Raw genomic sequence first — 115343 nt, forward strand, 5'->3', positions numbered from 1 at the left:
CGTCCGTAACGGAAAGCCCGCAGACAATGCGATCGTCGATATCCCCGGACAAAAAGAACCCCGCGGTGTATTCTGGCGGGACGGAAAAGGCTCGGCCAGCTTCCGGATACCGGGTACGCTCGATGTATTCGGACAGGAGGCAAGGCAATTCATTATTGATGCAGGTAAAAACAAATCGAAGCCGTTTTTTCTCTACCTCCCGCTATCGGCCCCGCACACGCCGTGGGTGCCCTCTGAAAAATATAAAAACACCTCCAATGCAGGCCTGTACGGCGATTTTGTACAACATACCGATGCCGTCGTAGGGCAGCTGATGCATACCCTCGACAGCCTCGGCCTCGCCGACAACACACTCGTTATTTTCACTTCCGACAACGGTGCGGACTGGAAACCCGGCGACAAGCAGGCGTTTCCGGCGCATGATGCCAATTACATTTTCAAAGGCGAAAAATCCGACATCTGGGAAGGCGGCCACCACGTGCCATTCATCGCGCGCTGGCCCGCAGGCATCGAGAAAGGCACCCAAACTGCCCAGACCATTTGCCTGGCCGACCTGATGGCGACATTGGCAGCCATTACCGGCCAGAAACTGGACCGTAACGCCGGCCAGGACAGTTTCAGTTTTGCTTCGCTGTTCCGTGCGCCCGATGAAGCAAAGCCGGTTCGTCCCAGCATTATCCATCACTCCGTCGAAGGCATGTTCGCGATACGCAAAGGAAAATGGAAGTTTATCGACGGCAAAGGCAGCGGCGGCTGGTCGTCCAAAGGCGCCCCTACCGACCCTGCCGGCCAGCTGTACGACCTCGAATCCGACCCGCGCGAGACGGTTAACCTCTACGAAAAACAACCGGAGCTGGTGAAGGAGTTGAAGGCATTACTGGAAAAACAGAAGGCGCAAGGGTATACGCGGGCATTGTAAGCTTAAAAGAAATTCCGCATTGCCTCCATATAGTCCTCGATCGGCATCGTGCGGCGCATTTCCATGAGTTGGTTTCCCGTGGCACCGACTACGTTGCGGAAGCTTTTGTTCGCTCCTGTTGCCAGGCTGTGAATGACCTGCACGATATCCGTCGGGTCGTCCAGCAGGCTGTCGTCGCGGGTGTTCATTAATGCTTGCAGTTTGGCGGTAAGCTCGTCGTATGCCGCGATATCGGGATTGTTGTTCCAGACAATGCTTTCTCTGAAATTGTTATCCTTCGAACCGCCCTGCTCGACGAGCCGCAATTCGATATTCAACGGTTTCAGTTCGTAATACAAACCCTCGATCAATCCCTCCAATGCAAACTTGGACATATTGTACAACGAGCCGAGCGGCACAGCCGTGGTGATACCCATAAAAGAGCTGATATTGATAAACATCCCGCCCCCATTTGCGCGAAAATGCGGAAGGAATGCCCGTATGACATTGATCGGCCCGCGCGCGTTCACGGCAAACTGCCAATCGATATCCGACTCCTTAGCCAGTTCCAATGCACCGTAGGTGCCCATGCCGGCGTTGTTGACCACCACATCTATTTTGCCAAATGCTTCAATAGCCTGCGCAGTGGCACTTTTCACTTGCGCAATGTCCGTAACGTCCAGTTTGAAAATTCGGATGTTTTCGTACGCCGTCAGTTCAGTTTCCATTTCGGGTGTCCGCATAGTAGCCGCCACATTCCAGCCTTGCTCCGCGAAAAATCTGGCCGTGAGTTTGCCCAGCCCGCTGCTGGTACCAGTTATGAAAATTGTTTTTGGATTGCTCATTTTGAATAAATTTTGATTTGATGCTACAAAGTTACCGGCGATTGGTATAACTTTGTAATCAGTATCACAGAGTATACCAACTACGGCTATGGCGGAAGCAACAATCAAAAGGAACCAGGCAGAAGAAGTGAAGGCGTTGCAGGACACGATTTACGTGATCGGCGGAAAGTGGAAGTTGCCCATTATCAACTCGATATGTAATGGAAACAAGCGTTTCAGGGAGATTGAAAGGAGTATTCCGGGCATTACCACGCGCATGCTTTCGCGGGAACTGAAAGAAATGGAGATGAACAAACTCATTAAAAGGACCGTCTACCCCGACTCGCCCGTGCTGGTCGAATACGAGTCGACACCCTACTGCAAAACATTCGGAAACATCATCCTGGCGATGATCGACTGGGGCAAGGAACACAAAAAATACATCACCGAACAGCCTGAACAGGCTAGCTGATCAGGCCCTTTTCGGCCAGGTCGTCGAACAGCAGCTGCGTCGCCAGCGACACCTTCGGCCGGTCGGCGTAACTCAGCCACGCAACTTCCTCGATCTCCGCAGCGGCGCTGACCTCTCCCCTTTCCGCCGTCGCGTAGCACCTTAGCCGCACCAGCACACCCTCCGGCTGCCCGTGCGCCTGCGCCCGGAACTCACCGTAAAACTGCAATGCATCGGGATTCAGCAAAACGCTCAATTCCTCCAAAACCTCCCGCACGAGCGCCTGCTCGTCCGATTCCCCCGCCTCCCGCTTGCCTCCGGGAACGTAATAAACATCCCGCCCCCTGCTCCGCGCTGCGAGTATCTTGCGGTTTTCAATGTAAACAAGGGCAAGTTTGTCGATCATGGTCATGGTATTTTTTATGCGTAAAGTTAGCTCTCACAGGCATTCCAACCATTGTAACCAAAAGTAAATCTTACAATCACTACGCTTTTCTTACCAAATCTCATCCGCAACCGCCAACCCAAATCCCATGAAAAACCTTCTCTCCCTGACACTTGTCGCTGCGCTGGGCGTGGCGGTTTCCGGTTGTAAAAAAGAGGACCCCAACCCGGATTGCGGGTGCGAAGGGCCGACGGTGAAGGTCATTAAAAACACCCGTGCCGTGCACGAGGGGGGCGGGCTGTTTTCATTTGAATTTACCGAGCCGGGCACGCAGCGCAAGCTCATCGCCTGGGCATGTAACGCTGATACAACCTGGGCAAAAAGCGCCAACCGGGAAGTACCCGACTACACGATCAGCGGGAATTTGAAAAAGGAGTGTTTCTTCGGACCGACATTTATCATTATCTATCCTCCCATCGAGATCACGGCTATCCGGAAAGACTAAGTTGTCTTTCTTATGTAACTTATTGTAGCCAAAATGATATATTACCGGGACAATACAAGTCTCCTCACGGTAATATGAACCTTAATACCTTGAAATTCATAACATTGGCTGCGCTCGTACACATGAGCCCCTGCGTATGCGCGCAAACGCCCCGCATTGTGCGGGCGACTGGCGACCGCGCGGACATTCGCGACGGCGACGAGTTCAGTAAAGGCAGCTGGCGCATTAGCCCGACCCTCAATCCGGATGTGTACGAAAGCTATATGGAAGGTAAAAGCAAAAAATTTACCTTCATTACCGACCGGGACTCGATCACGTTCGATGTGGAGCCGGGAAAAAGCTATCCGTTTGTCGTGCTCATGGATGGCAAAGACAGCGCGTTTACCGAGGTTCGGGGAATACGGCTTGAACCGCGTGCGAAATTTTCGGCCGAGTACCAGCGGCTCCATCGCGGAAAGACGTCCGTGGAAGTTCCCGAGGTGTATGAACTGGTGAATGTCATCTTTGCATTAACCGAAAAAGGGCGGCAGGACAATGGCTTGATCCGACGTGATACGCCCTACTATCAGGAGGTAATGCAATGGTTCGAAGCTTATCGCGACAACGAGGCCGTCCGGAATATGAACTCCGCGTTTTCCAGCACCCCGGATGCACAGCATTCGAAGAAAATGGATGCTTATCCCTTCGAATTCAATGACCGGGATTCGATCGTGCAGGGCAAAATCTACGATCGGATCGGTAATTCCTATACCAATGCCTTACGCGAACACATTCCCGACCTGATCGATTTTGCCCGCCAAACACGCTTCCGCGAATTTTACCAAAAGCACATTCCTTTTTACAACGGGCTCGTCGCGACTTACCGCGACTCGGTGGGCGTGCCGGATATGCAGCGCTGGCTGAATCTGAACTTTCCGTCGACCCGGTATGACTCGTTTAAAGTCATCTTCTCACCGCTTGTGAGCGCCAACCAGTCGGCCAGCTGGTTCAATCTCGACGGTTTCCGGGAGGTCCAGGCGCATGTGAACTTTCCGTTTCGCAAACCAGGAACTCCGTCCCGATTTTCAAAAAAAGCCCGGCAGATCATGGCTGGCGACATTGTTTTTACCGAGCTCAATCACGGCTTCATCGGCCCCGAAGGTGAAAAGGCAGCCAACCGCAGCCGCATTCAAAAGGCGTTTTCCGACCTCACGATCTGGAACGATTCGACCAAGTCGGCCAGGTATTACGATACCCCGCAATCTGCATTCGACGAATACATGAATTGGGCACTCGTGAGCTTGCGTTACGCGGACGTCGCGCCACAGGCGGAACAGCCGCAACTGTTCGCATCCGTCGAGAATATGATGGTGGATGTCAGAGGCTTCCGAAAGTTTGCGGAATTCAACCAGTTTTTGGTCAAAACTTATCAGGCCAGAAAGAAAGGCCAGGTCGTGGCCGATCTGTACCCGCAGATTCTCACATGGTTTGAAGACAACCAATAAATAGCCCGTAACAATCAGGCAATCAAAGTCTTTTCAAAACAAACGCTATTCTCGACACCCACATACTGCCCGTAGTTTGGCGTGCGGTGGTAGCCGTTCTTCTCATAGAGCGCGATCGCCTCCGGCTGGCGTTTGCCGGTTTCGAGGACGCATTTGGAATAACCCATTTCAGCGGCCCAACCTTCCAGCTCGCCCAAAATGCGGCTGGCAGTGCCCATATTCCGTCCGGCCGGCGACACATACATGCGTTTCACTTCCATTGCCTCGTTGCTGAATGCCTTGATCGCCCCGCACCCGATCGGCTCGTCGTTTTCATAGCACACCACGGCGTGGTGGATCTTGTCTATTTTGTTGAATTGGGAATAAAAACTATGATCAGCACCATCCCGGATCGCCAGCTCGGCGTCCAGTAACCTGACCATGGCTTGAAAATCGGGGTCTTCGGAGTCTGTCCTTCTTAAAAGTATCATTGCAATTCTTCGAGTTCTACTACTTTGGGCGTTTTCGTGAGCCAATGGATAATCAGCCACGCCACAAGATAGGTAAAACCGCAGATTGTAAAAATGATGTTATAGCCCGCCTGGATGTTTCCGGCGGCTTTGTAGCTGTCGAGCAGACTGCCGATCAGGATCGGAAAAAGGATACCGCCCACCGCCCCGGCCATGCCGCCGATGCCGACGACGGAGCTTACGGCCTGTTTGGGAAAAAGATCGGAAGGTAGTGTGAACACATTCGTGGCCCATGCCTGGTGCAATGCCACGGCAAGACTGATCAGCCCGACGGCCATCCATACACCGCTGGAAAACTGGATCAGTATTACGGATAGCTCACAAAACGCCAGGCCGAGCAGCACCGTCTTACGTGCTTTGAGCGTCGGCCAGCCGCGCCGGATGAGCCACGACGACAGGTAACCGCCCCCTATGCTGCCGGCGGTCGTCGCCGTGTAGATGAGCATCAGTTCCAGGCTCGGCTTTTTGAGGTCCAGGTTGAACGTGGAAGCAAAGTACGACGGCAGCCAGAACAGAAAGAACCAGTAGATCGGGTCGATCAGGCCTTTGCCGGTAATGTAAGCCCAGGTTTGCGGGAACGTGAAGAGTTTGAGCCATTTGACGGGCTGTCTCTCGGCTTCGTTCTCATCCTGATCCTGCCCGCTTACGATGTAGTGCAGCTCTTCGGCCGTGAGCCGTTTTTGTTTTGCAGGAATATCATAAAAAATCAGCCAGAATACCAACCATACAAAACCCAATGCACCCGTGATCCAGAACACCTCCTGCCAGCCGTAATGGCTTAATATCCAGGGCACCAGTAACAATGCCACTACCACACCGACGCTCGTACCAGCATTGAAAAGGCCCGTGGCCAGGGCCCGTTCTTTTTTTGGAAACCATTCGGCCACCGTTTTGACGGCCGCAGGATAATTACCGGCCTCACCGAGCCCCAGTCCCACGCGCGCCACACCAAACCCGAACGCGCTCCGGGCCACCGCGTGCAGCATACCCGCCACGCTCCAGAATACGATCGTGAACGAATAGCCCGCCTTGGTGCCGATCTTGTCGATCAGCCAGCCGAAAACCAGTAAACCCACGGCATAGGCGGCCGTAAAGGCCATTACTATACGCGCAAAGTCGGTTTCCGTCCACACGAACTCCTTTTCGAGAATGGGTTTCAGCAAGCCGATGATCTGCCTGTCGAGGTAGTTGATGGTCGTGGCGAGAAAGAGCAGGACCACGATGATCCAGCGGTAATTCCTGATTTTAGCCATTGCTAGGCGAGTTTTTGTGCGAATTGAAGGAAATGTGCTTTCAGGCCGTCCCAGTCCTTGTCCTGGATCAGTTTTTTGTCAAACAGCTGCCCGCCGATACCCAGTCCATTGGCACCGGCTTGAAGGAATGCGGTCATGTTTTCGAGACTTACGCCGCCTGTCGGCAGGAGTTTCAGCTGGTTCATCGGCGCTTTCAGGTCTTTGATATAACCCGGCCCCAAAGCCGTGGCGGGATATATCTTCACCATCGTCGCGCCCAGCGACCACGCATTGAAGATTTCAGTGGGTGTATATGCGCCGGGAAACACCGGAATGCCCTTTTTGACACAGGATTTGACCACCTTTTTATTCAAAACGGGCGTCACGATAAACTGCGCGCCCGCATCCAATGCTGCGTCCAGGTCCTCTTTCGTACAAACGGTCCCGGCGCCGATATTCAGGCCGTAATGCTCGTTTTCCAAGGCATACCGGATCATATCCGTAGCGCCGGGGGTGTTCATCGTGATCTCGACGGTCGTCAGGCCCGCTTCGCGGTAGATAGGCAGGATGCGCTTCACGTCCTCTGGTGATACATTACGGATAATGCCGACAAGCGGCGCCTTGTTGAACAACTCCCACGAAAATGTACGCTCACTCATAAATTTGCTTTATTCAATGTTAAATATTGGTTCTCAAAAATGCGGATATGCCCGGTAGTAGCGGCCCGGTCGACTATTTCGGACGGGATGATGGTCGCGCGGCCGGACAAGCCGAGCGTTTCGATGGCCGCCTTGTAGAGCTGGTACAGGTTATTGCCGCCGCAGAGCACGAGGTGCGCATTGGTTTCCCGCGTCAAATCCCGGATTTCATAGCCGATCAGCAGCCCGCTCAGGAACATCCCGTTGTCCCGCTTACTGAATAAATCAAAAAGCTGGTTGGTTCTTACTGTAAATAATGCATTTAAAATATTTCCCGACCCCGACTCGCGTATGCCCTCGCGGAAGGCGGCGGCCGCTTCGGGTTTGAAATCGGAATGCAGGTAGTGGTCGATGGAGTCTTTGAGAATGCTCTGATTAGCCATGAGATTGAAGACTTCACCGGTCATAAATGTCTTGAAATCAATCAACCGGCCATCTCGGACGAACATATGCTTGGAATGCGTGCCCGGAAAAATGAATATCGCGTCGCGCCCCGAAAGGTCCATCGCGGCACTAAGGCCGATGAGCTGCGTTTCTTCGCCGCGCATGACGTCGTGGTCGCTGCGGACGCCGGAAATGAGCGTGATCTCGTGTGGAAAATCCGGCTCTTCCTCTTCCTGCCGCATCCCCAAATGGCTGCCGTCCAATGCGAAAGGAAGCCGCGCATAAGGCAATTCCCGCATCCCGATCGACGACGACGCCATACCGGACAAAACAATCGGCACGCTGGCGAGGTCGATGCCCGTTTGCCGGCTCAAAGCCGCCACCTGAGTAGCGATCACCGAACGATAAAATGCACCCCGCGGCACAGCGTCAGCCTGCCCGGATTCCAGCTCGCCTCCCTTTCGAGCTTCCTGCCACGCACTGTACACGGTCCCGATGCCATCCGAAGACGTCACCTCGCCCACTACGTCGCGCTCCTTCAAATTAACCAGCCTCAGCCGGAACGACGACGTTCCCCAGTCACAACTCAGCAGGTGTTTGCTCATAGTTTCTTTTTGTGTTAATCCGTCGAATGTCAACCCGTTGAATCTCGATCCGTCGATATTGATCCGTCGACTAATGTCGACGGGAAAAGACCAACCATCTCCCCATTCAGCAACATTTATCATTTTTCAGCCGGCCTCAGCTAACGGAAAAAGGGTAATGCAAAAGCGATATAATTGCCGCCGGGTTTCAGGCCATATCTTGTGCCCCCGGCGGCGATTGCAATATATTGCTTTCCATTCACCATATAAGTAATGGGTGTGGCAAAACCGCCGGCCGGCAATTGGTATTCCCAAACAATCTGACCGGTTTTCGTGTCGAATGCCCTTAATTTCTCGTCGTAAGTGGCTGCGATAAAAAGCAGGCCGCCGGCTGTCACGAGCGGACCGCCGTGGTTTTCCGTACCTGTGGGCGGGATACCTTGACGCGAAAGATCAGGGTATTCGCCCAGGGTCACTTTCCACAGGTATTCGCCCGTATTCATGTCGATGGCGTTCAATGTCCCCCAGGGCGGCTTAATGGCCGGGTAGTTGTCCTGGTCCCGGAACTGCACATTGCCATTGTTAACGTAAGGCGCTAAATAGGGAAAATCCTTGCTGCCGCTGGCCGCGATGGCATTGGTTTGGGCATGGATGTCGTTTGCGCCCGGTTTGTTTTCCACTTTTAACAGGAAATCGATCATCGCCGCGCGGTCTTCTTTTGTAATATGCTGAAATGACGGCATCCGCCCGCGGCCGGTTTCGAGCAGTGCAGCGATCTGGCTGCGGTCCATACGCTGGCCGATGTCCTTCAAAACGGGATAAGCCTGCGTAGCCGCTGAGGCCGCAGCACGCTGAGTGTCCGTCGCGTGGCAAGCCGTACAATGGGTATTAAACAAAACCTGGCCCTTCGACAACGCTTGCCCTTTCCCGCCGCCCTGCACCTGTTTCGCATCCCGCATTTTGAGCCACCAGAGCATATTATTACCATTGACATACACCACACCCGCCGGATCGGCCGCCGTACCGCCCCACTCCGCGCCGCCGCCGATGCCATACAGCAAGCCGCCGAGCAAGTCGGGCGGTTGGTTTTTCGGGCCTTTGTTGCTGTTTTGAAAACGGTCGAGCACGTAGGCGTGCGCTTCGGGTGAGCGTGTGGTGATATCGGCTTCGGTCAATGCCTGATTGGCAAATGGTGCGGGTTTTACGGGAACGGGCTGGGTAGGCCACGGTTCATCGCCGGGAAGCGCCGTCGCACGCGGCGACGGTACTTCCTTTACCGGGAAAAGCGGTTTGCCGGTTTCCCGGTCGAGCAGGAAAATATAGCCGTCCTTGGTCGCCTGCGCTACGGCGTCGACCATTTTACCATTTCTTTTTACCCTTATCAAATTCGGCGGACAAGGAATATCGCGGTCCCAGAGATCGTGGTGGACCGTCTGGAAATGCCAGACGCGCTTACCGGTCTGTGCATTTAACGCGATGACGCAGTTGGCAAACAGGTTACTACCCTTCCGCGCGGCGCCGTAAAAATCCACCGACGGCGAGCCAGTCCCCATAAATACCATCCCGCGCCCCTCGTCTACCACCATTCCGGCCCAGCAATTGGCGCCGCCAAGCCTTTTATAAGAATCTTTCGACCATGTTTCGTAACCATATTCACCCGGCAGCGGGATTGTCCGGAACACCCAGGCAACTTTCCCCGTACGCACATCGAAGGCCCGGATGTGCCCCGGCAAAGCATCGCCGCCCTCCGATACCGAGGAGCCGGTAATGAGCAGGTTTTTGTAAATCACTCCCGGCGTCGTGTTGCGGATATTGAACTGATAGGGATCATAACCGTAAGTCTGCCTATCGCCCAGGCCGTCGTGAAAATCCACCTCGCCGTTTTTACCAAAACTTTCCACCGGCTTGCCCGTCTCCGCATTCACTGCAAACAGGGAGGGCCCGGCCGTAAACAGAATGCGCTTGTCGCTTCCCTCCGACCAGTACACCACGCCCCGCATCGGATGATACCGCGGCCGCTTCCCCTCGAACGGGTCAAACTTCCAGAGCTCCTTCCCTGTGGCAGCCTCGATAGCGAACACCTTTAACTTCGGCGTGGTGCCGTACATAATCCCGTCGATCACGATCGGCTGGCATTGCATATCCATCCCACGTTCGCCGGGTATGTTGTTCTCACCCGTATCGAATGTCCAGGCCGGTTGCAGGTTTTTGACATTATCCTTATTAATCTGGGTCAATGCGGAGTAGCGGTTACCTGCATTATTCCCGCCGTATACGGGCCAGTCGGCGTTCATTTTGTCGTCGTTTACAGCGCCATTGTCGACGGGCGGAATCAACGCAAAGCACGTGGCGGCGAGGAATAATGCGGTAATGATCGGGAAACGGATCGTCATCGGATTGTTTATTAGTATTTCACAAATCTCAGGCGTGTGTTTCGGCGGCATTTCGTTTTCACCGCGAAACCATCACGCATTTCGAAAATCCCGTGGGGATGCAACAACAACTTGATCACCCCACAAACGAGGATTACAAATTCGGATTGATGGACGTGTCCGTATATGGAAGCGGAAACCAGTAATTCGCCTTTACGATCGGTTTGATCGGCTGCAAATCGTCAGGGCTTTTCTTCGCGTTCGCTTCTTCCACTTTTTCCAGGCGAACCAGGTCGAACCAGCGCGTGCGCTCGCAGGCAAACTCCCATGCGCGCTCCTGCACGACCTCATCGGCAAACTGGGCCGGCGTGAGGCCGTCGGCGGTTGTGAGGGCTTTGGTACCGGCTGCACGCCCGCGGAGACGGACCTTGTTCAATGCGTCATAGGCCGCCTGGTCGGGACCGCCGGTGCCGCGCGCTTTGGCTTCCGCGTAAATCGTCAGCACGTGCGGGTAGCGCATCATGACGGACGGCAACGAAATGCTCGACGTCACGATGTTGCCTTTGATATACCATTTCTGGTAGTACGGGTGTTTCGTCAAACTGTTCTGCCAGGGAATTTTGGTAGCGCCTAAGCCGAACTCGGTGCGGAAAGTGGCGTCCTTACGTGGTCCCGCAGGGAAATCGCGGAAGAAATTCAACTCGGCGAACATATCGTCCCAGCCGCCTTCCTCGCCCGGCATCGTCGTGTTGCCGTAGGTTGCATTGGCCGTGCCGCTGCCGCCCAGGTAGCCGCTGATCTGAAACACCGCTTCCCTGGTACCCGGCGACGCGGGATCGTTTTCAAACACCGCCGCAAATGTCGGCAGCAGCTCGAAGCCGTAGGTACCGGCATTGTCGATCACTTCTTTGGCTTTGGCGGCCGCGAGGTCGTATTTGTCGGTTTGCTTCAATGGCCAGCCTGCCATGGTCAGGTACACGTCGGCCAGGAAGGCTTTCGCAGAGCCCTTGTTGGGCCGGCCCGGATCGCGCTTCGCGTTGGGCAGGTTGGTTTCGGCAACTTTCAAATCGGCCACAATGAGGTCGTAAACTTCCTGCGGCGTCGATTTTTTGATCGTCAGCAGATCGTCGGAATATTCCCCGGCCATCACCAGCGGGATATTGCCCCAGAAGCGCGTGAGCCAGTAGTAGGAAAATGCGCGGATGAAATGCGCCTCGCCCACGATAATGTCGATCGTCGCTTTGGTACCGACCGTCTTCTGATAGTTGTTGATCACATTATTTGCACCCTGGATGGCTTTATAACAGCCATTGTAAACCGCATTGGAACGCTGGTTGGTCGTCGACGCATTGAACTGGTCAAACTCCCGCCAGTCGGTCTTATTGCTGGCCGGATGGGTGGTCACATCGTCCGCGCCGAGTACGGCCGCATTAGCCGACGGGTGCAGAAACCCGTATCCCCATTGGTTTGCCAGGCCCTTGTAGGCACCGGTCAATGCGGATTCCAGGCCATCCTGCGTCGATAGCACATTAGGCCCGTACAAAAGCCCCGTCGTATCCTCGTCGAGGTAATCGCTGCAACCGGCACCCGTCAGGAGCAGGCCGCTTAGGAGAAGTATGGTTATTTTTTTCATGTCTCTTTTTTTGATGTTTTAAAAGCCCAAAGTCAACCCCACCGTGTACACCTTCGCATTCGGGTAGGAACCGCGGTCGATGCCGATGGCGGTGTCCGTACTGGAACCGACGTTGCTCGTTTCCGGGTCCGGACCGGTATATTTCGTGATGGTAAACAGGTTCGTAGCGCTGGCAAAAATGCGGATGTTGGCCTTGTCCCTGAGCACCGACGACGGTACATTGTAAGCCAGGCTCACGTTTTTGAGCCGCACGAAACTCCCGTTTTCCACAAACCGGCTCGACTGTGTAAACGGCTGGTAAGTTTTGGTAAATGCAGGAATGTCCGAATCGGTATTGCCTTCGCGGTAGTAATCGCGGATCTCCGTCAGCAGGAACTGCCGCGCCTCACCCGAGCCTGACATCGCGCCCGCACGGGTATAATTCAATTTATCCACTCCAAAAGCCCCCTGAAAGAACACATTGAGCGTAAATCCGCTATATGTGAAGGTGTTGTTCCAACCGCCGGTCAGTTTCGGGAACGCGTGGCCCACGATCTGGAAGTCGTCGGTGGTGATGGCATTGTCGCCGTTCACATCCTCATAATGCGGATCACCCGGCACACGGCCCTGCTTGGCGGCGATATCGGCCTCGTTCGGTTTGAAGGTGCCGAGGTATCTGAGCCCCCAATAAGATCCCAGCGGCTGGCCAGGCATGAGCATAAACTCGTTGGTAATGGACATACCGCCGCCCGCACCGGTGCCTGTACCGAGGCGCGGCAGGCCGCCGAGGCTCACCACCTCGTTTTTCAGTGTCGAGAGGTTCAGGTTGGTTTCCCAGCTGAATTTACCCTTTTCAACGGGCGTACCGCCGATCGCGAACTCGAAGCCGCTGTTTTTGATCTCGCCCACATTGCGCGTCTGCGTACCTCCGCCCGCGTAGTTGGGCAGCTGCACGTTCAGCAGCAGGTCCGTCGTGCGTTTGTTGAAATAATCGGCCTCGAAATGCAGGCGACCATTCAGGAACTCCATTTCGATACCCACGTCGGTTTGCGTGGTAGTTTCCCATTTCAGGTTTCTATTACCCTGGTTACCCTGGATTACCCCCGCCGTTACGGCCGTATTATTAAAGCCGACCTGCGTAGAGTTGTATGGCGAGAGCGTCGCATAAGGGTTAATGGCCTGGCTGCCCGTTTTACCCCAGCTTCCCCGCAGTTTCAGGTTTGTAAATACATTCATGTTTTTGATAAATTCCTCCTCCGATAGCCGCCAGCCCAACGCCACCGACGGGAATACGCTATTCCGGTTGTCCTTGCTGAATTTGGAAGAACCATCACGGCGTATCGCAGCGGTAATCAGGTACTTGTCCTTGAATGCATAGTTGACGCGGCCGAGCAGCGATAGCAGCGTCCATTTCGAAAAGCCCGAATTGACGGTCGCCGCCGAGTTGCCGCCGATATTATCGTACCCAAGCTGCGGGAAGCGCAGGCCATTGGCCGTAGCGGTGAAGTTTTTGTCCGTAAACTGCTGGGTTTCCAGTACTGCCACGGCTGTAATGGAATGGTTGCCGAATGTGCGGTTGTAGTTCAATGCATTGGTATTCTGCAAAGTAACCTGGTCGGCCGAGTAGCGGGTGGCATTCGGGTTGTTGTTCGAAAGCCGTTTGCCGTTGAAGTTTTTGTTCTGCGCATCCAGGTAGTTGATCGCGTATTGCAGGTCGAGCGAGAGGCCTTCGATGGGCAACTGGTAGGCCAGGCCGCCGATGGCGTTGATGTTCATGCGCTCGGTATCGATGGATTTGTCATACAAATGATCCAGCGGGCTGCGCGAAACGGAACCGATCGGATCGGCGAAAGTGGGCTGGCCGTCCGCTCCGTACGCCGGCGTGGTGGGTGCCCATTGCAATGCTTCGATGAGGGCGCCGCCGCCGTCGGTATTGTGGTTGGCCGTTTTCGCGCCCGACAGGTTCAGCCGCAATGCCAGCTTCTTGTTAATCTGCGTACTCAGGTTGGTCCGCAGCACATAGCGTTTGAACCCGCTGTTATTGACGATCCCTTTCTGGTTTACATAGTTGCCCGAGATCAGGAAGGAAGTTTTCTCGTTGCCGCCCGAAACCGTCACCTGGTGCTGCTGGCCGCTGCCTTTGCGGTACACGAGGTCCTGCCAGTCGGTGCCGCCGTTCCTTTTGAAATCATCTACCTGTGCCTGCGTGAACGGGGCATTGGAACCTGTTGCGAGCGCTCGTGCGTTGACGATCTCGGCAAATTCCCCTGCCGGCAGTATGTCGAATCTCTTGATCACATTCGACACGCTTCCCTGGCCTTCGTAGCTCACCTTAATGCCTTTCGTACCTTTTTTGGTTGTAATGATAATCACCCCGTTCGCACCGCGGCTTCCGTAGATGGACGTCGATGCGGCATCTTTCAGTACTTGCAGCGACTCGATATCATTCGGGTTCAGCAGGTTATAATTCGCACCAACAAAACCGTCGATCACATAAAGCGGATCGTTGTTACCGAGCACCGAGTTTGCGCCGCGCACCCTCACTTTGGAATCCCCGCCCGGCGCACCGTTCGACTGTGTCACCTGCACACCCGCCGCACGGCCCTGCAACACCTGGTCGAGGCGGGTAATGGGCTGCTGCGAAAACTCCCGCGTTGAAACGACGGACAATGCACCGGTCACGTCGGTTTTTCTTTGGGTGCCGTAACCAACCACCACGAGTTCGTCGAGACTGCGCGAGCCTTGCGCCAGTTTAATATCAACTACCGAACGGTTGCCAATAGCTACCGTCTGCGTTTCATAGCCGATAAACGAAAACACCAGCGTCCCGTCGCCCGGCGCATTGATCACATAATTCCCCTCCCCGTCGGTGACGGTACCTTGCGAGGTGCCGCTGATCAGGATGCTCACGCCGGGCAGCGCCGCATTGTCCTGGTCGGTCACTTTTCCGGTCACCCTCGCGCCCTGGGCAAATAGCAAGCCCCCACCCGCGACGAAGACAACCAAGCATAAACTCAGTAGTTTTTTCATGGAAATGATTATAGTTGAACGTTAAAAAATGCAATTTTAGGTGGGGTATGGATTTAGCGATCTTTATCGACCGCCGACAGCGGTCAACCACCCTACCAATCCACCACCGACCCGTCGAGCGCGTTGTAACTCTCCGGGTTCTTCCAGTCGTGGCCTATTTTGTCTTTCAATGCGTCCTCGTCGAGCTCCACGCCGAGGCCTGGCTTGGTGGGCACCATCACGGTCCCGTCTTTTTGCAGTTTGAATGGCTCTTTGAGATAACCTTCGCCGAGGGTCACCTGCTCCTGCACGAGGAAATTGGGTACGCTGGCGGCCAGTTGTAATCCGGTGGCCAGGGAGATCGGGCCCATCGGGTTGTGCGGGGCGATGGGAATGTAATAGGCTTCGGCCATCCCGGCAATGATGCGCCCTTCGGTGATGCCGCCGGCGTGACACAAATCGGGCTGGATAATGCTGGCAGCCCCTTTTTCGAGGATTTCGCGAAAGCCCCATTTGGTAAAAATCCTTTCACCGGTAGCAATGGGAATGTGTGTGCCGCGGGCAATGTCGACGAGCGTGTCCACATTTTGCGCCTGGCAGGGCTCCTCCACGAAAAACGGCTGATACTGTTCCAATTCCCTGATCAATACCTTGGAAGTCTGCTGCGGCACCGACCCATGGAAGTCGATGGCAATGTCCATTTCCGGGCCGCCCGCCTCGCGCAGTGAAGCGAAATTGTCGGAGGCATATTTGATGAATGCGGGGTTCTCGACGATGTTGGCCGGATTCTTTTTGGCTACACCGGTTTTGATGATGGTGTACCCCTCCGCCTTACGCTTTTTCATGTCTTCCGCATTGGATGCGCGCCCATATACACGCACGCGGTCGCGGGTGGGGCCGCCCAGGAGCTCGTGCACGGGAACGCCCAGGAGCTTGCCCTTGATATCCCAGAGCGCCTGATCGATGCCGCTCAGAGCGCTCGTGAGAATAGGCCCGCCGCGGTAGAATGCGTGACGGTAAATAGCCTGCCAGTGATGAACGACCGCCCGCGGGTCCTTGCCTACGAGGTATGGTTCTACTTCTTTGATGGCAGTCTGGATTGTCAGCGCGCGACCTTCGAGCAATGGCTCGCCGAGCCCTACGATGCCGGCATCGGTGTGGATTTTGAGAAATATCCAGCGCGGTTTGACGAGAAAGGTTTCCAGTTTCGTGATCTTGACCTTTCCGTAAGCCTGAAAGGGCGCAGGATCGGCCGCATAGGACGTTTTGGGCAGCAGCATCGTGCCTGTCGCCGCAATGCCCAGTACCGACTGGATGGCCGTGCGGCGGGAAACTGATTTAGGGTTGGATTTCATAGCGTTTACCAGTTGTGAATGGAGCCGTCCGGACTTTTCAGGATCGGGTGCGGGAATTGGGTTTTTTCTTTGACCTCCATGATGAAGGTTGCTTTCTTCGGATCGAATTTTACCCCCAGGCCGGGCGCATTGTTGAGGTATAGCTTGCCGTTTTTGAAATTGATAAAATCCTCGTTGAAATAGGCAGGGCGTTCGGGTTCGCCGCCGCCGAGCTCCATCAGCGCCCGCGCCGGGCTGCTCGAACCGAGCACATGCACGAGCGTGGCCGTCGCCAGCGGACCTGTGAAATGCGGGACCATACCCACGTAATGCGTTTCGCACATCGACGCGAGCTTTTTGAACTCGCTGATCCCACCCGTATTGGGCAATGTAAACCGCGTGTAGTCGATCCACCGGTTTTCGATGAACTCGTTGCTATCCCAGCGGTCGCCGAACTGCTCGCCTACGGCAATGGGCACCTTCGTCATCGCACGCACCGTTTTGTAGACCGACGGGTTTTCGGAACGGATAATATCCTCCACGAAATACGGTTCCAGTGATTCCAGTGCCGTGCAGATTTTCAGGCCGTCGGTCATGTCGAAACGCGTGTGCAGGTCGATGGCCCATTTGCCGCCGCCGCCAACGGCCTCGTCGATACGTTTGCAGAAATCGATCGTCTTTTTTACGTTTTCATAAAAATCAAAGGGCTGGTCGCCGTTGCCGCCCGTAGGACCAATGCGATAGGCCCGAAGGCCGGCTTCGATGCAGTCGCGGGCCCGTTCTTCCTCGGTTTTGGCCTTGGAGGCACGGAAACCGGTTGCGTAGCATTCTACGTAATCGCGGGTGGCGCCGCCGAGCAACTCGTACACGGGCACATTCAATGCCTTTCCCTTAATGTCCCAAAGCGCCATTTCCAGCGCGCCCAGTGCATGGAGCTTCTCGCGTCCCGGCGGGTAGAACATCCCGCGGTAGACATTCTGCCAGATGTGTTCGATGCGGAACGGGTCCTCCCCGATCATCATCTGCGCGCATTGCTCGATCATATCTTTCGATCCGCCCTCGCCAATGCCGATGATGCCGCCGTCGGTTTCGATCTCGACGATGCCACGCGCCTGGTTGAAAAGCGGTTTGTTATACCCCGGCGCCGCGTAGTACCGGATTTTGGTGATCTTCATTTTGGAAGCAGCCTCCGCCTCGATCAGCGGAAAGCCTGTCGCCACTGCCGCCGTGCCGAGGAAGGCGGTTTTGATAAAATTTCTTCTTTGCATAAATGGGGATAGGATATGTTGTGATGTCAGGAATAGTCGGGTGTGTAGCCAGGAATTATCGGATGTCAGCCATTTCCTGATCACCCATGACCATCCCTGACGCTACGTATGTAACAACCTGGTCATTAAACGTTTAAGCATTCTGGCAAAAAAATCAGCCTTTCGAAACAGGCTTTTTAGCCTTCGACGAGTCGCGCGGGATAAGTTTGGCTTCCATGAGGATCTGTTTCATGCCTTCATCCGGGTTCTTTAACTTTTTCAGCAAAAACTCGACGGAGGTTTTTCCCAGCATTTCCAATGGCTGCCGCACGTAAGTGATTGGGCAGTAATACAAATCGAACACCTCCGCCTGCCCGAAGCTGACGATCGCCAGGTCGGACGGCACTTTCAGGCGCAGCTCGTTGATGTATTTCAACGCATTGATAGCCAAGCCGTAAGTTGCGAATATCATCGCTTCCACGCGCTGGTCGGAGGCGAGTACTTCGTCGATGGCCGTGCGTACCTCGCTGTCCATTGTTTCAAAATTTACTTCTTTGAGCCAGGCGTCGTTAAAGTCGATGTTATTATCGCGCAATGCGTGCTGCAAACCCCGCACACGTTCCTCCATATGGTACATATTCGATTTGTAAGCCATAATGCCGATCCGCGAATAGCCGCTTTCGATGAGGTGAACACCGGCGTCGTACGAGGCTTTGTAATTGTTCGTAGCGACGAAATCGGTCTGGATCTCTGGAAAATGGCGGTCGAGCAATACGAATGGAATGTTCCGCTCTTTTAGATAATGCACCTGGTTTTCAGAGCCCTCGCAGGATACGATGATAAAACCGTCTACCTGCCTGTTGATCAGCACATTGACCAAATCCCACGATTTTTCGGCGTGCTCGTCGCAGCTCCCGATGATCACCGTGTAACCATTCTTTTTGGCCTCATCCTCTACCACACGGGCGATATTGGCAAAAAAGGGGTTTGAGATATCGGCGATAATCAGTCCGATCGTATAGGTTTTCCCGCTGCGCAGGCTCTTGGCCAGGTGGTTCGGCTGGTAGTTCAATTCCTTCGCTATCTGCCTGATTTTTTGAGCGATAGCCTCTCCTACCCTGGTTTCCTTCTCCTTGCCGTTGAGCACGTAGGAAACCAGGGCCGTCGAGACGCCCGCTTGCTGCGCAATATCTTTGAGCGATGTTTTTTTCATGGACGTATAAGCGTACCGTCGAATTTTCTTACTTGCCAGTTCGACTTCGTGGTAATCGGGAATTTCGCGGCTGCCTTTTCGTCGATATCCACGCCGATTCCCGGTACTTCGTTGACCGACATATACCCGTTTTTCATCGTCGGACAGCCCGAAAACACTTCCAGCGTCTTGTCATTGAACTGCACCGCTTCCTGGATACCGAAGTTCCACACAGCCAGGTCAATATGCGCGTGCGCCGAGTGCCCGACCGGTGACACATCACCAGGACCGTGCCAGGCCGTTTTGACATTGAACCATTCCCCAAGCCGGGCCACTTTCATCGCCGGTGTCACCCCGCCGATCTGCGACACGTGAATGCGGATATAGTCGAACCACTGGTTAGCCATCGGTTCGAGAAATTCATTGATATTATTGAATAATTCGCCCATGGCGAGCGGCACGGTCGTACTTTGGCGTAACAGCTTGAACCACTTCATGTTCTCCGGCGAGAACGGATCTTCGATAAAGAACGGCCGGTACGCTTCCAGCTTTTTGATCATATTGATCGCATTCATCGGCTGCACCCGTTCGTGGATATCGTGCAACAGTTCCACCTCCTCTCCACACTGCTTGCGCACCGTTTCGAACAGGATGGGAATGGCTTTCAGGTAAGCGTTTTCGTCCATATAATTGTCCGTCGCGCCGCCGAAACCCGCCTCTTTAAAGTCCGGCTTTTTGGTGGTGCTGCCAACGGCGCCGTAGCCCCCCTGCTGAATGCGGATATAGCGGTAACCCTGCTCCTGGATCTTCTTCACGCTCTCCACCGTCTCTTCGGGCGTGCGCCCGTTCGCATGGGTGTAGCACGGCACGGCGAAACGCACTTTCCCGCCCAGCAGCTGGTACAGCGGCATGCCGGCGCGCTTGCCCTTGATGTCCCAAAGCGCCTGGTCGAGGCCGCTCAATGCATTGTTCAGCACAGGGCCATTGCGCCAGTAAGAGCTTACGTAAGCGGCGTGCCACATATCCTCGATATTGTCGACGTCGCGGCCGGCACAAAACTCATTGAGATAGGTATTGATTGCCACCAGCACCACTTCCGCACGCTGAGTGAAGGTAGCGCAGCCCAGCCCGTATAAACCCGGCTCGGAGGTTTCTACTTTCACCACAATGAGGTTGGAGCCCTGGGGGGCCGTCGCAATGGCGCGAACGCTCTTGATCGTCAGCGGTTTCATGCCCCGGGCATACTGCGGCGTATCATGGTCGGCCGCGCGGGCATCCGGCGTGCCTCCGAAAAGACCCAGTATCCCGGCCGAACCGCCGAGCCCTAGCGCTTTCATCGTTTCCCGACGGCTCATTCCGTTCTCTTTCATGAATTTAAGGTTAAAGGTTTAAGAATCGTTGCTATCATTTTTTGTCCCACCACATTCTGGTATTGAGGTCGTTAGGCCCTTGCCGCGCATTGGCGTCGTTCACATTCTGCAAATTCACGACGATCTCGCTGTCGGGATAAGGCATTCGGCGGATGAAATCCTCCTTGATCTCCGAGCCAGGATATGGGTTCTTCTTCAATGCGGGGAAGCCGCTGCGCCGGAAATTCGCCCACGACTCGTTGCCATCGAGGAATGTCGCCACCCAGTACTGGGTATTGATCTGTTCCAATGCTTTCGCATTATCGAGCGGGTGGGCTTTCAGATAGGCTTGAATGGCGTCTTCCCTGATGGTCGCGGCGGGATCGTAGAGGGCCATTTGTTCCAGGTTGCCGCGGATACCTTTGGCGTAGTAATCGGCTGCCGTACCTGATACCCAGCCTCTTACGGCCGCTTCCGCGAGCAGGAGCTGCACCTGTGCGTAGGTAATGTGGAATTCGGGCGCGTCGAGTTTCAGTACTGTGCTCAGGTTGATCTGCGTAAAGTCCCAGAGGCTTACCACGCCGTTGGCGGCCAGTACACTATTGATCGTCACGTCGTTGTAGCCCATCGGCATGCCGATCTGCACTTTCGGATCGGATGAGGCGCGCGCGCTGGTTTGTTCAGGCCCGCCTTTCGCGCCTACATACCGAACCGCGAACACAGGCAGGCGGGGGTCGTTGTTTTCTTTGAGATAGTTCACAAATGGCGCGGCGAGGTAGAAATTGGTCTTCTCCCGGGCAGCCAGGTGATTGGCAATGAAGTTGTTATATAATGACGTATGCCGGATGGTCGAGTTATCCGCATTGCTTTCGAACAGACCGCCGGCTACGGCTTTGGTCACGTACGTTTTTGCGAGCGCCGGATCCACTTTGCTCAGCCGCATTCCGGCGCGCAGCATGAGCGAATATCCGAGCTTTTTCCAGCGTGCCACATTACCACCGTACAAAATATCGGTCGTAACGGCCGCCTGCGCAGGGTCCAGGGCGGCCGAAGCCTCCTCCAATTCTTTCAGGATATCCTTGTAGATGGCTTCCTGGGCGTCGTATTTCGGGCGGATGATCTCATTGATGTAACCCTGCCCTGCTTCGAAATACGGCACGTCGCCGTAGGTATCGGTCAGGATCATGAATGCATAGGCCCGCCAGATGCGTGCGGCATGGTAAATGTTCGATTGGAGCGGATCGGCTTTCGTCTGGTCCACCACGGCGGCCAGCTGCTTGATCACATTCCGGTAGAAATTGACCCATACCAAGGGCGAGTTCGCATTGTTGAGCTGGTTGTAATTCCCGCCCGACAGCGAGCTTCCGTAGGGCGTAATCACCTGCTGTACAATGCCGAAGTTGTAACAAAGCATACCCAGTGTGGAAACACCGTCGAGATAGGTGGTGGCGATAATGGCCTTGTTCAAAATGAGCGACGGCGCCAGGGAGGTCGGGTCGACCTTGTTGATATTGATCTCGTCGAATCCTTCGTCGCACGACGTCATGAGCGTCAGCGAAAGGAACAGCGCGAGGATATATTTGGATGTTACTTTCATGGTTACGACGGTTAGAATTTGACATTGAGGTTGAAACCAATGCTGCGGGTCGGCGGCAGGCCGGGCCAGAAATCGAGGCCGGTCGCGTTATCCGATGAGTTCAGCACTTCTTCCGGGTCCATATTCTCGGTCCATTTCTTGATGACCAGCACATTGTTCGCCACGGCGTTGATCCGCAGGCCCTTCACGAAAAACTTCTCGGGCAGGAACCGGCCCAGGTCGTATCCCAATGTGAGCTGCCGCAGTTTCCAGAAACCTGCATTCGACACGAAATCTTCATTGACACCCAGCGGGTTGATCGATTCGTAGAATGGCTGCACGGCCGCTTTGGTCTGGTTCACTTCGCCATCCGGGTTCACGCCGTTACCGATTACGTAGCCTTCCGCACGGCCCGGCAGCGTCCGTTTAGAGAGGCCGTGACGCAGGTAGTTGATGTTTCGCCCGGCGATCATTTTATGTCCCAGCTTGAAGTCCACCAGCGCCGAAAGCATTATGCCCTTGTAACTGAATGTGTTGGTGATCCCGCCAAAATATTTGGGCAACGCATTGCCGACATTCACCAATGTATTGTTTCTCAATGGCATACCACTGTTCTTATCAAACACCTGCCGGCCCTGGGCGTCGCGCAGGTATGTGAAGGTATAGAGCTGCCCGAGCGGCTTGCCTACCACCATGTTCAGCGTCCGGCCGCCTCCGCCGCCGACCGTGATGACCGTATCTTTCTCAGCCAGACCGAGTTTCAGCACTTTGGAAGTGTTGTAGGAAACGTTGAAACTCACATCCCAGGTAAAATCCTTCGTCTTCACCGGCGAGCCCGTGAGCAGGAGCTCGATACCTTTGTTCATACTCCGGCCGACATTAATAAGCTGTGCCGTGTAAGATGACGCGTCGGAAATCTGTGCCGCAAGAATCTGGTCGTCAGTCGTTTTGTGGTAGTACGTCAAATCAAATCCGAGCAGGTTGTTGAACAGCTTCATTTCCAATCCTGCCTCGGCCTCCTTGATGCGGAGCGGGCGCAGGTTTTTGTTCGGTACCACCGAGGCATTGATCCCGCCTACCGGTACGAGCTGGCCCGACGGGTTCGGGAACGAGTTGTTGTCCACCGCATAATACAATGCATTCGAATACGGGTTCACATTGTCGGAACCCACCTGCGCGTAGGCGGCGCGCAGCTTACCGAACGTGATCCACGAAGGGAGGTTCGGGAAGGCTTGCGAGAAGATGAAGCTACCTGTTACCGATGGATAAAGTATGCTGCGGTTCTGCGGCGCGAGCGTTGAGAACCAGTCGTTCCGGGCCGTTACGTTCAGGTAGAGAAACTCTTTCCAGGAAATAGTGGCGGCGCCGTACAGCGAGTTGATTTTCTTCTCGGAGAGCTGGTAAAGCGGGTTTTTGACCCGGCCATTCATGACGGTGTACAGGTTCGGTTGAATGAAATCCTGCACGGTGACGCTGTTGTAATCCATCCGCGCGTAGCGCTGGTTACCACCCAATGTCACGTCCAGACCGATGTTCCCGAACGTGTGATTACCGCCGAGGATGAAATCGAGGTTGCGCTCGGTGTTGCGGCGGACGTCCTGGGTGAAGGAACCGTTTACATAGCCAACCGGTGCTTTCGCAATGGGCGCATAGCCGTTGGGTATGTTATAGTCCTGGTTACGGACATAAAAATCCTGCGCGGCGCGGAGTTGCAGGTACAGCCAGTCGGTGAACTGGTACTTGACGGCCACGTTGCCGAATAGCCGGTCGCGGGTGATATTCTCGAAGTGATGGCTGAGTGAGTAATACGGGTTGTTGCGCACGAGGAAGCGCGAGAAAACGAATTCGTCGCCATTGGGCAGGGTCTGGTTTTGCCGCAGCGCATCAAACGGCATGGAGTTGGCCAATGTGAAGATCACCGTGGAAGTGGCAAAATCCTGGGTGTCGATCTGCGGCGGGTTGACATTCTTCTCTTTGGAATAGTTGACATTCCCGAATGCGGTCAGGCGCTTCGAGATATTCTGCGTAAATCCGATGTTGACCACTTTGCGGTTAAACTTGTTGTTTTCGACGATCCCGCGGTTATCGGTATTGGCCAGCGACAGGCTGAATCCACCGTTCGGGCCGTTGTTGGACACGGTAACGGTGTTGGTCATGTTCGTTCCGGTGCGGTAAAACTGCTTCACGCGACCGCGTACGGGCTGGTAAGGCCAGGTTTCGTTGTCAAACAAAGTCTGCGTCATACCCGGCTCGAACTTCTCACCGAAGCTCCACACGCCGGAGGTCGGATTGGCCGTCGTGGGGCGTTTCCCGCCTTCGCCCTGGCCGTATTCGTATTGGAAATCCGTGAAATCCAGCGGGGTATCGGTGGTGAAATTGATATTGTAATCCAGCCCTATCCCCCTGCCGGTACCGCGCGTTTTGGTCGTGATCATCACCACGCCGTCCTTCGCGCGGGAGCCATACAATGCTGCCGCCGTGGCGCCTTTCAGTACAGTCATCGATTCGATATCGTCCGGGTTAATGCTGGAAAGACCATCGCCCCCATCGGAACTATTTGCCGCCCTGGACCCGTAATCGCCTCCGCCGGCGAAGTTGGAGTTGTCGATCGGCACGCCGTTGACGACAATGAGCGGGTTATTCTGCCCGCTGAACGACGATTGCCCGCGAATGCGGATCTTGGCCGTTCCGCCCGGACCAGTGGATAGCGAGCTGATGTTCACCCCAGCCATTTTTCCCTGTAACGAGCTGACTACGTTGGGCGTACGGTTGGTAGAAATCTGATCCGCATTGACAGTAGCGGTGGCATAGCCGAGGGTTTTGGCCTCGCGTTTGATACCGAGCGCAGTGACGACCACCTCGCTCAGGTTTTTGGATTCCTGGATCAATTCGACGTCGATCACCGAGCGGGATCCGATACGGATGGTCTGGCTCACATAGCCTATAAACGAGAAAACGAGGCTCGCATTAGCCGGCGCGTCGAGGGCGTATTTACCGTCGGAGTCGGTGACGGTGCCTTGCGAGGTGCCGCTCACGAGCACGTTTACGCCGGGCAGCGGCTCCTTGTTATCTCCGGTAACGGTGCCCGAAATCCGGCTGTTTTGGGCAAAAACCGCGCTGCAATACAGCAGCAGCGCGATTATCGTAAAACATTTCTTCATCATTAATTGGGTCAGGGTGAATAGCGTTATGCGAAACATGCACGAAAACCGTAATCGCTTACGGACACGAGGGCCAGAAACAAAAAGGTAAAAACAAGGTGCTTCGCCCGGTATTCAGACCGAACGATCAAATATATACGTAAACAAACAGACGCCTCACAGCTGCCCTCTTTTCATCGAAGAGCAGCCTTTCTGCGCTTTTAAACGCGGGAGGTGGTTTCGTTAATCCGGAATTATGTGTTTAAACGATTAAGCATTTACCGAACCGATATACTGGGTGAAAATCAATTAGTCAGGTTTCCGTGATGGGTATCGGGTACTTAGAAATCCGCTCGACGTACTGTCTTCGGGACAAGAGAAATTATTCTTTCAGGGAAATATTGTGTCCAAATGTAGATTTAATCGATTAAACAACAAAATTTAAAATCAATTATTTTTACATTTTTTCTAAAAATAAACACATTGGCCTATTTTGCCTTTCTTATCAACGCATTGCACCGTAATTCCGTCGTTCGGATAATCAATCGCGCGCTTTACGTAAATGCGGGTTACACGCCTGGTAAGAAACCTTAAATTTGTCTGACGATCACCCTGCTGATTCCCAACAGTCCATCCTATCTATGACCTTTTTGAAACGCATGCTGGAACAATCCCGGCTGCCCCTGACCGTCGGGCAGTTCTGGTGGTACTCCTTCTGCTATTGGAGCATTTTTGCGGTAATAACTTTTGGTCAGCTTATGATGCTGTGGCTTTTGAAGGAGGGTGTGGTCATGCGGCCTCACGAAATGTTTATCTGGCTGCTCGACGGCCTGTTCTGGTGGTCGACGAGCCCGCTCGTGCTCTGGGCATCCATCAAAGTGCCGATCGCATTCAAGGTGCGGGAAACCTCGTCCATCATCCGGCCGCTCTTGATCCACCTGGTGATCATCACGCTTTGCAATATTTTCATTAATACATTGCATTACTTCATTACCAACCCGCTCATGTACAGTGCGGTGGGCAAATCCGTACCGCTGGAAAGTTACCTCTTCTCGTTTTTCATTGCATATACTGCCAGCGTAGGCCAGTACCTGCTGCTCGTGGTGGGTTTCAATAAGGTATCCTACATTTACCAGTACCAGGAGCTGAAACAGCAGCATTTCGAAACCGAGCTGCATAACGAACAACTCCGCGGGCAGCTGGCCAATGCGCAGCTGCAATCGCTGAAAATGCAGCTGAACCCGCATTTCCTCTTTAATTCCCTCCATAGCGTGATCAGCCTGATGATCAAAAACGATATCCGAAAAGCTACCTTAATGATCACCACCCTGAGCGACCTGCTGCGGGCGGTGCTGGCGAACCAGTCGGCGGATTTCATTCCCCTGCAGGAGGAGCTCAAACTCACCCGGCAGTACCTCGACATTCAGCAGATCCGCTTTCAGGACCGTCTGCAAGTGGAATACCATATCGACCCGGCCTCGGAGCTCTACCCGGTGCCGCAGCTGATCCTTCAACCGATCGTCGAAAACTCGATTACCCACGGCATTTCCGATATGACCACGAACGCGCTCATCCGCATTACGAGCACCGTGAGCGCGGCGGGCATGCAGGTAAACATTTACGACAACGGGATCGGTGCCGCACAGCGCAAACCGTCCAACGGCCTTGGCCTTGGATTGAAAAACACTTCGCTGCGGCTGCAACAAGCCTATGGCGATCAAGCCCGGCTGCAATTCGATCAGCCGCCGGGCGGCGGGACATCGGTGACGCTCTTTTTCGACGGCCGGCCGATGGCGGGGGGCGACGGGGGGAGGGTGACCGCCGACGGCTGACCGCTGAAGGCTGACCGTGGACGGCTGACGCCTGACCGCCGACGACTGACCGTGGACGGCTGACGGCTGACGGCTGACGGCTGACCGCGGACGGCCGACCGCCGATGGCTGATAGACGACTGGTGATGGATAATGGTGATGGCTAATCCTAGGCTGGTGAGAGGTGATTTGGGGCAGATCCGGATGAAAATATGGCCCCGCCGGGGCGAAGGTGTCAATGGAACGGTTGGTTACCTATAAACAGGACACCCCTCCGGGGTAGAATGCTAGTAATGCGGTATTATTGCTATAAACAGAGCGGCCCTAAGGGCCTAAAATAGCATGTCGCCTGTAAAAGTGACGCCGCCCGGAGGCTGGCGTATATGAGCTTAATTTTCGCTTGGCCACTAAATTTAACCAACGGTCGGCTATCGGCAGTCAGGAACAAAAACCACCAGCCGTCAGCGGTCGGCCATCGGCGGTCAGCCGTCGGCAATCGGCGGTCAGCGGTCAGTCGGCGGCAACCGGCAGTCAGCGGTCAGTCGGCGGCAATCGGCAGTCGGCCATCGGCGGTCAGTCGGCGGCAATCGGCGGTCAGCGGTCAGCGGTCGGCGGTCGGCAATCGGCGGTCACCCGTCGGCAACCAACAACAAAAAACATTAACCCAAAATAACCCCGATAAAACATGAAACACCGCTGCCTGATCATCGATGATGAGGTGCTGGCCAGGGACGTAATCAGGACATTTGTACAGCACGACCATTCTATTGAGATTACCGACGAGGCCGCCAATGGTTCCGAAGCCGTCGTGAAGATATTGCAGACGCGCCCGGACGTGATTTTCCTCGACATTCAGATGCCCGAGCTGGACGGGTTCGAGGTGCTGCGTGAGGTATGGCCGCATCACCAGCCGTTCGTCGTGTTTACGACGGCGTTTGACCAATATGCATTGCGCGCGTTCGAGGTGAATGCGATCGATTACCTGCTGAAACCGTTCGACGAGATCCGCTTTCACCAGTCGCTGGGGAGGCTCAAAGAGCGGCTGAGCCAGAAATCGCAGCCACGGATCGAGGAACTGGTCAACAACCTCCTGCGCGAGCAGAAGGAGAAGGAAGAAAACTACCTGCAACGGCTGCTCGTAAAGGAAGCCGGCAAGATGTACCTGGTCAAAACGGGAGACATTACGCATTTTTCGGCAGACGGCAATTATATATCGGTGTATACGGCACAGCGGAAAACCTACACCATTTATGAAAGCCTCGGCAGCCTCGAAAGCCGCCTCGATCCGCAGGTAATGATCCGGGTCGGACGATCGAACATCGTGAATATGAACTTCATTTCGGAGCTGGAAACGTATTTCAACGGCGAGTACATCATCCACCTCTCGACCGGCGAAAAGGTGAAATGGACCCGCGGATACCGCGACAATATCAAGGCGTTTCTCAGTAAAATGGGTTGAGCCGCCGTTACGGTTCACCTTTTGAAATGCACGGTTTACATCACGAAATGATCAGGTCAGAGATTTTTAGTGCGCGTTTCAACGATTTAGGACACAATTTTGTCAGCAATTATAACCTCCGTCCCGGCGGAAAGGCCATACCGGCCATTCAATGAGCACCATCAATCCATTAGCCATGTTTATGAAACCTTCTACCATCCTTACCTCAGCGGTCATCGCGCTGCTCCAACAGCCCAGAGGAGCGCAGCAGCGGCGGGGCCTTCTGATAGGCGCGATCGTCGCTTCGCTCATTCTCTGGAAAATTTTCACGGGTAACACGCACCCCGCCCAACCGCTCGCAGACGCATGCACGACGGCATCGCCCGCGGCGCAAAAAGCCACGACGGAGAAATGGAGCTACGACGAACTCGCACATAAGCTCATCGTTGAAAACACGGACCTCGCCTACAACGACCTCGACCAGGAGCTGCCGCAGGGCCTTGGAAAGTCGCTCAGCAAAGTTGCCCGGCACATTACCGGAAAGCCGGTCATCGCAAATCTCTGATACAAAAAAGGGTTGCCCGCTTCGATACCGGCAACCCTTTTTTTGTTACTGCTCCGCGTTTCAATACGCCGGTTCCAGCTCAGCCACAGCCGCTGCCTTTTGCGGTTCCACCGCCGGTGGCAGCAATTTGTACATGACCGGCGTTACCAATCGGGAGAGTAAGGTTGAGCTGATCAGCCCGCCGATCAGTACCAGCGCGAGCGGCGAATACAGCGCGCTGTACTCGATCACGAGCGGCAGCAGCCCGCCGATCGCCGTCATGGAGGTAAGCAGGATCGGTACGAAACGGATCTCGCCGGCTTCGATGATCGCTTCTTCGATACTTTTACCCTGCTCGCGCAGCTGGTTTGTGAAGTCCACGACGAGCAGGGAGTTCTTCACTTCGATCCCCACAAGGGCGATGAAGCCGATTGTCGCGGTGAAGGAAAGTGTTTCGCCCGTCAGGAACAGCATCGCCAGACCTCCCACGATGCCCAGCGGAATTACCGAGAGCACGATCAGGATGCTTTTGAAAGTCTTGAATTCGAGGATCAATACGCCCAGGAAGCCGAATACGGTAATCAGGATAATCATGCCGAGGCCGCCGAAGCTCTCCTGCTGGCTTTCCTTCTCGCCCGCCACCGTGAAATGCTGGCCCTTTTCAAATGGGAACTTGTTCAGCTTCAATGTAATGTCGTCATTCATTTTCTGCACATTATAACCCTGCTTCACGAATGCGGACACGGTCACGTAGCGGTCCTTGTCATAATGGCGGATCTGGTTCGGCGAACTTTCCATTTCAATGGTCGCGATGCTTTTCAGCGGGATGCTCGCACCCGACGCCGAGGTCACGTACAGTTTATCAAACACGCTGTAATCCTGAATAGCGGCATTGCGCGGCACGGATACATTAATGTCATAGCTGTCGGCCTTGCCCACATCTTCCCGGAACGTCGCCACATTGAGGCCCGCTGCCCCCAGCCGCACCGTACGATCGATGTCGGCCGAGGAAATGCCCAGCGTTCCTGCTTTTTGCTTGTTGATGTTGATGCGTAGATCGGTCGGCTGCACGAGCAGCGGATTGTTGACATATATGGTACCTTCCGTTTTGCTCAGCAAATCGGCGACGCGGAATGCGGTTTTGCGCAGGTCGTCGAGGTCCTCTCCGTAAATGCGGTAGGCCAGCGGCGCTTCGATGAGCGGCCCTTGCTCGAAGTCTTTTACCTTAATCTCCGCACCCGGATAACGTTCCAGCTTTTTCCGAAGCTTTTCGATCACCGCTACTTTCCCTTCGGTTTCAAGCCCTTCCACCTGTACGAATATCTCCGCAAAATTCTCGCTCTCGTTGCGTTGGATTACATTATAATAGACCCGCGGATTGCCCTTGCCCACATTCGTCGCGAAGGACGTAATCAATGGTTCTTTTTTCAAAACGCTTTCCACATAGCGGGCTATTTCGTTGGTTTTCTTCAAATTAGTCCCCTGCGGCGTCTCAATATCGATCAGGAACATGGGTTTCTCCGATTTTGGGAAAAGGCTATTGCCAATAAGCGGTACCAATGCCAGCGAGCCTGCAAAAATGAGCCCGGCGATGAGCAATGTCGTTTTCGGCCAATGCAACGCCCTGTCGAGCACGCTGCCGTAGGTTTTATGAATGCCCTTCTGCATGGCCCGGAGCAGCCAGTTGCCGCCTTCCTCCGCATGTGGTTTCAAAATGACGCTGGACAGGAACGGTACCACCGTCAGCGAAACGAGCATCGAAGCGAACACCGTCGTGATTACCGACATAGGAAGGCTGCGAATAAAATCCCCCGCGCCTTCGGGCAGGAACACCAGCGGAAGGAACGCGAATATCAGCAGGATCGTACAACCTACGACCGCGAGCCCGATCTGCGACGATGCCTGAATGGCCGCCTGCACCCGCCCATAACCCATGCGCAAATAGCGCTCGATGTTCTCCACGACCACAATGCTGTCGTCCACGAGGATACCCAGCGCCACGATCATGCCTACAATGCTCAGCTGGTTGATATTGTACCCAAACAAATTCATCAGCGTAAGCCCGATCGCCAGCGACAGCGGGATGGAGATCATCACCACAATGGAAGCACGTGTGCCGAGCGGCAGCAAAGTGAGCAGTACCAGCAGGATAGCAATGCCAAAGTCGCGCGCGAAATGCGAGAGGCGCACGTCGACGCTCTTCGCCTGGTCGAACACTTTCACGAGCTCGATATTCGAAGGAAGTTCCTTGTTAAACGCCGCTACTACGGGCTCCACCTGACCCTGCACGGCGATAATGTTCTCGCCTTCTTTCTGGCTCACATTCACGAAGCTGCACCGGAAACCGTTCAGCCGGGTGATGTGCGTTTCGTCCTCGTAGCCCATTTTCACATCGGCCACGTCCTTCATGTACACGATCTTGCCATTGGCGCGGGAAACTACCGTGTTGGCCACTTCATCGAGCGTACGGTAGCTGCCGCTGGTTTTGATATTCAGCTTTTTAGTAGCCATGCTAATGCTCCCGCCGGGAATATTCACACCCTCGCTCTGCAATGCACCCACAACCTGGTCCTGCGTGAGCCGCTGCTGCGCGATTTTTTGCAGGTTCAGGTTCACTTTTACCTGCGGCTCGGGAATGCCCGAGTACTCCACTTTTTTCAAAGTCTTGATCTTTTCCAGCCGCTCCTTGAAGTCTTTGGAATACTTCTTCAATTGCGCATAGGAAGCATTCTCGCTGATGAGCGCATACTGGTAAATGCTTACGTCCGAGGGGATCTGCTTGTTAATGCGGATATCGGCGACGTCGGCCGGGAGCTGCGCACGCAGCGCATTGATCTCGCGCACCACTTCCTGGTATTTATCGTCTGGATCGGAGCTGTATTTGTACATGACCTGGATCACGGCGAGGCCGTCGCGGATATCGGTGATGACATGCTTCATGTCGTCGAGCTCGTTGAGCTTCTTCTCCATCGGGTCCACCACGAGCTGTTCCATATCCTTCGGATTGGCGCCGGGGTACACCACTACCACCGTAAATTGCGGCGGGTGAATGTCGGGGTCTTCGCTGCGGGGCATGGTGAAAAGCGAGTACAGCCCCAATGCCAGCACGCCCAGGAATACAACCAGGGTGAACTGGTAATTTTTCACGGCAAATTCAGGTAATTTCATGGTCTTTGCGGTTGAAATGGTTACTGAACTACTTTAATCGCCGATCCCTCAGCCAGGTATGCCGATCCCTCACGTATCACGCGCGCACCGGCGTCGATGCCGGCGAGGATAAATGCCTTGTCGCCTTCCAGGAACGCTACTTTCACGCGCTTCTTCTGCGCACGGTTGCCGTCTGCCACAAACACGAATGCACTGTCGTTTTCGCCTTCGATCAACGCGTCCACGGGAATGGATACCATGCTGGTTTGCTGTTTGGGATAAATACTCGCTTTCGCGAACAGGCCGCTGGCCAGCTTCGCAGCCGGTTTGTCGAGCCGGATTTCTGCCTGGTACAAGCCCGAGACGGGATCGCTCACCTGTGCGAGGGTTTTCACACTGCCTGTAAATGTCTGCGGATAAGCGTCGAAAGTGATTTCCGCCTTTTCTCCTCCCTTTAACCTGGCCCAATCCTTGTCGGTCAGGCCGCATTTCACGACCCAGTCGGCGCTGCTCGTGCTGCTGATGTGCAATACCGGCGTGCCGCCTTGTACCTGCTCGCCGGCATTCTGCAATTTCTGCATTACCACGCCGTCGGCCGTCGAGTATATCTTGCTTTGTGACAAATTGAATTTCACGATATCCAGCTGTTTTTCAGCCAGTACCAATGCACTCTGCGTGTTTTCGAGCTGCTCTTTGGTGGCTACGCTGTCGCGGTAGAGGTTCTGTACCCGGCGGGCGTCGCGCTGGGCTTTCAGGAAGTTTTCTTCGGCCTGGGCCATTTGCGCGCCTATTTCCGTCGTATTCAGCGTCGCCAGCAGCTGGCCTTTACGCACCTGGTCGCCTTCCTTCACGAGCACGTCGCGGATAATGCCCCCGGTTTTGAAAGACAGCCGCGCTTCGTTCTCCGACCCGAGCAGGCCGGAAGTCTCCACCGCCTGCGATTGCGTCAACGCCGCCGAGCTGATGATCTTTACCGGAATGGTGTCGTCGGTCTGTTCCGCCTTCTTTTCTTCCTTGCACGCCGACGCAAATAGCCCGGCCGCGAGAATGTATGCGTATATAATAGGATGTGTCGTAGCTTTCATGTCATTGTCAGTTTGAGAATAGATAACTCGCCCGGGCCCGTTCCAGCTCTGCGGACCGGGTCTGAACGTTGAGATAGGAAATACTTTGCTGCAACTGGTCGGCGATCAGGCGGTTCTGGGCGTCGAGCAGTTCAATGTACAGCGACTGGCCCTCGCGGTACAGTTTCTGCTGATCGGAGTAATATTGTTGGGATAGCGTCGTCTGGCTCTTCGCCGCCTGGTAAGTCTGGATGGCCGACTGCAACGTGTTGGCAGCCGTTTTATTCTGCAATTGCAATTGCTGCTCCACCTGGCTGATCTGCTCACCTGTCGCTTTCTGCTCCATTTCGGCCTGTTTCACTTTGTATTGCGTACGGTTGTTGGCAAATACGCGCCAGTCGAGCGTGACGCCGAACAAGTAGTAGCGCGTGTCTTTATTGAAATTCACAAAATCGCCCTGCGAGCCGAGATCGATGAACGTCGAGAGCTTCGGTAATGCCCCTGCGCGTGCCAGCTGGCCCGATAATGCATTGATTTTCGATAGCGATTCGAGTTTCAGCAGCTCTTCCCTCCTGCCCTCAGCCGCACTGTCGGTAAAGCTCACCAACTCGCTGGCCTGCGCGATTTCCAATGCATTATCCAGGGGTTTGTTCAGCAAAAAGTTGAAGTACGCCTTCGCATTCACAGCGTCGTTCCGTGCATTACCTAACCGGGCTTCGAGACCGATCAGCTCATTTTCCGAGCGGCTGATCACCGTGCGGATGGCCTTGTCGTTCTTCACCAACGCCTGGTTGAACCGCAGGTTTTCCCTGGCCAGCGAAACAGCGCTTTCGAGAATACGCACCGCCTCGTCCGACTGCTGACAGGCAAAGTACGCGACCTTGATTTCCTTCACTAACTCTCTCCTGTACACGTCGATCTCCGCCTGTTGCAAATGGATCTGTTCCTTCCGGATCTTCGTATTGTAGGTGATTTCCGCATTGTACAGCGGTAGTGAAGTCCTGAATTTGGCATCGTAATAATTCCTCGGATTGAAGGTCTGGCTCACATTATCCACCTTCGGGAATGCCGAAGAATTCGTGAGCTCATTCAGAGAACTATACACGGGGTTCAGCAAATCGCCGATGGGAATGCTGATTTTCCGGCCGCCGCGCGAATCGAGATAAGACGTGCTGAAATTGACCTCGGGGTAAAAAAACGTGCGTGCTTCTTTGAGCGCGAAAAGGTTGCGTTCCAATATAAACCGCTGCTGTTTCAGTCCCTGGTTGTTGCGCAGGCCGTCCTCGATATAGCTTTGCAGGCGTGCGTCCTGACCCATCGCAGGGAAGAACAGCGTCAGCAAAGGCACAAGAAAGTACTGCCAATGCCGGAGCAATGGTGTGGTGACTCGCTTCATGATTAGTGATGTTTATTTAGTAAACAGTGTTTAGTAAAGGGGTAAATTTTTTTAGGTTTTCAAATTCTGCATAAAAAGCGTGAAGGAGCTGTACAAAACTTCGCGGGTAGCATCATCCTCCAACATGAGAATGCACATGCGCTCGCGTACATAGAGCGATACGAGCCCGTGCACGAACGACCATACCTGGATCGCCGTCACGTGTAAGTCGTTCTGGCGGATCTTGTCCTGTGCGAGGCAGTCCGACAGCGTCGTGAGTAAATAGCCGAAAGCACATTCGCCCGCCTTCCACTTTTCCTCGTTTTTGATCTGCTCCATCGGGGCACGCATGATGAACATCAGGTCATAATAATCCGGATTTTCGAGCCCGAATTTAATGTAAGTCCTGCCGATGGCATCCAGCCTTTCCAAAGGATCGGCGATCGCTTCGTGCTGCCGCAAAAGCTTATCCAGGATGTCGAACGCATTTTCGTGGATCACGTAAAAAATCTCGTCTTTATCCTTGAAATACAGATAGATCGTAGCGGGGCTATACTCGATGTCGTCGGCAATGTTACGGATAGACGTCTTATCGTAACCCTGCTTCAAAAACATCGCGGTCGCCGATTCGATGATCAGGTTCCTCATCTCCTGCTTTTCCCGCTCTTTTCTTTCCTTAATTGCCATGCTTTTGTAATTACAATGTGAATATAATAAACACTGTTTAGTAAATGCAAGTTGTTTAGCAAAATAAAGTAAGAAAGGCGGATTTCTACCCATGAACGGGCGGCATTCTGCGAGGGATCCGTTATTTTTTGCGAAAACGATCGTCGGTAAGCGCTTCGAGGAACGCGACGATGTCATCGACCTCCCCGTCGGACAGATTGAGTGAGCTGCCGAGCGACAAGTCGCGGTTGATGGGATTGCTGACGAATTTGTCGGGGGTATTATAGTACTGCACCACTTCGCGCAGCGTTTTGAACATCGCATTATGCATGTACGGAGCCGTAACGGCTACATTGCGCAGGCCAGGGACCTTGAAAAGTCCGATATGGGCGCTGTCTTTCGTGATTTTGAACCGCCCGGGATCGTTCAGTTCCTTACCATTATATAAACCGATGCTTTTGAAGCGATCGGCCGTGAAATCTTCGCCGGAATGGCAGGTTGCGCAGCCGGCCTTGCCGATGAAGAGCATGCGCCCGCGCACGGCTTCGGCGGACATGGCCTTTTCATCGCCGTCGAGGTAACGATCGTAGGGTGTATCCGTCGTTTCCAACGTACGCTCGAAAGCTGCGATGGCGGTGAGCAGATTTTTGTTGTTGACCCCGGTTTTAAATATCTTTTGAAATGCAGCGCTGTAAAAATCATCCTTTTTGAGTCGCTCGACGGCCTGGTCTACCGGCAAATCCATTTCGTCGTGCGCAGCCAGCGGGCCTAGCACCTGCTCTTCCAGCGAGCCGGCGCGACCGTCCCAGAAAAACTCCGGGCGTCCCGAAAGGTTCGTCAAAGCGGGGGAATTACGGGTGAGCCGTGTGCCCTTGTCGCCGATGCTGAATGCCGCCGTATCCGCGAATGCGAATGCCGGAATATGGCAGGACGCGCAGCTGATCGCCCGCCCGCGCGAGAGGATCGGGTCCGAAAACAGCCTTTCGCCCAGTTGTTCTTTCGTATTGACCTCTACCGAAGCACCATTTCTTTGCAGCGATACGAATGCCAGGGACACGCCGCAAACGGCAGCCGCCAGCCATTTAGTAAAATTCATGCGTTATCCGGAATTATAAACCAATGCATTCTAACAAATAGCATGCGTTGTCAATCAATCATTTGTACTGTTTTGATTAAAGCACATCCATGCAGTTCAATGCACCTCGAAAGCCTCTTTGAATGGCACGCAGAGGCCGTCCACGTTCGAACAGAGCAAGCCTTTAATCGTCCCCGTCACTTTCGCGTTCGCCTTCGTGAGGCGGATCTTTTGCCGAAACTCGGCCTTGTCCACGAAATAGGTATAAGCTTTGTCCCAGGTCGGGTCCACGGCTTTGAGCGGGTTCACAGGCTCGATATTCCCCACCAGTTCATAGTTATTGCCTGGGTTGAACACGAATTCGGTAGGAAGGGGACCAATATCACCCTTGAAATCAGACGAATACAGCTTCCAGTTCTGATCGATTTCCGCCGAAAAAACGACTTCCACCTCTTCGCCCGCCTTTGGACCAGTTTTAGACAGGTTAATTTTCCAGTGTGAAATGTCTTTGAGGTCCTGCGCGCAAACCGCACCCGCGGTGCACAGGAGCATTAGTAATATCCTGAAAATCATTGGGTAGTATTTTTGAAAGTTGAAATAACAAACAACTGCAAAGCACATGACACCTTGGCGGCGGCCTTGCAGTTGTCTCAAATCACCACGTACCTAGTTTGTTGAACCCACGATTTAGTCCAAGTATTTTTGTGTCTTTGTACGCCATTAATTCCCGGGCGGTTGGCGTGAGGAAAACCCGATGCAATTTTATTTGGAGCTCTTGGCCGTGCCAACCGACACCGAACTAACCCCCGCAGGAACCGGCTCCGAAATGAGTTCGTCGAGGTCTTTGTTCCATTTCGCGACGTAATCCTTGAAATACTGACCGGTAATCTCGCCCGTGTAACCCGTGTGGATCTGGCGTACTTCGCCCTTGCGGTCGATGAGGATGGTCGTCGGGAAGGCCATCATGCGGTTGAGCGCCGGCAGCTTGTCGGAAGCCACTTTTTTATCGGCGATACCGCCAAAGAGGATATCATATTCAATGCCATACTTCTTTTTCAGCGTTCCCAGCGTGTATTTGGCATATTCGAGGTCGTCTTTCTGCTCGAAACCAATGGCGATCGCCTCCACGCCGCGCTTCTTGTTGTCGCGGTACCAGGGTGCGAGGAACGACGTCTGGTCGGTACAGTTCGGGCACCAGGTGCCGATGATCTCCACGATCACCACTTTGCCCTTGTATTTATCGTCGCTGAGCGAAACCTGCTTGCCGTCGAGATCGGGCAGCGTGAAATCCAGCTTTTTGTAGCCTTCTTTCAGGTAGGTCAGCTGATAGGGATCGGGCAGCTCGGCCTTGTCGTTTTTCGAGCCTTCGAATTTGGTATTATCATAGATACCCGAGCTGATCACGCCGGTAATGCTGCCGTCCTCGTTGATCTTACCTTTATATACGCGCGGGTTTGGGCCGGAGAAATGCGAGAGCACGAACTCGTCGCCCTGAACCACGCCTTCGAGCTCGCGGCTATCCCCTACCGTGGACATCACGACGCCCGTGAGCTTGTTGCCTTCCTGTTTGAGTAACGCCACATTATCAGGCATTTTGGCCTTGCTGAACACCTGTAAGTCCCATTTACCGGAAAGATTATGCTTGGTCGGCTGCTCCTTACCCTTCTCTACGAAGCGGTAATTCTTGCCGTATTCGGCCGAGAACGGCAGCGCATTGCCGCGAAAACCCGGTACCAGGCTGCGGTATTCGCCGGTGATCCTGCCGTCGGACTCCACTTTGGCCACCAGCGCGGCGTCGTAGGTATTCATTTTCACGAAAATCGAGTCGGAGCCCACTTTCGTCACTTTGAAATCATCGCGGCGGGAGCCGTTGAGCAGCGTCAGCACCGGGTGGTCCTTGTCTTTGGCATTATATTCAAAGTTGAAGGGAATGTGTGTTTCGCTGATCACGAACTCGCCGCGCCAAACGCCCTGCTTCGGTGCTTTGGCATCCGGACCGTCGCCCGCAAATGCTGCATGACCGAACAATGTGGCCCCTGCCAATGCCACGGCTTTCATCTGGTTGTTGATTTTCATACAACTGGAAATTTTTAGGTTTTGGAAAAAATGAAATTCGATGCTTGCCGGTGACGTCCGACGGCGGTGCATGACAGCCGCTCTCCCGGAATTTAACCGTAAGTACTCTTTCACGACCCGAAGCATTTTGCAGGATTGGCCCGGATCAGCGGTTGGCCGGTAGTGGTTATGGCGACCGTCCGTTAAATGATGCAGCAAATATAAAACCCGGATTTGAATTATCTATAATTTTCGTAGACTAAGTAGAATAAACTCGTTTTTCATACCACCAAACTCCTACGCGTGTACATTAAATGCGCCTGGCCAGGCTGGTGGCACCGTGTCCGATTAGGTCTTTGCAAATGTTGAAAATGCGGATTACGCCGTCTTACCTTTGTGCCATTCGTATTAGTCTATAAAATACATAGATTTAATATAATAAAGCAGATCCGACGGTGTGCGGAATGGCTGCCGGCGGGATTGCAGGCTCTCCGCCGGCGCGGCAAACTTCGGTTCTCAGGATCCGGTTCGCCGGCATACTGGCCGCAGGCAAGCCTCCATTTCGCCATCGCCGGATCGGGTTTTCCCTTCCGTTTCAAGTCTACGAATCCAAATGATACTTATGAAACATTTATTACTTTTTATACTTTTAATATCCACTCCCCTCTTCGCCCAGCAGCGCACGCTGACCGGTGTAGTGCGGGCAGACGACGGCGCGCCGCTTCCGGGCGTGAATGTGGCCATCAGGAACACGCGCCAGGGCACCATTACCGACACCGACGGCCGCTTCACATTGCCGCTCGTGAAAGGAGAAACGCTCGTTTTTTCCTTTATCGGGTTCGTGCCGAAGGAATTGCCCATTACCGCCGCCGATGAATACAACGTGACGCTCGCCGCAAGCACGCACACGCTCGGCGAAGTGCAGGTGGTAGGCTCCCGCAATGCCAACCGAACGAAGATCGACTCCCCGGTGCCCGTCGACATTATCGACCTTAAACCTTTACTGGAATCGGCCCCGCAGGTGAGTATTACGCAGCTCCTGCAATATGTATCGCCTTCTTTCCACTCCGTGAACGGCACCAATGCCGGCGACGCAGGCTCCGCATTGAACCTCTCGCAGCTGCGCGGCCTGGGCGTAGACCAGCTGCTGGTACTCGTAAACGGCAAACGCCGCCACAAAAGCTCCAATATCAACTGGGGCGGCCTCGGTAACGGCGCTACCGGCTACGATCTCAACTCGATCCCTACCGCAGCGATCGAACGCGTGGAAATCCTCCGCGACGGCGCGGCGGCACAATACGGTTCGGACGCGATCGCCGGCGTGATCAATATCGTGCTCAACAAGAGCGTCGACGCGCTCACATTGAGCTCCACGGCCAGCACCCGCCGCCGCGGTGACGGCACCACTACCCGTACCAATGCCAATTATGGCTTTGTACTCGGCAAAAGCGGGGGCTACCTTAATACGACGGCCGAGTTTGCGACACAGGTAATCTCGCTGCTCCCCGGTAAGGACGATGCCGGCCTCTACCTCGGTCCGGTCTACGGCGGCGGGGCTAACACGCGGGGTTACGATGCTATCTATACGAAAGAAATCGACGAGGCCATTCTCGCTTCGCGCGGCATCGATCGTCATTATTTCGACCGGCGCGGCGGGGGTTCCAACAAGGCCAAAGACGCGTTGCTATTCTTCAATGCCGCCGTACCCATCCGCGAAAATGCCGAGCTGTATGCATTCGGGGGGATCAGCCACCGCAACTCGCAGTTCACGGCCGTGTACCGCCTGCCCGGCTGGACCGAGCGCAACAACGCATTCCTCTACCCCGACGGTTTTTTGCCCGCGATGGAGAATATCATCACCGATAAATCCTTCGCAGTGGGTATCAAAGGCAAGGTCCGCGACTGGGACGTCGATATTTCGAATGTGTATGGCAAAAACGATTTCGGGAATGTGATCACCAATTCGCTCAATGCAAGCCTGGGCCTCAAATCGCCCACGACCTTCGACGCGGGCAGCTATAATGCGAGCCAGAATACAGGCAGCATCGATATCAGTCGCTATTTTCCCAAAGCATTAAAAGGCATCAACGTCGCATTCGGCGCGCAGTACCGCGTGGAAACTTACCAGATCATCGCGGGCGAGGAAGCGTCCTATTCCAAAGCCGACTTGCGCACGGTTTACGGTCTCGACACGACGGCTGCCGGCATTATTTACCAGGTCAAGGAAGGCTCCATCGGCCTGAACGGACTCTCGCCCGGCTCGCAGATCCACGCCGGCTTCCGTCCTGAAAACGAAGTAAGCGTGAACCGGTCGATCCTCGCAGGCTATGCCGACTTGGAGGCCAACATTACCGGCAAATGGCTGTTATCCGGCGCATTGCGCCTCGAAAGCTTCTCGCAGCTCAGCAACGTGACCACCTACAAAATCGCCAGCAAATACAGCATTACCGACTGGCTGGGCATCCGCGCCTCGCACAATACCGGTTTCCGCGCACCCGACCTGGCCCAATACTACTACACCGAAACATCTACCAGCTTTCAACAGGGCCGCGCCATTGATCAGGTGACGGCCTCCAACCAGAGCGCAGCCACCCGCGCACTGGGCATTCCTACGCTCACGCCGGAAAAATCGAAAGGGTATACCGCCGGCTTCACCTCCCAGCCGTTCCGCAATTTCGAGCTCACGGCCGATGCATACCTCGTCGATATCAAAAACCGTGTTGGCAATACCGGCAATTTCTCGGCCACGGACGTGAACCTGCCGGCAGAGGTGCGGACATTGTTTGTGCAAACGGGCACCACCCAGGCCAAGTTTTTCTATAACTCGTTCAGTACCCGCACGAAGGGCCTGGAAATCACGGGAAGCTACCGCACGCCGTTCCGTAATGGGACATTGAGCCTGCTTTTGGGAGCCAATTTTGTTAAAAACGAGGTAACACAGGTGAATACGCCGAAAGGGCTGGAAGCTTACCGCTACATTATTTTCAACGACGGCGAAAAGGCAAGGGTTACCTCGCAAATTCCCGGGCAGAAGATCACCTTGCAGGGGATTTTCAAGAAAAACCGCCTCACATACCTGGCCCGTGCCGTGTATTTCGGTTCAGTGACCAATGCCTCGGCGTTGAATGCGACTTTCCCGAAACCGGATTACTTCTACCAAAAACTCAACCCGATCTGGGTGGCGGACGTGTCGGTAGCTTATTCGGTATCGAAATCGATCCAGGCGACATTAGGCGTCAATAACCTCTTCAACGAACTCGGCGACTATTCCGATCCTAAACTCTCCGCGCTGAACAACCCGTCGGTTATCGGTATCCAGAACGGCAGCGCGGGCATCCAGCCATTTATCCGTTTCACCGCAAAACTTTAATTGGAACATGAAGACATTCAGACACATAACCTGCGCCGCACGGCTATTAACCGGCATGCTTCCGGCCGCGCTGCTGCTCACCGGCTGCGAAGACACCGGCTACCTCGACGTAGACGCTGCCAACCGGCCGCCATTGAGCGCTTACATCAGCTTTATTAATGCCAGACCTATCGATGCCGGCCTCTATTTCTGGACATTCACCGATAAGGTCACGCCCTCGCCGGTAGCGATCAACAAGGCTTCGGAGTATGTTCCTACCGTATTCGGCAACGTGCAGATCAATTTCACCGAGGGCAGCAATACGAGCTACAAAGCTTCCTACCAGTTCGGCAACTCGGCCACATTCACGGCTACCGGCCGCCCGAATGGTCCCATCGCGAGCTATTACCACACCGTAGTAGCCGCGCGGACGGCCAACAACAAGGCCGATTCGCTGATCCTTTTTTACGACGACCTCAAAGCCCCGGCATCGGGGAAGGCGAAGCTGCGGTTCATCAACCTCTCGCCCGGTGCCGGTACGCTGAATGTGTTGCAAAACGGCAAAACGCTCTTTAACCAGGTCGCATACGGTCGCGCGGCGAACTCGGCATTATCCGGCGAAGCGCTCAGCGCCTGGTCGCTGGGCCCGTTCGAAACGATCGACGCCGGTACCTACAACCTCGACTATCTCGACGCCGCCACGAGCCGCAAAGCCGGCAGCGCCACCATCCGGGTCGAAGCCGGCAAAATCTACACCGTCTTCACGAACGGCCTGCCGAACGCCACCCCGGCCTTCGCCACGAGCATAATCGAGCATCCTGTAAAGTAAATGGTGATTGGACAAGTACAAAGCCGCGCTGCCGATTGGCGGTGCGGCTTGTAGTTCTACTCCAAAACGGTCACTTTCAGTTTCGAATGCTGTGCGATTTTTTTGAATTCGGACTTGTTGAATGTGTATAATTCATTACAGTGGCGCTCTGCAATCGCGGTATGCAGGCAATCATTAATGTGTTGAAAACCCAAGTTTTTACAAAGTAAAATGGCTCTCTGCATTTCCGGCGTCGTGTAGGTCAATGGCTCAAAAGGCAGGAAGCTCGCCAGGATTAGTTCGATATCCTCCCTCTCCAATCCCAATCGATTCAAAACGAAGGCCGCCTCCTGCATGCCTAAAAAAGACACTCGGAGTTTTCCAGACGAAATTACGTTTTCGAAAACCCTTTCCGCCAGCCGGTATTTTGAAATGTCTTGTGGAACCAGAAAATGAACTAAAACATCGGTATCGAGATAAATCATAAATTCACCTCATTTGCGAGCTTCGAAATGTCGATAGTAGGATCTATCCTGGCATCTTTGAACAATTCGCGCAGTTCCATCATGCTGCGATAATGTCGTTCCAGCCGCGAAACATGATTGAATGCGTCAGTGTCGCCGTTGGGCTCGGTGGATTCCACAACGATCTTCAATTCGCCATCTCCGAAAATTTCCCTGAGTTGTTCGACGAACGCGGGTGTCAGGTTTCCCGCTTTCAAATGAAAAGTGTGTTGCATAGCTTTCTGAAATTGTTTTCACTAAAATAACAATTTCAGAAAGCATCGGCAAGCGGGTGCCGCCTACGGATCAACAGTAATTATCGTAGGCTATGCCACAGACAACAACCGGCGACTTAGCGCGCTGACGCGGATGCCTTTCAGGTATTTCGTGCGCTCTTCAATTTCGTTCTGGTAACGGAACGTGTAGCCTGGGCCGACGAGGCGTTTGAATTCACGGGTCACTTCTTTGAGCTGCTTGCGCGAGATGCCGCTGTATTCGAGTTGCAGGAGCTGCGATTTTTCAGCAGTGGATTTTTTGAGCTTCCAGTATTGCGGATGGTTCGGACCGATGGGCGCACGGAAATCGGTGTCGTGCTTTTCGCGGATCAGGAATTCGTAATCGATGATCATTTCGCTGCGGTTGCGGGCCACCTGCCCTCTTACCACGATCTTGGCCTCACGGCCTACGCTCAAATGAAAAATTTGCTCTAATATCATGATGGTTTCCAGTTAACAGGAGTTGATGCTCTCTCCTCCACAAATTCCGTTCCAGCATCAGGTGGTTCATGCAGGATTATTAGTCTACTTGTTTTATAGACAAAGTAAATTTAAAATTTTCGTTCCACAAAACTTTATGCTAAAAAGTTCGATTTCGCTTCAAACAGATGGTTTTGCAAAACAATTTTACCGATCTTGCCGCATTCACTACCAGCTACCTGAACCTTTCACCCGTCATGAATATCCGATTTGCCGGCCTGCTCCTGCATACGTTAGTAACTGCCCTGTTGCTCGCCGCTTTCCCCGCCCTGTCGCAATCCGCCTCCCAAAAGCAGCCGAATATCATCGTCTTCCTCGTCGACGATATGGGCTGGCAGGATACGTCCGTCCCGTTCTGGGACAAGCCGACGGACTTCAACCGCCGCCACCATACGCCGAATATGGAACGTCTCGCGCGCGAGGGCGTCAGGTTCACGAATGCCTACGCCACGCCCGTATGTACGCCTACCCGCGTGAGCCTGATCACCGGCGTGAATGCGGCGCACCACCGCGTGACGCACTGGACCTCGCCCGATCAGGACAAAAACACCGATTACGAAGACGCGACTTTGCAGCCCGTCGACTGGAATATCAACGGTTTCAGCCCCGAGCCGGGCGTGGCGCACACATTTCATGGCACTGCGTTACCCGCGGTGTTGAAGCAGAACGGCTACTACACCGTGCACAGCGGCAAGGCGCATTTCGGGTCGACGGGTACGCCCGGCGCCGAGCCGCTGAACATTGGTTTCGATGTGAACATAGCCGGTAGCTCCATCGGGCACCCCGCCAGCTATTCAGGAAAGGCCCATTACGACAGCCCGGCCAACGGCAAGCCGAACCGTAATGCCGTACCCGGCCTCGAAGCCTATCACGGCACCGATACGTTCCTGAGCGACGCGATCACGATCGAGGCGCTGAAAGCCATTGAAAAACCGGTGAACGAGCAAAAGCCATTCTTCCTGTACCTGGCCCACTACGCCGTGCATGTGCCGCTTACTGCCGACCCGCGTTTCCTGGATAAATACCTCCAAACCGGCCTCGACAGCACGGAAGCGAAGTACGCGGCATTGGTGGAAGGCATGGACAAGAGCCTCGGCGACGTGCTGAATTACCTCGACGACAAGAACATCGCCGGTAATACCGTGGTCATGTTCATGTCCGACAATGGCGGACTAAGCCTCTCGCCCGCACGCGGCGGCCGCGCCTGGACGCACAACCTCCCGCTGAAAGCCGGCAAAGGTTCTGTCTACGAAGGCGGTATCCGCGAACCGATGCTCGTCAGATGGCCGGGCGTGGTGAAGCCGGGTTCGGTAGCGGAGCAATATGTGATCATAGAAGACTTTTTCCCGACTATTCTCGACATGGCCGGCATTCGCAATGCGAAAACCGTGCAGCCGATCGATGGAAAGACCTTTTTACCTATCCTCAAAAACCCCGCCCTCCGCGACTACCGCCGCGGATTGGTATGGCATCACCCCAACCGCTGGATTCCCGCCGAGGGGCCCGAAATCCATTATGCGAGCGCATTCCGCCAGGGCGACTGGAAACTGGTCTACGACTACCGCCAGGCCAAATTGGAACTGTACAATCTGCGTCAGGACATTGGGGAAGAACACGATTTAGCGGCGAAGAATCCGGCAAAGGTGAAAGAACTGGCCGCATTGCTCACACGCCAGCTCAAAACCTGGGATGCGCAGTGGCCGGTATTTAAGGCGAGCGGAAAGAAGGTACCTTTTCCCGACGAGTTAGCCCTTTAAAAAACAAAACACCTCCCGGGAAGCCCCAAGAGGTGTATTCGCTTTACTCAACGTGTACATTACATGTACTTGCATTGTACGTTAAAATATAATGCCTGCGCAACACATTGTGTAACAAAAATTTATCCAACGGACACTAACCTTCCTTCTCTGCATTTTTCATCTTCATCAAAAGCGCGTATGCGTTGCGGACCACAAGCTTCGAATCGGCGGCAATACCCGCCCCGCTGATCTGCTGAAAGCCTTCCCTGACGGCCCCAGGCTGGATTTCAACCATTTCGAAGCTACCCGAGTCGCGCTCCACGAAAACAAAGGATTTGTTTTCCCACCGCACGACGGCATCTTCCGGCACGGTGAGCGCCCTGGCATTCGCCACGGACACCTCCCCGTTCATGAACATACCCGGTACGAGCGACGGACTATATTGGTCGAAATGGCAATGCACTTCTGCCATTCTGTCATCGGTAAGGCTCTTTCCGATCAGGATAATTTCGGCCGTGAACTTCTTCGAAGGGTCGGCATTATTGTACGCGGTCACGCGTTGTCCCACCGCTAATGCATTCAAATCTTTTTCAAACACATTCAACGCCAGGTGAATATCGTGCGGGTCGACGAGCTCGAAAAGCATATCCGTCGGCGCAGTATATTTGCCCACATTCACATTCACTTTCGAAACAAAACCGTCGATCGGCGACAGGATAGGCACTGTTTTGGAAATATTCTCCGCATTGAGCTTCCCCGGTGCGATGCCGATTACTTCCAGTTTGCGCGCGAGGGCATTCATCAGGATACGCTGCGTCTCCATTTCGGCCCTGGCCTGCTGGAAGACCTTATCGCTGCTGGCTTTGCTCTGGTTGAGGTCTTTCTGCCGCAAATACTCGCTTTCGGCCAATGAGTACTTCTCGCGGGCAGTGAGAAAATCCTGTTGTAGCTGGATAAACTGCATGTCTTCCAGCTCAGCCAGCACCTGCCCCTTTCTGACGCGCATTCCCGGAAGCATTTTCGTCGATTTCAAATAGCCTCCAAGCGGAAAGCTCAGGCTGATCGTGCTCTGCGGTGGCACGTCGATCTTCCCTTGGAGCATGAGCACGCCCGATACGTTTTTCAATGCGGGATTGCCCACTTCAATGCCCACATTGCGTATCTGCTGCGGATCGAACGATACCGAGCGTGTGGCAACGGCACTTTCGGCGGGTTCTTCGGAGACCGCCTGCTCCTTTTCCGGGGTACCGCACGAGAGGCATGCCCAAAGCGCGGCGGAGATGATGATGTATGGTTTCATGGTGATGTGCTTACTGATTGTTCAAATGAAGTAACTGGATAACGGCGTCGTTGTAGCTGCCCAACGCATTCACATATTCGCCCTGAATGGCGATGGACTGGCCTACCAGGATTACCCATTGCAGGTAGTCGATTTCACCGCCGGAAAACTGCCGGTCGGCCACGGCGATGATCGTCCGCGCATTCGGCAGGCCCTGCTGCTCATAATATTGAAGGTTACGGGCAAATTTCCGGACCTGCTCCTGCGCACTCCGCAATTCCGAGCGCAGGCGTTGTTCGGTTAGCTCGGCGTCGTTGCGGGCACGGAGCCAGTCGAGGCGGGCGGCGGAAATCTGCGCCTGGTGCGATTTGAAAAACAACGGAATATTCACGCCCAGGCCGTAGTAACCGAACCGGTCTTTGCCTGTCAGGTTCACTTCCTGTCCATTGAGCAGCTGCGTGCCGCGCAGACTCTGGTTGTTATAGGCGGCCGAAAACTCGGGCAGCATTCTGGCTTTTGCAGTACGGTAATTGAAGTACGCCGTTTCCGTCAGCTGCTTACCCATTTCGATTTGCGGCAGATCGGTGTATATCGCAGCCGTGTCGAGCCGGAAACTATCCGGTCCGGTAATGCGGGGAGCTTGCGGTGCCGGGGTGTAGGTCAATGAATCCTGCACCTGGAAATTGAAACGTTCGCGCACCCATGCGAGATCGTGCCGAACGAGGTCCAGCTGGTTGGCGATCTGCTGTCTCTGCGAACTGGCGGCCGTTTTTTCCAGCACATTCGAGGCGCCCTTCTCGAAACGAAGCGCCGATTTGCTATCAAAACCGGTGAAAACACTGTCGGCATACACCAGCAGCTTCTCGCGCTCCCGCAACACGGCATATTCGTAAAAAAGCTGCCGTACGCCCGTCCGCACTTCCTGCTCGGTGAGCCGGGTTTGTGCCTGGGCAGCCCGATAGCCGGCCTCGCGTGCCTTTCGCTGGTTGGAATAAACAGTTGGAAAAGCAATCGTTTGCGTAATGCCGATGCGCGTATCGTTGTTCGGGCTATTGAATTTACCGTAATCCGCGCTCACGCTCGTTTTCGCAATGTCGAACGCACTGCCCCTCAGCTTGTCCGCAGCCTGCTCGCCCAGCCGGGTGCTTTTAATAAGCCGGTTATGCGCCAGTGCCTTTTGGATGGCTTCCTCCACGCCCACGGGCGTCTGCGCCTGCGCGGGCAACGCCCACGTAAGCGAAGCAAACAAAATCATAGCCGCAGCCACGATACCTGCTTTGCCGGAAGGGCCTTGTTTTGTATTAAACAACAAATACAATGCAGGTAACACAAACAGCGTGAGCAAAGTAGCCGTCATCAGCCCGCCTATCACCACGGTGGCGAGCGGCCGCTGCACTTCCGCGCCGGCGCCGTTGCTGACCGCCATCGGCAAAAACCCCAGCGAGGCCACGGCGGCCGTCATGAGTACGGGACGGAGGCGGTTGCGCGTGCCGGTCATCACGAGCAGCAGCGGGTCGGTGATCTTCCCCTCCTTTTTAATGCGGTTAAATTCGGAGATCAGTACAATGCCGTTCAATACCGCTACGCCGAACAACGCGATAAAACCCACGCCTGCCGAAATACTGAACGGCATACCCCGCATCGCTAGGGCAAATACACCGCCAATGGCCGACAATGGAATGGCCGTGTAAATGAGCGCGCCATCCTTCACCGACGAGAATGTAAAATACAGCATCACAAAAATAAGCAGCAGCGCCACCGGCACGGCAATACCGAGCCGCGCCTTCGCCTGTTGCAGGTTTTCGAATGCGCCGCCATAGGTAATGGAATACCCGCTCTCGAACCGGATCTTCGCCGCTACTTTTTGCTGTAACTCTTCCACAATCGACTGCACATCGCGGCCGCGCACATTGAAACCGACGATAATGCGCCGCCGCGTATTTTCCCGCTGGATCTGGTTCGGGCCCTCGATCTCGCGCACCGTGGCGACCTGGCTAAGCGGGATCTGCAATCCGGCGGGCGTCGATACGAGCAGGTTTTGCACGTCGGCCATGCTTTTGCGTCCCTCGGCCCCGACACGCACCACGAGGTCGAAACGTTTTTCGCCTTCGTAAATCTGCCCGGCAGCCGCGCCCGCGAATGCGGCATTGATGGTTTTGTTGAGCTCATCGATATTCAGGCCGTATTTGGCAATTTCGGCCCGGTTGAAATCGATCACGATCTGCGGCATGCCGGTTACCTCTTCCACATACCAGTCGGCGGTGCCGTCCACTTTCCGTGCGATCTGGCCGAGCTGGTCGGCGTAGGCGGCGAGCTTATGAAGGTCTTCCCCGAAAATCTTGCACACCACATCCTGCTTCGCACCCGTCATGAGCTCGTTGAAGCGCATTTGGACCGGGTATTGAAAGCCGGTGGTCACGCCTGGCACAACCTCCTGCGCGGTGGCAGCCATTTTAGTTGCCAGCTCAGGGAACGTCTTCGCGCTTTTCCATTCCGATTTATCTTTTAAAACAATGATCATATCCCCGCCTTCGATCGGCATCGGGTCGGTCGGAATTTCGGCGCTGCCAATGCGGGACACGACTTTCAGCACTTCGGGGTAATCCTTTTGCAGCCGTTCGGAAATGCGGTTGATGGCATCGATGGTCGTGCTGAGGTTCGTACCGACAAGCAGGCGCGTCTCGGTGGCGAAGTCCCCTTCTTCCAGCTGCGGGATAAACTCCCCGCCCATGCGCCCGAATACCACTACCGCCAGCCCGAACAGGACGAATGCCGCCGCCACGAGGACGCCCTTCAGACGTAATGCGCGCGCCAGTACGCGCTCATACCCGCGCTCGATGCGTTCCATCATCCGGTCCGACCAGTTGCCTTCCCGGCTGATCTTCTTGCTGATCAGCATCGAGCTCACCATCGGCACGTAGGTCAGCGACAGGATAAATGCCCCGAGAATAGCGAACGCCACCGTTTGCGCCATTGGTTTGAACATTTTACCCTCAATACCCGACAGCGAGAGGATCGGCAGGTATACGATCAGGATGATGATCTGCCCGAACACGGCCGCATTCATCATCCGGCTCGCCGAACCCGAAACCTCCTCGTCCATTTCTCCCTGCGTGAGGCGCGCCACGCCCGCATAGCGCGAGGAGGTATGCAAATGGTGCAGAATGGCCTCCACGATGATCACCGCCCCGTCGACGATCAGTCCGAAATCCAGGGCCCCGAGGCTCATCAGGTTGCCGCTCACGCCGAACAGGTTCATCATAGCCACGGCGAAAAGCATCGAAAGCGGGATCACCGACGCTACGATAAACCCGGCTCTCAGATTGCCCAAAAACAGCACCAGCACGATCACGACGATCACCGCACCTTCGAGTAGGTTATGCTCTACGGTACCAATCGCATTGTTCACCATTTTGGTACGGTCGAGAAACGGCTCTATTTCCAGCCCTTGCGGCAATGTTTTGGAAATTTCGGCGATGCGCGCTTTCACATTCCCGATCACTTCCGACGAATTGCCGCCTTTGAGCATCATCACAATGCCCCCTGCCACCTCGCCGTATCCGGCCATCGTAAGGGCGCCGTACCGGATTGCCGGCGCGAAACGCACCTTTGCCACATGGCTTACGAGTACCGGTACCCCGCCGCGGTTGGCGACGACGATCCGATTAATGTCGCCAATCGAACCGGCGAGGCCCAAGCTCCGGATGTACAGCACCGTCGGGCCTTTTTCAATGTAGGCGCCGCCCGTGTTCTGGTTGTTCCGGCTCAGCGCCGTAAGCACGTCGGTAATGGTCAGGCCCATGGCTTTCAGGCCCGACGGGTCCACAGCCACTTCGTATTGTTTGAGCTCCCCGCCGAATGTCGATACGTCCGCTACGCCCGGCGTGCCGAGCAGCTGGCGGCGAATGAGCCAGTCCTGCGTGGTGCGGAGGTCCGAGAGCGTGAAGCGTTTTTCGAAGCCCTTTTTAGGCTTTACTACGTATTGATAGATCTCTCCCAAGCCGGTCGTAACCGGTGCGAGCTCCGGCTTGCCGGCAGTTTCAGGCATTTCTACCTGCGAAAGGCGTTCGGTAACCTGCTGGCGGGCCCAGTATATGTCCGAATCGTCGTCGAAAACGATGGAAACGAGCGAAAGCCCGAAGCGCGACATGCTCCGGCTTTCTTTCAGGCCGGGAATGTTGGCCGTAACTTGTTCGATCGGGAAGGTGATGAGCCGCTCCACATCCTCGGTACCGAGCGACGGTGCGGTGGTGATGATCTGTACCTGGTTATTGGTGATGTCGGGAACGGCATCGATGGGCAACCGGGTAAGTTCATAGATGCCGCAGGCCACCCACAGCAACATTAATATCCCGATCACCAGCTTGTTCTCCACGGAGAACCTGATGATTCTGTTCAGCATATTGGTCGAAAAATAAATACACGGATACGCGCAGGGCCACGTCAATGGCACGCACGGATAACTCGGGCATTATCAGCCCGCGAGCAATGTGTATTTACGCGCGCGGCGGACGGAAGAGGGAGCCGAGCACGGTGCTGTAGTGCACCTGCGGCACAGCCGGGCCATATTCGGCCTTGATGGGAAGGTATGCTCTTTTGAAAGTGAATACAGGCGTATGCGGAACGAAAATGAAGCTGGACGTGTGTGCTTCCACCTTTTTGAAAGGGAGCTGCATGTCCTTATCGTCGTCGTTGTCGTTCAAATCCTTGCCCAGGTAATGCATGGAAAGGAAATCCGGAAAGGTAATGGCCTGGTTCAGGGATTTGTGTTCTGCGAAATGTTTGAGCAGCAAAGGCACTTTATACACCTGGCACAACGAGGTCGTGTCGAGGATGACTATAAATAAAATGATATTTCGCAGCAGCTTTCTCACGCTCGTAAAAGTAACGCACAGTATCGTTAAAGTCAACCAAAGGTCTTCAAGAAAGCATATTTAACCTCCGTTACCGGATAAAATGCGACATGCCGGTACGAGGCCGGCATGTCATTCACTGAAAAAGTACAAGTTTCCTACCTGATATTCTTATTATCTCCGATACTAGCGGCCGCCGCCGGAGCCCTGCAACGACGACAGTTTCGATTCGTCGTCGGCTATTTTCTTTTTCAATGATTCGATATTTCTATTGAGTTTATCCAGGTTATCGGACGCGCGCCGGGCTTTTTTCGCATCGCGGTGGGCAGAGCCGGCACTTTTGCTCGCGCGGCGTGCCGCCTTTTTGTCCTGTGCATTGCTGCCCAGCCTTTCCGCTGCTTCTTTATTGGCATCGGCCGATTTTTGTGCCTGCTCGGCTGTTTTCGCCACTTCTTCGGTTCTACCCGGCAGCTCGTTTTCCAATTTGGCCAGTTCCAGTTTACGCTCGTTCAGCCTTTTGCTGACTTCGATTACCTGTTTCTGGTCTTTCAGCATGTTGATAGAGTCTTTGGACACCACCTGGGCCGATGCCGATAGCGAGATCAGCACGATGGCCAACGATCCTATTATGTCCCTGATTTTCATAATGGTTTTGTATTTAAATGAAAGTAATAATGTGTAACGGCGCAAAAACCATGCCTGCGCTTCGGACTAAATATAATGGGCCTGCCGGAATCAAACAATGATTTTCCGGGTTATTACCACATGCTTCCCGTAAGCAGGATCACTCTTATTCACTAATTCATCAACAATTTTGAAAAATATTTTACGCTGGACCATTCCGGGCCTGGCCTTCCTCTTCGCTTCGTGCGACAGCCTTTTTCAATATAATCCCAATGAGGAAACCCTCCTCGACCGCGAAAAAGACCTGACTGCGAAAAACATCGCACGCATCAGCCAGCTGCCTGTGGCCGACACCACCCGCTTCATCCTCATGGGCGACACCCAGCGGTGGTACGACGAATGCGAAGATTTCGTCAAAAGTGCCAATCAGCAAAAAAACATCTCGTTCGTGCTCCACGCCGGCGATATTTCCGATTTCGGGCTTACGCAGGAGTTCAAATGGGTGAACGAGATCATGCTGCGCCTGAAATACCCGTACGTGACGGTGATCGGCAATCACGACATTGTCGCGAACGGCTCGGCCACCTACCGCAAAATGTTCGGGCCGCTCAACTACACCTTCGCGTTCGGCCGCGACCGGTTCATTTTTATCAATACCAATTCCCGCGAATACGCCTTCGACGGCTCCGTACCGGACATTGGCTGGCTCAAAGCACAGCTCGCCGACAATCCGGAACAGAAAAACACGATCGTGGTCGCCCACGTGCCGCCGTTCGACGCGGATTTTGACAAGGAACTTGAAAAACCCTATACCGAGGCGCTTGCAGGCGACCCTACGGTAAAGTTCTCGCTATACGGCCACCAGCACCGGTTTCACGACGGCGAGATTTACGACGACGGCGTGCATTATTACCTCACCACCTCCATGGGTGCGCGGGGTTATATGGTTGTTTCAACCTGGAAAGGCGGTTATAAAGTTGAACGGGTTGAATTCTGAAAGCCATGAAAAAATATTTGCTCCCATTTCTATTCCTATTGAGCCTTTCGGTTTCCGCCCAGGAAGTCGGGCTTTCACCGCGCCGCAAATGGTTTTTGCCCGACCATTTGAAACTGCAATTTGCGGGCAATATCGGTTTCCTTTCGGGCGGACCGGGCTATGTGTCACGCAACATGACACTGGAAACAGACCTGCTGATCGGCTTTCTGCCCCAAAAATTCGGGGGTGACGCGCTCGTGAGCACTACTCTGAAAACAACGTATTCGCCCTGGCGTATCAGCCTGAAAGACAGTTACTACATCCGCCCGTTCTCCATCGGAGCCTATATGAGCTATACGTTCGGGCCGCAGTTCGATACCAAATGGCCGTCGTACTATCCGTCGGGATATTACTGGTGGGCAACTTCGATCCGTCCCGGCGCCTTCATCGGCGGTAAGGCGGGCCGCCATGTGGTACTCAACAACCGGAGGCGTTCGATGGAATTCTATTACGAACTCGGCACTTACGACCTGCTGATCGTCAGCTACATTCAGAATAAGGGGTTTCTCAAAATCAACGACATCGTGAGCCTTTCGCTGGGACTAAAATTCGGTTTCGACTAAATGCGTTCCGTTTTGGAGGAAATGTCGCGGATGATTTCGTCCAGGGCATATGCCGATGTGAGCACGTGATCGAGCAGCTCGGTTTTCTCGGTTTCCGAATGCTGGTAGTTGCTGATGAGGTCGATCAGCCCCATGAGCCTCGCGAGCGGCGCGCGTATCACGTGCGACTGCATCCAGGCGATCTCCTGCAACTTGTGGTTCCGCTCCTCGATCTCGCTGATGTACCGCAGCCGGTCGGTCACGTCGTGGCCGATCGCGATCCAGTGCGTATGTACGCCGCGCACGTCCGTAACGGGCAGCAGCGCGAGGTTGATATAACATTCCTCGTCCTCCCGGAGGTACCGCAGGGTCGCACCTTTGAGCGGTTCCAGATGATAAATGGCATCTTTCAACCGGTCAAAATCATTCCGCGCGGGGCTGAAACCTTTCAGCAGCGCCGGGCTTTTGCCCAGCACTTCGGCCGGCGCGTAGCCCGTGATCCGCGTGAATGCGGCATTGACATACAATATTCGTAACCCTGTGACATCCCGTGGGTCGGACTCGGCGATCAATACCGCGTCGTTCGTATTGGTAATGACCGACACGAGCAGTTTCAGTTCGTGCTCTTCCTGCCGGGCCTTCGTGATATCCACCATCAGGCCCCGCAGCAATTCCGGCTTGCCGTTTTCGCTGATCACCGACACGACGTCTTTGATCCACACCAGCCTGCCGTCGCGGGCGATCATGCGGTAGTCGAACGTGTGGTTGCGCATTTCCTGCGTCTCGCGGTGGCAGAAGCGCACGGCCTGTTCGCGGTCGTCGGGGTAAATGTGTTTTTGCCAAAAGTCGGGATCGCCGAGCCATTCTTCCGGCGAGTAGCCGAGAATACTGCGGACCTGGTCGCTCACAAAACTGAACTGAAATGTGCTCGCGTCCGCTTCCCAGAAAATCCCGTCCACCGTTTGAATGAGCGATTCGAACTGCCGGTGCGATTGCAGCAGCTCCTGCTCCACCATTTTCCGGTTGTGGATATCCTGGATAACCCCGTAAATGCGGGTACAAACGCCTTCGACCGCATCGGCCTTACCGGTTACCCTGATCCACTTTTCGCGGCCGGACGGGGTATCGATCAACAGTTCGAGGTCGAAAAACTTGCCATCGGCGATCGCTTCGGAAATGGCCTGCACGAATGCGTCGCGGCCGGGGCCGGGATGGCAGAAATCGATAGCCGTGTGAAAGCCGGGCTGGTAGTCGGCCGGTACTTCATGGATTTCTTTCGCCACATCCGACCAAACGATCACCTGGTTGATCAGGTCGCACTCCCAGCTGCCCACGCGGGCAATGCGGAGCGTTTCGTTCAGGAATTTCCCGGATGTGAACGGGTTATGCGTTTGCTGGGCGAGCGTCACCTCCGTTACGTCGGTTACCGTGCGCAGGATGCACGTGATCTGGCCCGCCTCGTCACGCACCGGCGTATTGCTGGCGTGCAGGTACCGGACCTGCGGCTTATCCGCACCCGCCGGTGTCACCAGGTATTTCGATACCGGCGCCTCGTTAGGCAGGCCATCGGCCACCAGCTTTTCCAACAGGCTGTTCCACGGCGGCACACTGTTGTAGGGATTGTTGGGGAAAGCCTCGTAAAACCCTTTGCCGATCAACTCGTCACGGGTCATGTGTACCAGGGCGAGGTAGGCATCGTTGGCGTCGGCAATGGTAAATTTGGGAACGTCGGTCAGAAGCACCAGGCTTGGCGCGGGCAGCGATCTGAATACCTGACCTAAATAATTGTTGATCATATCGTTTTGTCGGCCAGCACGGCCCAATGCACTGTTTCTCCTAACGATATATAATAAACGTCTATATGAAATCCCCTCGTCCGCAGCCCCATTATTTCGTACAATTTAAAGATATTTTCGACTAAACGGCGTAATTTAATGACTATATTGGCAATGTACCTCAAAATACGGCATGAAGACCATTATACCCATCACCGCCTTGTCATTGCTGACGGGCATTATTGCATTTAACCATGAGCCGCGCACTGAAACTTTCAACAGCGCACCCGCCGAAATCCCCGTCTGCGGCCCAGCCTACCAGAATTTACAGGCACCTTTGCTAAATGGCAAATACATTGTGGCACTGCCGGGATGGGGTAATTTCTCCTACAAAGTATCGACCAGCTCCGATAGCTCGCAATTCTATTTCGATCAGGGTCTGAACCTCTATTACGGTTATCACTTCAAAGAAGCCGTCGCGTCGTTCCGGGAAGCAGGACGGATCGACTCTACCAATGCGATGGCATTCTGGGGACAGGCGCTCGCGATGGGGCCGTATTACAATGCCGCCCATAGCTACACCAAGCCCGCGGAAGTGGCACAGGCGTTAATTCGTATGAACAGCCTCACCGCCCATGCCACCGAAAAGGAACAACGCCTGATCGACGCCATGAATAGCCGCTACTCCGACGACCCGACCGACGCCAGACGTGCCGAACTGAACCAGGCCTATTCCGACAAACTCAAAAAGCTCGTCACCGACCATCCGGACGAAACCGAGTTCAAGATCCTGTACATCGACTCCCAAATGCTGATGCACGCCTGGGATTTCTGGAAAAAAGACGGTACCGCCAGGCCCTGGACGCCCGAACTCGTGGCGCTCTGCGAAAAAGCACTCAAAGCCTCCCCGAAACATCCTGCCGGCCTGCATTACTACATTCATCTCACCGAAGCATCGCGGCATCCCGAAGTGGCGCTGGGGAGTGCGGAAGCCCTCCGCGACCTGCTCCCGGGCGTAGCGCATATGGTACACATGGCCAGCCACGAATACGAGCGCAATGGTCTTTACGGCAAAGGCGTGGAAGTTAATAACCTGGCCGACGAGGCGCTGCTCAACTACGATATGCTGGCCAAAAACCTTGCATTAAACAAGCATTCACCGCATTACTTCGCCGTGCAAACCTACTGCGCGCTCACCGCGGGTATGTATAAGGACGCCACGCGCTATGCGCAGCGCGTACGCCAGAGCGTTGCGCCCAAGCCGGAAAATACCTATGACCAGTATCTGTATATGCTTCCCGTGATGACGCAGGTGCGGCTGGGTAAATGGCAGCAGATCCTCGCCGATTCGGCTCCCGACCATTCATGGGCCTATGCCAGCCTGCTCTCCGACTTTGCCAAAGGCATTGCCTATGCCCACACCGGCCGTCCGGACGCCGCCGCTGAGCGGCTCGCGTCGCTGAGAGAAAAATCCAAAGAGCCTGTGCTCACCAGGCGTAGGATACCATTTAATTCGCCCGTCGAGATAGCGGCCGTTGCCCAAAAGGTGCTCGAAGGCGTGTTGGCCATGGCGCAAAACAACCAGGCGAAAGGCATTACGGCACTGGAAGAAGCGGTAAAGCTGGAAGACAAGCTCATCTACACCGAACCCAAAGACTGGCCATTGCCCTCGCGGCAATTCCTGGGCGCTTACCTCCTGAAAGCAGGCAAGCCTGCACTGGCAGAGAAGGTTTACCGCGAAGACCTGATCTATAATCCGTCCAACGGCTGGTCGCTCGTGGGCCTGTCGCAGAGCCTGAAAGCGCAGCGCAAAACGAAAGAGATCGCGGGCATAAAAGCCAGATACGAACGTGCATTCGCCAATGCCGAGCAGATTCCGGCGGGGTCGGTCTTTATCAGATAACATCAGTCGTAGGTTGCTATGGGCGCGTTCAAAATCAGTCGGGCAGGCCGGAACACCATCTTGTCGGCCACTTTGGTAGCGGGTACGCTCGATATCCTGGCGGCATTTCTCGTGTATGCCGTGATTCTGGAAAAAACGAGCCCTGCGCGTATCCTGATGTCCATTTCCAGCGCGGTGTTCGGTAAGGCCGCCTATTCGGGTGGTACGCCGATGATCGTCACCGGCCTGCTGCTTCATTTTGTGATCGCATTCATTTTTACGGTTTTCTACTACCTCATTTTCCCCAGCCTGGCATTTCTGCGCCAGCGAAAACTGCTCAGCGGGATTTTGTACGGTGTGTTCATCTGGCTGGTCATGAACCTGGGCGTGCTGCAAATCGTGTTTGAAGGCATGCCCCTCCCCGATCCCGGCGCAGCGCTGCTGGGCATGGCGATCCTCATCGTGGCCGTGGGTATCCCCATTTCCTACATCGTGTCGGCATCCGGGCGGCGGTGACCTGGGCTAGGCGACCATTCTTTCCAAATGCTCTTCCAAAGTCGTAGGCATTTCCGCACGAATGGTACCATGCCCCTCCGGCCGGGATTTTCCGCTGATCACGGCGTCGGTCATTTCCACGAAATTCCGAATACCATCGTGGGAAAAACCGATCGATTCCAGCGTGTTGCCCCACTGGCCGCGCGGGATCTGCTGCGCTTTGACTTTTTTGCCTAAAACCTTCGTCAACACGCCAGCCACATCTTCAGAGCTGTAAGCCGCCGGGCCGTATAGCTCGTAAATGGTATTGTCGGCATCGTCGCTGAGCAGCACTTCCGCCGCAAAATGGCCGACATCGAACGGGCATATCATCGGTATTTTCAGGTCCACGGGAAAGAATGTGGGCAAAACGCCGCTTTCCTTTGCCGTATCGAGGTAATTTTCCCAGTTGCTGAAATAGTAGGCCGGGCGGATGAAAACCCGCGTCAGATCCATCCGGTCGAAAGCGTGTTCGAGCATGTAGGACATTACCAGGTTGCCTGTGCCCTCGCGGTGCTGCGCGCCCATGGACGATAGCCCCACGATCTTTTGAATGCCGCTGGCGATCAGTGCCGCCCGGTAGTTGGTGAGAATGTCGTTCGTATCGCCGAGCACATTCTCCTCCTGCCCGGTTTCCGGCGTGAGCGCGAAAAGTGTCTGCCCGTCGCGCAGGGCCACCTTTAATGCTGGCAGGTTATGCGCATCGGCAATGGCGGCATCCGCGCCGCCGGCTTTCAGTTCCTCCGCTTGGTCTTCGTTCCGCACGATTCCCTTGACCGCTGCATTCCGTTCTACAAGCTCTTCTACAACCGCCGAACCGACCCGGCCCGACGCTCCTAAAATGATATGTGCCATGATTTTCAGTTTGTAGTGATTTTGAAAAATGCGGTTACATCAAAAATCAAACCAGCGGGGCGGCTATCGGGCTGCATTTGGCATTTGATCCCCGTTTCAATGCAGCTCGTCAAAACAATTTTTGCATTGGAAGGCTACCATTTTCTTTTGCAGGCAACATCCCGGCAAATATGACTATGAACCGCCGCCATTTTATGCAAACAGCCTCCCTGGCCACCGGCGGGATGCTATTATCCTTTTTTATCCCTCCAAAATCGCCGGGCGGCGTATTGCGGCAGGCGGGTTTTTCGCCGAATGCCTTGCTCCGTATCGATGCCGACGACACAATCCGCGTTATCCTGCACAAAGTGGAAATGGGCCAGGGCATATGGACCACGCTCCCGATGCTCATCGCGGAAGAGCTGGATTGCGACTGGTCGCGGATACGGGTCGAAAACCGGGTCATCGAAGGCCCGGTGCCGGAGGAAAGCATCTTCGTGCTTTCTACGGGAGGCTCGGATACTACCCGCTCGGAGTTCGACCGGTTCAGGACCACGGGCGCCATTGCCCGCACCATGCTCGTGCAGGCGGCCGCGAAACGCCTCGGCATCGCTCCGGATCAATGCACAACGGCCAATGGGTACGTAATGGCAGGATCGACAAAAATCAGCTATGGCGCGCTGGCTTCGGACGCAGCGCAGTTACCCGTCCCAACCGTGAAGCTCCGCGAGCGCAGCGAATGGAAATTGATCGGCCGGTCGCCGCAGCGGCTGGATATTGCCGAAAAAGTCAATGGCAAGCTGCCATACGGCATCGACATCCAATTTCCGGGCCTGCTTGTTGCCGTGCTTGAACGCTGCCCCGTTTTTGGCGGAAAAGTAAAATCCTTCGATGCGTCAGAAGCCTTGCGCGTGGCCGGGGTAAGAAAGGTAGTACCAATACCGTCTGGCGTGGCTGTCGTAGCAGCGCATTCCTGGGCGGCTATCCAGGGGAGAAAAGCGCTCAAAATCGAATGGGATTTCAATCGGGCTGAAAATCCCGAGATGCAGTCGCAGATCGTGCAGTACCGAAATGAAACCCTCAAACCGGGCATTAAAGGCCAGTCGAACGGCGACGTCGCCCATGCGTGGCCGAAAGCGGGCGCCGTACACGAGCAGGAATTCCAGTTTCCTTACCTTGCCCACGCACCGATGGAAACGCTGAATTGCACCGTCAAACTCACGGCCGGTCATTGCGAAATCTGGACGGCCACCCAGTCGCAATCGCTGCACCGGCAGGACGCGGCCCGCATACTGGGCTTCCGCGAGGAGCAGGTGACGCTCTACACGCCCGCGATGGGCGGCAGTTTCGGCCGCCGTGGATCATTCGGCTCCGACTGGGTGATGGAGGCATTGCACATTGCCAAAGCTTCCGGCGAACACATCAAACTCATCTGGACGCGCGAGGACGATATCCGCGGCGGCTATTACCGGCCGGTGTATTTCCACAAGGTCAAAATCGGGATCGGTACCGACGGGCTGCCGATGGTCTGGGAGCATCACGTAGCGGGCCAGTCGCTGTTTGTCAATACCGTATTGGAAAAAGACATCGCCCCCAACGGCCTCGATTATAGCACGCTCGACGGCGTAAACGGCTCGCCCTACATCGCGCGCTGCCCCGATCACGCTGTCATTTTACACACGACGGCCAACAACGTACCGGTGCTGGCCTGGCGGTCGGTGGGCAATACGCACACGGCATTCGTTATGGAAACGCTGGTGGACGAACTGGCATTCCGCGCCGGTCGCGATGCCGTCGGATACCGCAAAACGCTGCTGGCAAACCATCCGCGGCACCTGGCCGCATTGACCACCGCGGCCGAAATGGCCGGCTGGGGGCAGCCGCTTCCGACCGGCCATTTCCGCGGGGTGGCCGTGCATGCGGCGATGGGCAGCGTAGTGGCGCAGGTGATGGAAATATCGTTTTTGGAAAACGCATTAAAAGTACACCGCGTCACGTGCGCGATCGCCTGCGGGCTTGCCGTGAACCCCGACGGCATGAAAGCACAAATGGAAAGCGGCATCATTTATGGCCTTACGGCAGCACTGTATGGGGAAATCACGCTGACGAACAACGGCATTCAGCAAAGCAACTTCCACGATTACCGGATTTTACGGATGGAAGAAGCGCCCGAAATTACCGTGCATATCCTGGAAGATGAAGGCAAAATGGGCGGCGCGGGCGAGCCGGGCGTGGCACCCGTGGCACCGGCATTGGCGAATGCATTCTTCGCGGCTACGGGCAAGCGCGTGAGGAAGTTACCATTGCTGGGCAATATTTGATAAATTGGGGGTATGCAAAAGGCTGTTTCGAAACTGTACCATATTCCGTTCTGGCTGGTCTACCATTATTTGTGGTGGGTGGTGGCGATGGGTAACCCGCTCAAAGCGGCCGAAAGCATCCTGTTTTCGCCTTATGCGGTTAAATTCCTGTTTTATGTCGTTTTCCAGGCGGTAGCAGTGTATTTCAATTTATACTACCTCATCCCGCGCTACCTGGAAAAGGGCCGTTATAAACCCTACATCGCCTACCTGGGCATGACGTTGCTCGCTACCGCGCTCGTGATCGTTTCGGGATATTATGTCAGCGCGTGGCTGGCGCACCAGTCGGTGGAGATGCTCTTTGGGCGGGATAAAAATTGCTTTTTCTACTTTTTCGGAGAGGCGATGCCGTCCACCCTGGCCAGTACCACGCTGGCGATGAGCATTAAACTTACCAAAAACTGGATCGGTACCGAACGGCGCAAACAGCTCCTGGAAAAAGAGCACCTCGAAACGGAACTGCGCTTTTTGAAACACCAGTTTAACCCGCATTTCCTGTTCAACAGCATTAACTCGATATTTTTCCTCATTCACAAAAACCCGGACGTCGCGTCTGCTTCGCTCGCGAAATTTTCGGAACTGCTCCGGCACCATTTGTACGAATGCAACGACGAGCTCGTACCGCTCGACAAGGAGGTGGCGTATCTCCGCAATTTCATCGCCCTCGAAAAGCTGCGGCAAAACCGCGGCGTGCTGGTTACGGCAGAAATAGCCGATTTACCGGGCGACGCGGGCATTGCCCCGTTTATTCTGATGACCTTCGTCGAAAACGCTTTCAAACATATTTCGAAAGACAGCCACTGCGAAAACCGGATCAGCATGCAGCTTCACACGCAGGGCGACGATCTTCATTTCCTGGTTTCGAATACCGCTTCATCGGTCGCTGTGCAGCAGGCCGCGCATGATGGCGGCATCGGCCTCAAAAACGTACGCCGCCGCCTCGACCTCCTTTATCCGGGCAGGCACATGCTTGACATTCAGAAAGATAATGGCATTTTCAACGTACATCTCACCCTCTCGCTGGACCCGCACCACGCACCTCAGGCCCGCCAGCATGCCATTCAGTAACCGAGCGTACGGTTACTGAATGGCTTTATTTACATTTACTTTTATTAAAAACACTTTCTTTTTCTTTCACAAAGTTAACCCAAGGGTAATGTCGCCTTAACGGCATGATAACATTGCCCGCCTACATTTGTGCCGGATTCAGCGGTCAACCTTTCCTTCTCTATACGTATACGATCAAGCGGTAAAAGCGCGCGACGGCTATTCTGATCTGACATTGTTTCTGATGCCCGTCCGGCACCGGCACGGCTGTTCATGCCGATTTTCAGAACAATGCGGTCCGAACGACGCCTGGCATTTACCGGGAAGGCACGCCGGTAACCCCGGTTTTTTAATTTCACAACTAACACATCCTATTTCCGATTGCTGCCCGAATGCAGCCGGAAGCGGCACCCAGCTAACGCATTTGAAAGAAGTACAATAACCAAACGAACAGAAAAAATGATGAAATTAATTACTGCATTCCTCGGAATATGCGCATTTCTCCTGCTTTGGAGCCCCGGGAGCCGGGCGCAGGGAAATGAGGCATCCATTATCGGGAAAGTAAGCGAAGGCCAGTTCGGGCCGGTGGTGGGCGCTACGGTGTTCGTCAAAAACGAGTCGACGGGTTTCAGTACGGGTACGGTAACGGACGCGAACGGGGACTACATTATCAAGCAGTTGCCCCTCGGATCGCCCTACTCGATCACCGTGTCGTTTATCGGTTACGGTGAGCAGAAAAAGACCGGTTACTCACTCAACCAGGGCGACCAGCTCCGGCTCAATTTCACGCTCGAAGCGGCAGCCAACGAGCTGAAAGCGGTGGAAGTAGTGGCTAACTCTTTGAAAAATACGGTAGTAACATTAGGTGCTTCTACGCCGGTTACAGCGCGCGACATTGCCCGTCTTCCGGTCAACGGCCGTAACTTCACCTCGCTCATCGACCTTTCGCCATTGAGCAACGGAAGCAGCCTCGGGGGCCAGCTGGCATCTTCGACCAACTACACGATCGACGGGATGACCTCGCGGGGTACCATCGCCGGCGGCGGTACTTCGGGGGCCTATTCGATCTCCATGGAAGCGATCCGCGAGTTCAAGGTGGTAACCAACGAGTACGACGTGACGATGGGCCGCGCAGGTGGCGGTACCATCAGCACGGTGACCAAATCGGGTACCAACAAGCTCTCGGGTAGCGCGTTTACCTTCATGCGGAACGACGGGCTGGCCAGCAAATACGACCTTCGCGGTAACAAGAGAACGCAGGAGTTTTCTACCTATCAATACGGATTTTCTCTCGGCGGGCCGATCATCAAGGATAAGGCGCACTTCTTCGTGGCGTGGGACCACCAGGCCGACTCGCGCCCGCTTTACATTGCCAATAACCTCAGCCCGGCCGACGAAGCGGCCAACCGCGTTACGAACGCCACACTGGAACGTTTCGTAGGCATCGCACGCGACAAATACGGCGTATCGGACAATGCCCAGTACGGTGCATTCGATAAAGCCAAGGGCACCGACGCGCTTTTTGCCCGTATCGACTGGCAGCTGAATGCGAAAAACCTCCTGACGATCCGCAACAACATGGTGATCGAGAAGGACAACCTTTCGGAAGGCGATAACTCGGGTATCAACTTTTACGAATCGTACATCGACCGTAAGAAGTTCGATAACAGCCTCATGGCATCGCTCCGTACAAGCCTGAACCCGCGTTTGACCAACGAATTGAAAGTGCAGCATTTCTACGAGGACGTACAGGTGTTGCCGAGCTCCGAACTTCCGGCGGCAGGTATCCCCCGGGCGATCGTGGAAAACGTGGAATCCGTTGCCGGAACAGCGACCTACCTGAACTCGATCCAGATCGGTGGTCAGCGTTTCTCTCCTGAATGGTTCAAAGGAACTGTATTACAAGCGGTTGACAACCTTTACTACAATACCGGGAAGATCAACTTCACATTCGGTGTGGACGTGATGTACAACCTCATGCACTCGCGCTATGGCTCGGAAATGAACGGCCGTTTCTATTTCACGGGAATGGATAATTTCAATAACCTGAAACCATACCGCTACGCCCGCGAAATTTACCTGAACGAAGACCAGAGCAATAAAGTGAAGTCGCTCAGCACCGGTTTGTACGCGCAAATGGATACCAAACTGGGCGTTGGCCTCGATATGACGGCCGGTTTGCGCCTCGACAACACCGTGTACCTGAACCGCGCGAATTTCAGCCAGGTGGTATTTGATGAGCTGGGTATTAAAACCAACAACCGCATTAACACCTTGCAGTTGCAGCCGCGGGTGCAATTCACCTGGGACGTGAACGAGCAGAGCAAAGACGTGATCCGCTTCGGTGCGGGTGTGTTCGGCTCTGCATTGAACCCTTATTCAATGGTGAACAACATGCTGTTCGACGGCTCGAAAGTGGCCTCGGTGGAGATCCAGGGCGACCTCGTTCCTACGCCTAACTTCCCGTTGTACCGCCAGGACCCGAGCAAAGCACCGGGTGCCGAGCTGTTCAACATTCCGGGTATCGAGCGCCTGATCACGATCAACGCCAACAGTCCTGATGCGAAAGTGCCTGTCGTGTACAAAACCAACTTCTCGTACAACCACTTTTTCAGCGACCGTCTCCGCATCGGTATCAGCGGTTATGCTTCGTGGGCACGCAACAATTACATGTACATCGACCGCAATATGGTGGACCAGCCGTTCTTCAACATCACTGCCGAGGCTAACCGCGGCGTGTATGTGCCGGCTGCTTCTATCAACGCGACCAACGGTGCTACCAACTGGCTCAACAGTCGCCGTACCAATAAGGTCGGCCGTGTGCTGGAACTCGTAAGCGATGGTAAAAAGAACCAGTATGCGCTTGTAATCGACGGTACTTACAAGTATTTCAAAGACGGACAGATCACCGCTTCCTATACCTGGAACGATGCGAAGGACAATACGTCCTACAACGGTAACGTGGCCAACACGGCGACCCTCGACCAGATGGTGATCGACGATCCGCGCGATTTGAGCCGCATGTCTTATGCCAACAACCAGTTCCGCAGCAAGGTGGTGGTTTACGGTACGGCACCAAGCTTCTGGGGCGTTACGCTCGGCGTTCGCTACTCCGGTATCGGCGGTACACGCTACTCCCTGGCCGTGAGCGGTAACATGAACGGCGACTTCGTATCCTCGAACGACCTGCCTTACATCTACGACGTGAACAATGGGGCGACGCCGGAATACATCCGGACGGGTATCAAAGCGATCCTCGACAACCCCGATGCAGAAGAAAGCATTAAAACTTTCCTCCGCGAGAACACCGGCAAGATGGCTGAGCGTAACGGCGGTGTGAACGGCTTCTACGGCGTATTCGACGTGCGTCTGGCGAAGACATTCAAGATCTACAAAACCCACCGTATTGAAGTTTCCGCCGATGCGTTCAACTTTGCCAACCTGCTCAACAAGGATTGGGGTGTAGGTAAAAACCTCGGCAAGCAAAACCTGTACACGATCAGAAGCTTCGACAAAACGAAACAGGAGTTTGTGTACAATGTTAATCGCGGTGCGGGTGTTTCCAGCCTCAACGGAAGTCCTTACCAGATCCAGCTCGGCCTGCGGTACGCATTCTGACGGGATTGATTGAATAAATATTAAAACCGGCTCCCCAGGCCCCGCAAACGGCAGGGGGAGCCGGAAACTGAACGAACAGGCACAACTACCCATGAAAAAACTAATCCTGCTCTTAACCCTTTCCACCTTTTCGCTTAAAAGCCTGCGGGCCCAGGATGCACACGTGATCCTGATCAGCATCGACGGCCTGCGGCCCGAATTCTACAAAGACCCCAGCTGGTCGATGGTGAACCTGCGCCAGGGCATGGAAACCGGCGCCTATGCCGACGGCGTGACTGGCGTTTTCCCGACCGTTACCTATCCCTCTCACACGACCATGGTCACGGGCGTAAAGCCGATCAAGCACGGCGTGTATTACAACACCCCGCCCGAGCCGCTGGAAGTGACGGGCAAATGGATCTGGGATTACAAGACGATTAAAGTGCCGACGATTTTCAGCGCGGCAAAAGACAAGGGTCTGGCGACGGCGTCGGTATTCTGGCCGGTGTCGCTGGGCGGCCCTGCGAATTACAATATTCCCGAATACTGGTACTTGCCCGAAACAAAGGGCGGAAAGCGCAATATGACCAGGGCGCTGAGCGAAAATGCCAGTCCGAAAGGTTTTTACGAAGAAATCCAGCAGAATGCCACCGGCAAGCTTGAAGAGATCGATTTTGATGGCGAGTACCTGAGCATCGACGATAACCTCTCGCGTACGAGCGCCTACATTATCCGTAAATACAAGCCATCGTTCCTGGCCGTGCATCTGGTGGCGGTAGACCACTTCGAGCACGAGCAGGGCCGCGAGGGGGATAAGGTCCGTGCGGCGCTGAGCAGCGTCGACCGGGGCATTAAAGCCATCCTGGAAGCGATCGAAAAGGCAGGTATCAAAGAAAAAACAACGGTAATCGTTACCGGCGACCACGGATTTGTAGACATCCATTCGTCGCTCTCGCCCAATGTGCTCCTCGCCCGGGCAGGCGTTTACGACCCCAAGAACCCGGCTTCATGGAAAGCCTACTTCCATGCCTCGGGCGGCTCGTCGTTCCTGCATTTGAAGGATAAAAACGATACCCAGACGCTCGAAAAGGTCAAAGCGGCATTGGCCAGCCTGCCGGTCGCGCAAAAGGCGATGTTCGATATCAAAGACCGCGCGGCACTGGACGCCGTCGGCTCCGACCCCAATGCGGCCTTGGCGCTGGCACCCAAGCAGGGCTTCACGATCGGCAATGCTGCCACGGGCGATTTCGTCCGCGCGGCGAGCGGCGGCACGCACGGCTTCTTCCCCGATTTCAAAGAGATCCAGACCGGCTTCGTCGCATTCGGCAAGGGCATCAAAAAAGGCGCCGTGATCCCCGAAATGGGTTTGCAGGACATCGCCCCGCTGATCGCGAAATTGCTGAACATCGACTTCCCCTCGGCGGACGGTACCGTATACCCCGGCATGCTTGTCAAAGAATAGCATTTAGGTTTGTAAGATAGATAAGAATATTGCAGAAAGGACGTCACCGCTAGCGTGGCGTCCTTTTTTGTATTTTGAGGCATAATTTTTGAAAGGTATATCAAGAAGCCAGCGCTTCGCGCCATTACTCAAAACACCAACATCCATGAAAAGAACATTGCAGATTTCCAACATGATCGCCCTGATCGTCACCGTGGTGATCAACTATCTCTCCAATACCGGTATTTTCAACGGCAATACGATGGCCAGCGTTTCGGCGCGGTACCAGAACTATTTCACACCGTCGGGCTATGCATTCTCCATCTGGGGTCTGATTTACCTCTTTCTGGCGGCATTCGTCATTTACCAGGCGCGGGGTATTTCCGGCAAGCGCGAAACGCCGGCCATCGTGGAAAAAATCGGGTGGCTGTTTGTGATCTCCTGTGCGGCCAACTCTGGCTGGGTGCTGGCGTGGCTTTACGATCAGACCGGTCTGTCGGTGCTGATCATGGTCGTGCTGCTGACCTCCCTTGCGCTGATCATATTGCGTACCCGAATGGAAATGGACCTCATTCCGATCAAAGAAATTGCCCTCACCTGGTGGCCTTTCGCCATCTACATCGGGTGGATTTCCGTGGCGCTCATCGCCAACGTAGCCGCTTACCTTACAAAAACCGGCTGGAATGGTTTCGGCCTGTCGCCGCAAGCCTGGACGATCGTCATGATTTGCGCCGCCGGGCTCGTGTACATTCTCCTTACATGGACAAGAAACCTCCGCGAATCTTCGATGGTAGGTGTATGGGCATTGGTGGCCGTGGCCGTAGCGAACAAAGGCGTATCGCCGGAGATCGTCAACACTGCCATTGCGGTATCGGTCATTATCTTCATCAGCAGCGGCATTCATGGCTACCGCAACCGCGGCCGGCATTTCCTCGAAGAAGCGAAGATGTAAGCGTGGCGCGAAGCTGCGCTTCGCGCCATTTCACCAAACGTATAATAATAAAAAGATAAAATTATCTTAATCCCCCACGCCCTGCTGTCGGTCGATAGCCCGCAATACCCTTTCGATGATTTTAATGCCTTTTTAACATCCTTTTAACATAGAGTTAAGGATGAAGTGCGGTTTTTGTATGCGTAGAAGCGCTAAAAAACTCAATAGCGGCCCGTTAAAATGATCAAAGAATTGCTGAAATATCTCCTGCCCCTGTGCATTCTCCTGGTGGATGGAGTCAGCAATATGTATGCAGGCTCGCAGGAAGGGGCCGTTTGCTCCTCCCCGATCCAGGTCCTGGCCCAATCGGAACATCCCAATTTTGTACAAGCCGTCAGCGATGATGCACCGGCATTCCGGCTTCCCAGCACGGCTCGTCGTTTCGCAGAGCTGATCAAAGCGATTTCGGAAGAAAAAGAAGAAGACTCGACCGAATCGGTATCCCTGAAAAAAACACCGCGCACCGGCTGCATTCCGGCCGCTACCTACACGGCGCGCCCCGATCTCCAATCTTACATTTTCCCCAAAATCAGGCCCTTACCCCGGTTTGGTTCACTGATTTCCTCTCACCGCTACCTGGTACTCCGCGTACTCAGGATATGATCCCCGTTAGCGGCAGGCTGCCGCACAGCCTGCATTGCCGGTGGTCGTAGCCCATCTTCCCACAGCTCACGGCTGCCTGCACCGTGCCGTCAGGCACACCCATACGAACAGAAACTATCAAAAATTCAAATTGCTAACTCCAAAAAACATCATGAAAAGAATTCTCATGCTCGTGAGCCTGGGTGCGTTGTTGTATCAGACAAGCTGTACTTCCAAACACGAAGAAGAAAAAGAAGAGCCGGTTAACTATTTAGTAACAAGCCCCTTACAAAAAGATACCATCATCACAAAAGAGTACGTGAGCCAGATCCGGGCCATCAGCCACATCGAGCTGCGCGCATTGGAAAGAGGTTACCTGCAAAAGATCTATGTAGACGAAGGTCAGATGGTGAAAAAAGGCCAGCTGATGTTCCAGATCATGCCGATGGTATACCAGGCTGAACAACAGAAAGCACAGGCCGAAGCCAATTTCGCGGAAATCGAATATAAAAATACCAAGGCGCTGGCCGACAGCAACGTCGTTTCCAAAAACGAACTCGCATTGGCCAAAGCGAAATTCGATAAAGCCAAAGCAGAACTCGGCCTCGCTTCTACCCACCTGGGTTTCACCGAAATCCGTGCGCCGTTTAATGGTATCATGGATCATTTCCAGGTGAGGCTCGGTAGCCTCGTAGACGAAGGCGACCTGCTGACCACCCTCTCCGACAACAGTGAAATGTGGGTTTACTTTAACGTGCCGGAAGCCGAATACCTCGACTATAAATCGCGCCAGGACGATGGTAACCTATTGAAAGTGAACCTCAAAATGGCCAACGAAAAGATGTTCGATTACACGGGAGCCGTGAAAACGATCGAGGCCGACTTTAACAACGAAACAGGTAACATCGCATTCCGGGCTACGTTCCCGAATCCCAAAGGCCTGCTTCGCCACGGGGAAACAGGTAACGTACTCGTGACCGTTCCGCTGAAAAGTGCATTGCTGATCCCGCAAAAAGCGACATTCGAGGTGCTCGACAAGAAATACTGCTACGTACTCGACAAGGACAACAAGATCCAGTCCCGCGAGATCACCGTGGCCGCCGAGCTGCCCCACATTTTCGCGATCTCCCACGGTTTGCAGAAAGACGACAAGATCCTGCTGGAAGGCTTGCGTCAGGTGCGCGAAAACCAGAAGATCAGCTACAAATTCGAGAAACCCGATTCGGTTATCTCTCACCTCAGCCTGTACGCGGAATAATCAGGTCCAAACGAAAAAGATATGTTTAATCAATTCATACGACGGCCTGTATTCGCTATTGTAATATCGGTCATGATAGTCTTCATTGGTGTGCTGGCTATCAAAAAACTGCCTATCTCGCAGTTCCCGGACATTGCTCCTACCACTGTTAACATTTTTATCGCCTACCCCGGTTCGAGTGCCGACGTTTTGGTGAAATCCACGCTTATTACCCTGGAACAGGCCATTAACGGTGTTCAGGACATGCGCTACATCGCTACCGACGCTACCAGTGCGGGGGAAGCTACGCTCAGGATCATCTTCGAGCCCGGTACCGACCCCAACGATGCCGTGATCCGGGTTAAAACGCGGGTTGACCAGGTTATGCCGCTCCTTCCCGAGCTCGTTCAGCGTGAAGGGGTTATCATTACCCCAATCCAGCCGAGTATGTTGATGTACGTCAACCTGTACTCGAAATCAAAAACCATCGACGAGAAATTCCTCTTCAACTACGCCACCGTGAAAATGATCCCCGAGATCCAGCGGACCAAAGGGGTAGCGCGGGCGCAGATCCTTGGTAGCCGCCGTTACGCGATGCGCGTATGGCTCAATCCCGACCGTATGCGTGCGTACAGCATTTCCGTAGAAGAAGTGATGAAGGCGCTCGGAGAGCAGAGTATTATCGGTCGCCCCGGCCGTATCGGACAAAGCTCCGGTATCGCGGCGCAGTCATTGGAATATGTGTTGACCTACAAAGGCCGGTACAGCGAACCCAAAGAGTATGAGGACATTATCATTCGCGCCAATGCCGAAGGGGAAAGCATCCATTTGAAAGACATCGCGAAAGTGGAGCTCGGCAGCGAGTTCTTCGACATTTACTCCAACCTCGACGGCCATGCATCCGCGGCGATCGTTTTGCGCCAGAACTACGGTAGTAATGCCAGTGATGTAATTAAAGAAGTAAAAGAAAAGCTGGCTGTGATGAAGCAATCCTTTCCTCCGGGCATGGATTATCAGATCAGCTACGACGTATCGCAGTTCCTCGACGCGTCCATCGAGCAGGTAATCCACACGCTGCGCGACGCATTTATCCTCGTGGCATTGGTCGTGTTCATCTTCCTTGGCGACTGGCGGTCTACATTGATCCCCATCCTCGCGGTGCCGGTATCGTTGGTCGGTGCGTTCTTCGTGATCCAGGGCTTCGGGCTTTCGATTAACCTGATCACCCTCTTTGCATTGGTACTGGCGATCGGTATTGTCGTCGATGATGCGATTGTCGTCGTGGAGGCGGTCCATGCCAAGTTTGAGGAGGAACCTGGCATAACGCCCTATAATGCGGTGAAAAAGGTATTGGCCGAAATCAGCGGCGCGATCATCGCGATTACCGCGGTCATGGTATCGGTATTCGTGCCTATCTCCTTCATGTCGGGGCCTGTGGGTACTTTCTACCGCCAGTTCTCCATCACCATGGCGAGCTCGATCGTTATCTCGGCATTGATCGCCCTGACGCTGACGCCGGTATTGTGTGCGATGCTTTTGAAAAGCCACCACGGCCATCCGCGCAAGAAATCCATTATGGATAAGGGTATCGACGCATTCAACCGCGGTTTTGAAAAACTCACCGGCCGGTATGTGGCGCTGCTCAACCGTATCGTGGCCCGCCGTCTGGTGACATTCCTCGTGCTCGGTGCATTCTGTTTCGGTATTTTCTATGTGAACTCGATCGTACCGGCCGGTTTTATCCCTAACGAAGATCAGAGCACGATCTACGCGATCATCCAGACCCCTCCGGGATCGACGCTGGAAAAAACCAACGAGGTATCGCGCCGCCTGCAAAAGATTTGCGAGGAAGTGGAAGGTATCGAGTCGGTGTCGTCACTGGCAGGTTACGAGATCATGACGGAAGGCCGCGGTTCCAATGCGGGTACCTGTCTGATCAACCTCAAACCGTGGCACGAACGTGACCACAATGTGAAAGAGATCATGGAAGAGCTCGAACACGCTTCGAAAGGCCTCGGCGCGACCGTCGAATTCTTCGAACCGCCAGCGATCCCGGGCTTTGGTACTTCCGGTGGTTTCTCGATGCGTTTGCTTGATAAAAACACGGATACCGATTACCACGAGTTCGACAAGATCAACAAGGAATTTCTCGACAACCTCGCGAAACGCAAGGAGCTGACGGGCTTGTTTACCTTCTTCGCGGCGAACTACCCGCAGTACGAGCTCGAAATCGACAACAAGCTGGCCATGCAGAAGGGCGTATCGATCGGAAAAGCGATGGATAACCTCAACATCATGATCGGTAGTACCTACGAACAGGGCTTTATCAAGTTCAACCAGTTCTTTAAGGTGTACGTACAGTCCGACCCGCAATACAGAAGGCTGCCATCCGATTTGCTGAAACTGTTTGTAAAAAACGAAGCCGGTGAAATGGTACCGTACTCGTCGTTCATGAAGCTGAAAAAAGGCCAGGGACCGAACGAGATCACCCGTTTCAACCTCTATAACTCCGCGGCGATCCAGGGACTTCCCGCCAAAGGCTACACGACGGCGGAAGCCATTGCGGCCATTCGCGAGGTAGCGGCCAAAACGCTGCCGAAAGGGTACGATATCGCATTCGAAGGTCTTTCCTACGACGAATCGATCCGCGGTAACGAATCGCTCGTCGTGTTCATGATCGTACTGGCATTCGTGTACCTGGTGCTCGCGGCGCAGTACGAAAGCTTCATCATTCCTTTGGCGGTGGTATTCTCGCTGCCGGTGGGGGTATTCGGGTCATTCCTGATGCTGAAACTGATGGGCCTTGAAAACAACATTTACGCGCAGATCGGTTTGATCATGCTCGTGGGTCTGTTGGGAAAAAATGCGGTACTGATCGTGGAATTCGCCGTGCAGAAGCGCGCCGAGGGAGCCACTATCCTTGCGGCTGCCATTGACGGTGCAAGGGTGCGTTTCCGCCCGATCCTGATGACCTCGTTCGCATTCGTGGCCGGTCTGATCCCGCTGATCGTCGCCACCGGCGCCGGTGCCATCGGTAACCGTACGATCGGTTCCTCGGCCATGGGTGGTATGTTGTTCGGTACGATCTTCGGGGTGATCATCATCCCGGGCTTGTACTACATATTCGCTAAAATGGCCGACGGCAGGAAACTGATCCGCGACGAGGAAGACAGCTCGCTGTCCGAAGGTTTCGTTCACGCCATTGACGCTTTCCCACATTCAGAAGATAAAGACGAACATGCGAAATAAGAGAATATTGAACTGGGCCGGCATCGCGTTGATCGGGCTGACCTACCAGGCCTGCAACATCCCGACGCTGCCCCAGAAAACGGAAAATAAAGTGGTACCTGTGAGCTTCAACGGCTCGCAGGATTCCACCAACACCGGTAAGGTGAGCTGGAAAACCTATTTCACAGACCCTTACCTGAATGCGCTGATCGACACCGCATTCAAAAACAACCAGGAGCTGAACATTACAATGCAGGAAATCGCCATTTCGCAGAATGAAATCGGCGCCCGTAAGGGGGAATACCTGCCATTCGTAGGCCTCCGCGGCGGCGCGGGTGTGGAAAAAGCGGCCCGCTACACCAACATCGGTGCCAGCGAGGCTACGACCGACATCAAGCCGGGAAGAGAAACGCCGGATCCGCTGCCGGATGTGAATATCCAGGCCGTGGCGCGTTGGGAAGTCGATATCTGGCACAAGCTGCGCAATGCGAAAAAAGCGGCGGCTACGCGGTACCTGTCGTCCATCGAAGGCAAGAACTTCATGATGACCAACATTGCGGCCGAGATCGCGAACTCTTACTATGAGCTGCTCGCGCTGGATACACAGCTGGCCATCATCCGCCAAAACATCGATATTCAGAACAATGCATTGAAGATCGTACGCATGGAGAAGGAGGCGACCCGCGTGACCGAACTGGCCGTGCGCCGTTTCGAAGCGCAGGTACTGAAAACGCAGAACCTCCAATATGGTATCCAGCAGCGCATTATCGAAACCGAAAACCGGATCAACTTCCTCGTCGGACGTTACCCGCAGCCGGTACAGCGCAGCAATTCCGGCTTCGAAAACCTCGTCCCGAACGTGATCCAGGCCGGCATTCCGTCGCAGTTGCTGTCCAACCGCCCGGATATCAAGCAGGCCGAGCTCGATCTGCAAGCCGCAAAAATCGATGTGAATGTGGCCCGTGCGAATTTTTACCCGTCGCTCGGATTGTCGGCCAGCCTGGGTTTCCAGGCATTCAGCCCGATTTACCTCGCCCGCGTGCCGGAGTCGATCATGGGATCGCTCATCGGCGACCTCGCCGGTCCGATCATCAACCGGTACGCGATCCGCGCAGGTTATGCCAACGCAACCGCGCGCCAGGTGCAGGCGATCTACAACTACGAGCGTACCGTGCTCAATGCGTACATCGAAGTGGTGAACCAGCTGTCGAACATCGACAACCTGGGCAAGAGCTACGACCTGAAAACGAAAGAAGTGGAAGCGTTGAACCAGAGCACCGCGATCTCCAACCGGTTGTTCGCATCGGCCCGCGCCGATTATATGGAAGTGCTCCTTACCCAGCGCGACGCGCTGGAGTCGAAATTCGAATTGATCGAAACCAAAATGCGCCAACTGAACGCGACGGTGAATATCTACCGGGCATTGGGAGGCGGCTGGAATTGATAGATTAACTTAGGATGTGGTTTTTATAAAGATTCCCCCGGCATTCGGGGGAATCTTTATTTTTCACAGGTAATTCATACTGAAAATCAGGTTATCTGAGCAACCCCGGGTCGCCGCAATTCCTGCAAATCATCAAAACGGGCGACGCGACCGAAGGCGTGCTCTTCATCGCAGCCGACAAAAGCCCGAACGGCAAGAGCCTGCTCGTGACGAGCAACGAGGAAGATGGTACCGTGAAATTCTATCAGCCCTGAAAAACCGGGTCGTTGGTAAAGCCGTCTGCATTGCGGGCGGCTTTTTTATTCTTGATCACCAGCGCCGCGCCCGTCACCGCCTTGGCGCCCAGCGATTTCGCTTTGTAGTGATTATACGTCAAGCTGTATAGAGATTTATTTAAATCTCAACGAAACGTAAGTACATGTCCGGTTAATAAGAAATTGATAACCAAATGGATGTAAATAGAAAATCATTTCGACCGGGTGCTTTGAACGAATGAATATTTGCTTAAATTCGACACCAGTCACCCTATTTTTCTACAAACTCTATGAAACACAGTTTACTGATTGTTCCCCTGTTATGGGTCGGTATGTGTGCCTCGTTCGCGCAGAATACCCCCAAAAGTGAAATCGAGGCATTTGCCGCCCGGACGGGTGCGCTGCCTACGATCGACCCGACCACAAACTCGCTGGGTTTTCTTCGTTTCCCGGTTCAGAAACCTTTCCAGGTCAGCGGCGGCGATGCCTTACAGAAGTCGATGAACTTCGTATCTGAAAACAAAGGACTTTTCGGCCTACGCGCAGGCCAGGATGAATTCAGATTGCGTGCCCAGGAAACCGACGTGTACGGCCTGGACAACATTACGCTGGAACAGACGTATAAGGGTGTACCGGTATACGACGGTCAGATGAAATTCCATTACAACAAAGGCAAGGCACTTACCTCGCTGAACGGCAACTACATTTCCGACATCAAGGTAAATCCCAGCCCCACACTCGCCCAGCATGAGGCCGAGTCGATCGCGGTGCGGCAGGTAGAGTCGCAGCACATCGAAGCGACGAATACCTTGTCGGCAGTCAAAAGTTCCATTTACATCTACCAGAAAGGCCTCATACAAGGTTTTATGGGGGCTAAGCTGCTCGTGTACAAGGTGGAGGTACGCAACGACTCCGGCGTCAGGGAGTTTGTATTTGTGGATGCGCACAGCGGCCAGATAGTAGACCAGTTTACCGGTACGCACCAGATCAGCCGCAAACTTTACGAGAACTCCATTAGCCTGGCCAACCTAAAGTGGAGCGAGGGCGACACATTTCCCGGTACACTCGATGTTTGGCAGCGTTCCGAAGTAGAAACTTCCGGATTCATCTACAACCTTATGAAAAACGCGTTTGGCCGAACTTCCTATAACGGCGCCGACGCCCAGATGATCACGATCAACAACAAAACCGGTATCCAATGCCCTAATGCGAACTGGGATGGTATCAGTGCCAACTATTGTACCAATATTGCGACCGACGACGTGGTAGCACACGAATGGGGTCACGCCTACACCCAATACACCAACGACCTCGTCTACGCATGGCAGCCGGGCGCGCTCAACGAGTCGTTCTCCGACATCTGGGGAGAAACGGTCGACCTGCTGAACGGATATATGGATGAAGGCGAATCGGCTGCGTTACGGACGGGCTGCGCCAGCTCTCAACGCTGGATTATCGGTGAAAAGATTACCGCGGCAGGCGGCCTGCAACGCGATATGTGGGACCCGACATGTCTTGGCCAGCCGGGTAAGGTTTCCGACCCGCAATACTGGTGCGCAGCGAGTGACAACGGCGGCGTACACACCAACAGCGGGGTTCTGAACCACGCTTATGCACTGCTCGTCGACGGCGGCACTTACAATGGCCAGACGATCAACGGCATAGGCCTTACAAAAGCAGCCCACATCTTCTGGCGGGCACAGTCGGCATACATGACGTCCACAACGGACTTCACTGCCCAGGCTGATATCCTCGAAGCCGCTGCCGGCTCGCTCGTAGGTGCAGACCTGCTCGCCTTATCGACTGCCAACGGCGCACCAGCTTCGTCCGGCCAGTCTATCACCGAGAACGATGTGCTTGAAGTAACCAAAACCATTGCGGCGGTGGAAATGCGTGCTGCACCAGGCTGTGTTTTCTATACGGTTCTGAAACCCGCACCTGCATTGTGCGAAGGCGCCAATCCGGGCCTGGCCATCTTTTCCGAGAATTTTGACGCGGGCCTGGGCGGGTTCACTACCTCGTTTCAGACAGCATCCGCAACCTGGTTTGCACGCCAGTGGGTATCCTCTAATGCCCCTGCCGGACGTGCCGGAAAAGTGGCATTCGGTATTAACTACACCGGCGGAGATTGCGGTGCCAACAACCAGGCAGGCATCATCCGCCTGGAAAGTCCGCTGATTAACATCCCGGCGGGTACAGCGGGCAACCTGAACCTGGCTTTCGACCACTATGTAAATATCGAAGAAACCTGGGATGGCGGCAACGTGAAGTACCAGCTCAACGGAGGAGCATGGACATTACTGCCAGCATCTGCATTTACCGCGAACCCTTACAACAATTTCATCAATTACGCTTCTGCGGGGAACGATAACCCCATGCAATCGCAACCGGCATTCACCGGTAACGACCAGGGCTCGGTATTCGGGAACTGGGGCCAGAGCCAGATCAACCTTACGGCGCTCGGACTTGCCGCGGGCGGTAACATCAAGTTTCGCTTTGAGCTGGGGACCGATGGCTGCGGCGGTTTCGAAGGATGGTACATCGATGATTTCCGCGTTTACTCCTGCGCCGTCACGCCGGCTGTCCATTTCGCAGCTACGGGCTCTTCCGTCAACGAGGGCGAAGCCATCACACCCGCAGGATGCCTGGATTACGTGGACAAGGTCGTGACCGTAGCAATTGACAAGGCACCGACCCAGCCGGTCACCGTTACCTTCAATGCGCCTGCCGGCACTGCCAAGCAGGGCGCTACCGCCGACTATACGATTTCGCCGTCATTCGTGACATTGCAAACGGGCCAGCTCTCGCAAAATGTGACGGTTCGGATTTACAATGATGCCTATGTGGAGGGCGATGAAACGATTGACCTGTCGTACAGCCTCAATGCGAATGGCGGTAACGGATACGCCGCCAGCGGTTTCCAGACCCATCAGATCACCATTATCGACGATGATCTTACACCTGGAAATTACACGGAAACATTGCTTACTTCCGACTTCAACAACGGAACGCAGGGATGGAACATCATCAACGGGGGTAACGACTTCCATACTTTTCAAGTTGTCAAGTTTAGCAACGCGGCGCTGGATGCCGAAGGTTCTTCTTTCATGTTTGTCCAAACCAATATTACAAACGGCCAGTTTTACAACTTCGACGAAATCATCGAATCGCCGGCTATCAATACCTCGGGCAAGAAGAACATCGTATTGAAATTTGGCCAGGCATGGCTGCCAAGGACGAATGATATCGCAATTGCTACCGGCACGGTGGATGTTTGGGATGGCTCGGCATGGCATACGCTGCTCACACAAAACGATGCCACGGGCCAGAAAGGCAATATTCTTACCTACACGGCCGATAATGTGAGCCTGAACATTCCGGACCAGTATGCCAATGTGGGTATGAAGGTGCGCTTCCATTATGTAGGAACGAACCAGGGCTGGTGGGGACTCGACAACATCAAAGTCGAAGCCACCAACTCAACCCAGATCGCCTCAGCCGTAAATACCGCCAACGCCGCGCAGGAATACCTCGGACCCAACGAAACGGCTGTTTTCTACGATCCTGCTACGGGCGACCTCCTGGCGAAGATCAAAAACCTGAGCGCGCACGATTACGGCTGTACGACAGTGGCGATCGACCGCGCGGGCAACAACGGTGTCCCCTGGCTGAACAACTACCAGGTTTCGAACAAAACCTACAAGGTAACACCAACCAACAACAACCCGAACGGCGAGTACGAGATCACGATCTACTACAAAGCCTCCGAGCTGACCACCTTTACCCCGGCCAACGTGCTGTCGATGGGTAAAAGCCCCGACGGCATCGCTACGAGCGACGCGGCGAATACGGCCCTGGTGGCGGTCGTGACGAGCCCTGCATTTGCCGGCGATTATGCGTTCACATCCACATTCAATACGGGCTTCTCCGGGTTCGGCTTGTCGAATGCACCTCCGGGAGCCGCATTGCCCGTTACGCTCGTGCGCTTCGAAGGCAAGCATACCACGGAAGGCAATGTCCTGCAATGGACGACCAGCTCGGAAACGAACAACGACTACTTTGCCGTGGAAGAAAGTGTGAATGGTAAAAACTTCGTGGAATCAGGCCGCGTGAAAGGCGCAGGCACGATGTCCTCGACGAACGACTACTCGTTCACCGACGTCGATTTCAGTAAAGGCATTACCTACTATCGCCTGAAACAGGTGGATTTCGATGGTAAATATGCGTACAGCCGCATTATCGCGATCGACGCGCCGACAGCCGGCAACATCCGCTTCTACCCTAACCCGGTCCAATCGGCGCTGAATATCGAGCTGCCGAATGTCAAAAGCGGCTGGGTGAATGCGAAGGTGATCAACAACTCGGGCCAGACGGTGATCGTGAAAGACGGGGCTACACTGCAAAACGGCAGGCTTAACATCCAGCTCGGCAAGCTGCCCGCCGGCATTTACCAGGTGCTGATCAGCAACGACAAAGTCAATTACCGGTTGTCGGTTTTCAAACCTTAACCGCCATTTCAGGACAATGAAAAAGGGGCTGCGCATATGTGCAGCCCCTTTTTTTGATGCTTTCAATTGACTAACCTTCCGACTTTCAATATACATCATCCACCACCTTCGTCAGCCAATCCGCCACCTCTTTTGCATTGGTATCGAGGTTGTTGATGATCACATCGCCGGTCTGCCGGAGCAGTACCGACCGGTAGGTTCTGTTGTTTGCGTCGTACGAGTAGGCGTAGAATCGTACCAGTCCCATATCGGCACCGCCGTTGACCGGCTTCGAGAAATTATCACCCGTTATTTTTTGGGCTGCGCTGATATTTTTGTCCAGCTCCGCGGAAGCGATTTTGGTCGATGAAATCTTTGTTTTGGAAAGATTCCCCTCCATTTCATCTTTCGTAAATGTCGGTTTCACGTCGGCATCATTCCAGCCGGCCGGCATATCGTAAGTCCGCACCTGCCCTTCCTTGTCGATCAGAAAACCCCTGAACTGCTTGCCCCACGCCTGGTTGGAGTAATGCACTTCGAAATAAACCTCCTGCTCGTTCGCCAAAGTGACGTCGTCGGAACAGGACATTGAACCCGCCGCCAGTATGCTGAAAAACAGGATCGGAAGAATGCGTTTGATCTTCATAATTCAAATAGCTGATTGACTTAAAGTTAATCATTTTACACGATTGAATGACCATTGCTCCGATTGAATGGTTGGAATAAAAAAAGCCCCGCGAAAACACGGGACTTTTCAAAAATGAGCCTATCAAACCGGAGACGCTATTCGGGATTCTGTACCAACGACGGGTTGAGCACCGTCTCTGCTTCCGGGAAGAAATGTACCAAGCGCGGGTGGGTGTACGGGATCTCCTGCTTCACCGCGCCGGCCAGCAAATGCGTGCCGGGATAGTTGCGTTCCATCGTACGTTTGTTACGGAATACATCATGCTTCCGCAGCCCTTCCCACGCGAATTCGAGGTGGGATTCTTCCAGTACCACGTCAAGTACGCTCGTGTAACCCATCATATTGCCAGCCGAGAAAAGTTCGTTTCCGGCCAATCCCGCCCGTTTACGGATCAGGTTGACGTCGTCCAGCGCTTCCGCGTTTTTGCCCAGCTTCGCATTGGCTTCGGCGCGGATGAGGTACATTTCGGCAAGGCGGAAAAACACGGGCGAGCTCAGCATCGGGTAGCCTTCCTGGTAGGAAAATTTGTTGATATAATACTTCGGATACCCATTCCGCGCCGCCAGCACCTTGTTGCCTGCCGCGTCGGTCTTAATGGAACCGTCGGCATTCTTTTCGTAAACCGGAATGATGTAGTCGCGGCGCTTGTCGTTCGGGAATTTGTCGATCAGCTTGCGGTATTTCTCCGACGCATACATTTCGCCCCAGCCTTCCCCATCCGACAAATACATGGCGCCAATGGCCGAGTATCCGCGGTTATCCTTCACCGTATGCCGCACGGCGAAGATCGTTTCGGTGTTCGACTCGGGCACGGTGGTGTAGTATTTGGCCAGGTTGGCCGTCGAAACGAGCGAATAGCGGTTCGAGCCGATCACCTTGTTGGCATACTCGATCGCCTTCGCATTGTTTTCCATATACAGGTAAATGCGGCTCAGCATCGCGTACGCCACCTCTTTGGAAGCAAAGTTGTTGTTTTTGGCTACCGTCATCAGGCTTACCGACTTTTCGAGGTCCTGGATAATGGCCGCATAGACGTCCTTCACAGTGCCGCGGGTCGGCTTTTCGGCCGGCTGCGCGGTAGCTTTTACGAGGATTACGCCCGGGGACGCGCCGGCATCGGGCGCATACGGGCGTGCGAACACGTTCGCGAGGTGGAAATGCAGCAATGCACGCAGGAAATAGTTTTCGCCCAAAACCTGGTCCAGCTCCGCCGATTGACCTTCCTTCAAGAGCTCGATAATGACATTGGTGCCGTAAATGGCCTGGTACGATTTGGTATAAAAATTCGTAGCCAATGCACTGGTTTTGATGTGGTTATAATTGTAGGAAAAATACAGCGGATCGGATGTGGTACCGCTCAGCGACACGTTGTCCGACGGAAATTCCGACATCATATGGTACGAACGGATGTAGTTCCCGTCCTTCAAAATAGCGTAGTTGCCCAATGTGGCCGCTTTGAGCCCCTCGGGCGTGTTGACCACCTGCGTGGACGTAAGGCCGTCGTAAGGCGTGATCGTGAGCTCGTCGGAGCAGCCCGTGAGCAGCGCGCCGCACAGCAATGCGGCCAGTGTAGTGGAATGAATATATCGTTTCATGGAATGGCTTAGAAATTAAGGTTTACACCGAACATGAGCTTCTTGCTGCTCGGATAGCGCGAGCTGTTGGTACCGTTGCTGAGATCGACTTCGGGGTCAACGCCGGAGAATTTGGTCCACGTAATGAGGTTATCGCCGCTGGCAAATACCGACAAACCGCTGATATGCAGTCGTTCCGTGAAAGTTTTGGGAATGTCGTAGCTCAAACGCACGTTGCGCAGGCGCAGGTAGCTGCCGTCTTCGAGGTAACGCGACGAAGTCTTGTTCGAGTTTTTATTGCCGTTGACCACCGCTTTCGGATGCGTGGCCACGTCGCCCTCCTTCTCCCAGCGCGTCCAGCCATCCTGCAAGCGCATTTTGTTGTAGGTCGGGTAAGCGCCGTCGTCGTCGAACAGCTCGCGGTTGTAAATGTATACCTTGTTGCCGGACACGAACGTGAAGAATGCCGAGAGTGTTACCCCGCCGTATTTGAATGTATTGGTGATACCGCCCGTGAATTTGGGGTTGCGCGAGCCCACGTACACGCGTGAGGCGCTGTTGTACACATTGGTCGTCGTCTCGACCATATTCCCCGAGGCATCCTTCGTTTGCAGCAGCCAGAGCGGGTCGCCATTGGCCGGGTCCACGCCCATCCATTTGCGCATATACCACGATCCAAGCTCTTTACCCACCTCGATGCGCTGGTTGCCACTTTCGATCGGCTCGTTTTTGTTCAGCGCCAGCACCTTGTTGCGGTTTATCGAGAAGTTGAGGCTCGTCTCCCAGTTGAATGCGCCGCGGACGTTCTTCGAAGTGATTTCCAAATCGATACCGCGGTTACGGACCGAACCGATATTCTGTATCTGCGTGGTAAAACCTGTCGTCGCTTCCAGCGGCACATTTTGCAAAACATCCTTATTCAGGCGGTTGTACAAATCGATCACAAGGTCGATGCGGTTGAAAAAACCGATATTAATGCCCGCGTCGTAGGTGTAAGCCTTCTCCCAGGTCAGGTTGGGATTGGCTTTACGGGCCGGAAAACCGGCTGGCAGGCCTGCATATTGCGCATTGAAATCGTACAAATCCTGTGCGACAAAATCGCCGATGTTGGCATTACCCGTTGTTCCATAGCTCGTGCGGACTTTGAACAAATGGATCTTGTCCTTCAAAGAACCGAAAAACTCTTCGCCGGAAATATTCCAGGCAGCCCCCACAGAGTAGAAATTACCGTAGCGATTGTCCTTACCGAAGCGCGAAGAGCCGTCGCGGCGGAACGACGCCGTGGCGAAATACTTGTTATGCAGGTCGTAATCGACATTGATAAAGGCCGAAGCAAATGCATTCTTCGTTTTATAACCGGTGAGCGACGTCGGGGTCGCGGTCACATTCAGGATGTCGAGCGACGGAAAAATCCCCTGACCGGTCCCGCCCATACCGTCGGTTTTGTTGCCCTGGAACTCCGCACCGAGGATCGCATTAAAGGTATGCGCGCCGAACGACCGGTTTGCATTCAGCAGGTTGGAGGTAATGAAGCTGTTGGCATATTCATAGGTGTTAGTCAGCGAGCCATTGTACGATTTTCCCGTCGGCGTCCGCGCATCCACATTCGACTCGGTACGCGTGTTGGTAATCGAATATCGGTTGGAGGTCGAGAAAGTCAGCCAGTCGAGGATATTGTATTCCAGTTTAAAATCTCCCTGAATGCCCGATCCGCGGTTCTGGTTGAAGTTGTACTGGTTATTGAACAGGAAGTTATTGCGGTCGCGGCCGTACCAGTCGGTGGTGTTGGCATCCACATACCGGTAAGAACCGTCGGCATTATACGGATTATCCCAGGGCAAATTAATATAACCCTGATAGAGATACCCCTGGTCATTCTGCCGGTTGTTAAAAAAAGTATTGACGCGGGCAGTGACTTTCACTTTGTCGTTCAGGTTGTGTTCGATATTCGCGCGGAAGTTCACATTCTCGTAGCCCGTTTTCAGGATCACGCCCTCCTCGTTGTAATAATTGGCTCCGAAATGAAAGCGCGTCCGGTCGCTGCCCCCCGACATCGATAATGCGTGGTTATGCGTGATACCGCTCTGGAAGGTTTTATCGAGCCAGTCGGTATTGCCGGGCGTGGCCGGCAGGAACCTGCTTTGATAACCCCCGTAGGCCGTTGGAAAACCATTGGCGGTAAGATAGGCGTTGATCTGCGCGTCCGTGGGATTCGGCGTGGAAGCGCTTAGCTGGGTAATGTAGTTGGCGCGCTTCGCATTATAATCGTTCTGGTACATGTAGTTGGTAAAATCCCACAATTCCTGGCCATTCATGACCTCAAAATTGCCCCGAAGCACCCGGCTGACGCCCACAGAGCCATTGTAATTGATCTGCGTTTTGCCGGATTTCCCGCTCTTGGTCGTGATCACGACGACGCCATTGGACGCCCGCGAGCCGTACAAGCCCGTCGCTGCCGCGTCTTTCAGGATGGAAATAGAGGCAATGTCGTTCGGGTTGGCGGTACCGCCGATGAGCCCGTCGATCACATACAACGGCTCCGCACCGGCCGTAATGGAACCGGTACCCCGTACACGCACGCTCGGCTCCGTCCCCGGCGCGCCGCTCGCGCTCGATACCACCACGCCCGCCGCACGCCCCTGAAGCAGTGTGGCGGTGTTGTTGCTCGTCACCGTCTGCAACTCCGAGCCCTTGATCACCGACACCGAGCTCACAAGCTCCGACTTCGACCGGCTCGAATAGCCCGTCACGACCACCTCGTCGAGACTCGACACATCTTCCACCAGGGTAATGTCGATGACCGAACGGTTCTGCACCGCAATGCTCTGCGATTTGAAGCCGATAAAACTGGCTACCAGCACGTCGTCGGCACCATTGGTATTGATGGTAAACTGCCCTTCCACGTCCGTCTGCGTGCCGATGGTCGTCCCCTGCACGACGATATTCACGCCAATGAGCGCTACGCCCTTGCTGTCAACCACCTTGCCTTTCACAGGCCCGGCGGTACGCGGTGTCTTCTGGCCGATCGTGAGCTGGCCGGACGGATGGTGGGCGATTTTGCCCGGACCGCTTGTTGGTAACGGGCGCGCATCGGCATGGGGCGGGCCCGTCAGCGGCATGGCGAGTGACGCCACGGCAGCCGTTCGAAACAGAATTTGGGTAAATCTCGGTTTCATAGATTTTCAAATTGGTTAAAGAGTTAAGAGTAGAATAAATTCGTTAGAATTCTAACCACACCAAAATTATCAGTGTCACCGAGATAAACAAGAAAAAACATCAAAATGTGTTCGAGCACACTAAGCATTTACAGTAGAATAGTACCCTTTCTTATTGATAGATTAACAATAAAATTGTACTACAAAAAAATCGGACTGGAAATGATCCAGCCCGATTGAAGGTTTTCAAAATGAAGGTTTGAATGTACCGGCGGCAGCCAAATGGCTATTCTACTGCCACATACTTACCCGAGCAGGCTTCGATGCAGCCATAGCCCAACGTCAGTTTGCCGGCCGACAGTTCCGAATAGTACCAGGTGTGCGACGGCGCATTTTTGTCGATCGGAATCATCTCGATCTTGTTGCCTTCGAGAACCTTGTACGCATTGAACATTGGCGTAGACGACTGCGCGAGGCCTTTTGTTTCCACAAACTCACCGTTTTCCTTGAATTCAATGATATGTCCGCTCTCCCCTGTCACAGCCTGGTACTTGCCGCTCCCGTCTCCGGGATCAGCCAGGTATTCGACGATCTTCCATTTACCGACGAGACCATTGTTTTCTTTTGCCGCCCTTCTTCCATTGCTGTCGAGCGGTTCGGCGGTATCATTCTGGCAGGCTGTGATGGTCCAGCATAGCAGCAGCGCGAGGAGTAAGCGGGTTGTTTTCATGGGCTAAAAATGAAGTTGGTTTCGGTTACATAGATTCTGCATCCCCTATTATCGTTGGAATCTGCACACAATTTTTGTAACCAATTTCATCAAAATCCCTACAAACAAAAGATCGCTATTTTCGGATTGTCCTGAACGTCAGGTTAATCCGCGCACCGGTCTGCGTCTTCGATTTGGGTACACGATGTTCCCAGGTATGCTGCAAATCGCCCTTCATGATCAGCAATGAGCCATTTTCGAGCGTGAGGCCGTATTTGCGGCTGTGGTCGGGCCGGTACCGGAACTCGAACCGCCGCTCCTGCCCCAGGCTTACCGAGGCGATCACCGGATTGCGGCCAAGCTCGTGCTCATTGTCGCCATGCCAGGCCACGGAATCGTTACCGTCGCGGTAGTAATTGAGCAGCACGCTGTTGAATGTAAAACCGGTTTTCGCTTCAATGCGCGTCCTGAGATCGGCCAGCTCGGGCGTCCACGCGTAAGGTTCGAAACGCGTCCCGGAAAAGGTATAAGCTTTATCCGCATCCCCAAACCAGGCCATCAGCCGCGGCGCGATGACCTCCCTGCCGTACATCTGCATAGACTGCTGCCGCCAGCGAACCTCCGATACCCATTTGTGAATCAATACGTTGCTTTCACCAGCCGGCACAAATCCCGGGTAGTATCCGAGCAGGTCTTCCGGGAACTGCAATGCTTCCTGTGAACCGAAAAGACTTAATTGTTTCATGAGCAATTTGTTGATCGATGTGTTTGGACAAGAACAACAAAGTGCTCAAAAAGTCTGTTCCCGGCAAAAATCCGGCAGGCTATTCAGGCCAATATCACCTCATTTCCCGGCTCTACCCATTGTACTTTCACCTGCTGTGCCGCGGATTCGCGGTCAACTTCCTCTTCCATTTGCGGAAATTGGTGGTAGATGCCTTCCTTGTGAAACCCGTAGTGGATCGGCACGAGTACGTCCGCGTGCAGCAAGCGCGCTACCGTCACCGCCTGGATGGGCGTGAGCGTAATGGGTATGAGCGTGGGCGAAACGCGCGGGATGTTCACCACGGCCCCATTTACCGGCAGAAATATCGCGTCGAAGTGGTCCCAGGCTTTGCCCAGCGCCCAGAACTGGTTATGCCACATCGTATCGCCGCCGTGCAGGATACGCTGTCCGTCGGCTTCGATCACCCAGGAAACCTGCTTGTCGCCCACGCCGTCCATCGCATACACCGGCGTAATGGTAAAATTCCCGACCGAAAGACTCCCGCCCAAAGCGAGGCTCACCGGTTCAAAACCATCGGCCGTCACCTCGGCCGCGATTTCCTCCGATACGACGAACGCGCCGCCCGGTTTCAGTACCGCCTTGATTGCATCGGCATCATAATGATCTGAATGCAAATGCGTTACCAGTACAACATCCGCCTGGGTATTCCCGGCGAACTGAACGGGACTGTCAGGACCAATACCCGCTCCGCGCTGGTAATTCTCAACCGCATCTATCAATAATATCTGGCCGCTGGATTCTATTAGCAGGCCTGCCCAGGATAATCTCCGAAGTTTCATGTGCTGTTGTTTTTTAGTACATGGCAAAAGTAGTCCCAATTGATATATGAGAAAAATGATTTATTTTTATCATATCAATGAAAATTACTCATACAAATGCTAACACTCCAACATCTCTATATTATTGAAAAAATCACCAGCGAAGGCTCGGTAACCCGCGCAGCCGAAAAGCTGAACCTGACGCAATCGGCATTGAGCCACCAGATCCGCGACCTGGAAGCGGCCAGCGGCGTGAAGCTGTTCAACCGCATCGGCAAAAAGCTGGTTTTGAACGACGCCGGGCAGCGCGTGGTGGCGAGTTCGCAGAAGGTGTTGCCGGTCATCCGCGAGCTGGAAGCGGAATTGAAAGAAATGCGGGAAGGCCGGAAACAGACGATCCGGATCAGTACGGAATGCTACACCTGCTACCACTGGCTACCCCGCATGCTCACCGGCTTTCAGGGCGACTATCCGGGCATCGACATCCAGATCGTTGCCGAAGCGACCCGACGGCCGATGGAATACCTCGAAGCGGGTAAGCTGGAACTGGCACTCGTGTACGGCACGAGCAACAATGCCAGCCTGCATTTCGAGCCGCTTTTTGAAGACCGGATGGTGGCGGTACTGTCCGACAAACACCCGCTGGCGCTGCGGAACACGCCGTTGGACTTCGAAGACGTCCATTCCGAAACGCTCGTCGCATTCCAGATCCCCCGCGAGAGCAACCTGCTTTCGGAAGACCTCGTGGCACATTTGTCGCCGAAGAAGATCATTTACATTCCCATGACCGAGGCGATCGTGGAAATGGTGCGTTTCGGAATGGGCATTACCGTCATGGCCGAGTGGGCCGCGCGCCAGTACCTGGGTGCCGGCGGGCTCACGACGCTCCCATTCCGTTCGGACATCGGTACGCGGCATTGGTACGCCTGCACGCACAAGCACCGGAGCGAGCCGCTCAGCCAGCTCGTTGGCCGCATACAAAAGGCGTTGACAGGTGCCGACGATCCCGTTGCAGCAGCTTGAAATCAGGGCATTTCGTAGCCTGAAATACCGTATTTGCGCAGTTTTTTCATGAGCAGGTTGCGACCGCGCAAGAGCTGCGAACGTGAAGTACTATCCGTAATCGAGAGGGTTTCTGCGATTTCGATATGCGAGTATCCGTCGATCAAATGCAGGTTCACGATCTTTTTATAGCCATCGGGCAATTGCGAAATCATTTCGCTGATGATGCCCATCCCGAGCCGGTCGACCATCGAAATATGGTCATTGGATTCGAAATCCAGCGGCGCAACGTCCATCGAATGGTTATGTATTTCTTTTTTGGTGGTGCGGTGATAGTAATTAATGGCCGTCCGCGTTACGACAGACCGCATCCAGGATTCGATCGATTCGATATTCTGGACGTCGTGGATATGCCGGAAGATTTTGACAAATGACTCCTGGTAAATGTCCTCAGCCTCCATGCGCGTGCGGGCGAAGCGGTTGCAAATGCGCATGAGCTCGCTGCGGAAACGGTTATAGAACAGCGTCTGTGCGCGTGGATCGTTGTTTTGGCAGGCCTTGACCAGGTCGGTCAGCGTACGATAATTCTTTTTGATCGATGCCTTCATAGGTTGAGAAAGAGTTGAGTTGAGTTGGGTTGTAACAGACTGTTGATCGCGGCTTGTAATCGTCTGTTAATACCTTCCCCGCCCCGACCTTATCGGCATTCGGAAAAAAAATTTCAAAATAACAGGGCCCGGATGCAGCGCTTTGCACCCGGGCCCTGAATGTCAATCGTTTAACCTAAAACTGATACGCGACGCTGAGTGCGGAATTGCGGGGCTTCTGGGCGTTCACCGACCAGTAACCGATGTAGGATTGCCGCTGGTGATGCCGGGAAGGCCGTTATAAAGCAATGGCTGCGCCTCGATACCCCGCAATGCGAAGTACGAAGCCCCGTCCCCGCCCCGACCGGTACTCTCCCAGGTGCGGGAAATGCCGGGCACATTGCGCAGGGCGTCGTCGTAGCTGGTGATGGCCTGCTGCTTCATGATTTCGGATGAAACCGTGCCGTATACCTGCGGGTTTTCCAGTTTTTTCAAGGGGATTTTGGCGACGATCACATTTTCGCAGTTCAGGTTGCGGCCCGAAACGATCTCCTCCTGCAACTGCGCCGCGCTTTCTTTAAGGCTGAAATCCACCGAAACCTGGCCACCGGCCACTACTTCAATGGTCTGCTCCTGCTTTTCAAGACCGATAAATGTGGCTACGAGCCGGTGCAGGCCGGGCTATACGTTTCTGATCGGGTATTTTCCGTTGCGGTCGGTCAAAGCGCCTTTGGCCGTGCCTTTCACGTTAACGGTCACGAGCTCCACCGGCTCGCCATCCGATGTGCGCACGGACCCGCTGATCGTCGCGTTCTGCGCGAACGACTTTGCTGCAACGGTGCCACAAGTGTTAATGCCGGGCGGTTATTTCAGCTTTCCTGAATTGACGTAGAAATCGGACAGCAGTGCGAGGAATTCGTCTTTTCGCCGCCGCGATACTTCGATCTCCGTATTATCGCTCATCCAGACCTGCCCGCCGTCGCCTTTTACGTACCGTTTGATATGTTCGAGGTTGATGATGTTGGATTGATGTACACAGAAGAAATAGTAATGGTCCAGGATCTCCTCATACTCTTTGAGCAGCCGCGACACGACGATGGCCGGCCCCTTCACAAGATGGAATTTGGTATACGAGCCCAGCGATTCACATTGGATGATCTCCGTCATTTGCACAAAGTGGATACCCTCGGCCGTAGGCAATGCAATGCGCTGATTGTCATTACGTTTTCGCTCCACGAGCCTGGGCGTGCGCGCAGGATCGAGCTGCTCCTGCAAGATCCGCAGCTGCTCGGGGTTTACGCTCCCTACCCGCTCGCGGTACTTTTCGATGGCGGTTTGCAGCTCGTCCGGATCGATGGGTTTAAGCAGATAATCGATCGCGCTGAAACGGAATGCGCGGATGGCGTATTCCTGGTAAGCAGTAGTAAAAATAACGCCGAAATCCACTTTTTCGAAGCCGGAAAGCAAATCGAATCCGCTTTTACCGGGCATTTGAATATCGAGAAAAATGAGATTGGGCCGCTCTCTGCGGATCAGCTCGGTGCCCGCGTCGGCATTTCGCGCCTCGCCGCAGATCACGACTTCGGGGCTCACAATGCGGATCAGATTGGACAATGCCTCGCGGGCGTTGGTTTCGTCGTCGATAATGACGGCGCGTAGGGCCTGGCTCATACGTTTTCGATCGGGATTATCATTTTTACCAGCGTTCCGGCCGGCTTTTTTTCGTTGTCAAATAGGTCGATCAGCTCGATTTTCGCCTCGCTGTCCTTCTGCCGCAGCGCCTCGAAGATGCCGCGCGTCATCTCCTGGCCCCTCGAAATGTGCCCTTCCGTACGCGGCGAAAAGTCGCGCCCCACGCCATTGTCCTGAATCGTACACACAATATGACGATCCTTCAATAATGCCCTGATCGTCAAATTCTTATCCCCTTCCTTGGGCATCAGCCCGTGCCATATCGCATTCTCGACGTAGGGCTGCAAAAGCATGGGCGGCAGCTGTGCGTCCAGCAGCACGTCATTTTCTTCAATATCAAAAACGTAGGTAAATTCGTGGTTGAACCGGAAGGATTCGATCTCGACATACAGTTTCAATGTATCGATGATCTTTTCGAACGACAGGTACTGGTAATTAGAGTTTTCCATGATCTGCCGCACGAGTTTAGAGAATTTGGACAAATACTTCGCCCCTTCCACGCCCCGGTTGGTGAGCAGGTAATTCTGTACGGAATTCAATGAATTGAACAAGAAATGGGGGTTCATCTGCGATTGCAGGGCTTTCAGCTTCCATTCGGTGATCTGGAGGTCGAGACGGTCGCGCTCATGAAGCGTGCGCACCCGCCAGCGCATCATGGCCACGATGAGCCCGGCGATCGTAAGCCCGATGAGCACCCTGAAAAACCAGGTACTCGTAAAATACGGCCGGATCGTGAGCCTGACCACCAAAGGGTCCTTGCTGACGACACCCGATGCATTGGTACTCCGCACGAGCAGCGTGTACGAGCGCGCGGGCAGGTTCGCGAACGATACGGTATGGGCATTGCCGAGGTCGATCCAGTGTTTATCGTACCCTTCCAGCTGGTAGCTGTAAGCATTCTGGGAAGCCGGCTCGAAATTCAGTGTCGTGAAGCTGAAATTGACGGAATTTTCGTCTGGTTCCAACACGATTTCCCGGCCTGCATTGCGGAAAACCTTTTTGCCCTTCACCTCCACCGACGCCAGCGCAATACGCGGCGAGCGCACATTCCCGCCCAGGAGATCAATATCCAGCACATTGATCATATTGACATACCCTAACAATAATTCGCCCGGTGAATGATAGTAGAAACCCACCGGTGCATTGCTCCGGAGCCCTTCGATCGTCGTCAGATAGCGGATAGCGCGCGTTTTCGGGTCGGCAATATGCACGCCCTCGTTGGTACTGAACCACAGGCGACCGTCGGGGGTTTCGGCGATGTTGGAGCAATAGGTGTCTTTAAGGGAAGCAGATTGAAAATCGAAGGAATCGGTAATGCGGCCATCGGGTGCCACTTTGGATACGCCGCCCCAGCTCGCTACCAGCACGGCGCCGTCCGGCGCTACCTGAATGGCATTGATACATTCGCCGCCCAGCCGCCGGCCCTTGTTGGCGGGCAGGTCCTCGATATTGATAAATGTCGCATTCTGTTCGTCGTAAAAAAACAATCCCCGCGAGCAGGTGGCGATCCAGATCCGGCCGTCGGGCGTTTCACGCATCGCTTTGATATAGCTCTGATTCACCAGTTTACGCCCCTTCACCGTTTCCCACAAATGCAGCTCGCGGCCCGTCGCCGGGTCGATCACTTTAAGGCCTTCGTTGAGGTTGGCTATCCATAACCTGCCCTTTTTATCGAGCAAACCATCCCGGAAGTCGGTATTGCGGAAAAGCTTCGTTCCCGAATACCACGGCTCAAAGCGACCGGAGGCGTTATTTCCCGTAAAAACCCCCTTGTCGGTAAACACATATGCCTGATTATCAATCACCCGGACCTTGTCAACAAAAGCCTCTTCCTGTCCGTAAGGATGCAGTTTAAAAACGCCTTCCGCCGGTTTCCAATGCAGCACCCCCGAATGCGACAGTCCCAGCCAATAATTCCCGTCGCCCGCTGGCTGGATACTGGTTACCTGCACCGGCCGCCGCACCACATCGGCCGGAATGGCCACCGTACGAATGCCGGCGTTCCGGTACCGGTATTTGAAAATCCCCTCATTCGTCCCGATCCAGAGAATGCCATTGGCCTTGTCGTCATACATATCCTTCACCCGGATACCACGATTGTAGAACTCGGGCAGGTGATAGAAAACCTGACTACCAGGGTGATACAGACTGACACCATCGTTGGTCCCGACAAATATCACTCTCCGCCCGTTCTCATCCCACGACTCACGCGCGCATACGACATTGTTATGTTCAAAACCCGCCTTCCGAACTTCAAAACGATGGTTAACAGGCGAATACTTCACCAGACCATATTCGTAGCCGCCAATCCACAGATCACCCGCAGCATCCTGCGAACCGCGGCTCAGACGGATGTGTATGCGGTTTTCAGGATAAATGGCGTCCTGCCCGAGTACGCATACGAGGCGGTCGGCGCGACGGTCATAATAGTAGAGCCCGAGCTCTGAAACGATCCACAATACACGTTGGCGGTCCTCGAAAAAACTGGCGTACTGGTACACGTCCCCTCCATTGGCCGGACCTTTGAAAGTATATCGGTGCAGCTTTTTCCGGGCGATGTCGTAGCGCTGCACGGAGGTATAATCGCACACCCACATCTGGTCGTACGAATCCACCATCCCCTGCTCGTGCAGGTCGTTACCGGTGTCCTGGTCGTCGTAATTGTTATGCACGAGCGTGGTGACCTCCATGGTGTTCCGGTCGATCCGCGCAATGCCGCGGGTGTCCACCGAAGTGTACAAGTCGCCCTTAGAATCAGTGGAAACGCCCGAACAATAACCCAGTTGGAGGCTATCGAGTCGAAGGAAGTTATAGCCGTCGTAGCGGCAAAGGTTGCGTCCGGTGCCGATCCAGAGGAAGCCACGGCGGTCTTTGTTGAGGCACCACACGTCGTTGGAAGGCATCCCCTCTTTGGTAGTAAGATGTTCGAGCGTGAGAATGGGCATCTGCGCACGCGCGTTCCAGGTGAGCAGGAAAAAGAGCGTCAGGAAACCGGTAGGGCGCATGCGGGTCAGGAAAAGCTGGGCGAATAATACTTGTAAGCGGTTAATGCGCGGTTCTTACTGCCTGAGCTTCGCCAGCGGCCTGTTCTGACTGATCCAGACCGTTCCGCCGCGGCTGCCACGCCGGGCCGCCTGCGCACGGGCGCGGGTTTTATCCTCGGTGGCACTGTTCCGTTCGACGTAGCAAAGCGTGAGCAGGGCTGCGAAGGTGAGGTAACATAAAAATGTTTTCATAAGCATGTGTAACAAAAACGGTCAGAAAAAAACGAGGCTCAGCAGGATGACAAGCGTGATAAGCAGGAGTGCAATCCAGTCGAACTCTCGGTCGAAAAAAGACCTGACTTTCCCGTTTGCCCAACGCCGGTCTTCCTTTTTGGCCGGCCTGCCGCCCCTTTCCATACGCCTGGTGGTGATTTTTGGATGAATGATCAGTTAAAAATGGCACCAGAAAGCGGCATGATGCGCGAGGCTTGAAATGCGGCAGCATTGAAACGATAGCTGGCGGGAAGTAGCTGATATCCGGAAGCCCCCTGGCCCCCCTACCCCGTTGCAGCCCGCGATGGCCCTGCCGTATCCGTTGATCCTTTGCAACTCCTGCGCTGTGTGCAACGGTATATTAACGGGTGATGAAATCAAAAAAATTTTAATTTTTTTTAGGTGTTTAAATTTCTAAATCCCAGCCGATTGCGAGATTTAAGCCATTTCAGGGCAAAAAATAGTCCTCTCAAAATTTGTTTCCTAAAATCCCAATTGTACTTTTGCACCATGATACGGCGCCGCAAGAAACACAAAACGCCCGAAACGACACCGATTGTTAACTTTTCATGAAGGGCACCGGTCGAAGTTAAAAGCGAGTTTCCTGCAAGTCGGCATCGAGATTCCGTAGCTCAGCTGGTAGAGCAATACACTTTTAATGTATGGGTCCTGGGTTCGAATCCCAGCGGGATCACTTGAAGAAGTAACAAAAAGCATCAAAAGCCTGCAAATCAATAGATTAGCAGGCTTTTTTCTTTGCCGGATTATGCCAAAATATTCAATTTTCCACAAATTTTTGGTGAGTAATTCGGTGAGTTCAAGAATCTGCAAATTTTACTCACCAAAATCGCTGTAACTTATTGTTTAACAACCTGTTTACGCCGTAAACATCTTGTGCTGATTAGGCTTGCAAGACTACTTTTGTTCAACTTTTTAACCTGAAAAAGGGTATGAAAACAAAGATCAGTCTGCTTTTCTATTTGAAGAAGCCGAAAAACTATCAAAAAGGGCCTGTGCCGATTTACTTACGGATTACGGTTGAAAGTAAAAGAGCGGAGTTTACGACCGGGCGTGAATGCGAGCCAAGCCGGTGGAATGCGGTAGCTGGACGAGTCACAGGCGCAAAGGAGGCGGTGAAATCTGTCAATGCGTATCTGGGCAACTTAGAACAGCAACTACTCGACGCCCACGCCGCCCTAGTTCGTGACGGCGCATTGATCACATCGGAAACGATCAAAAACAAATTTCTAGGCGTCGGCCCTAAGCATCGATTATTGAAGACAGTGATCGCTGATCATAACGAGCGAATGAAGGCATTGGTCGGCCAGGAATATGCGATAGGAACATTCAACCGCTATAAAGTGCTCGAACGCCACACAGCGGCATTCCTGAAAGATCACTTCAACACAAGCGATTTCGACATCAGCCGCATCGATTTCGCTTTCATCGCAGACTATGAATTCTATCTGCGCTCGGTTCGCAAGATGGGCAATAATGCCGTTGTGAAGCACATGAAGATGTTTCGCAAGATTATTAACATTTGCCTTGGGAATGGCTGGATGAATCTTGATCCGTATCTGAATTTCAAAGGCAAGTTTAAAAAGGTTGATAAAGCGATTCTTACCAGGGCTGAGCTGGACTTAATGGCAAGCAAGGAGTTCGCCAGTGATCGGCTCGCCCAGGTGCGGGATACTTTTCTTTTTTGTTGTTTCACCGGCCTGGCTTACTCTGATGTACAGAAGCTAGAAAAAAGCCAGATAACGCGAGGGATTGACAGTGAGCAATGGATTTTCAGCCAGCGGATGAAAACGAATGTCAAGTCTCACATTCCGCTATTGCCGGAAGCGCTTAAAATTATTGACAGATACAAAGATCATCCACTCTGCGCATCTCGTGGCCTCGTACTGCCAGTGCCGAGCAATCAGAAAATGAATGACTACCTGAAAGAGATTGCCGTGCTCTGCGGGATCGATAAAGTTCTAACCTCACACGTAGCCAGGCATACGTTCGCCACAACTGTGACGCTGCAAAATGGCGTTCCGATTGAAAGTGTCTCGAAAATGCTGGGACATACTAACATTCGCACGACGCAGATTTATGCGAAAATTCTCGACACAAAGGTTAGTGAGGATATGCAGGCTTTGAAAGGGCGGCTTTCCAGCCGCTCCGGCACGGAAGGTTAGCGCTGCACCTTCTCTCGCACGACCCCTCCTATTTGTGAGAGGGGATCGCGAGGGAGAAGGTGAAAAAATGTTTTTGCATCATAGTCCATACCCTCCCGCGAGAAAATTTTCTATTTAAATCATTAGAGAGCACCAATTGAGCTATCCTACTTTAAGCCTCGCCATTCACTGAAAAACTATGAAATTTATGCTTATCTAGGTTTACTTTAACACGAAAATAACAATCTCCCCCATCATCCACATCTACTAATCTGTATTTATAGCTATCTGTGTCATACTTTCTTTTGCATTCACAATTGACCCAAACCTCTTTTTCTTTTTGCTGATTTATTACTGCTACATACTGTCTATCGTAAGAATCTAATTGCCTCGAAAGCACTCCCTTGTTTTCAAGAATACATTGCGTTAGGAGACTCTCAATTTCCATAAGCTCCTGATCATTTAAATCATATTGGACTGCATTAGGAAATATTGTCTCGTAGAATTTTGGCATGTAAGTAAAGATCGAAACATTCTTTATCCTTAGAGAATCGCCTTTTGTTCTATCGACGATATTCTGTTTTAGTATTTGAAGCTTAAATGGCTCTGTCGAATCAAGAAATTCCAGGAATCCATTTTTAATTATTGCTGTACTTCCCGAAAACGGATAGAATGGTCGAGGAAATACCAACGTGTCATTTTGCAGAAAAAAAGTTCCAGTGAAAGTCGTAATGCTGTCATTTTTGAAAGCTTGACTCATTGAAAAGTGATAGACAGAATCTGAATCCATTTTCAATTCATAAATTACTCCAAAATCATACTTATTTTTTGCGTGCAAAATTTCTCGCTTTTTGCCACATTGACAATGAAGAAATACAACTAGAATAATAAGGATATGTTTGGTCATTATTTCCGATTAATACCTTAATTGATGAAACACCTCTGAGCAAACTTCTGGTCAGAAAGTTTGTGCAGTGTTTTACTCTACAACCAGATTCGCCCAACTAGCTCTCAGCCTTATTTATGTGCAGTGACAGTTAATTGAAATTGTTTTTTGAATGTTAAGTTCGCCAAAATTCTGAAACATCACTAGCATAATAAGAAAATATGACTTTTCCCCAGTTCCTTCAAAGCCAGCGGTGACATTTTTTCAACAGTGATTGCCTCTTACCCGCAATCGGCCAGATGTCAGTTTGTGTTACAAACTAATCTGGCCCGCCCAAACGCTCCGGAGTCGCTGGCGGGAGAAGATATAAATTTTCTAATATCTACCGAAATCCCAATTACTACAAGTGCCAGCGCGGCTCATTCTGACCTATGTCGATTATTGAAGGAAGGCGCCTACTTTCATTCCCTCGTTTTCATTACGCTAAGGAATCGACCAGTCAAAAAAGTAAACTTAGCTCACAATACAATTTTGAATTTCATTCTGAATATATTGAGACAATCCCGGTTTTCAACAGGGATAGCCTTGATCAAGCCAGACCAGGATCGATTATTGAATACGGTATGAATATGGTGAAATTTTTTATAATCGTTTGGACGCTTATTACCACTTCATTAGTAGTGTTTGCAAGTCCTCAAATCCCGGACTATATCGTCTACGGAAAGGATACTGTGCAAACCTACAATCTCATATTGGAGCGCTACTTGCAAAGACACGACACTATAAAGACAGATCAGCTTTTTGGGCTTAGTTTTCGTGATGGAGCAAATTTCAATTGTTGGAGGGGTTATCAGGCAATCTACGGAATCCAGAATGACAGTCTCTTTCTTGTCGCGATAATCAGTTGCGGAGAATTAAAAAATGGGAAATTCAACAGATCTCAGTCGATCGATAAGATAAGTTCTATTTTCGGGAGGCGATTTGAGAATGGAAAAGTCTTCATTGACTGGTTTGACGGAAACATTAGCTTCCCACTTTCAAACAAAGTACTTAGATGTGATGGGATCTTTAATACGACCTTTGAGAAGGAAAAAGTATTATTAATTTCCAAAGGGCTCCTGACTAAGATCGAGGAAGTCAGCAATTATGTTGATAGCCGGAACGGAATAGACAGAAGAGATAAAGAAAAAATCCCGGACATAATATTCAAAGAGCTTAAAAAAAAGTGGAAAAATCAAAAGGAGTTTGATTGCAGTGACAAGTATGTTGTTACAATCGATTCAAATGGCTATATCTCGGAGGTCAAAATGCGATATTCTGAGCAAGAGATAGAAAAGTACTACGAGATGACGGAATACAAATTTTGTATAGATAAATTATTTAAAGCATTGAGGGCGTTGAAGTTCGACGTCATAAGAGACAAAGGCCAGCCAGTTTCTGAGGACATATACCTTGAAATTTGGATTGACGACAACGGCAAACTCGAAAACTGGACTCGTTAGGCAGATGGCTACCACCATGAAATAGCATAATTTCTTACCTTTGGGACAATTGCAAGCCGGTCACCACAAGTTGGTGAGTTACAAGGTGAGTAAATGATTTGACAGGACACAAACATTTGATTAACAATTTGTTATCTCTAAAACTATGATCCCAGCGGGATCACTTAAAGCGCCTCAAAGGGCGCTTTTTTCGTTTAAAAACGTCATTTTTTCACTGTTTTCGAAGATAAGCATATCATTCTGATTCATTCCAGATCAAAGCATTCGGTAACCTATTCGGTAACCTGCTTTGCTTACTAAATTAGGTTACCGAATGGACATGTTTGACAGAGGCGATTTTGACCAAGGTTTCTCAAACATCAATGTTTTTCTAACCTTAAACTGTGAGGATGATGAATTTCAAACAGAACCTGACTGTACTCTTCTGGCTGTACAGACAAAAAGCAAAAGCGGACGGCAAAGCTCCTATTTATGCCAGAATCACAATCGATGGTAAGTACACCGAAATTTCAACAGGCAAGAAAGTAAATCCGGCATCCTGGGACTTGGACACCAAGCAAGTTATAGGCTCAGGGCTGGAAGTAAAATTGGCCAATCAAAAACTTGCCCAGCTTCAGACCGACGTCGAACGGATTTTCAACGGCCTTCAGACTCAGTTCCCTGAGGTAACCCCGGCGATGGTCAAGAACGTTTACCTGGGCAAACCTGCGGTAGAGCAGCCTAAGCTTGCCAAACCGGCTGCAAAGAACGAGCAAACTGTGCTGGAAGTTTTTGACGAGTTCATAGCTAAGTTTGAGAAACGTGTGGAACGGGAGAATGCGTCGTTTGAGACCTTGAAGCACTGGCGCAGCACCAAAAAGAAGGTGGCTAGTTTTATCAAATATCACTTCGACCGGGAGGATATTTACTTTTCGTCTCTTCCAGACACTTTTGCCGAAGACCTCTATGATTATTTAACCCTACACGTCGCCAAACCGTTAGCTGAGGTGACCGCGCGCAAAGAAGTGAAATGGGTGCGTCAGATTGTCAAAATGGGCGTTAAAAAGAAGTACATTCCTTCCAACCCCATGGAAGGCTTTAAGTGCTCTGGCGGCGACATAGAGGTAATCCCGCTGGAATTTTGGCAGGTCGAGAAAATTCAGCGAAAGCAGTTTAGTGTGGACAGAATAGCTGAGGTTCGGGACGCCTTCATATTTCAATGCTTTACCGGCTTTGCCTACCAGGACATTTACGACCTCAGACCCGAAAACGTGATCCTGGTAGGACCAAAAAAAGAACGTTGGCTTGTAAAGCACCGCGGGAAGACAGAGGTTGGTGAAATGGTTCCGATCCTGCCAATCGTAGATCAACTGATACTGAAATATCAAGCCCATCCATATTGCATAGCCAATCGCAAGTTAATCCCGGTAAATAGTAACTACCGCTACAACGTGTATTTGAAGGATATTGCTCAGCTATGTGAAATCCGGGATATTGAGGGAAATATCAGAAGGCTTGATACGCACGATGCCCGGCATTTCTTCGCAGATATGATGCTAAATAATGGCGTGCCGCTTGAAGATGTCAGCAAGATGCTAGGTCATAGAAGTATTAGAACCACCATGCGCTATTGCAGAGTGAGAAAATCGCGGATTAGCGAGAATGTGGCGAAAGTAAGGAACAGGTTGTTCTCGCGGTCAGGTTTACTTCGATCAGTATCCTAAACGAGGCGTTGGTGTAGTTTTGAGCCTCACTACTAGTAGCCGCCGATGTTGGTCGAATTATCGCGTTGACATCGGCGGCTTAACGCTCATGTTACGAAAAGCATTTTTTTAATTAATCGGTACTGAATGACTCCCCATCCCTGGCCATTACAGCGAATGTAAAATCGGCGAGCAAGCTTACTCATTCGTACGGAAATTAATCCCAGGGCAATTCGTTTATGCTGACCGTCAGTTTTAAGAATCGATGCTACTTGTGTCCATGGATAGCTATTGCAAAGCCAGGCGTCGGACGCTGGGAATAGCCGCACTGCTACGCAAATATTCGCAGGCCCAACAGTGACTTGCACCGTATTGGCACTGAATGTGAAAGGGATGGTTGCATATGGCCGATGGTGGTTCTATGGAACTGGATTGAACTTAGATGGGGTACCCTATAAGGCGTTCCATTTTTAAACGGGCTTTACAACCGCTTTAACTACTGTAATTTTTTCGCTTAAGGCATTGCCAATATAACGTCCGCGCAAGCTACGCATCTAAAATCGAGCCGTCTGCCATGTATATCCTGCGATCGGCGCGACGGGCGAAATCTTCGTCGTGGGTGACTACAAGCACGGTTTGCTTTCTTTCGATGGCCAGTTCTTTAAAAAGGCCAAAAACTGTTGCGCCGTTTGCGCTGTCCAGGTTTCCCGTTGGCTCGTCGCCCATTACGATCAGTGGGTCGTTGATCAGCGCCCTGGAAATGGCCACGCGTTGCTGCTGGCCGCCGGAAAGCAACCCAGCACGTTTTAATGCCTGGCCGTCCACGTTTAAAAGTTTCAATAACTGCATCGCGCGCTGCTCGATCTCTCCGACAGGATATTCCCCCAGCTTGCGGGCGGGCAGCATTACATTTTCAAGGGACGTGAACTCGGGGAGCAGGTAATGGAATTGGAAGACAAATCCTATATGACGGTTGCGGAAAGCCGCCAACCAGCGGTTGGTTTTGCCTTTCATCTGCTCCCCATCGATCATGATGCTGCCTTCAAAGTCGGTATCCATCGTAGAAAGAAGGTACAGCAAGGTCGATTTGCCGCAGCCTGACTTGCCTGTAATAGCTACAAATTCACCGCGTTCTACCTGGAAACCCACATTCTTCAATACCTGGTTGCGAACAGGCTCATTGAAGTATTTATTGAGATTGGCTACTTCGAGTACGTTCATGGATTAGCCTCTTAAAATGGCAATAGGGTCCATTTTTGCCGCTTTTCTGGATGGCAAATAACCGGATAAGGCGGTCGTCAGGATCCCGAATGTAAATCCGGTAATGTAATAAACCGGCTTAAAACTTACCGGCAGGTGGTCAAGTGTGATCATCACATCGCTGTTGAAAGGCACTTTGGAGACGGCATAAGAAATCAGAAAACCAAATGCGAGCCCCATTACTGCACCGGCCGCCCCGATTACGAGTGCCTGAGTCAAAAAGATGCCTTTGACGTCCGAGTCGGAAAATCCCGTCGCTTTCAGGATCGCGATCTCTTTCATTTTTTCATAGATCATCATCGTCAGTATATTGAAAATGCCAAAGCCAGCGACCAGCAGAATGGTGCCCGCAACCCCGTAAACGATCATTTTGCGTAGCACATCTCCTTCCAGAAGCGAGGCATTGTCCTTTTTCCAATCTGAACCCTGGTAATGATAACGGGCCTGCAACTCATGGGACATTTCAGGAGCAAGTTCCTTATCCAAAAGCTTAACCTTGATTTCTGTCAGATAGGAGGCAGGCGCGCCGAGCAGCTTCTGAACTGTTTTAGTGCTCGCATAACATTGCTGCTTGTCAATATCGGTAAGGCCCGTCTTGAAGATCCCGGCAACTATTACGGGAAAATTGCCGCCTTTTTCGGTAGTGACAACGACCTGGTCGCCGGTCCTTACATTCAGGAGCTTTGCAAGACCCGTACCCATCAGGATACTGTTGGTTTTCACCATAGCCTCTTCGTAGCTACCCTCGATGACTTTACCCGAAAGGCTGAAAAGCTGATCTTCCTTTTCAAGGTCGACGCCGTTAAGCTTACCATTGAGCGAAGAAGATCCCAACCTGAAAAACACCTGCGTGTTAATGGCCCCCGACGCAGCCTGCACCCGCGGGTCGCCAGCCAGGTCTTCCAACGCCTGGTTAGCATCTTTTAAATTCAGCAAAATGTCTTTGGGTTTTTGGTGGTGCACGACATTCACCATGCGGGGAAAGCGCCTATCCAACAGCGATTGATCGGCGATCTGCACCTCATTGAATAAACGAAGATGCGGCGATTGCTGGAAGACGACATCCTGGGTATATTCATTAGTCCCCTGGATGAAGCTCACCATAAAGATAAATACGGTGATGCCGAATGCTACGCCTGCTGTGGCAACCAGGGTTTGCCGCAGTTTTGCCCTCATATAGGTAGCTGCGATAGAGGCAGATAATGCGATGTTCGTGAGCCGTTTTTTCATAGCATGCTAAGGGGCTTTTTCGTATATGAGCTCACCTGCTTTAAGGCCACTTCGGATCTCTATCCACTGACCGTTCCTTACGCCGGCCTGGACTTTTCGCTTTAATACTTTACTGTCAGGCCCGGCAGTGTATACCGAATCCCCAGGCTGCAAAAAAGCGCCCGGGATCGCAAGTGCATCTTTTTGTTCGCGGATCAGGATGTTGGCTTCGACGGAAGACTGAGGAAAGAAGCTGCCCGCACCTTCTACTGCGGCTTCAACTTTAAAGCTCCGATTCTCTTTCTGGATCACCGGGACGATCTTACTTATGGTCGCTGTAAATTCTTTGCCTTCAAAAGCATCGGTTTCAAAAAAGACTTTTTGCCCCAGATTCACCTGAGCAATATCCCGTTCGTCGACCAGCAATTCCAGTTTGAACCTGCTGGCTGAGCCTGTCAGCAACACCGGCTCTCCGGCTGCCGCAGTGCTACCTTCCGTCAGATAAATACTGAACACCTTCCCTTCGATGCTGGCGGTGAGCACATTGGTTTCCCTGAGCTGACGAAGCTCGGCGAGTTGCCGGCTTACGGAAAGCACTTTCTCTTTCTGATCGTTTAAAAGCGCGTCGTATTGAAATTGCAGGTTCTTGTAGTCGGCAAGGCTCGCCTCGGCCTTCATCGCGCGGCGCCCGGCTTCCTGCTCGGAAACGGCCTTGTCGGCGGCGAGTTCCTGGTATTTTCTGGCTTCGGCCAGGTCGAGATCGTATTGCTGTTTGGCAAGGGCCGCTTTCTGTCGAAGTTCCAGGCCTCTTGCCGAGCTATCGGACGCATTTTTACGGGCCAGGCGTAGCTGCTCGTTGAGGATGCCGAGCTGGGTGTTCTGGCTAGGCTGACCCAGAACACCCAGAACCTGACCCCTTCGTACCTGCTCACCCTGCTTAACGAGTATTTGCAGTACCCGCTGGCTTGAAGTCGCTTTGATCAGTTCATAAGCTTCGGGCATGATCTCGCCGGACGCATACACAGCTTCGTTCACAGGCCTTGTGGCCGCCTTAAAAGTCGCTGGCTCCTTTTTGCAGGATGAAAGGGTGGCAAGGCCGGCCAGTATCAATACATAAAGCTTTTCCATAGAATTAATTGCCTTGTAGGTATTCAAGTTCGACCATTTGCATGATACACTGCAATTGAGCGATCAGCCGCCTGCGCCGTGTTAGTGTCAGTTCATCCTGCAATTGTTTAAGCTCGATCATGTCGATGATCCCTTTTTCTAACTTTTTTGACGAAAGCCTTACATTGTCCCGGGCAAGTACTTCCTTTCTTTGAAGAGAGCCAAGTTCCTGCATCGCGCGGGAATAAGCGACCTTTGCAGAAAGGAAAGCATTGTTGCCGTCACTGACACTGGCATCCCGTTCAGCAATGGCCAAAACTGCGCTTTGTTTGTCTTTTCTAAGCCGATAGTGCATCTGCGGCATATCAAAGACCGGTATTGAGAGGCGAAGGCCGACATAACCGGAAGAAAACCACTTCGAGCGCATTATAAAACTTGCCTCGCTGCCAAAACCTAGCTTGCTGTAACCGCTTACCACTGAAAGCTTTGGATAAAGGGCGGCCCGGGACTCATCCAGCGAGGCGCTGGCTCTTTCAACCATCAGACTGTCTGAGGTAAAATCCGGTGTCAGCGCTGCATTGAAGGTTGCTCCTGGTTTATTTTCCGCTAGTGGTATATTGTCCCCGGCTAATTGAATGTAATCGGCAAGCGGAAAACCCATCCAGAATTTGAGATCAAGCAGCGACTGCTGATGCGTGGCCTGGCTGCGGGATACGTCGTCGCTCAGTTCTTCGAGCAAACTTATTGACTGGTTCACAGCAATCTGATCGGTAATCCCTTTTTCGAAGTTCAGGGTGATAAGCCTATCACTTTCCTTAAAGTCTTCCAGCCGGGCGACGGCCGCATGGTAGTCTTCATCGCTTAGCATGGCCGAGTAATAAGCCATTCGAACGTTTTTGGCGATCAGTTTTTCTTTGGAAAAGTTTTGAGCGGCTTTCAGCTGGCTCTCCAGTATCCGGATTTTGATCTGTTTCCACCCCGCCGCATCAATCAGGCTTAAATCGGCCTGCAATCCTGCATTACCCATCCACGGCGTCCCTAGCCGAACCGGGATGAAACTCCCTTGAGGCCGGCCTACCAGCTCGCCGGGGAAAACCTGGACGGGTATCTGCCAGTAATGGTCCAACGACGCTGAGCCGGTAACCGTAGGCAACAGTTTGGCTTTCGACTGGCTCACATCCATTGCCGCAAGCGCTATTTGCTGTCGGCTGATGATCAGGTCCTTATTATGACTGGCAGCATACTGCAGGCACCGTTCCAAATTCCAAGTGGGCTGAGCAGAGCATGTCTGAACTGCTGCCACCGACAGAAACAGGATCAACAATTTCCAGACTATTATCTTGTTCTTTAAGTTCATTATCAAAAGAACCAAAAAGTGAAAATTTTAAGCATCAAGCTCGATTGTGCGTTTCCACCGTTCCAGGATAATAGGAAACTCGACGAGCAACATCTTGTACAATATCGCGACTTCACCAAGCTCTTTATCAAACTGGTCCTGAACACCTCTAGCCTTCCTGACATCATCCAGAATCCCGAAAAACTGCTGGTAGCGCGAGGTCATTTCTTTTTCATTGAACAAACTTCGCATGTTTACATAAAAGAAGCGACGCCTTTTTCCTCCAACTGTGCGGTGGCCAACCATTCCTGAGGCTGTTAGCAATTTCAGTGCATTCGAAACGGCACTTTTACTAACCTTGAAATAAGCGACCAAATCCTCAAAAACAGCCCCTTCTTTGCCTTGAAGTAACAAATAAGTAAAAACCCTTGCTGCTACCGGCGTCATGCCCATATGTTCCAGTGCCCCACTGTGTTGTTCGATCCGGTCCCTGTGCTCGTCCAATTTCTTTTAATTAATCCCACCAAATTAAAGCATTTTAGTTCTCCATAGCAAGAACTAAAATAAAAAACTAATAGGCATGTTCTGTTTTTACTCCCTTGAAGGCCGCTTCCCTGACAAAGTTCGCAGGTAGATGATTCCAGCAGAGCCAGAAATCACGGATGCAAGCAAGATGCCATACCTCGCATTTTCAACATGCTGCGCATTCCGAAAGGCAAGCCCGGTAATAAACAAAGACATCGTAAACCCTACACCGGCAAGCATGGACACCCCCAGGATGTGCTTCCAGGTCGTACGCACTGGCAACCTGGAAAGCCCAATTCTGACCATGAGCCAGGTGAAGCTAAACACCCCGATAAACTTCCCTATGACAAGGCCCGCCACCACACCCAGGCTCACCGGGTTGATCAGTGCGGTAAAAAAATCGCTCCCGATGTGCATACCCGAATTAGCAAGCGCGAAAACAGGCATTATCACGAACGCTACCCATGGGTGAAGCCCATATTCGATTTTTTGTAACGGGGTCTGCGCATCCAGACTAAGGCTTTTAATTTCTTCGACGATATGGTGTTGATCGGCTGTCATCAATGGACCATGCAGCGGGATTGCCTTCTCAAATTTGTTTGCATGGCCGCGCACCAGGGCTATATATTCACCCTCATCGATTTTCGTCCGCGCCGGGATAGTGAACGCTACCAGCACGCCGGCAATCGTAGCGTGAACACCGGAAAAAAGAAAACATGTCCAAACCATAATGCCCAGGATCAGGTAAATAAGGGTGCTGCGCACCCCCAGCAAATTCAGGGTCACCAACACCGCTAGCAGCACAGCTGCCAAGATCAGATAGAAGAAGGAGATATGGGCTGTATAAAAAAATGCAATAACCAATACTGCCCCCAGGTCATCAGCCACGGCGAGCGCAGATAAAAAGACTTTCACCGAGGTAGGGATATATCTACCGGCAAGCGATAAGAGCCCAAGGGCAAAAGCGATATCGGTAGCCATCGGTACGCCCCACCCGGACATTGAAGGTTGGTTAAAGTTAATTGCGCTATAAATCAAGGCAGGAACCAGCATTCCTCCTAAGGCGGCCGCCATCGGCAAGCTGGCTTTCTTAAGGGTGGACAACTCGCCAGCCATAAATTCCCGTTTCAATTCAAGCCCTATCACAAAAAAGAAAAGTGCCATCAATCCGTCGTTGATCCACACATGCAGCGGGTATTTAAAAACATTCCCACCAAGCTCCACCGAGAGCTCGGTCTCCCATACATGGTGGTAGGAGCCCGCCAGCGGCGAGTTGACCCAGACCAGGGCAATGACGACAGAAATAAACAGGACGATACCACCCGTAAATTCCTGATGAATAAAGCGGTGCACCGGCGAAAGCAGCCGGTCTATTGGGGATTTTGACATAGTATCCAGGTAAACGTTGGCCAAATATAACTGAAAGCGCCGTTTTGACATTGTAAACAACTTAGTTCTCCTTTTAACGGGTAGTTGGCCAAAAGTAGAAGTAACACAAACCTATGGGGCCCCTCAGAGCCTATACAGAAACAGCCTTCCAACATACCCCGGAATGACAGACAAAAAGTGACCAAAGCTGCAGAAATTTATTGAAGTGACTACGGACTTGCAGATCGTTGAACATTCTTCAACCCCATTCCTCCGCATTTTCAACCCCCATGTTTGACGCCTTGTAAACCGGATCTTTGCCTTCCTTTTTTTGCTGCTGGTAATCTTTGAGCGCATCCAACGCAGGTTTTCTGAGCAGTAAAATGGCAATGATGTTCAGCCAGGCCATTAGCCCTACGCCGATATCGCCAACCGTCCATGCCAGTTCGGCCGTTTTGATGGAGCCATAAAATGTTGCTGCCATGATCAATCCGCGCAAGCTCCACAACAGGATTTTGCTATTTCCTTCCTTCATCAAATAACTCAGATTGGTTTCGGCGATATAATAGTAGGCCATGATGGTGGTGAATGCGAAAAAGAGCAGCGCGATAGAAACAAAACCGCTTCCCAAGGACGGAAAATGTGTATTGATCGCCTGTTGGGTGAACTCCGAGCCAATGGCCATGCCTTTGACATGCTCAACCAAAAATCCCCCTGTCGGATTCACTACATTGTATTTTCCTGTAAAAAGGATCATCAACGCCGTCGCCGTGCACACAAACAAAGTATCTACATACACAGAAAACGCCTGTACCAATCCCTGCTTCACAGGGTGGCTGGCCTCGGCCGCAGCTGCGGCATGAGGGGCAGTTCCCTGGCCGGCTTCGTTGGAATAAATGCCACGTTTGACGCCCCAGGATACTGCCATTCCAAATATGCCTGCAAAAGCTGGTTCCATATCGAATGCAGAACGCATGATCAGAGCAAAAACTGCCGGTACCTGCGTAATATTGATGGCAATGATAATCAGGGCCATCAAAATATAGGCCCCGGCCATAAACGGAACAACGAATTCAGCCACTTTTCCAATTCTTTTCACACCTCCGAAAATGATCAACCCCAGCAGAATGGTAATCGCGCCTCCGGTGATCTCAACAGGAATGTCAAAGGCAGTTTTCGCGCTGGTGGCAATGCTATTGCTCTGGACTCCGGGAAGGAACAGGGCGGTACTCAGGATTGTTGCTACCGCAAAAAGCACCGCATACCACTTTACGCCCAGGCCTTTTTCAATATAGAATGCGGGCCCGCCGCGATACTGGCCGTCTTTTACTTGCTTATAAATTTGTCCTAATGTAGCTTCCACATAGGCGGATGCCGCGCCCAGAAAAGCGATCGCCCACATCCAGAACACAGCCCCTGGCCCTCCCATTGCAATGGCCGTAGCCACTCCCGCAATGTTTCCCGTCCCTACCCTTCCTGAAATAGCGATCGCAAATGCCTGAAAAGAAGATACGCCTTTTGCGGAAGCCTTATTCCCGAAAAGCAGCGTGATCATGTCTTTTAAATAACGCACTTGCAAAAATCGGGTAATTATTGAAAAGTAAATGCCGGTGCCCAGGCAAAGAAGGATCAGCGCGTCGCTCCAGACCACATTGTTAACGGCAGTAATGATTTGCTCCATGGAGGAAAGTTCAGCGAGTGGGTGGTAAGGAATTTGGTTTATCAGGAATAAATAAAGTGAAAATTTGGGCATTGACCTTCTGCACCAATTAAAATAACTATATATACTTCAAATAATGTTATTTCAAAATGCCAATTTCGCGGTATACTCCCGTTTCAATTCCAATCCGATCACAAAAAAGAAAATTGCCATTAACCCGTCGTTGGTCCAGATGTGCAGCGGCTGATTGAAAATAAAATCTGAGAATCCTACCGACATTTTGGTTTCCCAAAGGTGGCGGTAAAAGTCTGACCAGGAAGAGCGGTAAAAGTCTGACCAGGAAGAATTGACCCATGCAATTGAAATGATCACATGGATAAACAGGATGATACCGCCCATAAATTCCTGGTGGATGAAGTTACTGACAGGATGGAGCATTTGGTCGATAGGGGGATCTGGCAATCATTATTACATATTTCGAAATGGCTAAATATATGACCCAAAAGCACGAAATCGGCCTTTTTGCTGAACATTTATATGACCATTTCAAAGGACACAAGGCTTACTTATGATGCATTTAAGTTACGATATTTCGGAACTATCCTTATTAATGTCATAATTTAGCCCTAATTCAGAAGACGAAATCATACAGATTTTTGTAATTCCATGAAAGACGATTTGCCCGGCAAAGTAATGAAAACGGTCCTGATCGTGGACGACACGCCCAACAACATCAGCATCCTTTTTGATGTACTGACCAAATCCGAATATAAAGTATTGGTAGCAACCGATGGGAAAAGTGCGCTCGAACAGGCTGCTTACGCTCTACCCGACCTGATCCTGCTCGACGTAATGATGCCCGGGATGAGCGGTTTCGAAACGTGCCGCCAGTTAAAAAGTTCGCCCAAAACACAGGGAATCCCGGTTATTTTTATGACAGCCCTGACAGAAACGATCAATAAAGTCAACGGCTTCAATATGGGCGCGGTTGATTACATCACCAAACCCTTTGAAATCCATGAAGTACTCTCCCGCATTGGCACACATCTCGCGCTGGCGACGCTCAGGCAAAAATTGGAACAACTGGTTAGGGAACGAACGGCCGATTTGAACAAGGCGCTGACGGAAGTGGAGAAGCTTAAAGATCAGTTACAGGCCGAAAATGTATACCTGAAAGAAGAGATCAAACAGTCCAAAAACCCCGATGATATCATCAGCCAGAGCAAAACATTTGAAAAAGTCCTGAACAAAATCCGGCAAGTAGCGCCCACCAACAGTACCGTGCTGATCAACGGCGAGTCGGGTACGGGAAAGGAGTTACTGGCGCGCGCCGTTCATAACCTCAGCAACCGTAAAAACCGGCCGCTTATCAAGCTCAATTGCGCGGCACTACCGGCCAGCCTGATCGAAAGCGAGTTATTTGGCCACGAAAAAGGGGCATTTACCGGCGCCACAGCACAGAAAAATGGCCGGTTTGAGCTGGCCGATGGCGGCACCCTGTTCCTGGATGAAATTGGCGAAATGCCGATTGAATTGCAGCCCAAGTTTCTACGGGTATTGCAGGAGGGAGAATTTGAACGTGTAGGCAGCACCAAAACACTGAAAGTCAATGTCCGCATCATCGCCGCCACCAACCGTGATCTGGAAAAAGAAATTAGCGAAGGACGTTTCAGGGAAGACCTATTTTACCGGCTTAATGTATTTCCGGTCCTAAGCATCCCATTGCGGGAGCGAAAAGAAGATATACCCTTGTTGGTCAAGCACTTTTGCCAGAAACACGGTGCCGACCAGGGCAAAGTCATTGACCAGGTGCCTCAAAAAGTGATCGACGCACTCGTTGCCTATCATTGGCCAGGCAACATCCGCGAGCTGGAAAACGTGGTGGAAAGATCGATCATTATGTCGCCAGGAAGGACATTGACGCTCGACGACTGGTCGCCCAGGAAACCGGCCATTGCGCCTAAAGGTAGCCTGATGACGATGGAGGAATGCGAGCGCGAGCATATCATTTTTGTTTTAAATAAAACCAACTGGAAAGTGAGTGGCAGCAAGGGGGCGGCCCAGATCCTGGACATGGTGCCGACAACCCTGGATTCCCGGATGCGAAAACTGGGCATTAAAAGGCCCGAACAATTTCCACTTTAAAAGAGATTTTACGAAATATCGGAAAGTACTATTTGCATAAAGTCGGCAAAATAATTTATATATAGTTGATTTACAGTAATTTAATTACAAAAACTGTTTTGGAATAGCTTTTGATAGGCCTTATAAAAAAGGAAATCAAAATGTGCACAGTAAGTTATCTTCCAGGCCAAAGCGGTTTTATCCTGACGTCCAGCCGGGACGAAAAAATAACACGCCCGATCGCCAGGCTTTCCGATCCGGTTATGATCCACGACCGGGAAGTAACATTTCCACAGGACCCGCTTGGGCAGGGAACCTGGATCGCCAGCTCCTGTACCCGCACTGTATGTCTGCTCAATGGTGCATTTAAGGCTCACCGGCCCAAACCGCCGTACAAACACAGTCGCGGGCTTGTTGTGCTCGACGCTTTTGACTATTTCTCTCCGCAAAACTTCGCCGAGAACTACAATTTCAATGGTCTTGAACCTTTCACACTGCTTCTTTTCGAAATTGGGGAATTGCTTGTCCTGCGCTGGGATGGACACAAACTCTTTATTAGTGAAAAGGACGCCTCCCAAAAACACATCTGGTCGTCTGCAACGCTTTATAGTCCTGACATTATCCGGAAAAGGCGGGAATGGTTCAATCACTGGATATCTTCTACCGATGAACTTTCATTGGGCAGCATCCGAAAATTTCATCTGACTGCCGGCGACGGCGACCCTGAAAATGCCATCCGGATGCGGCGAGACAATCTTTACGAAACCGTGAGCCTGACCAGCGTGGTACGCTCCGGGACTGAAATGGAGATGATTTACGAAGACCTTATTTACTCCGAAACGACGTATAAAACCTTGTCGCAAAGCTATGTATCCAATTAACCAGCTGGAAACCGAAGGTGAAATAACCGCGGATTTGACACCTGTAAGGTCGGCGACATTCAAACTGTCCAAAAGCGCCAAGTTAATCCGTTTGAAAAGCTGGGAGTACTGGCCTTTTGGGGTAGTTTATATTCCTGTATTTGTCTACTGGCTTTGGTTATCACTCAAAGCAAGGTCGTTTTTTTTCTTCTCGGCAGCCAATCCATCCATTGAATCCGGAGGAATGCTGGGCGAGTCGAAAATCGACATTCTGGATCTGATCGATAACTCTTACAAACCGGTAACGGTGTTCATTAAACGCAGCATTAGCGAAGCGCTCTTAAGCAACAGATTTTTTAATGCAAACCTGACTTTCCCTGTGATTGCAAAACCGAATGCGGGAGAACGTGGCTGGGGCGTGAAAAAGATAGATACTTTGGCAGCACTACAAAGTTATCATCAAAAAAGCCGTGTCGATTACCTGATCCAGGAATATGTTGACTATTCCCTGGAATTTGGTGTGTTCTATTACCGTATGCCCAATCAGCCGAAGGGAACAATATCTTCCATTGTACAAAAGGAATTCCTAAGTGTAACCGGAAACGGCCAACACAACCTGGGCGAGCTAATCCTGGCCAATGACAGGGCCGTATTGCAATGGGATTTGTTAAAAATTAAATATGCAAAATCACTACATAATGTCTTACCAATTGGCAAAAAAATGACCCTGGTCACCATTGGCAACCATTGCCTGGGTACCAAGTTCCTCAATGCCAATCATTTGATCACGCCGGAACTGACGGCTATTTTTGATAAAATAAGTATCGGGATCAATGGGTTTTATTATGGTAGATATGACCTGAGATGCAACAATCTCGATGATTTTTATCAGGGTAAAAACATCAAAATCATGGAATTGAATGGTGCAGGCGCCGAGCCGGCCCACATTTACGATCCGGAATTTTCGATTTGGGAAGGATGGAAAGTATTGCTGCATCACTGGAAAGTGCTTTATGAAATCAGCACTCTTAACCATAAAAACGGCACGCCCTATATGCGACTTTCAGAAGCACGCGCGATTTGGAAACGCATCAAAGCCGATAAACTTCAAAATCCATAACCCATGATCTCACTACCATTGAATTTTATCACGGGGTTGATCGTGAGCTTTTTGGGAACCTTACCATTGGGTGTGCTCAACATTACCATTATGGACGTTTCCCTCAGCAAAGGGATGAGCTCCGCGCTCAGGTTTGCATTGGCCTGCGCGCTTGTTGAACTGGTTTACAGTTACATTTCAGTGCAGCTTACCAAAACGATCATCAACTTTCCCGCGCTAAGCCCTGTTACCGAAGTGGCTGCTAACATTACTTTGTTGGGAATGGGGATTTATTATATCCGCAAACAGGGACAGCTCTCAGCCAGCAAGCGAAAACCGATTTCCTCCTTCTACCTGGGCGCTATTCTCAGCATCCTGAACGTGGTCGCTTTTCCTTTTTGGATCCTGTATACCACGCTTTTGCAGGGAAAAGGTATTGTAGGGCTCTCGCAGCAGTCGCTCATTATCACTTATGTGATCGGCATTTCCGTCGGCACCATCGCCGGATTGTTACCATTCGCTTATGCGAGCCGTTTTTTGGTCAGGATCATAGCAAGGCATCAGCACCGGATGGACCGGATAATCGGCTTCTTGTTTGTTTCCCTTTCGTTTTTCCAGCTCATATCGTTGATTATATAACCGGAAAGCGATAGATGGATATCCGTAACGCATTGCATACCAAGCCAACAAACCTTGTTTTAGCTGTATTCTCCTTCCTGTTTTTAACTCAATGCATATCATTTAGAAAAACCGATCAGGAGGTTACGGAATATTTTCAGGGATCGCCGGTCAGGCCCTCTTTCCACTCGGTTAAGGTGGATAGCAACCGGACAATCCATTATGCGGCAATCGGTGCAGATTCCTTGCCGCTGGTTGTTTTCGTACATGGCTCTCCCGGCTCGTGGACAGCCTTTATAGACTTTTTCAAAGACTCTGCACTCTACAATCATGCACATTTGATTTCCGTCGACCGCCTGGGTTTCGGCAAATCTGGATTGGGAAAAGTAGAAAGCTCCATGTATAGACAGGCGCAGGCTATCGCGACCGTCATAAGGGCAGCCGGAGCGAGCTCAACAGCCATCTTAGTCGGACATTCACTGGGCGGCCCGGTCATTGCCAGGTTGGCTATGGATTTTCCCAGCCAGGTCCGGGGCCTGGTTCTAGTCGCAGGTTCCATCGACCCGGATCTCGAAAAAAAGGACTGGTTTCGGCCCATTATCGGCTCATTTCCAATTCGGTACTTCATTCCCGCAGACCTGGATGTGAGCAACCGTGAAATTCGCGCGCTCAAAGGCGAATTAACGCAGATGCTGCCACTTTGGAAAAGCATTTGTATTCCTGTTACTGTCATCCAGGGCGAAGTTGACGACCTTGTACCACCAGGTAATGCGGCATTTGCAAAGAAAATGCTGGTCAATGCGCCAGTTATTGTTCGGGTGATTCCTGAAATGAATCATTTTATATCCTGGCGGCGCCCGGACAAGATCCGGATTGCAATTTTGGAGCAATTGCGGCAACCTGACGCAAAGGAAATCAAGTAGATCCGTCTTTTTTAGGGCCTTTAATAATTTCATAAAGATGCTATCGCACCAATCATGGCTTACGACATCAATTTGGCAAACCGCATCCGCGAAAGACTCTTTGAACTTCCCAACATCGAAGAAAAGGCCATGATGGGTGGGCTAACATTCATGTACAACGACAAAATGTGCATCGGCATCATCAAAAACGAGCTGATGTGCCGCATCGATCCCGCCTTTCACGAAACAGCTGTCGAAAAACCGGGATGCCGAACTATGGATTTCACCAACCGACCCATGATTGGATACGTGCTCATTGAACAGGATGCGATTAAAATCCAAGAGGAATTCGACTATTGGATAAATTTATGTCTTGATTTCAACAAGAAGGCCAAATCATCAAAAAAACAAAAAAGTAAGTAATTAATCATCTCAAAATTTTCTATCATGTTAAACGCAATCAATTGGTTTGAAATCCCGGTCAAAGACTTTGATAGGGCCAAAGCTTTCTATGAAACGATCCTGGGTGCAACCATTACAGAAATGCCTAACGACGAGTACCGGTACGGAATGCTGCCAGCAGATATGCAAAATGGAGGCGTCGGTGGTGGCATTGTTTATGGAGAAGGATTTGAACCATCGATGTCTGGTTCTTTAATTTATCTCAATGGCGGGACGATCTGGATGTCCCTCTTGCAAAAGTGGAAAGTGCAGGGGGCAAAATTCTCCTCGCCAAAACTTCGATCGGCGAGAATGGGTTTATGGCTTATTTTGCTGATACGGAGGGAAATAAGGTCGCGTTTCATTCTATGGGATGAGTTTTGCTGGCTATAATCAAATACGCTTTGATTCTTCCCATATCAAACTCCCTTGCCCATTTACGAACCTGTTTCACAAAAGCATTGGCCTCAGGATATTGCGATTCTATCTGGTCTAAAGAATCCAGTATCCCCTGAATATCCCCTTTCATCGCGTATTCCCGCATTCTTTCCAGTTCAGAAGTTGGTGGTAGTTGATCAACCAGCTCCATCTTTTTATTATTCATTTCAGAGGCCGAAATCAATTCACGTTTACTCGTATAAGTCCATTCCAGGTTCAGCAGCTTACGGATCGAACACAGCAAGGCACCTACGTCGACGGGTTTGGACACAAAATCGTCGAAACCCTCATTCAGGCTGCGTTTTTGGTTAGGTTCAAAAACATTGGCTGAAAAGGCGATCATTTTTGTATCGGCAAAAGCTTGATTTTCCTTCATTTGGGAAACGGCCTCAAAACCATTCAGGCGCGGCATGACCAAATCCATAATCACCAGGTCCGGTACCGAAGTAGCCGCAAGCTCCACCGCCTCTTTTCCGTCGGAAGCTTCCAGCACCAGGAACCCCAGCGACGCCAGCAATTCATGCACGACCATGCGGTTTTCTTCATGGTCGTCTACTATCAGGACGGTCTTTCTGGTTCCGGCATATCCCATAATGTCACGTTCCGACAATGCTGCTTGGGATTCTCCCACTACTTGCCTGAACACCAGCACCAACGTGAACACACTTCCCTGGCCCACCTTGCTTGTTACATTTAGCGTTCCATTCATTAATCCAACCAGATTGTTTGCAATCGCAAGCCCCAGGCCGGTACCTTCTGAAAACAGCCGCCGGTCTATTACCTGGTGGAATGGGAGAAATATTTCAGTCAAATA

General features: G+C 52.8%; 89 protein-coding genes and 1 tRNA gene (2 of these 90 cut by a window edge). 36 read left to right on the top strand and 54 right to left on the bottom strand.

Translation table 11 applies throughout. From position 1 onward, the window contains the following. A protein-coding gene (locus H144_RS0118080; RefSeq protein WP_026350791.1) for a sulfatase family protein crosses the window boundary here: on the top strand, positions 1-919 show its 3' portion. It extends 608 nt beyond the left edge of the window; 919 of the gene's 1527 nt are visible here — the last part of the coding sequence; the start codon falls outside the window, past its left edge; it ends in the stop codon at positions 917-919. A gap of 2 nt (positions 920-921) precedes the next feature. On the opposite strand, the gene H144_RS0118085 is transcribed toward H144_RS0118080, so the two are convergent. Further along, positions 922-1743, bottom strand: coding sequence for an SDR family NAD(P)-dependent oxidoreductase (locus H144_RS0118085; RefSeq protein WP_019943508.1), 822 nt, complete (start codon positions 1741-1743; stop codon positions 922-924). 88 nt (positions 1744-1831) lie between these two features. On the opposite strand from H144_RS0118085, the gene H144_RS0118090 reads away from it, so the two are divergent. Then, entirely contained in the window at positions 1832-2194 is a 363-nt protein-coding gene (locus tag H144_RS0118090; RefSeq protein ID WP_019943509.1) for a winged helix-turn-helix transcriptional regulator, read from the top strand. On the opposite strand, the gene H144_RS0118095 is transcribed toward H144_RS0118090, so the two are convergent. Further along, positions 2187-2579, bottom strand: coding sequence for an NUDIX hydrolase (locus tag H144_RS0118095; protein WP_229207928.1), 393 nt, complete (start codon positions 2577-2579; stop codon positions 2187-2189). The genes H144_RS0118090 and H144_RS0118095 overlap by 8 nt on opposite strands. A gap of 127 nt (positions 2580-2706) precedes the next feature. On the opposite strand from H144_RS0118095, the gene H144_RS0118100 reads away from it, so the two are divergent. Next, the gene (locus tag H144_RS0118100) at positions 2707-3063 is read left to right on the top strand and encodes a hypothetical protein (RefSeq protein ID WP_019943511.1); all 357 of its coding nucleotides are present in this window, start codon (positions 2707-2709) and stop codon (positions 3061-3063) included. 89 nt (positions 3064-3152) lie between these two features. Further along, positions 3153-4547, top strand: coding sequence for a DUF4932 domain-containing protein (locus H144_RS32090; protein ID WP_169409404.1), 1395 nt, complete (start codon positions 3153-3155; stop codon positions 4545-4547). 14 nt (positions 4548-4561) lie between these two features. On the opposite strand, the gene H144_RS0118110 is transcribed toward H144_RS32090, so the two are convergent. From H144_RS0118110 to H144_RS0118170, 13 genes are all read right to left on the bottom strand, one after another. Continuing rightward, complete coding sequence (locus H144_RS0118110) at positions 4562-5017, bottom strand: GNAT family N-acetyltransferase (RefSeq protein ID WP_157504817.1); 456 nt, start codon at positions 5015-5017, stop codon at positions 4562-4564. Then, positions 5014-6309, bottom strand: coding sequence for an MFS transporter (locus H144_RS0118115; RefSeq protein WP_019943514.1), 1296 nt, complete (start codon positions 6307-6309; stop codon positions 5014-5016). The genes H144_RS0118110 and H144_RS0118115 overlap by 4 nt, the downstream gene beginning before the upstream one ends. 2 nt (positions 6310-6311) lie before the next feature. Further along, a complete protein-coding gene (locus H144_RS0118120; protein WP_019943515.1) occupies positions 6312-6947 on the bottom strand; it encodes a bifunctional 4-hydroxy-2-oxoglutarate aldolase/2-dehydro-3-deoxy-phosphogluconate aldolase in 636 nt (211 codons plus the stop codon). After that, complete coding sequence (locus H144_RS0118125) at positions 6944-7975, bottom strand: 2-dehydro-3-deoxygalactonokinase (protein WP_019943516.1); 1032 nt, start codon at positions 7973-7975, stop codon at positions 6944-6946. The genes H144_RS0118120 and H144_RS0118125 overlap by 4 nt, the downstream gene beginning before the upstream one ends. Before the next feature lie 140 nt (positions 7976-8115). Continuing rightward, positions 8116-10347, bottom strand: coding sequence for an outer membrane protein assembly factor BamB family protein (locus H144_RS0118130; protein WP_019943517.1), 2232 nt, complete (start codon positions 10345-10347; stop codon positions 8116-8118). Between the two features lie 133 nt (positions 10348-10480). After that, positions 10481-11959, bottom strand: coding sequence for a RagB/SusD family nutrient uptake outer membrane protein (locus H144_RS0118135; RefSeq protein ID WP_019943518.1), 1479 nt, complete (start codon positions 11957-11959; stop codon positions 10481-10483). 18 nt (positions 11960-11977) lie between these two features. Beyond that, positions 11978-14968 (bottom strand): SusC/RagA family TonB-linked outer membrane protein, encoded by a 2991-nt coding sequence (locus H144_RS0118140; RefSeq protein WP_019943519.1) that lies wholly within the window; start codon positions 14966-14968, stop codon positions 11978-11980. Positions 14969-15060: 92 nt separating this feature from the next. Next, positions 15061-16302: a galactonate dehydratase gene (gene dgoD, locus H144_RS0118145; protein ID WP_019943520.1), complete on the bottom strand. Its 1242-nt coding sequence runs from the start codon at positions 16300-16302 to the stop codon at positions 15061-15063. Positions 16303-16307: 5 nt separating this feature from the next. Next, positions 16308-17549, bottom strand: coding sequence for a mandelate racemase/muconate lactonizing enzyme family protein (locus H144_RS0118150; protein ID WP_019943521.1), 1242 nt, complete (start codon positions 17547-17549; stop codon positions 16308-16310). A gap of 154 nt (positions 17550-17703) precedes the next feature. Next, positions 17704-18741 (bottom strand): LacI family DNA-binding transcriptional regulator, encoded by a 1038-nt coding sequence (locus tag H144_RS0118155; RefSeq protein WP_019943522.1) that lies wholly within the window; start codon positions 18739-18741, stop codon positions 17704-17706. Next, entirely contained in the window at positions 18738-20090 is a 1353-nt protein-coding gene (locus H144_RS0118160; protein WP_019943523.1) for an enolase C-terminal domain-like protein, read from the bottom strand. Before H144_RS0118160 ends, H144_RS0118155 begins: the two co-directional genes overlap by 4 nt. A 34-nt stretch (positions 20091-20124) precedes the next feature. Next, on the bottom strand, positions 20125-21666 hold the full coding sequence (locus H144_RS0118165; RefSeq protein ID WP_019943524.1) for a SusD/RagB family nutrient-binding outer membrane lipoprotein: 1542 nt from the start codon (positions 21664-21666) through the stop codon (positions 20125-20127). 11 nt (positions 21667-21677) lie between these two features. Continuing rightward, complete coding sequence (locus tag H144_RS0118170; protein ID WP_033402941.1) at positions 21678-24806, bottom strand: SusC/RagA family TonB-linked outer membrane protein; 3129 nt, start codon at positions 24804-24806, stop codon at positions 21678-21680. Positions 24807-25426: 620 nt separating this feature from the next. On the opposite strand from H144_RS0118170, the gene H144_RS0118175 reads away from it, so the two are divergent. The 3 genes from H144_RS0118175 to H144_RS0118185 all read left to right on the top strand — a co-directional run bounded on the left by H144_RS0118175 (position 25427) and on the right by H144_RS0118185 (position 28599). After that, entirely contained in the window at positions 25427-26617 is a 1191-nt protein-coding gene (locus H144_RS0118175) for a sensor histidine kinase (protein WP_229207929.1), read from the top strand. A 664-nt stretch (positions 26618-27281) separates the two neighbouring features. Continuing rightward, positions 27282-28055: a LytR/AlgR family response regulator transcription factor gene (locus H144_RS0118180; RefSeq protein WP_019943527.1), complete on the top strand. Its 774-nt coding sequence runs from the start codon at positions 27282-27284 to the stop codon at positions 28053-28055. A 181-nt stretch (positions 28056-28236) separates the two neighbouring features. Then, entirely contained in the window at positions 28237-28599 is a 363-nt protein-coding gene (locus H144_RS0118185) for a hypothetical protein (RefSeq protein WP_157504820.1), read from the top strand. Between the two features lie 60 nt (positions 28600-28659). Here H144_RS0118185 and H144_RS0118190 read toward each other — a convergent pair whose 3' ends face one another. The 7 genes from H144_RS0118190 to H144_RS0118220 form a co-directional block, all read right to left on the bottom strand. After that, positions 28660-31746, bottom strand: a complete 3087-nt coding sequence (locus H144_RS0118190) for an efflux RND transporter permease subunit (protein WP_019943529.1) — start codon at positions 31744-31746, stop codon at positions 28660-28662. A gap of 20 nt (positions 31747-31766) precedes the next feature. Continuing rightward, positions 31767-32810 (bottom strand): efflux RND transporter periplasmic adaptor subunit, encoded by a 1044-nt coding sequence (locus tag H144_RS0118195; protein ID WP_019943530.1) that lies wholly within the window; start codon positions 32808-32810, stop codon positions 31767-31769. A gap of 7 nt (positions 32811-32817) precedes the next feature. Next, on the bottom strand, positions 32818-34185 hold the full coding sequence (locus H144_RS0118200) for a TolC family protein (protein ID WP_229207930.1): 1368 nt from the start codon (positions 34183-34185) through the stop codon (positions 32818-32820). Positions 34186-34236: 51 nt separating this feature from the next. Next, complete coding sequence (locus H144_RS0118205; protein WP_019943532.1) at positions 34237-34851, bottom strand: TetR/AcrR family transcriptional regulator; 615 nt, start codon at positions 34849-34851, stop codon at positions 34237-34239. A gap of 121 nt (positions 34852-34972) precedes the next feature. Then, positions 34973-35926, bottom strand: a complete 954-nt coding sequence (locus H144_RS0118210) for a cytochrome-c peroxidase (RefSeq protein ID WP_019943533.1) — start codon at positions 35924-35926, stop codon at positions 34973-34975. Positions 35927-36022: 96 nt separating this feature from the next. After that, complete coding sequence (locus H144_RS0118215) at positions 36023-36478, bottom strand: protein-disulfide reductase DsbD domain-containing protein (RefSeq protein WP_169409405.1); 456 nt, start codon at positions 36476-36478, stop codon at positions 36023-36025. Between the two features lie 189 nt (positions 36479-36667). Beyond that, positions 36668-37981 (bottom strand): peroxiredoxin family protein, encoded by a 1314-nt coding sequence (locus H144_RS0118220; protein ID WP_019943535.1) that lies wholly within the window; start codon positions 37979-37981, stop codon positions 36668-36670. A gap of 601 nt (positions 37982-38582) precedes the next feature. On the opposite strand from H144_RS0118220, the gene H144_RS0118230 reads away from it, so the two are divergent. Together H144_RS0118230 and H144_RS0118235 are read left to right on the top strand one after the other, a co-directional pair. Further along, positions 38583-41330: a TonB-dependent receptor gene (locus H144_RS0118230; RefSeq protein WP_169409406.1), complete on the top strand. Its 2748-nt coding sequence runs from the start codon at positions 38583-38585 to the stop codon at positions 41328-41330. 7 nt (positions 41331-41337) lie between these two features. Beyond that, entirely contained in the window at positions 41338-42138 is an 801-nt protein-coding gene (locus tag H144_RS0118235) for a DUF4397 domain-containing protein (RefSeq protein WP_026350795.1), read from the top strand. 56 nt (positions 42139-42194) lie between these two features. Here the strand turns inward: H144_RS0118235 and H144_RS0118240 are convergent, their stop codons facing one another. The 3 genes from H144_RS0118240 to H144_RS0118250 all read right to left on the bottom strand — a co-directional run bounded on the left by H144_RS0118240 (position 42195) and on the right by H144_RS0118250 (position 43336). After that, positions 42195-42602: a PIN domain-containing protein gene (locus H144_RS0118240; protein WP_019943539.1), complete on the bottom strand. Its 408-nt coding sequence runs from the start codon at positions 42600-42602 to the stop codon at positions 42195-42197. Next, positions 42599-42856, bottom strand: a complete 258-nt coding sequence (locus H144_RS0118245) for a hypothetical protein (protein ID WP_019943540.1) — start codon at positions 42854-42856, stop codon at positions 42599-42601. Before H144_RS0118245 ends, H144_RS0118240 begins: the two co-directional genes overlap by 4 nt. 90 nt (positions 42857-42946) lie before the next feature. Beyond that, the gene (locus H144_RS0118250) at positions 42947-43336 is read right to left on the bottom strand and encodes a hypothetical protein (protein WP_026350796.1); all 390 of its coding nucleotides are present in this window, start codon (positions 43334-43336) and stop codon (positions 42947-42949) included. Between the two features lie 167 nt (positions 43337-43503). Between H144_RS0118250 and H144_RS0118255 the strand changes: the two genes are divergently transcribed. Beyond that, positions 43504-45132, top strand: coding sequence for a sulfatase (locus H144_RS0118255; protein ID WP_019943542.1), 1629 nt, complete (start codon positions 43504-43506; stop codon positions 45130-45132). A gap of 136 nt (positions 45133-45268) precedes the next feature. On the opposite strand, the gene H144_RS0118260 is transcribed toward H144_RS0118255, so the two are convergent. The 4 genes from H144_RS0118260 to H144_RS0118275 form a co-directional block, all read right to left on the bottom strand. Next, entirely contained in the window at positions 45269-46414 is a 1146-nt protein-coding gene (locus H144_RS0118260; RefSeq protein ID WP_019943543.1) for an efflux RND transporter periplasmic adaptor subunit, read from the bottom strand. A gap of 10 nt (positions 46415-46424) precedes the next feature. Continuing rightward, complete coding sequence (locus H144_RS0118265; protein WP_019943544.1) at positions 46425-50795, bottom strand: CusA/CzcA family heavy metal efflux RND transporter; 4371 nt, start codon at positions 50793-50795, stop codon at positions 46425-46427. Between the two features lie 94 nt (positions 50796-50889). After that, positions 50890-51267 (bottom strand): hypothetical protein, encoded by a 378-nt coding sequence (locus H144_RS0118270; protein ID WP_019943545.1) that lies wholly within the window; start codon positions 51265-51267, stop codon positions 50890-50892. A gap of 165 nt (positions 51268-51432) precedes the next feature. After that, positions 51433-51891 carry a hypothetical protein gene (locus tag H144_RS0118275; protein WP_051100125.1) on the bottom strand — a complete coding sequence of 153 codons (459 nt, stop codon included), beginning with the start codon at positions 51889-51891 and terminating at the stop codon, positions 51433-51435. A gap of 169 nt (positions 51892-52060) precedes the next feature. On the opposite strand from H144_RS0118275, the gene H144_RS0118280 reads away from it, so the two are divergent. Together H144_RS0118280 and H144_RS0118285 are read left to right on the top strand one after the other, a co-directional pair. Then, on the top strand, positions 52061-52867 hold the full coding sequence (locus H144_RS0118280) for a metallophosphoesterase family protein (RefSeq protein WP_019943547.1): 807 nt from the start codon (positions 52061-52063) through the stop codon (positions 52865-52867). A gap of 5 nt (positions 52868-52872) precedes the next feature. After that, on the top strand, positions 52873-53469 hold the full coding sequence (locus H144_RS0118285; protein WP_019943548.1) for a hypothetical protein: 597 nt from the start codon (positions 52873-52875) through the stop codon (positions 53467-53469). Here the strand turns inward: H144_RS0118285 and H144_RS0118290 are convergent. After that, entirely contained in the window at positions 53466-55244 is a 1779-nt protein-coding gene (locus H144_RS0118290; protein ID WP_019943549.1) for a PAS domain-containing protein, read from the bottom strand. The two genes, H144_RS0118285 and H144_RS0118290, sit on opposite strands and share 4 nt — an antisense overlap. Before the next feature lie 172 nt (positions 55245-55416). On the opposite strand from H144_RS0118290, the gene H144_RS0118295 reads away from it, so the two are divergent. Further along, positions 55417-57126, top strand: coding sequence for a tetratricopeptide repeat protein (locus H144_RS0118295; RefSeq protein ID WP_019943550.1), 1710 nt, complete (start codon positions 55417-55419; stop codon positions 57124-57126). An 18-nt stretch (positions 57127-57144) separates the two neighbouring features. Further along, positions 57145-57621 (top strand): hypothetical protein, encoded by a 477-nt coding sequence (locus tag H144_RS0118300; protein WP_019943551.1) that lies wholly within the window; start codon positions 57145-57147, stop codon positions 57619-57621. Between the two features lie 6 nt (positions 57622-57627). Here H144_RS0118300 and H144_RS0118305 read toward each other — a convergent pair whose 3' ends face one another. Further along, entirely contained in the window at positions 57628-58494 is an 867-nt protein-coding gene (locus H144_RS0118305) for an NmrA family NAD(P)-binding protein (RefSeq protein ID WP_019943552.1), read from the bottom strand. 194 nt (positions 58495-58688) lie between these two features. On the opposite strand from H144_RS0118305, the gene H144_RS0118315 reads away from it, so the two are divergent. The 9 genes from H144_RS0118315 (at position 58689) to H144_RS0118355 (ending at position 74400) form a co-directional block, all read left to right on the top strand. Further along, positions 58689-60794, top strand: a complete 2106-nt coding sequence (locus H144_RS0118315; RefSeq protein WP_229207932.1) for a xanthine dehydrogenase family protein molybdopterin-binding subunit — start codon at positions 58689-58691, stop codon at positions 60792-60794. Positions 60795-60806: 12 nt separating this feature from the next. After that, positions 60807-61901 (top strand): sensor histidine kinase, encoded by a 1095-nt coding sequence (locus H144_RS0118320; protein ID WP_019943555.1) that lies wholly within the window; start codon positions 60807-60809, stop codon positions 61899-61901. A 438-nt stretch (positions 61902-62339) separates the two neighbouring features. Next, complete coding sequence (locus tag H144_RS0118325) at positions 62340-65498, top strand: TonB-dependent receptor (RefSeq protein WP_019943556.1); 3159 nt, start codon at positions 62340-62342, stop codon at positions 65496-65498. 91 nt (positions 65499-65589) lie between these two features. Further along, complete coding sequence (locus tag H144_RS0118330; protein WP_026350798.1) at positions 65590-66939, top strand: alkaline phosphatase family protein; 1350 nt, start codon at positions 65590-65592, stop codon at positions 66937-66939. 145 nt (positions 66940-67084) lie between these two features. Then, entirely contained in the window at positions 67085-67870 is a 786-nt protein-coding gene (locus H144_RS0118335; RefSeq protein WP_019943558.1) for a TspO-related membrane protein, read from the top strand. Positions 67871-68089: 219 nt separating this feature from the next. Further along, on the top strand, positions 68090-68512 hold the full coding sequence (locus H144_RS0118340) for a hypothetical protein (protein ID WP_019943559.1): 423 nt from the start codon (positions 68090-68092) through the stop codon (positions 68510-68512). Between the two features lie 151 nt (positions 68513-68663). Then, positions 68664-69749, top strand: a complete 1086-nt coding sequence (locus H144_RS0118345; protein WP_019943560.1) for an efflux RND transporter periplasmic adaptor subunit — start codon at positions 68664-68666, stop codon at positions 69747-69749. Between the two features lie 21 nt (positions 69750-69770). Next, the gene (locus H144_RS0118350) at positions 69771-72977 is read left to right on the top strand and encodes an efflux RND transporter permease subunit (RefSeq protein WP_026350799.1); all 3207 of its coding nucleotides are present in this window, start codon (positions 69771-69773) and stop codon (positions 72975-72977) included. Then, on the top strand, positions 72967-74400 hold the full coding sequence (locus H144_RS0118355) for a TolC family protein (protein ID WP_019943562.1): 1434 nt from the start codon (positions 72967-72969) through the stop codon (positions 74398-74400). The genes H144_RS0118350 and H144_RS0118355 overlap by 11 nt, the downstream gene beginning before the upstream one ends. A 244-nt stretch (positions 74401-74644) precedes the next feature. Here the strand turns inward: H144_RS0118355 and H144_RS34965 are convergent, their stop codons facing one another. Beyond that, positions 74645-74776, bottom strand: coding sequence for a hypothetical protein (locus H144_RS34965; protein WP_019943564.1), 132 nt, complete (start codon positions 74774-74776; stop codon positions 74645-74647). Positions 74777-74944: 168 nt separating this feature from the next. Between H144_RS34965 and H144_RS33365 the strand changes: the two genes are divergently transcribed. After that, positions 74945-79162: a M4 family metallopeptidase gene (locus H144_RS33365; protein ID WP_084599979.1), complete on the top strand. Its 4218-nt coding sequence runs from the start codon at positions 74945-74947 to the stop codon at positions 79160-79162. Between the two features lie 85 nt (positions 79163-79247). Here H144_RS33365 and H144_RS0118375 read toward each other — a convergent pair whose 3' ends face one another. From H144_RS0118375 to H144_RS33375, 6 genes are all read right to left on the bottom strand, one after another. Continuing rightward, positions 79248-79787, bottom strand: coding sequence for a hypothetical protein (locus H144_RS0118375; protein WP_019943566.1), 540 nt, complete (start codon positions 79785-79787; stop codon positions 79248-79250). A 137-nt stretch (positions 79788-79924) separates the two neighbouring features. Continuing rightward, positions 79925-81424, bottom strand: coding sequence for a RagB/SusD family nutrient uptake outer membrane protein (locus H144_RS0118380; protein WP_019943567.1), 1500 nt, complete (start codon positions 81422-81424; stop codon positions 79925-79927). A gap of 8 nt (positions 81425-81432) precedes the next feature. Further along, positions 81433-84579: a SusC/RagA family TonB-linked outer membrane protein gene (locus H144_RS32100; RefSeq protein WP_019943568.1), complete on the bottom strand. Its 3147-nt coding sequence runs from the start codon at positions 84577-84579 to the stop codon at positions 81433-81435. Positions 84580-84844: 265 nt separating this feature from the next. Then, complete coding sequence (locus H144_RS33370) at positions 84845-85288, bottom strand: hypothetical protein (RefSeq protein ID WP_019943569.1); 444 nt, start codon at positions 85286-85288, stop codon at positions 84845-84847. 115 nt (positions 85289-85403) lie between these two features. Further along, the gene (locus H144_RS0118395; RefSeq protein WP_019943570.1) at positions 85404-86012 is read right to left on the bottom strand and encodes an alpha-ketoglutarate-dependent dioxygenase AlkB family protein; all 609 of its coding nucleotides are present in this window, start codon (positions 86010-86012) and stop codon (positions 85404-85406) included. A gap of 83 nt (positions 86013-86095) precedes the next feature. Then, positions 86096-86833, bottom strand: a complete 738-nt coding sequence (locus H144_RS33375; protein ID WP_019943571.1) for an MBL fold metallo-hydrolase — start codon at positions 86831-86833, stop codon at positions 86096-86098. Between the two features lie 96 nt (positions 86834-86929). Here H144_RS33375 and H144_RS32115 point away from each other — a divergent pair, with 96 nt between their 5' ends. Then, positions 86930-87835 (top strand): LysR family transcriptional regulator, encoded by a 906-nt coding sequence (locus tag H144_RS32115; RefSeq protein ID WP_019943572.1) that lies wholly within the window; start codon positions 86930-86932, stop codon positions 87833-87835. Positions 87836-87837: 2 nt separating this feature from the next. On the opposite strand, the gene H144_RS0118410 is transcribed toward H144_RS32115, so the two are convergent. The 6 genes from H144_RS0118410 to H144_RS34360 all read right to left on the bottom strand — a co-directional run bounded on the left by H144_RS0118410 (position 87838) and on the right by H144_RS34360 (position 93329). Further along, on the bottom strand, positions 87838-88422 hold the full coding sequence (locus H144_RS0118410) for an RNA polymerase sigma factor (protein ID WP_019943573.1): 585 nt from the start codon (positions 88420-88422) through the stop codon (positions 87838-87840). 225 nt (positions 88423-88647) lie between these two features. After that, on the bottom strand, positions 88648-89016 hold the full coding sequence (locus tag H144_RS34725) for a TonB-dependent receptor plug domain-containing protein (protein WP_019943574.1): 369 nt from the start codon (positions 89014-89016) through the stop codon (positions 88648-88650). A 66-nt stretch (positions 89017-89082) separates the two neighbouring features. Then, positions 89083-89256 carry a carboxypeptidase regulatory-like domain-containing protein gene (locus H144_RS34730; protein WP_310588770.1) on the bottom strand — a complete coding sequence of 58 codons (174 nt, stop codon included), beginning with the start codon at positions 89254-89256 and terminating at the stop codon, positions 89083-89085. A gap of 9 nt (positions 89257-89265) precedes the next feature. Then, entirely contained in the window at positions 89266-90072 is an 807-nt protein-coding gene (locus H144_RS0118425) for a LytR/AlgR family response regulator transcription factor (protein WP_019943576.1), read from the bottom strand. Continuing rightward, positions 90069-93098, bottom strand: a complete 3030-nt coding sequence (locus H144_RS0118430) for a sensor histidine kinase (protein WP_019943577.1) — start codon at positions 93096-93098, stop codon at positions 90069-90071. Before H144_RS0118430 ends, H144_RS0118425 begins: the two co-directional genes overlap by 4 nt. 54 nt (positions 93099-93152) lie before the next feature. Continuing rightward, positions 93153-93329, bottom strand: a complete 177-nt coding sequence (locus tag H144_RS34360; RefSeq protein ID WP_019943578.1) for a hypothetical protein — start codon at positions 93327-93329, stop codon at positions 93153-93155. A gap of 642 nt (positions 93330-93971) precedes the next feature. Here H144_RS34360 and H144_RS0118445 point away from each other — a divergent pair. Beyond that, positions 93972-94044: transfer RNA gene (locus tag H144_RS0118445), tRNA-Lys, on the top strand. Positions 94045-94300: 256 nt separating this feature from the next. Further along, on the top strand, positions 94301-95533 hold the full coding sequence (locus H144_RS0118450; RefSeq protein WP_019943580.1) for a site-specific integrase: 1233 nt from the start codon (positions 94301-94303) through the stop codon (positions 95531-95533). Between the two features lie 151 nt (positions 95534-95684). Here H144_RS0118450 and H144_RS32120 read toward each other — a convergent pair whose 3' ends face one another. Next, entirely contained in the window at positions 95685-96419 is a 735-nt protein-coding gene (locus tag H144_RS32120) for a hypothetical protein (RefSeq protein ID WP_019943581.1), read from the bottom strand. A 410-nt stretch (positions 96420-96829) separates the two neighbouring features. Here H144_RS32120 and H144_RS0118460 point away from each other — a divergent pair, with 410 nt between their 5' ends. Both H144_RS0118460 and H144_RS0118465 read left to right on the top strand, forming a co-directional pair. After that, positions 96830-97900 carry a hypothetical protein gene (locus tag H144_RS0118460; protein ID WP_019943582.1) on the top strand — a complete coding sequence of 357 codons (1071 nt, stop codon included), beginning with the start codon at positions 96830-96832 and terminating at the stop codon, positions 97898-97900. A 389-nt stretch (positions 97901-98289) separates the two neighbouring features. Next, entirely contained in the window at positions 98290-99603 is a 1314-nt protein-coding gene (locus H144_RS0118465; protein ID WP_019943583.1) for a site-specific integrase, read from the top strand. A gap of 525 nt (positions 99604-100128) precedes the next feature. Here the strand turns inward: H144_RS0118465 and H144_RS34370 are convergent. The 8 genes from H144_RS34370 to H144_RS0118505 form a co-directional block, all read right to left on the bottom strand. After that, a complete protein-coding gene (locus tag H144_RS34370; protein WP_019943584.1) occupies positions 100129-100803 on the bottom strand; it encodes an ABC transporter ATP-binding protein in 675 nt (224 codons plus the stop codon). A gap of 3 nt (positions 100804-100806) precedes the next feature. Then, entirely contained in the window at positions 100807-102072 is a 1266-nt protein-coding gene (locus H144_RS34375; RefSeq protein WP_033402748.1) for an ABC transporter permease, read from the bottom strand. A gap of 6 nt (positions 102073-102078) precedes the next feature. Beyond that, positions 102079-103179: an efflux RND transporter periplasmic adaptor subunit gene (locus tag H144_RS0118480; RefSeq protein WP_019943586.1), complete on the bottom strand. Its 1101-nt coding sequence runs from the start codon at positions 103177-103179 to the stop codon at positions 102079-102081. Between the two features lie 4 nt (positions 103180-103183). Further along, on the bottom strand, positions 103184-104515 hold the full coding sequence (locus H144_RS0118485) for a TolC family protein (RefSeq protein WP_019943587.1): 1332 nt from the start codon (positions 104513-104515) through the stop codon (positions 103184-103186). Positions 104516-104542: 27 nt separating this feature from the next. Then, positions 104543-104998: a GbsR/MarR family transcriptional regulator gene (locus H144_RS33380; RefSeq protein WP_019943588.1), complete on the bottom strand. Its 456-nt coding sequence runs from the start codon at positions 104996-104998 to the stop codon at positions 104543-104545. Positions 104999-105085: 87 nt separating this feature from the next. Next, positions 105086-106408 carry a Na+/H+ antiporter NhaA gene (nhaA, locus tag H144_RS0118495; protein WP_019943589.1) on the bottom strand — a complete coding sequence of 441 codons (1323 nt, stop codon included), beginning with the start codon at positions 106406-106408 and terminating at the stop codon, positions 105086-105088. Positions 106409-106646: 238 nt separating this feature from the next. Beyond that, positions 106647-108068 carry an alanine/glycine:cation symporter family protein gene (locus H144_RS0118500; RefSeq protein WP_026350801.1) on the bottom strand — a complete coding sequence of 474 codons (1422 nt, stop codon included), beginning with the start codon at positions 108066-108068 and terminating at the stop codon, positions 106647-106649. Positions 108069-108191: 123 nt separating this feature from the next. Beyond that, positions 108192-108485, bottom strand: a complete 294-nt coding sequence (locus H144_RS0118505) for a Na+/H+ antiporter NhaA (RefSeq protein ID WP_019943591.1) — start codon at positions 108483-108485, stop codon at positions 108192-108194. A gap of 228 nt (positions 108486-108713) precedes the next feature. Here H144_RS0118505 and H144_RS0118510 point away from each other — a divergent pair, with 228 nt between their 5' ends. The 7 genes from H144_RS0118510 (at position 108714) to H144_RS33005 (ending at position 114484) form a co-directional block, all read left to right on the top strand. After that, a complete protein-coding gene (locus tag H144_RS0118510) occupies positions 108714-110192 on the top strand; it encodes a sigma-54-dependent transcriptional regulator (protein WP_019943592.1) in 1479 nt (492 codons plus the stop codon). A 140-nt stretch (positions 110193-110332) separates the two neighbouring features. Continuing rightward, complete coding sequence (locus tag H144_RS0118515) at positions 110333-111052, top strand: NRDE family protein (protein WP_033402964.1); 720 nt, start codon at positions 110333-110335, stop codon at positions 111050-111052. A 91-nt stretch (positions 111053-111143) separates the two neighbouring features. Next, on the top strand, positions 111144-112151 hold the full coding sequence (locus H144_RS0118520) for an ATP-grasp domain-containing protein (RefSeq protein ID WP_157504829.1): 1008 nt from the start codon (positions 111144-111146) through the stop codon (positions 112149-112151). A 3-nt stretch (positions 112152-112154) separates the two neighbouring features. Continuing rightward, entirely contained in the window at positions 112155-112769 is a 615-nt protein-coding gene (locus tag H144_RS0118525) for a LysE family transporter (protein WP_063826406.1), read from the top strand. A 14-nt stretch (positions 112770-112783) separates the two neighbouring features. Next, the gene (locus H144_RS0118530) at positions 112784-113671 is read left to right on the top strand and encodes an alpha/beta fold hydrolase (protein WP_019943596.1); all 888 of its coding nucleotides are present in this window, start codon (positions 112784-112786) and stop codon (positions 113669-113671) included. Positions 113672-113725: 54 nt separating this feature from the next. Continuing rightward, the gene (locus H144_RS0118535) at positions 113726-114073 is read left to right on the top strand and encodes a TfoX/Sxy family protein (RefSeq protein WP_019943597.1); all 348 of its coding nucleotides are present in this window, start codon (positions 113726-113728) and stop codon (positions 114071-114073) included. Between the two features lie 24 nt (positions 114074-114097). After that, complete coding sequence (locus tag H144_RS33005; RefSeq protein ID WP_229207933.1) at positions 114098-114484, top strand: VOC family protein; 387 nt, start codon at positions 114098-114100, stop codon at positions 114482-114484. On the opposite strand, the gene H144_RS33385 is transcribed toward H144_RS33005, so the two are convergent. Continuing rightward, positions 114453-115343 carry the 3' portion of a hybrid sensor histidine kinase/response regulator gene (locus tag H144_RS33385; RefSeq protein WP_019943598.1) on the bottom strand. 2982 nt of this gene lie beyond the right edge of the window, so 891 of the gene's 3873 nt are visible here — the last part of the coding sequence; the start codon falls outside the window, past its right edge; its stop codon occupies positions 114453-114455. The genes H144_RS33005 and H144_RS33385 overlap by 32 nt on opposite strands.

This window comes from Dyadobacter beijingensis DSM 21582, from assembly GCF_000382205.1.
GTDB classification, from domain to species: domain Bacteria; phylum Bacteroidota; class Bacteroidia; order Cytophagales; family Spirosomataceae; genus Dyadobacter; species Dyadobacter beijingensis.

Bases quoted from the DNA above. Each gene is read 5' to 3' on its own strand.
- H144_RS0118085 (WP_019943508.1), bottom strand. From the start codon at position 1,743: ATGAGCAATCCAAAAACAATTTTCATAACTGGTACCAGCAGCGGGCTG.
- H144_RS0118090 (WP_019943509.1), top strand. From the start codon at position 1,832: ATGGCGGAAGCAACAATCAAAAGGAACCAGGCAGAAGAAGTGAAGGCG.
- H144_RS0118095 (WP_229207928.1), bottom strand. From the start codon at position 2,579: ATGATCGACAAACTTGCCCTTGTTTACATTGAAAACCGCAAGATACTC.
- H144_RS0118100 (WP_019943511.1), top strand. From the start codon at position 2,707: ATGAAAAACCTTCTCTCCCTGACACTTGTCGCTGCGCTGGGCGTGGCG.
- H144_RS0118110 (WP_157504817.1), bottom strand. From the start codon at position 5,017: ATGATACTTTTAAGAAGGACAGACTCCGAAGACCCCGATTTTCAAGCC.
- H144_RS0118115 (WP_019943514.1), bottom strand. From the start codon at position 6,309: ATGGCTAAAATCAGGAATTACCGCTGGATCATCGTGGTCCTGCTCTTT.
- H144_RS0118120 (WP_019943515.1), bottom strand. From the start codon at position 6,947: ATGAGTGAGCGTACATTTTCGTGGGAGTTGTTCAACAAGGCGCCGCTT.
- H144_RS0118125 (WP_019943516.1), bottom strand. From the start codon at position 7,975: ATGAGCAAACACCTGCTGAGTTGTGACTGGGGAACGTCGTCGTTCCGG.
- H144_RS0118130 (WP_019943517.1), bottom strand. From the start codon at position 10,347: ATGACGATCCGTTTCCCGATCATTACCGCATTATTCCTCGCCGCCACG.
- H144_RS0118135 (WP_019943518.1), bottom strand. From the start codon at position 11,959: ATGAAAAAAATAACCATACTTCTCCTAAGCGGCCTGCTCCTGACGGGT.
- H144_RS0118140 (WP_019943519.1), bottom strand. From the start codon at position 14,968: ATGAAAAAACTACTGAGTTTATGCTTGGTTGTCTTCGTCGCGGGTGGG.
- dgoD (WP_019943520.1), bottom strand. From the start codon at position 16,302: ATGAAATCCAACCCTAAATCAGTTTCCCGCCGCACGGCCATCCAGTCG.
- H144_RS0118150 (WP_019943521.1), bottom strand. From the start codon at position 17,549: ATGCAAAGAAGAAATTTTATCAAAACCGCCTTCCTCGGCACGGCGGCA.
- H144_RS0118155 (WP_019943522.1), bottom strand. From the start codon at position 18,741: ATGAAAAAAACATCGCTCAAAGATATTGCGCAGCAAGCGGGCGTCTCG.
- H144_RS0118160 (WP_019943523.1), bottom strand. From the start codon at position 20,090: ATGAAAGAGAACGGAATGAGCCGTCGGGAAACGATGAAAGCGCTAGGG.
- H144_RS0118165 (WP_019943524.1), bottom strand. From the start codon at position 21,666: ATGAAAGTAACATCCAAATATATCCTCGCGCTGTTCCTTTCGCTGACG.
- H144_RS0118170 (WP_033402941.1), bottom strand. From the start codon at position 24,806: ATGAAGAAATGTTTTACGATAATCGCGCTGCTGCTGTATTGCAGCGCG.
- H144_RS0118175 (WP_229207929.1), top strand. From the start codon at position 25,427: ATGACCTTTTTGAAACGCATGCTGGAACAATCCCGGCTGCCCCTGACC.
- H144_RS0118180 (WP_019943527.1), top strand. From the start codon at position 27,282: ATGAAACACCGCTGCCTGATCATCGATGATGAGGTGCTGGCCAGGGAC.
- H144_RS0118185 (WP_157504820.1), top strand. From the start codon at position 28,237: ATGAAACCTTCTACCATCCTTACCTCAGCGGTCATCGCGCTGCTCCAA.
- H144_RS0118190 (WP_019943529.1), bottom strand. From the start codon at position 31,746: ATGAAATTACCTGAATTTGCCGTGAAAAATTACCAGTTCACCCTGGTT.
- H144_RS0118195 (WP_019943530.1), bottom strand. From the start codon at position 32,810: ATGAAAGCTACGACACATCCTATTATATACGCATACATTCTCGCGGCC.
- H144_RS0118200 (WP_229207930.1), bottom strand. From the start codon at position 34,185: ATGAAGCGAGTCACCACACCATTGCTCCGGCATTGGCAGTACTTTCTT.
- H144_RS0118205 (WP_019943532.1), bottom strand. From the start codon at position 34,851: ATGGCAATTAAGGAAAGAAAAGAGCGGGAAAAGCAGGAGATGAGGAAC.
- H144_RS0118210 (WP_019943533.1), bottom strand. From the start codon at position 35,926: ATGAATTTTACTAAATGGCTGGCGGCTGCCGTTTGCGGCGTGTCCCTG.
- H144_RS0118215 (WP_169409405.1), bottom strand. From the start codon at position 36,478: ATGATTTTCAGGATATTACTAATGCTCCTGTGCACCGCGGGTGCGGTT.
- H144_RS0118220 (WP_019943535.1), bottom strand. From the start codon at position 37,981: ATGAAAATCAACAACCAGATGAAAGCCGTGGCATTGGCAGGGGCCACA.
- H144_RS0118230 (WP_169409406.1), top strand. From the start codon at position 38,583: ATGAAACATTTATTACTTTTTATACTTTTAATATCCACTCCCCTCTTC.
- H144_RS0118235 (WP_026350795.1), top strand. From the start codon at position 41,338: ATGAAGACATTCAGACACATAACCTGCGCCGCACGGCTATTAACCGGC.
- H144_RS0118240 (WP_019943539.1), bottom strand. From the start codon at position 42,602: ATGATTTATCTCGATACCGATGTTTTAGTTCATTTTCTGGTTCCACAA.
- H144_RS0118245 (WP_019943540.1), bottom strand. From the start codon at position 42,856: ATGCAACACACTTTTCATTTGAAAGCGGGAAACCTGACACCCGCGTTC.
- H144_RS0118250 (WP_026350796.1), bottom strand. From the start codon at position 43,336: ATGATATTAGAGCAAATTTTTCATTTGAGCGTAGGCCGTGAGGCCAAG.
- H144_RS0118255 (WP_019943542.1), top strand. From the start codon at position 43,504: ATGGTTTTGCAAAACAATTTTACCGATCTTGCCGCATTCACTACCAGC.
- H144_RS0118260 (WP_019943543.1), bottom strand. From the start codon at position 46,414: ATGAAACCATACATCATCATCTCCGCCGCGCTTTGGGCATGCCTCTCG.
- H144_RS0118265 (WP_019943544.1), bottom strand. From the start codon at position 50,795: ATGCTGAACAGAATCATCAGGTTCTCCGTGGAGAACAAGCTGGTGATC.
- H144_RS0118275 (WP_051100125.1), bottom strand. From the start codon at position 51,891: ATGAAAATCAGGGACATAATAGGATCGTTGGCCATCGTGCTGATCTCG.
- H144_RS0118285 (WP_019943548.1), top strand. From the start codon at position 52,873: ATGAAAAAATATTTGCTCCCATTTCTATTCCTATTGAGCCTTTCGGTT.
- H144_RS0118290 (WP_019943549.1), bottom strand. From the start codon at position 55,244: ATGATCAACAATTATTTAGGTCAGGTATTCAGATCGCTGCCCGCGCCA.
- H144_RS0118295 (WP_019943550.1), top strand. From the start codon at position 55,417: ATGAAGACCATTATACCCATCACCGCCTTGTCATTGCTGACGGGCATT.
- H144_RS0118300 (WP_019943551.1), top strand. From the start codon at position 57,145: ATGGGCGCGTTCAAAATCAGTCGGGCAGGCCGGAACACCATCTTGTCG.
- H144_RS0118305 (WP_019943552.1), bottom strand. From the start codon at position 58,494: ATGGCACATATCATTTTAGGAGCGTCGGGCCGGGTCGGTTCGGCGGTT.
- H144_RS0118315 (WP_229207932.1), top strand. From the start codon at position 58,689: ATGCAAACAGCCTCCCTGGCCACCGGCGGGATGCTATTATCCTTTTTT.
- H144_RS0118320 (WP_019943555.1), top strand. From the start codon at position 60,807: ATGCAAAAGGCTGTTTCGAAACTGTACCATATTCCGTTCTGGCTGGTC.
- H144_RS0118325 (WP_019943556.1), top strand. From the start codon at position 62,340: ATGATGAAATTAATTACTGCATTCCTCGGAATATGCGCATTTCTCCTG.
- H144_RS0118330 (WP_026350798.1), top strand. From the start codon at position 65,590: ATGAAAAAACTAATCCTGCTCTTAACCCTTTCCACCTTTTCGCTTAAA.
- H144_RS0118335 (WP_019943558.1), top strand. From the start codon at position 67,085: ATGAAAAGAACATTGCAGATTTCCAACATGATCGCCCTGATCGTCACC.
- H144_RS0118340 (WP_019943559.1), top strand. From the start codon at position 68,090: ATGATCAAAGAATTGCTGAAATATCTCCTGCCCCTGTGCATTCTCCTG.
- H144_RS0118345 (WP_019943560.1), top strand. From the start codon at position 68,664: ATGAAAAGAATTCTCATGCTCGTGAGCCTGGGTGCGTTGTTGTATCAG.
- H144_RS0118350 (WP_026350799.1), top strand. From the start codon at position 69,771: ATGTTTAATCAATTCATACGACGGCCTGTATTCGCTATTGTAATATCG.
- H144_RS0118355 (WP_019943562.1), top strand. From the start codon at position 72,967: ATGCGAAATAAGAGAATATTGAACTGGGCCGGCATCGCGTTGATCGGG.
- H144_RS33365 (WP_084599979.1), top strand. From the start codon at position 74,945: ATGAAACACAGTTTACTGATTGTTCCCCTGTTATGGGTCGGTATGTGT.
- H144_RS0118375 (WP_019943566.1), bottom strand. From the start codon at position 79,787: ATGAAGATCAAACGCATTCTTCCGATCCTGTTTTTCAGCATACTGGCG.
- H144_RS0118380 (WP_019943567.1), bottom strand. From the start codon at position 81,424: ATGAAACGATATATTCATTCCACTACACTGGCCGCATTGCTGTGCGGC.
- H144_RS32100 (WP_019943568.1), bottom strand. From the start codon at position 84,579: ATGAAACCGAGATTTACCCAAATTCTGTTTCGAACGGCTGCCGTGGCG.
- H144_RS33370 (WP_019943569.1), bottom strand. From the start codon at position 85,288: ATGAAAACAACCCGCTTACTCCTCGCGCTGCTGCTATGCTGGACCATC.
- H144_RS0118395 (WP_019943570.1), bottom strand. From the start codon at position 86,012: ATGAAACAATTAAGTCTTTTCGGTTCACAGGAAGCATTGCAGTTCCCG.
- H144_RS33375 (WP_019943571.1), bottom strand. From the start codon at position 86,833: ATGAAACTTCGGAGATTATCCTGGGCAGGCCTGCTAATAGAATCCAGC.
- H144_RS32115 (WP_019943572.1), top strand. From the start codon at position 86,930: ATGCTAACACTCCAACATCTCTATATTATTGAAAAAATCACCAGCGAA.
- H144_RS0118410 (WP_019943573.1), bottom strand. From the start codon at position 88,422: ATGAAGGCATCGATCAAAAAGAATTATCGTACGCTGACCGACCTGGTC.
- H144_RS0118425 (WP_019943576.1), bottom strand. From the start codon at position 90,072: ATGAGCCAGGCCCTACGCGCCGTCATTATCGACGACGAAACCAACGCC.
- H144_RS0118430 (WP_019943577.1), bottom strand. From the start codon at position 93,098: ATGCGCCCTACCGGTTTCCTGACGCTCTTTTTCCTGCTCACCTGGAAC.
- H144_RS34360 (WP_019943578.1), bottom strand. From the start codon at position 93,329: ATGAAAACATTTTTATGTTACCTCACCTTCGCAGCCCTGCTCACGCTT.
- H144_RS0118450 (WP_019943580.1), top strand. From the start codon at position 94,301: ATGAAAACAAAGATCAGTCTGCTTTTCTATTTGAAGAAGCCGAAAAAC.
- H144_RS32120 (WP_019943581.1), bottom strand. From the start codon at position 96,419: ATGACCAAACATATCCTTATTATTCTAGTTGTATTTCTTCATTGTCAA.
- H144_RS0118460 (WP_019943582.1), top strand. From the start codon at position 96,830: ATGTCGATTATTGAAGGAAGGCGCCTACTTTCATTCCCTCGTTTTCAT.
- H144_RS0118465 (WP_019943583.1), top strand. From the start codon at position 98,290: ATGATGAATTTCAAACAGAACCTGACTGTACTCTTCTGGCTGTACAGA.
- H144_RS34370 (WP_019943584.1), bottom strand. From the start codon at position 100,803: ATGAACGTACTCGAAGTAGCCAATCTCAATAAATACTTCAATGAGCCT.
- H144_RS34375 (WP_033402748.1), bottom strand. From the start codon at position 102,072: ATGAAAAAACGGCTCACGAACATCGCATTATCTGCCTCTATCGCAGCT.
- H144_RS0118480 (WP_019943586.1), bottom strand. From the start codon at position 103,179: ATGGAAAAGCTTTATGTATTGATACTGGCCGGCCTTGCCACCCTTTCA.
- H144_RS0118485 (WP_019943587.1), bottom strand. From the start codon at position 104,515: ATGAACTTAAAGAACAAGATAATAGTCTGGAAATTGTTGATCCTGTTT.
- nhaA (WP_019943589.1), bottom strand. From the start codon at position 106,408: ATGTCAAAATCCCCAATAGACCGGCTGCTTTCGCCGGTGCACCGCTTT.
- H144_RS0118500 (WP_026350801.1), bottom strand. From the start codon at position 108,068: ATGGAGCAAATCATTACTGCCGTTAACAATGTGGTCTGGAGCGACGCG.
- H144_RS0118505 (WP_019943591.1), bottom strand. From the start codon at position 108,485: ATGCTCCATCCTGTCAGTAACTTCATCCACCAGGAATTTATGGGCGGT.
- H144_RS0118510 (WP_019943592.1), top strand. From the start codon at position 108,714: ATGAAAGACGATTTGCCCGGCAAAGTAATGAAAACGGTCCTGATCGTG.
- H144_RS0118515 (WP_033402964.1), top strand. From the start codon at position 110,333: ATGTGCACAGTAAGTTATCTTCCAGGCCAAAGCGGTTTTATCCTGACG.
- H144_RS0118525 (WP_063826406.1), top strand. From the start codon at position 112,155: ATGATCTCACTACCATTGAATTTTATCACGGGGTTGATCGTGAGCTTT.
- H144_RS0118530 (WP_019943596.1), top strand. From the start codon at position 112,784: ATGGATATCCGTAACGCATTGCATACCAAGCCAACAAACCTTGTTTTA.
- H144_RS0118535 (WP_019943597.1), top strand. From the start codon at position 113,726: ATGGCTTACGACATCAATTTGGCAAACCGCATCCGCGAAAGACTCTTT.
- H144_RS33005 (WP_229207933.1), top strand. From the start codon at position 114,098: ATGTTAAACGCAATCAATTGGTTTGAAATCCCGGTCAAAGACTTTGAT.